Origin of the sequence: Bradyrhizobium sp. S3.3.6, assembly GCF_040546905.1 — a bacterium.
GTDB lineage: Bacteria > Pseudomonadota > Alphaproteobacteria > Rhizobiales > Xanthobacteraceae > Bradyrhizobium > Bradyrhizobium cytisi.
Genome location: NZ_JBEPOT010000005.1, coordinates 340,558 through 453,863, shown reverse-complemented (window position 1 = coordinate 453,863; position 113,306 = coordinate 340,558). Strand labels below are relative to the sequence as shown.

Annotated in this window: 105 protein-coding genes and 1 riboswitch (2 of these 106 only partly in view); of the genes, 56 read left to right on the top strand and 49 right to left on the bottom strand. The window is 64.5% G+C overall.

All coding sequences use genetic code 11. From position 1 onward, the window contains the following. Positions 1 to 1,824 carry the 3' portion of an efflux RND transporter permease subunit gene (locus ABID59_RS18545; RefSeq protein WP_354084293.1) on the top strand. 1,341 nt of this gene lie to the left of the window's left edge, so 1,824 of the gene's 3,165 nt are visible here — the last part of the coding sequence; the start codon falls outside the window, past its left edge; its stop codon occupies positions 1,822 to 1,824. Between the two features lie 146 nt (positions 1,825 to 1,970). Beyond that, positions 1,971 to 3,161, top strand: a complete 1,191-nt coding sequence (locus ABID59_RS18540; RefSeq protein ID WP_354084292.1) for an ABC transporter substrate-binding protein — start codon at positions 1,971 to 1,973, stop codon at positions 3,159 to 3,161. 160 nt (positions 3,162 to 3,321) lie between these two features. On the opposite strand, the gene ABID59_RS18535 is transcribed toward ABID59_RS18540, so the two are convergent. The 4 genes from ABID59_RS18535 to ABID59_RS18520 are packed head-to-tail and all read right to left on the bottom strand — an operon-like array spanning position 3,322 to position 7,923. Beyond that, on the bottom strand, positions 3,322 to 3,711 hold the full coding sequence (locus ABID59_RS18535; RefSeq protein ID WP_148751048.1) for an MAPEG family protein: 390 nt from the start codon (positions 3,709 to 3,711) through the stop codon (positions 3,322 to 3,324). Positions 3,712 to 3,738: 27 nt separating this feature from the next. Beyond that, entirely contained in the window at positions 3,739 to 4,821 is a 1,083-nt protein-coding gene (locus tag ABID59_RS18530; RefSeq protein ID WP_354084291.1) for a lipocalin-like domain-containing protein, read from the bottom strand. Continuing rightward, positions 4,811 to 7,273, bottom strand: a complete 2,463-nt coding sequence (locus ABID59_RS18525) for an FtsX-like permease family protein (protein ID WP_354084290.1) — start codon at positions 7,271 to 7,273, stop codon at positions 4,811 to 4,813. The genes ABID59_RS18530 and ABID59_RS18525 overlap by 11 nt, the downstream gene beginning before the upstream one ends. Continuing rightward, positions 7,270 to 7,923, bottom strand: coding sequence for an ABC transporter ATP-binding protein (locus ABID59_RS18520; RefSeq protein WP_354084289.1), 654 nt, complete (start codon positions 7,921 to 7,923; stop codon positions 7,270 to 7,272). Before ABID59_RS18520 ends, ABID59_RS18525 begins: the two co-directional genes overlap by 4 nt. A gap of 143 nt (positions 7,924 to 8,066) precedes the next feature. Here ABID59_RS18520 and ABID59_RS18515 point away from each other — a divergent pair, with 143 nt between their 5' ends. Beyond that, entirely contained in the window at positions 8,067 to 9,404 is a 1,338-nt protein-coding gene (locus ABID59_RS18515) for an MFS transporter (RefSeq protein ID WP_354084288.1), read from the top strand. 72 nt (positions 9,405 to 9,476) lie between these two features. Here ABID59_RS18515 and ABID59_RS18510 read toward each other — a convergent pair whose 3' ends face one another. The 10 genes from ABID59_RS18510 to soxX form a co-directional block, all read right to left on the bottom strand. Beyond that, positions 9,477 to 10,688: an MFS transporter gene (locus tag ABID59_RS18510; RefSeq protein ID WP_354084287.1), complete on the bottom strand. Its 1,212-nt coding sequence runs from the start codon at positions 10,686 to 10,688 to the stop codon at positions 9,477 to 9,479. Positions 10,689 to 10,834: 146 nt separating this feature from the next. Beyond that, positions 10,835 to 10,996 carry a hypothetical protein gene (locus ABID59_RS18505; protein ID WP_354084286.1) on the bottom strand — a complete coding sequence of 54 codons (162 nt, stop codon included), beginning with the start codon at positions 10,994 to 10,996 and terminating at the stop codon, positions 10,835 to 10,837. 87 nt (positions 10,997 to 11,083) lie between these two features. Further along, positions 11,084 to 12,124, bottom strand: coding sequence for an MBL fold metallo-hydrolase (locus ABID59_RS18500; RefSeq protein WP_148751041.1), 1,041 nt, complete (start codon positions 12,122 to 12,124; stop codon positions 11,084 to 11,086). 290 nt (positions 12,125 to 12,414) lie between these two features. Continuing rightward, a complete protein-coding gene (locus ABID59_RS18495; RefSeq protein ID WP_354084285.1) occupies positions 12,415 to 12,873 on the bottom strand; it encodes a DsrE family protein in 459 nt (152 codons plus the stop codon). Between the two features lie 3 nt (positions 12,874 to 12,876). After that, positions 12,877 to 14,622, bottom strand: a complete 1,746-nt coding sequence (gene soxB, locus ABID59_RS18490; protein WP_354084284.1) for a thiosulfohydrolase SoxB — start codon at positions 14,620 to 14,622, stop codon at positions 12,877 to 12,879. A gap of 45 nt (positions 14,623 to 14,667) precedes the next feature. Further along, positions 14,668 to 14,973 carry a hypothetical protein gene (locus ABID59_RS18485; protein ID WP_354084283.1) on the bottom strand — a complete coding sequence of 102 codons (306 nt, stop codon included), beginning with the start codon at positions 14,971 to 14,973 and terminating at the stop codon, positions 14,668 to 14,670. Beyond that, entirely contained in the window at positions 14,970 to 15,833 is an 864-nt protein-coding gene (soxA, locus tag ABID59_RS18480) for a sulfur oxidation c-type cytochrome SoxA (RefSeq protein WP_354084282.1), read from the bottom strand. Before soxA ends, ABID59_RS18485 begins: the two co-directional genes overlap by 4 nt. Continuing rightward, the gene (gene soxZ, locus ABID59_RS18475; protein ID WP_354084281.1) at positions 15,833 to 16,144 is read right to left on the bottom strand and encodes a thiosulfate oxidation carrier complex protein SoxZ; all 312 of its coding nucleotides are present in this window, start codon (positions 16,142 to 16,144) and stop codon (positions 15,833 to 15,835) included. Before soxZ ends, soxA begins: the two co-directional genes overlap by 1 nt. 10 nt (positions 16,145 to 16,154) lie before the next feature. Continuing rightward, complete coding sequence (soxY, locus tag ABID59_RS18470) at positions 16,155 to 16,640, bottom strand: thiosulfate oxidation carrier protein SoxY (RefSeq protein WP_354084280.1); 486 nt, start codon at positions 16,638 to 16,640, stop codon at positions 16,155 to 16,157. A gap of 22 nt (positions 16,641 to 16,662) precedes the next feature. After that, entirely contained in the window at positions 16,663 to 17,019 is a 357-nt protein-coding gene (gene soxX / locus ABID59_RS18465) for a sulfur oxidation c-type cytochrome SoxX (protein WP_354084279.1), read from the bottom strand. A gap of 225 nt (positions 17,020 to 17,244) precedes the next feature. Between soxX and ABID59_RS18460 the strand changes: the two genes are divergently transcribed. Further along, on the top strand, positions 17,245 to 17,919 hold the full coding sequence (locus ABID59_RS18460) for a DUF938 domain-containing protein (protein ID WP_354084278.1): 675 nt from the start codon (positions 17,245 to 17,247) through the stop codon (positions 17,917 to 17,919). 122 nt (positions 17,920 to 18,041) lie between these two features. Here the strand turns inward: ABID59_RS18460 and ABID59_RS18455 are convergent, their stop codons facing one another. Then, positions 18,042 to 20,108 (bottom strand): prolyl oligopeptidase family serine peptidase, encoded by a 2,067-nt coding sequence (locus tag ABID59_RS18455; protein WP_354084277.1) that lies wholly within the window; start codon positions 20,106 to 20,108, stop codon positions 18,042 to 18,044. Positions 20,109 to 20,326: 218 nt separating this feature from the next. Between ABID59_RS18455 and ABID59_RS18450 the strand changes: the two genes are divergently transcribed. Together ABID59_RS18450 and ABID59_RS18445 are read left to right on the top strand one after the other, a co-directional pair. Further along, positions 20,327 to 21,574 (top strand): MFS transporter, encoded by a 1,248-nt coding sequence (locus tag ABID59_RS18450; RefSeq protein ID WP_354084276.1) that lies wholly within the window; start codon positions 20,327 to 20,329, stop codon positions 21,572 to 21,574. A 176-nt stretch (positions 21,575 to 21,750) separates the two neighbouring features. Next, the gene (locus ABID59_RS18445) at positions 21,751 to 22,986 is read left to right on the top strand and encodes an MFS transporter (RefSeq protein ID WP_354084275.1); all 1,236 of its coding nucleotides are present in this window, start codon (positions 21,751 to 21,753) and stop codon (positions 22,984 to 22,986) included. Positions 22,987 to 23,114: 128 nt separating this feature from the next. On the opposite strand, the gene ABID59_RS18440 is transcribed toward ABID59_RS18445, so the two are convergent. After that, on the bottom strand, positions 23,115 to 23,609 hold the full coding sequence (locus ABID59_RS18440) for a VOC family protein (protein ID WP_148751029.1): 495 nt from the start codon (positions 23,607 to 23,609) through the stop codon (positions 23,115 to 23,117). A 110-nt stretch (positions 23,610 to 23,719) separates the two neighbouring features. Beyond that, entirely contained in the window at positions 23,720 to 24,265 is a 546-nt protein-coding gene (locus tag ABID59_RS18435) for a carboxymuconolactone decarboxylase family protein (RefSeq protein ID WP_354084274.1), read from the bottom strand. Positions 24,266 to 24,401: 136 nt separating this feature from the next. On the opposite strand from ABID59_RS18435, the gene ABID59_RS18430 reads away from it, so the two are divergent. Both ABID59_RS18430 and ABID59_RS18425 read left to right on the top strand, forming a co-directional pair. Further along, positions 24,402 to 25,601, top strand: a complete 1,200-nt coding sequence (locus ABID59_RS18430) for an acyl-CoA dehydrogenase family protein (protein ID WP_354084273.1) — start codon at positions 24,402 to 24,404, stop codon at positions 25,599 to 25,601. A 144-nt stretch (positions 25,602 to 25,745) separates the two neighbouring features. Further along, on the top strand, positions 25,746 to 26,885 hold the full coding sequence (locus ABID59_RS18425; RefSeq protein WP_354084272.1) for an acyl-CoA dehydrogenase family protein: 1,140 nt from the start codon (positions 25,746 to 25,748) through the stop codon (positions 26,883 to 26,885). Between the two features lie 299 nt (positions 26,886 to 27,184). On the opposite strand, the gene ABID59_RS18420 is transcribed toward ABID59_RS18425, so the two are convergent. The 10 genes from ABID59_RS18420 to ABID59_RS18375 all read right to left on the bottom strand — a co-directional run bounded on the left by ABID59_RS18420 (position 27,185) and on the right by ABID59_RS18375 (position 38,218). Continuing rightward, positions 27,185 to 28,222, bottom strand: coding sequence for an amino acid ABC transporter substrate-binding protein (locus tag ABID59_RS18420; RefSeq protein WP_354084317.1), 1,038 nt, complete (start codon positions 28,220 to 28,222; stop codon positions 27,185 to 27,187). 54 nt (positions 28,223 to 28,276) lie between these two features. After that, positions 28,277 to 28,870, bottom strand: coding sequence for a L,D-transpeptidase (locus tag ABID59_RS18415; protein WP_354084271.1), 594 nt, complete (start codon positions 28,868 to 28,870; stop codon positions 28,277 to 28,279). Between the two features lie 197 nt (positions 28,871 to 29,067). After that, complete coding sequence (locus ABID59_RS18410; protein ID WP_354084270.1) at positions 29,068 to 30,042, bottom strand: hypothetical protein; 975 nt, start codon at positions 30,040 to 30,042, stop codon at positions 29,068 to 29,070. A 79-nt stretch (positions 30,043 to 30,121) separates the two neighbouring features. Continuing rightward, a complete protein-coding gene (locus ABID59_RS18405) occupies positions 30,122 to 30,688 on the bottom strand; it encodes a thioredoxin family protein (protein WP_354084269.1) in 567 nt (188 codons plus the stop codon). A gap of 31 nt (positions 30,689 to 30,719) precedes the next feature. Then, entirely contained in the window at positions 30,720 to 31,418 is a 699-nt protein-coding gene (locus ABID59_RS18400) for a cytochrome c biogenesis CcdA family protein (RefSeq protein WP_354084268.1), read from the bottom strand. A 303-nt stretch (positions 31,419 to 31,721) separates the two neighbouring features. Beyond that, complete coding sequence (locus ABID59_RS18395) at positions 31,722 to 32,333, bottom strand: sigma-70 family RNA polymerase sigma factor (protein WP_148751021.1); 612 nt, start codon at positions 32,331 to 32,333, stop codon at positions 31,722 to 31,724. A gap of 313 nt (positions 32,334 to 32,646) precedes the next feature. Next, entirely contained in the window at positions 32,647 to 33,384 is a 738-nt protein-coding gene (locus ABID59_RS18390; protein ID WP_148751020.1) for a response regulator, read from the bottom strand. A gap of 39 nt (positions 33,385 to 33,423) precedes the next feature. After that, a complete protein-coding gene (locus ABID59_RS18385) occupies positions 33,424 to 35,169 on the bottom strand; it encodes an ATP-binding response regulator (RefSeq protein ID WP_148751019.1) in 1,746 nt (581 codons plus the stop codon). Then, the gene (locus tag ABID59_RS18380) at positions 35,139 to 37,160 is read right to left on the bottom strand and encodes a sensor histidine kinase (RefSeq protein WP_187434821.1); all 2,022 of its coding nucleotides are present in this window, start codon (positions 37,158 to 37,160) and stop codon (positions 35,139 to 35,141) included. Before ABID59_RS18380 ends, ABID59_RS18385 begins: the two co-directional genes overlap by 31 nt. 62 nt (positions 37,161 to 37,222) lie before the next feature. Then, complete coding sequence (locus tag ABID59_RS18375) at positions 37,223 to 38,218, bottom strand: TRAP transporter substrate-binding protein (protein WP_148751018.1); 996 nt, start codon at positions 38,216 to 38,218, stop codon at positions 37,223 to 37,225. 216 nt (positions 38,219 to 38,434) lie between these two features. Here ABID59_RS18375 and ugpB point away from each other — a divergent pair, with 216 nt between their 5' ends. The 10 genes from ugpB (at position 38,435) to ABID59_RS18325 (ending at position 49,548) form a co-directional block, all read left to right on the top strand. Next, complete coding sequence (gene ugpB, locus ABID59_RS18370) at positions 38,435 to 39,748, top strand: sn-glycerol-3-phosphate ABC transporter substrate-binding protein UgpB (protein WP_148751078.1); 1,314 nt, start codon at positions 38,435 to 38,437, stop codon at positions 39,746 to 39,748. A gap of 158 nt (positions 39,749 to 39,906) precedes the next feature. Beyond that, a complete protein-coding gene (locus ABID59_RS18365) occupies positions 39,907 to 40,848 on the top strand; it encodes an aminoglycoside phosphotransferase family protein (protein WP_502916806.1) in 942 nt (313 codons plus the stop codon). Positions 40,849 to 41,182: 334 nt separating this feature from the next. After that, positions 41,183 to 42,805, top strand: coding sequence for an ABC transporter substrate-binding protein (locus ABID59_RS18360; protein WP_354084266.1), 1,623 nt, complete (start codon positions 41,183 to 41,185; stop codon positions 42,803 to 42,805). A gap of 285 nt (positions 42,806 to 43,090) precedes the next feature. After that, positions 43,091 to 44,104: an ABC transporter permease gene (locus ABID59_RS18355; protein ID WP_148751016.1), complete on the top strand. Its 1,014-nt coding sequence runs from the start codon at positions 43,091 to 43,093 to the stop codon at positions 44,102 to 44,104. Positions 44,105 to 44,115: 11 nt separating this feature from the next. Continuing rightward, positions 44,116 to 45,012, top strand: a complete 897-nt coding sequence (locus ABID59_RS18350) for an ABC transporter permease (protein ID WP_148751015.1) — start codon at positions 44,116 to 44,118, stop codon at positions 45,010 to 45,012. A 94-nt stretch (positions 45,013 to 45,106) separates the two neighbouring features. After that, a complete protein-coding gene (locus ABID59_RS18345) occupies positions 45,107 to 46,825 on the top strand; it encodes a dipeptide ABC transporter ATP-binding protein (RefSeq protein ID WP_354084265.1) in 1,719 nt (572 codons plus the stop codon). Between the two features lie 26 nt (positions 46,826 to 46,851). Beyond that, on the top strand, positions 46,852 to 47,031 hold the full coding sequence (locus ABID59_RS18340; RefSeq protein WP_187434813.1) for a DUF4089 domain-containing protein: 180 nt from the start codon (positions 46,852 to 46,854) through the stop codon (positions 47,029 to 47,031). A 7-nt stretch (positions 47,032 to 47,038) separates the two neighbouring features. Further along, a complete protein-coding gene (locus ABID59_RS18335; RefSeq protein WP_354084264.1) occupies positions 47,039 to 48,436 on the top strand; it encodes an AtzE family amidohydrolase in 1,398 nt (465 codons plus the stop codon). Position 48,437: 1 nt separating this feature from the next. Further along, the gene (hpxZ, locus tag ABID59_RS18330; RefSeq protein ID WP_148751013.1) at positions 48,438 to 48,830 is read left to right on the top strand and encodes an oxalurate catabolism protein HpxZ; all 393 of its coding nucleotides are present in this window, start codon (positions 48,438 to 48,440) and stop codon (positions 48,828 to 48,830) included. Positions 48,831 to 48,834: 4 nt separating this feature from the next. Beyond that, a complete protein-coding gene (locus ABID59_RS18325) occupies positions 48,835 to 49,548 on the top strand; it encodes a GntR family transcriptional regulator (protein WP_354084263.1) in 714 nt (237 codons plus the stop codon). A 106-nt stretch (positions 49,549 to 49,654) separates the two neighbouring features. Here ABID59_RS18325 and atzF read toward each other — a convergent pair whose 3' ends face one another. Together atzF and ABID59_RS18315 are read right to left on the bottom strand one after the other, a co-directional pair. Then, positions 49,655 to 51,460 (bottom strand): allophanate hydrolase, encoded by a 1,806-nt coding sequence (gene atzF, locus ABID59_RS18320; RefSeq protein ID WP_502916810.1) that lies wholly within the window; start codon positions 51,458 to 51,460, stop codon positions 49,655 to 49,657. A 206-nt stretch (positions 51,461 to 51,666) separates the two neighbouring features. Then, complete coding sequence (locus tag ABID59_RS18315) at positions 51,667 to 52,173, bottom strand: MarR family winged helix-turn-helix transcriptional regulator (protein ID WP_354084261.1); 507 nt, start codon at positions 52,171 to 52,173, stop codon at positions 51,667 to 51,669. Positions 52,174 to 52,322: 149 nt separating this feature from the next. On the opposite strand from ABID59_RS18315, the gene ABID59_RS18310 reads away from it, so the two are divergent. Then, positions 52,323 to 54,173: a feruloyl-CoA synthase gene (locus ABID59_RS18310; protein WP_354084260.1), complete on the top strand. Its 1,851-nt coding sequence runs from the start codon at positions 52,323 to 52,325 to the stop codon at positions 54,171 to 54,173. Positions 54,174 to 54,406: 233 nt separating this feature from the next. On the opposite strand, the gene ABID59_RS18305 is transcribed toward ABID59_RS18310, so the two are convergent. After that, entirely contained in the window at positions 54,407 to 54,910 is a 504-nt protein-coding gene (locus tag ABID59_RS18305) for a MarR family winged helix-turn-helix transcriptional regulator (RefSeq protein ID WP_354031484.1), read from the bottom strand. A gap of 83 nt (positions 54,911 to 54,993) precedes the next feature. Between ABID59_RS18305 and ABID59_RS18300 the strand changes: the two genes are divergently transcribed. Both ABID59_RS18300 and ABID59_RS18295 read left to right on the top strand, forming a co-directional pair. Next, on the top strand, positions 54,994 to 56,202 hold the full coding sequence (locus tag ABID59_RS18300) for a cytochrome P450 (protein ID WP_354084259.1): 1,209 nt from the start codon (positions 54,994 to 54,996) through the stop codon (positions 56,200 to 56,202). 37 nt (positions 56,203 to 56,239) lie between these two features. Further along, a complete protein-coding gene (locus ABID59_RS18295; RefSeq protein WP_354084258.1) occupies positions 56,240 to 57,451 on the top strand; it encodes an ABC transporter substrate-binding protein in 1,212 nt (403 codons plus the stop codon). A gap of 129 nt (positions 57,452 to 57,580) precedes the next feature. On the opposite strand, the gene ABID59_RS18290 is transcribed toward ABID59_RS18295, so the two are convergent. After that, on the bottom strand, positions 57,581 to 58,843 hold the full coding sequence (locus tag ABID59_RS18290; RefSeq protein WP_354084257.1) for an NAD(P)/FAD-dependent oxidoreductase: 1,263 nt from the start codon (positions 58,841 to 58,843) through the stop codon (positions 57,581 to 57,583). A gap of 313 nt (positions 58,844 to 59,156) precedes the next feature. On the opposite strand from ABID59_RS18290, the gene ABID59_RS18285 reads away from it, so the two are divergent. Beyond that, a complete protein-coding gene (locus ABID59_RS18285; RefSeq protein ID WP_148751005.1) occupies positions 59,157 to 60,329 on the top strand; it encodes an ABC transporter substrate-binding protein in 1,173 nt (390 codons plus the stop codon). A gap of 147 nt (positions 60,330 to 60,476) precedes the next feature. Here ABID59_RS18285 and ABID59_RS18280 read toward each other — a convergent pair whose 3' ends face one another. From ABID59_RS18280 to ABID59_RS18240, 9 genes are all read right to left on the bottom strand, one after another. Then, the gene (locus ABID59_RS18280; protein WP_354084256.1) at positions 60,477 to 62,348 is read right to left on the bottom strand and encodes a bifunctional sugar phosphate isomerase/epimerase/4-hydroxyphenylpyruvate dioxygenase family protein; all 1,872 of its coding nucleotides are present in this window, start codon (positions 62,346 to 62,348) and stop codon (positions 60,477 to 60,479) included. After that, positions 62,345 to 63,082 (bottom strand): ABC transporter ATP-binding protein, encoded by a 738-nt coding sequence (locus ABID59_RS18275; RefSeq protein WP_354031488.1) that lies wholly within the window; start codon positions 63,080 to 63,082, stop codon positions 62,345 to 62,347. Before ABID59_RS18275 ends, ABID59_RS18280 begins: the two co-directional genes overlap by 4 nt. Before the next feature lie 12 nt (positions 63,083 to 63,094). After that, positions 63,095 to 63,838 carry an ABC transporter ATP-binding protein gene (locus tag ABID59_RS18270; protein WP_354031489.1) on the bottom strand — a complete coding sequence of 248 codons (744 nt, stop codon included), beginning with the start codon at positions 63,836 to 63,838 and terminating at the stop codon, positions 63,095 to 63,097. Beyond that, complete coding sequence (locus tag ABID59_RS18265) at positions 63,835 to 64,833, bottom strand: branched-chain amino acid ABC transporter permease (protein ID WP_354084255.1); 999 nt, start codon at positions 64,831 to 64,833, stop codon at positions 63,835 to 63,837. Before ABID59_RS18265 ends, ABID59_RS18270 begins: the two co-directional genes overlap by 4 nt. Continuing rightward, the gene (locus ABID59_RS18260) at positions 64,830 to 65,705 is read right to left on the bottom strand and encodes a branched-chain amino acid ABC transporter permease (protein WP_354084254.1); all 876 of its coding nucleotides are present in this window, start codon (positions 65,703 to 65,705) and stop codon (positions 64,830 to 64,832) included. Before ABID59_RS18260 ends, ABID59_RS18265 begins: the two co-directional genes overlap by 4 nt. A 166-nt stretch (positions 65,706 to 65,871) precedes the next feature. Continuing rightward, positions 65,872 to 67,002, bottom strand: coding sequence for an ABC transporter substrate-binding protein (locus ABID59_RS18255; RefSeq protein ID WP_354084253.1), 1,131 nt, complete (start codon positions 67,000 to 67,002; stop codon positions 65,872 to 65,874). Positions 67,003 to 67,064: 62 nt separating this feature from the next. Then, positions 67,065 to 67,943 carry a shikimate dehydrogenase gene (locus ABID59_RS18250; RefSeq protein ID WP_354084252.1) on the bottom strand — a complete coding sequence of 293 codons (879 nt, stop codon included), beginning with the start codon at positions 67,941 to 67,943 and terminating at the stop codon, positions 67,065 to 67,067. 133 nt (positions 67,944 to 68,076) lie between these two features. Continuing rightward, complete coding sequence (locus ABID59_RS18245; RefSeq protein ID WP_354031493.1) at positions 68,077 to 69,015, bottom strand: LysR family transcriptional regulator; 939 nt, start codon at positions 69,013 to 69,015, stop codon at positions 68,077 to 68,079. Between the two features lie 203 nt (positions 69,016 to 69,218). Next, entirely contained in the window at positions 69,219 to 69,395 is a 177-nt protein-coding gene (locus ABID59_RS18240; RefSeq protein ID WP_354084251.1) for a hypothetical protein, read from the bottom strand. Between the two features lie 167 nt (positions 69,396 to 69,562). On the opposite strand from ABID59_RS18240, the gene ABID59_RS18235 reads away from it, so the two are divergent. From ABID59_RS18235 to ABID59_RS18205, 7 genes are all read left to right on the top strand, one after another. Next, positions 69,563 to 70,291, top strand: coding sequence for a helix-turn-helix transcriptional regulator (locus ABID59_RS18235; RefSeq protein ID WP_354031494.1), 729 nt, complete (start codon positions 69,563 to 69,565; stop codon positions 70,289 to 70,291). 83 nt (positions 70,292 to 70,374) lie between these two features. After that, positions 70,375 to 71,034, top strand: coding sequence for an acyl-homoserine-lactone synthase (locus tag ABID59_RS18230; RefSeq protein ID WP_354084250.1), 660 nt, complete (start codon positions 70,375 to 70,377; stop codon positions 71,032 to 71,034). A gap of 1 nt (position 71,035) precedes the next feature. After that, entirely contained in the window at positions 71,036 to 71,254 is a 219-nt protein-coding gene (locus tag ABID59_RS18225; protein ID WP_354031496.1) for a hypothetical protein, read from the top strand. Positions 71,255 to 71,560: 306 nt separating this feature from the next. Further along, positions 71,561 to 72,478: a branched-chain amino acid ABC transporter permease gene (locus ABID59_RS18220; RefSeq protein ID WP_354084249.1), complete on the top strand. Its 918-nt coding sequence runs from the start codon at positions 71,561 to 71,563 to the stop codon at positions 72,476 to 72,478. After that, entirely contained in the window at positions 72,475 to 73,419 is a 945-nt protein-coding gene (locus ABID59_RS18215; RefSeq protein WP_148750991.1) for a branched-chain amino acid ABC transporter permease, read from the top strand. Before ABID59_RS18220 ends, ABID59_RS18215 begins: the two co-directional genes overlap by 4 nt. Further along, positions 73,412 to 74,179, top strand: coding sequence for an ABC transporter ATP-binding protein (locus ABID59_RS18210; protein ID WP_148750990.1), 768 nt, complete (start codon positions 73,412 to 73,414; stop codon positions 74,177 to 74,179). The genes ABID59_RS18215 and ABID59_RS18210 overlap by 8 nt, the downstream gene beginning before the upstream one ends. Beyond that, positions 74,172 to 74,900, top strand: coding sequence for an ABC transporter ATP-binding protein (locus ABID59_RS18205; protein ID WP_354084248.1), 729 nt, complete (start codon positions 74,172 to 74,174; stop codon positions 74,898 to 74,900). Before ABID59_RS18210 ends, ABID59_RS18205 begins: the two co-directional genes overlap by 8 nt. 128 nt (positions 74,901 to 75,028) lie before the next feature. Here ABID59_RS18205 and ABID59_RS18200 read toward each other — a convergent pair whose 3' ends face one another. Both ABID59_RS18200 and ABID59_RS18195 read right to left on the bottom strand, forming a co-directional pair. Beyond that, positions 75,029 to 76,465 carry a glutamine synthetase family protein gene (locus ABID59_RS18200; RefSeq protein ID WP_354084247.1) on the bottom strand — a complete coding sequence of 479 codons (1,437 nt, stop codon included), beginning with the start codon at positions 76,463 to 76,465 and terminating at the stop codon, positions 75,029 to 75,031. Positions 76,466 to 76,610: 145 nt separating this feature from the next. Next, positions 76,611 to 77,969 carry an aromatic ring-hydroxylating dioxygenase subunit alpha gene (locus tag ABID59_RS18195; RefSeq protein WP_354084246.1) on the bottom strand — a complete coding sequence of 453 codons (1,359 nt, stop codon included), beginning with the start codon at positions 77,967 to 77,969 and terminating at the stop codon, positions 76,611 to 76,613. A gap of 112 nt (positions 77,970 to 78,081) precedes the next feature. Between ABID59_RS18195 and ABID59_RS18190 the strand changes: the two genes are divergently transcribed. Together ABID59_RS18190 and ABID59_RS18185 are read left to right on the top strand one after the other, a co-directional pair. Beyond that, on the top strand, positions 78,082 to 78,867 hold the full coding sequence (locus ABID59_RS18190) for an IclR family transcriptional regulator domain-containing protein (RefSeq protein WP_354084245.1): 786 nt from the start codon (positions 78,082 to 78,084) through the stop codon (positions 78,865 to 78,867). A 49-nt stretch (positions 78,868 to 78,916) separates the two neighbouring features. Continuing rightward, the gene (locus tag ABID59_RS18185) at positions 78,917 to 79,249 is read left to right on the top strand and encodes a PRC-barrel domain-containing protein (protein WP_354084244.1); all 333 of its coding nucleotides are present in this window, start codon (positions 78,917 to 78,919) and stop codon (positions 79,247 to 79,249) included. 76 nt (positions 79,250 to 79,325) lie between these two features. Here the strand turns inward: ABID59_RS18185 and ABID59_RS18180 are convergent, their stop codons facing one another. Beyond that, complete coding sequence (locus ABID59_RS18180; RefSeq protein ID WP_354084243.1) at positions 79,326 to 79,721, bottom strand: group II truncated hemoglobin; 396 nt, start codon at positions 79,719 to 79,721, stop codon at positions 79,326 to 79,328. A gap of 15 nt (positions 79,722 to 79,736) precedes the next feature. After that, positions 79,737 to 80,645 (bottom strand): helix-turn-helix transcriptional regulator, encoded by a 909-nt coding sequence (locus tag ABID59_RS18175; protein ID WP_148750984.1) that lies wholly within the window; start codon positions 80,643 to 80,645, stop codon positions 79,737 to 79,739. A gap of 154 nt (positions 80,646 to 80,799) precedes the next feature. Between ABID59_RS18175 and ABID59_RS18170 the strand changes: the two genes are divergently transcribed. The 4 genes from ABID59_RS18170 (at position 80,800) to boxB (ending at position 86,692) form a co-directional block, all read left to right on the top strand. After that, positions 80,800 to 82,341 (top strand): benzoate-CoA ligase family protein, encoded by a 1,542-nt coding sequence (locus ABID59_RS18170; protein WP_354084242.1) that lies wholly within the window; start codon positions 80,800 to 80,802, stop codon positions 82,339 to 82,341. A gap of 116 nt (positions 82,342 to 82,457) precedes the next feature. Continuing rightward, entirely contained in the window at positions 82,458 to 83,267 is an 810-nt protein-coding gene (locus ABID59_RS18165) for an alpha/beta fold hydrolase (protein WP_354084241.1), read from the top strand. Between the two features lie 142 nt (positions 83,268 to 83,409). Then, positions 83,410 to 85,098, top strand: a complete 1,689-nt coding sequence (gene boxC / locus ABID59_RS18160; RefSeq protein ID WP_354084240.1) for a 2,3-epoxybenzoyl-CoA dihydrolase — start codon at positions 83,410 to 83,412, stop codon at positions 85,096 to 85,098. A 157-nt stretch (positions 85,099 to 85,255) separates the two neighbouring features. Next, entirely contained in the window at positions 85,256 to 86,692 is a 1,437-nt protein-coding gene (boxB, locus tag ABID59_RS18155) for a benzoyl-CoA 2,3-epoxidase subunit BoxB (RefSeq protein WP_354084316.1), read from the top strand. A gap of 185 nt (positions 86,693 to 86,877) precedes the next feature. On the opposite strand, the gene ABID59_RS18150 is transcribed toward boxB, so the two are convergent. Together ABID59_RS18150 and ABID59_RS18145 are read right to left on the bottom strand one after the other, a co-directional pair. Continuing rightward, complete coding sequence (locus ABID59_RS18150; RefSeq protein WP_354084239.1) at positions 86,878 to 87,678, bottom strand: SDR family oxidoreductase; 801 nt, start codon at positions 87,676 to 87,678, stop codon at positions 86,878 to 86,880. Between the two features lie 86 nt (positions 87,679 to 87,764). Continuing rightward, on the bottom strand, positions 87,765 to 88,823 hold the full coding sequence (locus ABID59_RS18145) for a polysaccharide deacetylase family protein (RefSeq protein WP_148751072.1): 1,059 nt from the start codon (positions 88,821 to 88,823) through the stop codon (positions 87,765 to 87,767). A gap of 164 nt (positions 88,824 to 88,987) precedes the next feature. On the opposite strand from ABID59_RS18145, the gene ABID59_RS18140 reads away from it, so the two are divergent. The 12 genes from ABID59_RS18140 (at position 88,988) to phoB (ending at position 100,695) form a co-directional block, all read left to right on the top strand. Further along, the gene (locus tag ABID59_RS18140; RefSeq protein WP_354084238.1) at positions 88,988 to 90,382 is read left to right on the top strand and encodes an OmpA family protein; all 1,395 of its coding nucleotides are present in this window, start codon (positions 88,988 to 88,990) and stop codon (positions 90,380 to 90,382) included. 2 nt (positions 90,383 to 90,384) lie between these two features. Next, complete coding sequence (locus ABID59_RS18135; RefSeq protein ID WP_354031508.1) at positions 90,385 to 90,681, top strand: hypothetical protein; 297 nt, start codon at positions 90,385 to 90,387, stop codon at positions 90,679 to 90,681. A 122-nt stretch (positions 90,682 to 90,803) separates the two neighbouring features. Further along, positions 90,804 to 91,394 (top strand): TetR/AcrR family transcriptional regulator, encoded by a 591-nt coding sequence (locus tag ABID59_RS18130; protein WP_187434807.1) that lies wholly within the window; start codon positions 90,804 to 90,806, stop codon positions 91,392 to 91,394. After that, positions 91,391 to 92,296, top strand: coding sequence for a haloalkane dehalogenase (locus tag ABID59_RS18125; RefSeq protein ID WP_354084237.1), 906 nt, complete (start codon positions 91,391 to 91,393; stop codon positions 92,294 to 92,296). The genes ABID59_RS18130 and ABID59_RS18125 overlap by 4 nt, the downstream gene beginning before the upstream one ends. A 557-nt stretch (positions 92,297 to 92,853) precedes the next feature. Beyond that, positions 92,854 to 93,909 carry a putative bifunctional lysylphosphatidylglycerol flippase/synthetase gene (locus ABID59_RS18120; protein ID WP_148750976.1) on the top strand — a complete coding sequence of 352 codons (1,056 nt, stop codon included), beginning with the start codon at positions 92,854 to 92,856 and terminating at the stop codon, positions 93,907 to 93,909. A gap of 35 nt (positions 93,910 to 93,944) precedes the next feature. Then, a complete protein-coding gene (locus ABID59_RS18115) occupies positions 93,945 to 95,243 on the top strand; it encodes an ATP-binding protein (RefSeq protein ID WP_148750975.1) in 1,299 nt (432 codons plus the stop codon). A 144-nt stretch (positions 95,244 to 95,387) separates the two neighbouring features. After that, a complete protein-coding gene (gene pstS / locus ABID59_RS18110) occupies positions 95,388 to 96,401 on the top strand; it encodes a phosphate ABC transporter substrate-binding protein PstS (RefSeq protein WP_354084236.1) in 1,014 nt (337 codons plus the stop codon). Between the two features lie 181 nt (positions 96,402 to 96,582). Continuing rightward, positions 96,583 to 97,572 carry a phosphate ABC transporter permease subunit PstC gene (gene pstC / locus ABID59_RS18105; protein WP_354031512.1) on the top strand — a complete coding sequence of 330 codons (990 nt, stop codon included), beginning with the start codon at positions 96,583 to 96,585 and terminating at the stop codon, positions 97,570 to 97,572. 1 nt (position 97,573) lies between these two features. Next, positions 97,574 to 98,419, top strand: a complete 846-nt coding sequence (pstA, locus tag ABID59_RS18100; protein ID WP_354084235.1) for a phosphate ABC transporter permease PstA — start codon at positions 97,574 to 97,576, stop codon at positions 98,417 to 98,419. After that, positions 98,416 to 99,237: a phosphate ABC transporter ATP-binding protein PstB gene (gene pstB, locus ABID59_RS18095; protein ID WP_148750971.1), complete on the top strand. Its 822-nt coding sequence runs from the start codon at positions 98,416 to 98,418 to the stop codon at positions 99,235 to 99,237. The genes pstA and pstB overlap by 4 nt, the downstream gene beginning before the upstream one ends. 11 nt (positions 99,238 to 99,248) lie before the next feature. Beyond that, positions 99,249 to 99,965: a phosphate signaling complex protein PhoU gene (phoU, locus tag ABID59_RS18090; protein WP_148750970.1), complete on the top strand. Its 717-nt coding sequence runs from the start codon at positions 99,249 to 99,251 to the stop codon at positions 99,963 to 99,965. A gap of 22 nt (positions 99,966 to 99,987) precedes the next feature. Beyond that, entirely contained in the window at positions 99,988 to 100,695 is a 708-nt protein-coding gene (phoB, locus tag ABID59_RS18085) for a phosphate regulon transcriptional regulator PhoB (RefSeq protein WP_027533133.1), read from the top strand. Positions 100,696 to 100,998: 303 nt separating this feature from the next. Here the strand turns inward: phoB and ABID59_RS18080 are convergent, their stop codons facing one another. After that, positions 100,999 to 101,508 carry a GcrA family cell cycle regulator gene (locus ABID59_RS18080; protein WP_148750969.1) on the bottom strand — a complete coding sequence of 170 codons (510 nt, stop codon included), beginning with the start codon at positions 101,506 to 101,508 and terminating at the stop codon, positions 100,999 to 101,001. Between the two features lie 453 nt (positions 101,509 to 101,961). On the opposite strand from ABID59_RS18080, the gene ABID59_RS18075 reads away from it, so the two are divergent. The 3 genes from ABID59_RS18075 to ABID59_RS18065 all read left to right on the top strand — a co-directional run bounded on the left by ABID59_RS18075 (position 101,962) and on the right by ABID59_RS18065 (position 105,361). Next, positions 101,962 to 103,164, top strand: coding sequence for an aspartate aminotransferase family protein (locus ABID59_RS18075; protein ID WP_354084234.1), 1,203 nt, complete (start codon positions 101,962 to 101,964; stop codon positions 103,162 to 103,164). Further along, positions 103,164 to 104,087 carry an ornithine carbamoyltransferase gene (gene argF / locus ABID59_RS18070; RefSeq protein ID WP_354084233.1) on the top strand — a complete coding sequence of 308 codons (924 nt, stop codon included), beginning with the start codon at positions 103,164 to 103,166 and terminating at the stop codon, positions 104,085 to 104,087. Before ABID59_RS18075 ends, argF begins: the two co-directional genes overlap by 1 nt. 254 nt (positions 104,088 to 104,341) lie before the next feature. Further along, a complete protein-coding gene (locus ABID59_RS18065; protein WP_148750966.1) occupies positions 104,342 to 105,361 on the top strand; it encodes an Hsp33 family molecular chaperone in 1,020 nt (339 codons plus the stop codon). A gap of 138 nt (positions 105,362 to 105,499) precedes the next feature. On the opposite strand, the gene apaG is transcribed toward ABID59_RS18065, so the two are convergent. Continuing rightward, positions 105,500 to 105,892, bottom strand: a complete 393-nt coding sequence (gene apaG / locus ABID59_RS18060; RefSeq protein WP_187435232.1) for a Co2+/Mg2+ efflux facilitator ApaG/CorD — start codon at positions 105,890 to 105,892, stop codon at positions 105,500 to 105,502. Positions 105,893 to 106,087: 195 nt separating this feature from the next. Here apaG and ABID59_RS18055 point away from each other — a divergent pair, with 195 nt between their 5' ends. Genes ABID59_RS18055 through ABID59_RS18045 form a run of 3 tightly spaced genes read left to right on the top strand, consistent with a single transcriptional unit; the run spans position 106,088 to position 109,137 of the window. Further along, the gene (locus tag ABID59_RS18055) at positions 106,088 to 107,353 is read left to right on the top strand and encodes an OpgC domain-containing protein (protein WP_148754507.1); all 1,266 of its coding nucleotides are present in this window, start codon (positions 106,088 to 106,090) and stop codon (positions 107,351 to 107,353) included. Next, entirely contained in the window at positions 107,353 to 108,123 is a 771-nt protein-coding gene (locus tag ABID59_RS18050; RefSeq protein ID WP_354084232.1) for an SGNH/GDSL hydrolase family protein, read from the top strand. The genes ABID59_RS18055 and ABID59_RS18050 overlap by 1 nt, the downstream gene beginning before the upstream one ends. Positions 108,124 to 108,135: 12 nt before the next feature. Further along, entirely contained in the window at positions 108,136 to 109,137 is a 1,002-nt protein-coding gene (locus ABID59_RS18045; RefSeq protein WP_148754503.1) for an SGNH/GDSL hydrolase family protein, read from the top strand. Positions 109,138 to 109,262: 125 nt separating this feature from the next. On the opposite strand, the gene ABID59_RS18040 is transcribed toward ABID59_RS18045, so the two are convergent. Continuing rightward, positions 109,263 to 110,459 (bottom strand): O-succinylhomoserine sulfhydrylase, encoded by a 1,197-nt coding sequence (locus ABID59_RS18040; protein WP_354031515.1) that lies wholly within the window; start codon positions 110,457 to 110,459, stop codon positions 109,263 to 109,265. A gap of 70 nt (positions 110,460 to 110,529) precedes the next feature. Then, a riboswitch (SAM riboswitch) is annotated at positions 110,530 to 110,609 on the bottom strand. A gap of 79 nt (positions 110,610 to 110,688) precedes the next feature. Here ABID59_RS18040 and ABID59_RS18035 point away from each other — a divergent pair. The 3 genes from ABID59_RS18035 to ABID59_RS18025 form a co-directional block, all read left to right on the top strand. Further along, positions 110,689 to 111,825: a 2'-deoxycytidine 5'-triphosphate deaminase gene (locus ABID59_RS18035; RefSeq protein ID WP_502916373.1), complete on the top strand. Its 1,137-nt coding sequence runs from the start codon at positions 110,689 to 110,691 to the stop codon at positions 111,823 to 111,825. A gap of 197 nt (positions 111,826 to 112,022) precedes the next feature. Next, positions 112,023 to 113,075 (top strand): hypothetical protein, encoded by a 1,053-nt coding sequence (locus tag ABID59_RS18030; protein ID WP_354031517.1) that lies wholly within the window; start codon positions 112,023 to 112,025, stop codon positions 113,073 to 113,075. Positions 113,076 to 113,241: 166 nt separating this feature from the next. Next, on the top strand, positions 113,242 to 113,306 hold the start of the coding sequence (locus ABID59_RS18025) for an MATE family efflux transporter (protein WP_354084231.1). 1,378 nt of this gene lie beyond the right edge of the window; only the first 65 of its 1,443 coding nucleotides appear in the window; the start codon lies at positions 113,242 to 113,244; its stop codon lies beyond the right edge, outside the window.

The window sequence follows — 113,306 nt, the reverse complement described above, 5'->3', positions numbered from 1 at the left end:
CTGGTGCTCTGCGCGGTGTTCGTGCCGACGGCGTTCCTGGGCGGCATATCCGGGCAGTTCTTCCAGCAATTCGCTGTGACCATCGCGGTTGCGACCGCGATCTCCTGCTTCTGCTCGCTGACGCTGTCGCCGGCGCTGGCCTCGCAGATTTTGACGCCCCATGAGGAGAAGCGGCCCCCCGCCGCCTGGAATCTGGTCGCGCGCGGCTGGAACGCCTTTACGGGAGCCTTCAACCGCGTGTTCGACCGGTTGGCACACGGCTACGCTGGCGTCGCCAATTTCGTGATCCGGCATTCGGTGGTGATGATCCTGATCTATGTCGTTCTGATCGGCAGCGCAGGATGGCTGATCGGGACCACGTCGCAGGGCTTCATCCCCGCGCAGGACCGCGGCTACGTCATCGTCTCCGTGCAATTGCCGGGCGCGGCGTCGCTGGCGCGGACCACCGAGATCGTGCGCGAGATCGAGCGGATCTCGCTGGATACGCCGGGCATCATCCGCGTTGCCGCCTTCGCCGGCTTCTCCGGCGCGACGCGCACGCAGGCCGGCAATGCGGCAGCGCTGTTTCCGGTGTTCGATGAGCCAGAGGTGCGCCTGAAGAAGGGGCTGACCGCGAACGCCATCACGGCAGAATTGCGCAAGCGTCTCGCCGCGATCCAGGGCGCGTTCATCATCGTCATTCCACCGCCGGCCGTGCCCGGCATCGGTACCGGCGGCGGCTTCACCATCCGCATCCAGGATCGCCAGGGTCGCGGGCCCGAGTTGCTGGCGTCAGCAACCGACGAACTCGTCGCCGCCGCGCGCAAATCGCCCTTGCTCCTAGGCCCCACGGTGTTCTCGCCGTTCTCGGCCAATACGCCGCAGCTGTTCGTCGACATCGACCGCACCAAGGCGCAGAAGCTCGGCGTGCCCATCGCCAACATCAACGACACGATCCAGACCTATTTCGGATCGACCTATGTCAACGACTTCAACCTGTTCGGCCGCACCTATCACGTCACCGCGCAGGCTGATTTCCCGTTCCGCAAAGAGCCTGCCGATCTCTCGCGCCTGCGCACGCGAAATGCCTCCGGCGACATGGTGATGCTCGGCAGCGTGGTCGACTTTAAAGACGTTTCGGGGCCCGACCGCGTCGCGCGCTACAATCTCTACGCGGCGTCCGAGCTGCAGGGCGAGCCGGCGCCGGGCACGAGCTCGACCACCGCGCTCAACGCCATCAAGAAGCTCGCCGACGACACCTTGCCAAGCGGCTTCAGCTTCGAATGGACGGATTTGTCCTATCAGCAGGTCACCGGCGGCAATGCCGGCCTCTACATCTTCCCGATCTGCGTGCTGTTCGTCTATCTCGTGCTCGCCGCGCAATATGGCAGCTGGACCTTGCCGTTTGCGGTGATCCTGATCGTGCCGATGTGCCTGCTCGCTGCCACCATCGGCGTGCGCATCATGGGCCAGGACGTCAACATCCTCACCCAGATCGGCTTCGTCGTGCTGGTGGGATTGGCGGCGAAAAATGCGATCCTGATCGTCGAGTTCGCACGCGATATCGAGCTCGAAGGCAAGCCGCGGCTGGAGGCGGTGATCGAAGCCTGCCGCCTGCGGCTGCGACCGATCCTGATGACGTCGTTCGCGTTCATCCTCGGCGTGCTGCCGCTGGTGATCTCGTCCGGTTCAGGCTCGGAGATGCGTCAGGCCGTCGGCGTCGCCGTCTTCTTCGGCATGATCGGCGTCACGCTGTTCGGGCTGCTGTTCACGCCGATCTTCTATGTGGTGGTGCGGAACCTGGCGGAAGGGCGGAACGACGGGAAGCCGAAGGCAGAGGCCTAAGGCTGCCTCTGCGGCCAAGCGCATCTACGACACCGTTTGTTTGGCGCGCATTTCCCATACTAACGGCCTACGCAAAATCGATGGGCAGCGGCAGTCTTCTTCACTACACTCCGCGCGATTTCAAAAACAATGCTGGGAGTTAACAGATGAAATCAGCACTTTTGGCTGCTGTCGCAACGTCGGCTCTGTTGCTGGCCGCGCCGGCCTCCGCGCAAGGCGTCAAGATCGGAATCCTTAACGACCAGTCTGGCGTCTACGCCGATTACGGCGGCAAGTACTCGGTCGAAGCGGCCAAGATGGCGATCGAGGATTTTGGTGGCGAGGTGCTCGGCCAGAAGATCGAGATGGTCACCGCCGATCACCAGAACAAGCCCGACCTCGCCACCTCCATCGCGCGGCGCTGGTACGACGTCGAGAACGTCGACATGATTACGGAGCTGACGACCTCCTCGGTCGCGCTCGCGATCCATGAGCTCTCGAAGGATAAGAAGAAGATCGACATCGTTGTGGGCGCCGCGACCTCGCGTCTCACCGGGGATGCCTGCCAGCCCTACGGCTTCCACTGGGCCTACGACACCCGCGCGCTCGCTGTCGGCACCGGCGGCGCGCTAACGAAAGCCGGCGGCGACACCTGGTTCTTCCTCACCGCGGACTACGCCTTCGGCTATGCGCTGGAGAAGGACACCAGCGAGATCGTCACTGCCAATGGCGGCAAGGTGGTCGGCTCGGTCCGCGTGCCGCTCAACTCCTCGGACTTCTCCTCCTTCCTGCTCCAGGCGCAGAGCTCGAAGGCGAAGATCGTTGGCCTTGCCAATGCCGGCCTCGACACCACCAATTCGATCAAGCAGGCGGCCGAGTTCGGCATCGTCTCCGGCGGCCAGAAGCTCGCCGGCCTCTTGATGACGATCAGCGAAGTCAACGGGCTCGGCTTGCAGGCGGCCCAGGGCCTCGTTCTCACCGAAGGCTTCTATTGGGATCATGACGACCAGACCCGCGCCTTCTCCGAACGCTTCTTCAAGCGCACCGGGAGGATGCCGAGCATGATCCACGCCGGCACCTATTCGGCGACGCTGAGCTATCTCAAGGCGGTGAAGGCCGCCGGCACCAAGGACACCGAAGCGGTCGCCAAGAAGCTGAAGGAGTTGCCGGTCGATGACGCCTTCGCCAAGGGCAAGGTGCTCGAGAACGGCCGCATGGTCCACGACATGTATCTGTTCGAGGTCAAGAAGCCGTCGGAATCGAAGAAGCCGTGGGACTACTACAAGGAGCTCGCCACCGTCCCCGGCGACAAGGCGTTCTTCACCGCCAAGGAGAGCGGCTGCCCGCTGACGAAGTGAGGGGGCTTGTGTCCCGGACGCGCTGCAACGCGTAGCGTTGCTGCGCAGAGCCGGGACCCATGCTTCTCCAGGTTTTGCAGCCGGATTGGGTCCCGGTTCAGCGGCGCAGCGTTACACGCTGCACCGCGCCCGGGACACGAGCGCGTGTGATGCCGCGCTTTCACGAGACCAACCTTAGCACCACCGCGCCTAGCGCCCCCGCCCACAGCGCGATGGCGGCGGTGCCCTGGATCGCAAAGCCCGGGCCGCGCTTGGCGGCGGCCTGCGAATAGCCGACGAAATAGACGATGCGGCCGATGATCCAGACCGCGCCGATGCCTGCCGCAATCGCGTCGCTGATATAGATCGCGAACAACCAGAGCGACGGCAGGAAAATCGGCATCCATTCCAGCGTGTTCATCTGGATACGGAAAGCGCGCTCGAAATCGGGATGGCCCGACATCGCCGGCACCTTGATGCCCGTCTTGGTGCGCGACCGCGAGACGTTCATGCAAGTGAAGAAGAAAAACAGGATCGCCAGCAGCGTGACGAGGGCGGTGAGGTGATACATCGCAAATCCTTTTGAACAAGTCGCGGTTCAATAGCCGGTCAGCTCGAGATAGCCAACACCGGCATGCGTGCCGGTAAAGCTGATCGGTCCCTCCCAATAGGAGAAGCCGGTCCCCATCCATGCTCGGGGATTGAGCGGCTTACAGGCAATCGAGAAGGATCGTGACGGGATCGCGATCTGCCACTCGACCGGCAGCTTGCGCCCCGCGACATCGACGGTCGCTTTCGGAGTCATCTGGATGTCGCCACCCGCAATCATCTGCGTGCGGCCGTCGGCACCGATCCAGTTGCCGAACGGATAATCCTTGCCGTCCTTCTGGCGCAGCCGGTACAGCATCAGCTTGTCGCCTGAGGAAAGATGCAGCGACAGCCAGTCCCAGCCGGTCTGGTCGGCGTCGAGCGGCTGGCTGCTCCATTCCCGGTCCATCCAGGCCTCGCCGGAGACGTCGACCGGCTTGTCGTCGACGCTGAGGGTGCCGCGCGCACGGTAGAACGGCTGGCTGTAATAGTAGGATGCCTGTCCGCGTTCGGACTTGCGGCTATAGCCGCCGTCGCCCTGCAAGACGACCGGGCGATCCGCTTCAAGCGTGAGCGCATAGTTGAAGTCGGTGCCGGATGCCTTCAGCGTCACCGGCGAGAGGCTGCGATCGTCGGTGCGCTCGGATCCCTTCATCTCCCAATCGTCGATCCAGGCCGCGAGCGGCTTTGCCTCGACGCCGGCCTGACCGATGCCGCCGCGCGAAAACAGCTCGTTGAAGCGGTGCGTGTCGGCGCGCGTCACCGCGGCGTGCGCCATCCAGATCTGCTGATTGGCCCAGCCTTCGCCTTGTGGCCCCGGCTTTGCGGCCTGGCGAAACAGCGTCCATTGCAGCCCGCAAGCAGCGCCATTGCTGTCGACCAGATTCGCCGTCAGATACCACCATTCGATGCGAAACGCCGGATGTGGCCCGTGATCGGCGGGGAAGGCGAACACCTTTCCAGGCGTGACCTTCGCAAAGCCGTCGGCGGCCTCGCCGAGCCCGGCATAGCCTTGCGCATGTGCGCGGCGTGCAAGCGCGAGCGCGGCGAGGCCGCCGGCAAAGGCGCGCCGCGAGAGTTTATCAGCGCTCATTGGCGAACACCTTGGCGAGGCTTGCCGGCTGCATCCGCGCCAGCCGCAACACCGGCAGCAGTGCGGCCAGCAGCGAGGCGATCAGTGCGACCGTGACCAGCTCGACCAGTTGCAGCGGAAACACATGGAACGGCAGCCGCCAGCCGAATGCCTTCACATTCACGATCGCGATCAGGCACCACGCCACCAGGAGCCCGAGCGGCACGGCCAGCAGCGACGTGAACAGCGCAACCGACAGCGTCTTGGTCAGCTCGATCGCGGCGAGGCGCGGCCGGGTGATGCCGATCGCCCAGAGCGGCGCGAGCTGCGGCAGACGGGAGTTCGCCAGCGTCAGCAGGCTGGTCAGCAGCGCGATGCCGGCGACGCCGAGCGTGAAGGCATTCAGCGCCGACGTCACCGCAAAGGTGCGCTTGAAGATGCGGATCGATTCGGCCTTCACCGTCGCCTGGTCGGCCACGGCGCGGTCGTCGAGCGCGAACTGTTTCTGCAGTGCTGCGATCAAGCCGGGAATCCTGTCCCGCGGCACAATAAGCCCGATCCGCGTCTGCGGCGTTTGCGGAAACTGCCGGATCAGCGCCGCGACATTCACCGCGAGCTGTCCCTTGGGATTGCCGTAATCGGCATAGATGCCGACGATGTCGAGCTCCCAGGTCCCGCCCGGCGCCGGCACCTCGATGACATCGCCGACGCGGACGTTCAAGCGGCGGCTCAGCTGCTCGCTGATGAAGGCGGCATTGCCCGGCACCAGTTGCGTCCAGGCGCGCGGCGCGTTCTCCAGCAGCGGCCAGCGCTCGCGATAGAGCGCGTGATCGGGCAGGCCGAGCAGCTCCACCGGCTGTCCCTGAACCTGCGTCTCCGCGCGCCCGCCCGGCAGGATCGCCTGAACCTCGCTGCGGTCCTTCAGCCAGTTGCGGATCGCCGTGCCTTGCGCATTGTCGGCGGCGCTGATGTAGACGTCGGCGGCGAGCCGTCCATCGAGCCAGCCGACAAAGGTGCGGCTGAACGTCTCCACCATGGTGGATACCCCGACGTTGACGGCGAGCGCAAGCAGCAGCGCCATCAGCGCCAGCGACAATCCGGACAGCTGCTGCCGGCTGTCCGCCCAGAACCACAGCGCCAACGGCCCGCGCGCAAAATGCTGGCCGGCGAGCAGGAGTACCTCGAGGAAGGCCGGCAGGATCAGCGCCGCGCCGAACATCAAGGCTGCCAGCACGCCAAAGCCCGCGATCAGCGATTGCCCGTAATGAAGCAGCAACAGCGCGACCGCGAGCACGGCGCAGGCCGCAACGCTTTGCAGGATCAGCCAGCGCCGCTGCCGCTGCTGCCAGGCGTACGGCTGCGCGGTCGCCAGCACCGGCATCCTGACAGCCTTGATCAGGCTGGTCGCGGCCGCCATAAGCGCGCCCGCGACGCTGATGCCGATCCCGGCGAGCCACCATTCAGGCTTTAACGTGAGCTGCCCCGAAATTTGCGCGCCATAGAGCCCGCGCAGTGACGCCGCCACGTCGGGCAGCAGCGCGGCCGCGATGAAGTAGCCGCAGACGAGCCCGATCAGGCCGGCGACCAGCGCCAGCGCCACCAGCTCGACCACCAGCACCGTATTAACCAGCCGCGCCGAGGCGCCGCAGGCCCGCAAGGTCCGCAGCATCGGCAGCCGCTGCTCGAAGGCGAGGCCCACGGCCGAGTTGACGATGAAGAGGCCGACGAAGAACGACAACAGGCCGAAGGCGGTGAGGTTGAGATGGAAGCTGTCGGTCAGCCGTTCCAGCTCGGTCTCCGCGGTTGGCTCGACCCGCTGCAATTGGTCGCCGACGACACTGGCGAGCTGCGCCGGCTTGCCCTTCGCCTCGCCGATCAGCAGGCGCGACAGCTGATCGGGTTTGTTCAGGAGCCGCTGCGCAACGCCGATGTCGACCACCAGCACGTCGGGCACGAGCTCCGGCTGCACGTGTAGTGGCGGCAGCTTTGCGCCGCTGCTGATCGAGGGCGTCGCGCCGTCTTGCTCGTGCAGATCGTTCAGCGTCTCCTGCGCGACCAGCGTCTGGCCGGGCGCGGCAACGAAACTGCTGAGATCCGCCGCCCCGAGGCGCGGCGCGTTGCCGACGTCAGCCGGCAGCGTCACCGGCTCGATGCCGAGCAGCCGCATCGCGCGTCCATTGATTTGAACCCGGCCTTCCAGCACCGGCGAAACCGGCCAGCCCGCGCGCCGGAGTTTTATGAACAGGTCTTGCGGGAAGGTCGCCGCGTTGGACGCGACCAGCATGGCCGTGCGCACGCCGCCAAACGTCGCGGCCGCGCGGTCATAGGCGCTGCGGGCCTGCTGGTTGATCGCCTGCACGCCGCTCCACAGCGCAGTCGCCGCGATCAGCCCGATCAGAAGCGTCGCAAACTGCATCCTGTGCCGACGCCAATGGCTGAGCAGCACCGCGAGCACCCACAGCGCGCGTCTCATGCGATCCGCCCCGCATGGAGGACGACGTGACGGTCGAGCGTGCCGGCCAGATGCAGGCTGTGCGTCACCATCAGGAAACTGCAGCCGGTGCGCGTGACGAGATCGCGCGTCAGCGCCAGCACGTCGTCGGCGGTGTCTTCATCCAGGTTGCCGGTCGGCTCATCCGCGAGCAGCAGCAGTGGTTTTGTCGCCAGGGCCCGGCCGATCGCAACCCGCTGCTGCTGGCCGCCCGACAATTGCTCGGGATAGCGCTTGAGCAGGCCGCCGAGGCCGAGCCGCTCGACCAGCTCCCTGGTCCAGGCGGCATCATGCCGGCCGGCGATGCGCGCCTGGAAGGCGAGATTGTCTGCGACCGAGAGACTCGGGATCAGATTGTACTGCTGAAAAACCAGGCCGACCTTGTCGCGCCGCAAGCCGGCGCGGCCGGCGTCCGACAACTTGGTGACCTCGGTGTCCTCCAGCCGGATCGAGCCGCCATCGGCGGCATCCAGCCCGGCGATCAGGTGCAGCAGCGTGCTCTTGCCGCTGCCGGATTCGCCGGTCAGCGCGACGCGCTCGCCGGCCTTCAGGTCGAGATCGACGCCACGCAGCACATGGACCGGCTCGGCGGCCGAGACGAAGGTTTTGGAGAGGTTTCGGATGCTCAGCAAGATCAATGCGCCGGACGGAATTAGCTCAATGCTGCGTAGCACACTTGCCGTGGAAATGCCGGGGTTGCGTTGCCGTTCAAGCCGTTGTTAGCTCCAGCAACGGCCAAATCATAAAAGTGCCAAAAGAACATACGGGGAGAACGATGAGCGCTCAGGGAACGCCCATAGCGGCAAGCAAGACCACGGGGACGGCTGCGGAAACGCCAAAGGGCGCCTGGACGGTCACATTCCTCCTGTTTCTGTTCATGCTGGTGAACTTCGCCGACAAGATCGTCGTCGGCCTCGCCGGCGTTCCGATCATGACCGATTTGAAGCTCGAGCCGGAGCAGTTCGGCTTTCTCGGCTCGTCGTTCTTCTTCCTGTTCTCGATCTCGGCCATCGTGGTCGGCTTCATCGTCAACAAGGTGGCGACGCGCTGGGTGCTGCTGACGCTCGCCGTGATCTGGGCGCTGGCGCAGTTTCCGATGGTCGGCACCGTTTCCTTCACCACGCTCTTGATCTGCCGCATCGTGCTCGGCGCCGGCGAAGGTCCGGCGGCTTCGGTGGCGATGCACGCCATCTACAAATGGTTCCCCGACGAGAAGCGCACGCTGCCGACCGCGATCCTGACGCAGGGCTCGGCCTTCGGTGTCATCCTCGCCGTGCCGATGCTGAACTGGATCATTGTCAACTATTCCTGGCACTATGCCTTCGGCGCGCTCGGCGTGGTCGGCCTGATCTGGGTTTGCGCCTGGCTCACCTTCGGCAAGGAAGGTCCGCTCGAGAACACACAGGTCCTCGCGGCCACAGAGACGAAAATTCCCTACGTCCAGCTGCTCACCTCGCGCACTTTCATCGGCTGCGTGGCCGCGACCTTCGGCGCCTATTGGGCGCTGTCGCTGGGCCTCACCTGGTTCACGTCCTTCATCGTCAAGGGGCTTGGCTTCTCGCAATCGGACGCCGGCTGGATATCGATCCTGCCCTGGGTGTTCGGCGCCACCGTCGTCATCCTGACCGGCTGGATCTCGCAGGTGATGATGGCGCGCGGCTACACGACTCGTGTCTCCCGCGGCGTGCTCGGCTCAGTGCCGCTGATCATCGGCGGCCTGATCCTGGCGGCGATGCCGTACGCCCCGGGTGTGGGGCTGAAGATCGCGATGCTTGTGGTCGGCCCTGGGCTCTGCGGCGCGATCTACGTCGTCTGCCCGCCGATGCTCGGCGAATTCACGCCGGCTTCGCAGCGCGGCGCGATCCTCGCGATCTACGGCGCGCTCTACACGCTCTCGGGCATCATCGCGCCGAACGTGATGGGCACCGTGATCCAGCGCGCCGGCAGCATGGTCGACGGCTACATGACCGGCTTCACCATCAACGCCGTGATCATGGTCGGCTCCGGCCTGCTCGGCTTGCTCTTGCTCTGGCCGAACACGGAGCGCGCGAGGCTGACGCGCGGTGCGACTCCGCAGTCCGCTGAACCGAAGGGCGTGGTGTCGCTGACGTAAGGGGGCAGTTAGAAGCCGGCCAGAACAAGACCGTCGCCGGGACGACGACGGAATTCGTGGCGATAGCGCCCCTCAATTCGACGCAGCTTTCGCCTTCCGCTCCGTGAACGGCGACAGCACCACCGTTGCGACCATGAAGATCACCGACGCACCGAACACCCAGTGCGGCGCGCTCTGGTCCATGATCCAGCCGAACAGCAGCGGGCTGACGATCCCGCCGAGATTGAAGCCGGTGGAGACGATGCCGAAGGCGCGACCGGCAGCGCCGGGAGGCGCGGCGTTGCGCACCAGCATGTCCCGCGACGGCGCGATCACGCCGGAGAGGAAACCCGCGGACGCCATCGTGGCGGTCAAGGCCCATCCGGGCAGCGTGACCATCGCGATCAGCAGCACGATGGCGGCATTTGCGGCAAAGCAGGCGGCGGCGACATAGCCGTGGCGCTCGGTGTGGTCGGCGAGGAAGCCGCCCGCGAGCACGCCCGCGGCGCTGGCGCCGAGGAACGCGGTCAGCGCGACATTGGCGATGGAATAAGTAGCGCCGTAGCCGCTCATCAGCGCCACCACGCCGAAATTGTTGATGCCGGCAACCGACAGGCTGAGCAGCATGAACAGCGCGGTCAGCGTGATCAGCGCTGGCGTGATGACGGCCTGCTTCGGCATGTTCGCGTTGCCCGGCCTGGTCTTGTGCGCGCCGGCATCGGGAATGTTCATGGCGACCAGCAGCAGCGCCACCAGCACGCCGATCGCACCCGAGGCGATGATGGCGCCTGTGCCGCCGGAGACGGTGACGAGCGCCGCGACGATCGCCGGCGCAACGGCGCCACCAAGATAGCCGGCAAAGGTGTGGATCGAGAAGGCGCGACCCATCCGCGCCTCGTCCATGTGCTCGGCCAGGATCGCGTAATCGGCGGGATGATAGACGCTGTTGGCGAGGCCAAGCAGCACGGCGCAGGCGATCAGCGAGGTGTAGCTCAGGTGCAGGCCGAGCAGGATCAGCGCGAGCCCGCCGAGCGTCAGTCCGCCCAGCAGGATCTTGCGTGCGCCAAAATGGTCGACGAGATAGCCGGTCGGTGCCTGCGTCAGCCCGGAGACGACGGCCGATACGGTCAGCGCGAACCCGAGCTCGACATAGCCGACGCCGAGCTGGCTCTTGAGGAACGGGAACAGCATCGGCAGGACCAGCAGATGGAAATGGCTGACCCAATGCGCGATCGAGATCCCGGTCAGCGTGCGCAGCGCGCTGTCCGCCTTGCCTTGTTGCGGTGCGGCGAGAACGTCGACCATCGTAGTCCCGTTTCAGTCCCTGGAGGCGCGCAAACTATCGGGGACAGCGGTTATTTGTCCATGAACGCCGGCGCATGGCAGGTAGCGCGGGTGGGGCGGCGGAAAGCGTGGTTAGGGCTCGCGCTCAATAACGGCTCCGTGCGACCTCACAACGGCTCATCATCGTTGCCATAACGATCACGCTTCGGCGTGGCGATGTCGCCGTCTTCGCAATCGTCGTCGGTGTCGCGTGGCGGCCGGGGCTTCTTGGCCTTCTCGTCTGCGGTCTTCGTCTTCGGCGGTTCGCTCGGCTTGCCGGTCTTGGCCATGACTGATCCCGGATGGTGATGCGTCCTCCATCCTACCCGCAAACACCTTGCGGTTCCTGACTTATCTCAAGCCCGCGGCGATGAATGTCAGGCGTGCACCACCGGCCCGCCCGCCTTCTTCCAGGCATCGATGCCGCCTGCGATGTGGGCGGTGTTGGACAATCCGGCCTCCTTGGCTGCGGCAACAGCCATCGCCGAGCGTTCGCCGAAGGCGCAGAAGAACACGACGCGGCGGCCCATGGCGGCCGCGACCTCGCGCAGCATGCCGCCGGGCTTGAGGCTTTCCTCGACGCTCGGATAGGGCGTGTGCAGCGCGCCTTCGATCATGCCGTGCTTCATCCGCTCATTGCTCTCGCGCAGATCCACCAGCAGAATATCGGGTCGGCGGAGCGAACGGATCGCCTCGGCGGCGCTGAGTGCACGGCCCTCTTTCTCCAGCTCTTCCTGATGCAGGCCGACCCGCATGTTGGCCGGCACCGCCACATCCATCATCTTCGGATTGGGCAGCTTCAGGTTCGCCATCAGCTCGATATATTCGTCGACCGAGCGCACCTGGAGCCGCGGATTGTAGCGCTTCTCCTCGCCGATGGTGGAGACGGTGTCGCCCTTGTAGTCGTGTGCCGGGAACACCATCGTCTCGTCCGGCAGCTTCAAGAGGCGGTTGAAGATCGATTCGTACTGTGCGCGCGACGAGCCGTTCTGGAAATCAGTGCGGCCGGTGCCGCGGATCAACAGCGTATCGCCGGTGAAGACGCGGTCGCCCATCAGGTAGGAGTAGGAATCGTCGGTGTGGCCGGGCGTGTACATCACGTCGAGCGACAGGCCCTCGATCGTCACCTTGTCGCCGTCGGCGACCCGCATCGCCACCACGTCGGCCTTGGTCTGGTCGCCCATCACGGTCATGCAATGCGTGCGGTCGCGCAGCTCGCCGAGGCCGGTGACGTGATCGGCATGCAGATGGGTGTCGACCGCCTTGACCAGCTTGAGGTCGAGCTCGCGCAGCAGCTGGCAATAGCGGTCGACCTTCTCCAGCACGGGATCAAGGATCAGCGCCTCGCCGCCGGGGCGGCTGGCAAGGACGTAGCTGTAGGTGCCCGAAATGCTGTCGAAGAGCTGGCGAAAGATCATGGCAGGACCCGGCGTGGACTGGTTTCGAGGATTCTACTACATCCGGGAGCATAAAGAGAAGTAAGTCACTGCCGAAGCAAGAAAATTTAGAAAATTTTTATTGCGGAGTCAGCGGCCGGCGTTCCGGGCTCACCTGCTCGAGACGCCCCGCTGTCATCGCCCGCGAAGGCGGGCGATCCAGTATTCCAGAGACAGCGAAGCGGATGCAGAGAGGCTGCGGCGTACTGGATTCCCCGCCTCCGCGGGGAATGACAGTGAGTATGTCGCTGCCCCGTGCCACGGCCGAAGCCTCAGGGCCTCACCAACGTGTACCCATTCTCCGCCAGAAGCAGGATCTGCCCGACGCCCACCTGCACCGGCGTCGCCGCCGGAATGAACTCCGGCCGCTTGCCCGTCTCCCGCTCGATCGTGTCGACCGTGTTGAGGCAGATGTCGAACCGCACGCCCTGCGCGATCAGGCTCTCGACCTGCTTGCGGCGCTCGCTGCCGGACAGCAGCAAGTCGATGCCGGGACCGAAGGCGACGATCTCCACGGCGATCTTGTCGGGGTCGTAAGCCTTCAGCAGATTGTTGGCGACACTCAGCACCAGGGCCTGCTTCTTCGCATCGCTATCTGAGAGCTGCAGCACGATCTTGTGCTCGGCGAACGGCTTGTCCTGGAGCGGCACCTGTTGCGCAGAAGCCAGCGTCGGCGCGACCAAGGAGAGCAACGCCAGCAGCATTGCGCGAAAAATTTGCGACCGCATCATCCTCTATCCTGCAATGCCTGGATTGCCGTCGACGCCCTTCAGCGTGACGCCGGTGCCGAGCCGCTCCTGAAACATCCGGCCCGAGCGCAGATATTTGCCGACGACGTCCCACACCGGTGCGCCCTGCTGGCCATTGACCGAGGCCCAGCCTGCGACCTTGTAGTGCCTGACGGCGCTGAGCGCCTTGCCATTGGCGAGCTTGAGCTCGGCGATGCGGCTGCCGATCGCGTTGGTGGGGCTGCATGTGTAGCTGAGCCCACCGGCGCGCACCATGTCGCCGCCCTGCTGATAATAGGGATCGGCGTTGAAGAGATTGTCGCAGATACCTTCCAGCACGTCCTTGATCTGGGCGCCGGTCATCTCCTGCACATAGGTTTCGGGATAGGTGATCGCGGTCTCCGCGAGCACATCCTCCATAGTCAGCGGCTGGCCCGAGAGCGCGGTGACGCCCCAGCGGAAGCCCGGCGACAGCGCGATCTCGGCATCGAGCTCGGCGCGCAGCGCGGTGCAGATCAGGTCGTCGACCGAGCCGGCGAAATTGTCGCGGCGATAGAGCAGCCGGTCCGGCGTTGCGATCTTCTCCAACCAGTCGGTCACGAACGGCGCACGCAGCCGGCCGATCAGCTCGGCCATCGCCGGATCGGGCTTGAGCAGCTCGGAATAGACCGGCAGCAGATGATACTTGACGTCGCCGACCTTGCCCTTGTCGAGCGCGAGATCGAGCACGCCCAAAAACTTCCCGTTGGAGCCGGCATTGGTAACGAGCGTCGTACCGCCAGCGTTCTTCACGGCGATCGGTTGCGGCACGGCATCATGGGTGTGGCCGCCGAGGATGACGTCGATGCCGGTGACGCGGCTTGCGAGCTTGAGGTCGACGTCCATGCCGTTGTGCGACAGCAGGATCACCGCATCGACCTTGTCGCTGCCGCGCAAGCTGTCGACATGCTTCTGGAGCTCTTCCTCGCGAATGCCAAACGTCCAGTCCGGCGTGAAGCGCTTGGGATGCGCGATCGGCACGTAAGGAAAGGCCTGGCCGATGATCGCGACGCGATGACCGCCGATCTCCCTGATGATCGATGGCTTGAACACGCGCCCCGTCGTCTTGTCGAAGGCGGGGGCGTCGTTGAACGCGGCTTCCTCGGTCAGGAAGACGTTCTGCGCCAGGAACTCGCCCTTGAAGTGCTCGAGATTGTCACGCAGCACCTGCTCGCCATAGGTGAACTCCCAATGCCCGGTCATCGCCTCGATGCCGAGCAGATTGGCGACCTCGACCATGTCGCGGCCCTGCATGATGTTGGCGAGCCCGGTGCCCTGCCAAAGATCACCGCCGTCGACCAGCATGGTGCGCTTCTCGCCGACATCGCCGCGCAGGCGGTCGATCAGCGTCTTCAGATGGGCGAAGCCGCCGAGCTTGCCGAAGCGGCCGGCTGACTTTTCGAATTCGACGCTAGTGAAGGCATAGGCGTCGGCGCTGTCGGGCCGGATGCCGAAGCGCTCCAGGAAAGCGTGACCGACCAGATGCGGCGGTCGTCCCGCCATCTCGCCGATGCCGATATTGACGCTGGGCTCGCGGAAATAGACCGGGTTGAGCTGCGCATGCGTGTCGGTGAGGTGCAGGATCCGCGCATTGCCGAACCGCTCGATGTCGTAAATGCTCGCGGTCTCGGCGCCGCGCGCCAGTCGCGGCAGGCCGAGCGAGGCGGCAATGCCGGCTGTGCCCTTCAGGAGATCGCGGCGGCGGATGGGCATCTAAATTTCTTCGCGCCTCTCAACGACAGTTCCACAGACGTTAGCCTAGCGGATTTCCATCGCCTTCCAGGCCTCTTTTTCAGACGTCGCCTGGAAGATGGATGCTTTCGCCAGCGCCTCGGCCTCCTTGGCTGCGGCGACGGCGCGGTCGAAATCGCCGCCATCTGCGGCCTTTTTTGCTGCCGCCAGCGTCGAGACGGTGGTGGTCCACTGGTTGCGCAATGCAGCCGCCTCCTTGGATGCGGTCTCCGCAGCAGCGTAGGCCGCCTTGTAGTCCGCTTCATTTGCCGCGCGCGCCATCGGCGCGAAGCTCAGGGCCAGCAACATGGCGATAGGAAGTGACCGCTTCATGGCCGCGCTCCTGGTCCCGAAATCGGCAGGCCGTTGGCGACGTAGGAGAGGAAGTATTCGACGTCGCGATATTCGTCCGCCTGCGGCTCCAGCGGAACCGCGCGGGTCTGGCTGTTGCAGGTGATGAAGCGGCGGCTGGTGGTGCCCATGCCGCTCCATTCGGAGCGGTAGATCGGCAAGGCGTTCAAGATGCCGAGCGCCGGCGCCAGGATCTCGGCGCGGATGCGCTCGCCCGGGCTCTGCACGTGGCAGCTCGCGCAGGAGAAGTTCATCTGGCCGCGGCGGGTGTAGAAATAGCGCTTGCCGTTCTCGAACGCTTCGAGCGCGCGGGGATCATCCGGGATCTTGATGTCCATCGGCTTGCCGCGCGAGGTGAAGGCCATGTACGCCGTGAGCGAGGCCATCTCGTCCTTGACGTAGGAGTAGGGCGCCTCGCCATTGGCCTCGCGGCAGCGGTTGAGCGCGAGCTCGAGCGTGACGACCTTGCCTTCCCTCGTGTCGAAATAAGGATAGTTCTGGCGAATGCCGATGCCGCCATTCGGGAAGCAATCAGCATAGGTCTTGCCGTTCTTGAACGGTGTCGCAAACATCTCCTTGCCGGCGTCCAGTGCGAACTCGTAGGGCGGAAACTCTTCCTTCTCCTGCCATTGCCGCTTCATGTCCTCGTTCATGGAATAAGGACCGTTGACGAAATCCTCGTGCTTCACATCAGGAAATTTCTGGAAGAAGAAATTCTGGAACGCCTTGGCATCCGCGACGGGATCGACCTTGTCGGCCGCAATCACGCGCGGAGAGGTGAGCGCGAACGCGACGAGCGCGGCGCTCAACGAGCCAAGCAGGAGGGAGGTGGCGGGCCTCATCACGCGATCTTCGCGGTGGTCTCGTCGGACCCACCCTTGCTGTCGGTCCAGGAGATCTTGAGGTCGTCGCCCTTCTTGGCGCCCTTGAAGCTGAACTTGACGTAGGGGTCCTTGGAGACCGCGGTGCCCCAATTGGCAACGAACACGTCCTTGCCGTTACACGCGAACTTCAGCTGCTGGATGTAGTGCGCGGGAATCAGCTCGCCCTTGGCGTCCTTCACCAGGCCGGTGTCCATGGGGTGCTGGATCAGCGTCTGCACCTCGGTGATGTCGCCGTTGGATGTTGCGCGGACGCGAATGCTGGATGTCATCTGGATTCTCCTAGCCGCCGCAGCCGCCGACGGTGACCTTCACTTCCTTGGTCGCGCTGTAGAGCTTGCCGTCGGCTTCCACGATCGCGGTCACGTTGCTGGTCTTGGCCATCTTCAGGCGGTTGGCGACAGCAGGCATCGTGCCCTCAGCAATCTTGTAGCTTGCTGCGAGCGCGTTCGGGTTCTCGGCGACAAAGAGCGAGATCGAGGTGACCTTGTCGAGCGTCGTCGTCACCGAGATCGGCACCACGCCGCCATTCTCGGCGATCTCGGGCGCATCGAGCCTGACCTTGTCGGAGGGCTCGGCGGTCTTGCCGTAGAGTGCCTTGATCGCGTCGGCCTCGTTCTTCAGCTTGAACGCCTCTTCCGGATATTTGTCGTTGGCCGCGGCGCGCACAGGCGCAAACGGCAGATTGCCGAGGCCGATCAGCGCGACCGAGGCAGCGCCCTGAAGGATCAGGCGCCGCGTCGGATGAGGGCCGGTATGTGCAGTCATCTCAGGTCTCCTGGGCCTGCCGTTACAGCGTCTGCAGGAAATCAACGATCGCGCTGATCTCCTGGTCGGTCAAAAGCCGGTTGCGGCCGAACGGCGGCATCATGGTCTGCGGATTGCGCTTGGTCTCGTCGAACAGGATCGCGACCAGCTCGTTGCGGTCGGGGTATTTTGTCTTGATGTCCTTCAGCTCGGGCCCGATGGTGCCTGGCAAATCGCCGCCCTTGATGACGTGACAGGTCAGGCAATTGCCCTTGCCGCGGTCGAAGGCGAGCTTTTGGCCCTCGGCGATGGCGGACTGCGCCCACGCCGGGCGCGCGGCGAGGCCCGTGAGGACGACCAGCGCGAGGAGCAGGGCGGGCTTGCGAGGAAAGGCGGTCAAGGCGTCGTTCCGAGGCTTATGATGTCTGCAAAAGATAATGTTCAAAAGCACAAAGGGCATGCCCTGACAATCAAGACTATGCAGGGCACAAAATGGCGTTAATATCTTCCGCATTGCAACTGAAGAGATAGATCGTTCATCAAGCCGGCTTCAACCGGCACGCGTTCGGGGCGTTTTGCCCCTGTTGCGTTTTGGTCTGCTTTTCTCGTTTTCCGGGGACATGAATTGGCTGAATATGTCGTTGAATTTGGCAGGGATGGTGGGCGGGTCGAATCCGACGGCCGTCTCGATGCGCCGGCGTTCCATCGCAATCATGAGCCGCTCTGGACAGCGCTCGGAAAGCATCTCATTGGGCGGTCGGGCGACGTGGTCGAGGTCGGCAGTGGAACCGGCCAGCATGTGGTCCATTTCGCCCGTCACACGCCCGATCTGGTCTGGTGGCCGAGCGACCTCAACCAGCGCCATGTGAAGAGCATCGAGGCCTGGCGCGTGCATTCGGGGTTGAAGAACGTCCGCTCGCCGTTGCGGATCGATCTGTCCGACCCCGACTGGTGCCCGGAGATGAAGAGCGGGCAGGGGCCGAACAATCTTGCGGCCGTGTTCTGCGCCAATGTCATCCACATTGCGCCCTGGACGGTGGCCGAGGGCCTGTTCGCCGGTGCCGGCCGGTACTTGCGGTCTGACGGCCAGCTGATCCTCTACGGCCCGTTCAAGCGCGACGGCAAGCACACCGCACTCAGCAATGCCGTGTTCGACACTTCCTTGCGCGACGGCAATCCCGCCTGGGGCGTGCGCGATCTCGGCGATGTCGAGACGCTGGCGCGCGGTGCGGGTCTTCGTCTCGTCGATACCATCGACATGCCCGCGAACAATCTGACGCTGGTATTTGCGCGGGGTTAATTCGGGACGTCGTCATGCCCGGGCTTGTCCCGGGCATCCACGTTCTTTGCTCCGCAAGCTAAGACGTGGATGGCCGGGACAAGCCCGGCCATGACGATGTGGAAGCGTCAGCGCGCCAAACGCTAGCATTCATCCCGCCAACCAATCTTCTCCTTCAAGAACTGGAATCCGAGCACCTGGAAGCCGGCGCGCTCCTTGTTGTCCTTGCCGTAGCCGTGGCCGCCGGCGGCCGGCTCGTAGAACCAGGCCTCGTAACCCATCGCCTGCAGCTTCGCCGCCATCTTGCGCGCGTGGCCGGGATGGACGCGGTCGTCGCGTCGTGTGGTGGCGATCAGGATCGGCGGATAGGGCTGACCTGGTTTTGCATTGTGATAGGCGGAGTAGGTCTTCAGCCACTCCCATTCCTCGGGCTTGTCGGGATCGCCATATTCCGCGATCCAGCTCGCGCCCGCGAGCAGCTTGGTGTAGCGGCGCATGTCGATCAGCGGGATGGTGCAGAACAGCGCGCCGAAACGCTCGGGGTATCGCACCAGCATGTTGGTGATGAGGATGCCGCCGTTCGATCCGCCTTGCGCGGCGATGCGCTTTGGCTGCGTCACGCCGCGGCGGACGAGATCGGCGGCAACGGCTGCGAAATCATCATGCGACAGCCTCTTGCCGGCGAAACGGCCGGCATCGTGCCAGCGCGTGCCGAACTCGCCGCCGCCGCGCAGATTCGCCTGCACAACGGTGCCGCCGCGCTCCAGCCACAGCTTGCCGAGCGACGAATCGTAGTGTGGCTTCACAGCGAGACCGAAGCCGCCATAGGCGCTCATATAGACCGGCGCATCGCCGGTCTCGCCCGCCGGGCCGGTCTGCACATAGGGAATGCGCTCGCCGTCGACCGAGATCGCCTCGTGCTGCGACACCATGAGGCCGTCGGCGTTGAACGTTCTCGGCGCCTGCTTCAAGACCGTCGGGCTTTCGACGCCGCGCTCGATCAGCAGCAGCGACGGCGGCGTCAGCGGGTCCTGCACATTGGCGAGCAGGTCGCCATTGCTCTCGGACGAATGGCGATCGAGCGGCCAGACATCGACGACGCCGATCTCGGGAAGACCGCCGAGCGTCTCGCGGCTCCAGCCCGCGGCGGATGGCGTGCGGATCTCGAATCGCGGCTTCAGCTCGTCGAGGATCGACAGCACCAGCTTGCCCGCGGCCCAGAAAAAACCCTGTAGCGCTCGCCGCGGTCCGGGCTCGAACAGAGAAGTGAAGTCGCGGCTGCCGGCGAGGAACGATGAGAGCGAGATGCCGAGCAGGGCGTCGGCGGCATAGGTTCGTCCTTCGACCGACCAGTCTGTGCGCAGCTTCATCGCGAACCAGTCGCCATGCGCCTGCATCCAGATGCCGGTCGGCAGGTCGAGCTTCGTCGTGGTGCCGGCTTCGTCGCGCAGCCAGATGCCGTAATTGAAAAAGTCGATCTGGTCGATGATCCAGGCGCGCGGCTTCGCGCCGGTATCGTCCACGCTGCCGAAGATCCCCATATGATCGGCCGCGGTCTGGAGGATGATCTGCGCTTGATCGACGCTCTCGCCACGCCGCCACAGGCGAACGGTCCTCGCATATCCGGAGCTCGTCACCATGTCATCGCCATAGGCGCTGGACAGCAGCAGCGTGTCCGGATCGAGCCAATCGACGCCGCCCTTGGCTTCCGGCAGCGTAAAGCCGTCAGCAACAAAGCTCTTCGTATCCGCATCGAATTCCCGCAAGGTGACGGCGTCGCTGCCGCCGCGCGACAGGCTCAAGATGACCCGCGAGTGTCCCGGCTGGGAGCTGATCGAGCTCAGCAGCCAGTCCTCGCCCTCGCTCGCGGCGAGCTTGTCGATGTCCAGCACGATCTCCCACGCCGGATTGGGTTTGCGAAACTCCGCCAGCGTGGTCCGCCGCCACAGCCCGCGCGGGTTGGCGGCATCCTTCCAGACATTGTGCAGATGCGCCCCGCGCCGGCCGACATAGGGAATGTTGTCCGGACGGTCATAGATCGCCGCAAGCGTGTCGCGGTCTCGTTCGAACGCCGCGCCGCCGAATCTATCCAGCGTCAGGCGGTTCTGCTTCTCGACGAAATCGAGCGCGCGGGCGCCTTCGATCTCCTCTAGCCAGAGCCAGGGATCGTCGTCGGGAGCGCTGGGCGTAGGCCTGTTATCGACGGACATGAACGAAACTCCCTGAGATCGCGCGGCGGATAGGATTTGATCGCGCGCAAGCCGTCAAGAGCGCGGTCCGGTATGGTCCATCCGATTGCGTCAGAGGCATGGCCTGCGCCCGTTTGCGCCGGTTGCCCGCCCTTCCGCACCCCGCCATAGTGCCGGGAATCACCAAGCCTTTTACTTACAAGCCTTTTACTTAAAGGACCCTGCGGGCGGAAATGCCGATGCTAGATGTGACTTCAGCCAATGAGATTGCCGATGACGTCCGCGTGCGCGGCAACGTCGTGCGCCTCGCCGCAGCCCAAGCGCTGACCGGCGCCAATTCGGCGGTGATCTTCGCCACCGGCTCGATCGTCGGCGCCACGCTCGCGCCTGACATGTCGCTCGCGACCGTGCCGCTGTCGATGTACGTGGTTGGGCTTGCGGCCGGCACGCTGCCGACCGGCGCGATCTCGCGCCGCTTCGGCCGCCGATGGGCTTTTGTCATCGGCACCGGCCTTGGCGCGCTCACCGGTGTCATCGGGTCGTTCGCGATCCTGCACGCCTCGTTCGCGCTGTTTTGTCTCGCGACCTTCCTCGGCGGCCTCTACGGCTCGGTGGCGCAATCCTATCGCTTCGCGGCCGCCGACGGTGCCAGCGCGGCCTACCGGCCCAAGGCCGTATCGTGGGTGATGGCGGGTGGCGTGTTCGCCGGTGTGCTCGGTCCGCAGCTGGTGCAATGGACCATGGACATCTGGTCGCCCTATCTGTTCGCCTTCAGCTTCCTGGTGCAGGCGGCGGTCGCGCTGGTCGCGATGGGCATCGTCGCCGGCGTCGATATGCCGAAGCCGGCTCCGGCCGATCTGCACGGCGGCCGGCCGCTGCTCACCATCGTGACCCAGCCGCGCTTCATCGCGGCCGCACTGTGCGGCGTCATCTCCTATCCCATGATGAATCTGGTGATGACCTCGGCGCCGCTCGCCATGAAGATGTGTGGCCTCAGTCTATCCGATTCCAATTTCGGCATTCAATGGCACATCGTCGCGATGTACGGCCCGAGCTTCTTCACCGGTGCGCTGATCGCCCGCTTCGGTGCACCCAGAATCGTCGCCGCCGGTTTGCTATTGGAAGCGGGCGCCGCCGGCATCGGTCTCTCCGGCGTCACCGCGATGCATTTCTGGGCGACGCTGATCGTGCTCGGCATCGGCTGGAATTTCTCCTTCATCGGTGCCTCCGCGCTGGTGCTGGAGACGCACCGCCCGCAGGAACGCAACAAGGTGCAGGCGTTCAATGATTTCCTGGTGTTCGGCATGATGGCGATCGGCTCGTTCGCGTCGGGGCAGCTGCTCGCCAATTATGGCTGGTCGGCCGTGAACATGGTCGTGTTTCCGCCGGCTGTGCTTGGCCTCGTCGCGCTTTCGCTGGCGTCCTGGGCGCGCCGCCGCAGGGCGCGGCTGGAGGTCGCGATGGGCGAGTTCCCGGACGCGATCTGAGTTGGCAGGAGGCTGTCAGCAACGTTGACGCTTCGATCACTGTCGAAGGGATTTTCGGGTACGAGTTATTAGTTAATGCGTCATGGCCGGGCTTGTCCCGGCCATCCACGTCTTGGACGCGCAGATCGAAGAACGTGGATGCCCGGGACGAGCCCGGGCATGACGGAGTAGGCAGCATGCTCGACAATCCTCAACACCCCGCGGCCGACGAATCCTCGCTCCGCTATGAAGGCTGGCGCATCGTCGCGGTCTGCTTCCTGCTTGCGACCTTCGGCTGGGGGCTCGGCTTCTACGGCCAGAGCGTTTATGTCGCTGAGCTGCAGCGCGCGCGGGGCTGGCCGGCCTCGCTGATCTCGTCGGGCACCACGTTCTTCTATCTGTTCGGTGCGTTGCTGGTCGTCTTCGTCGGTGAAGCCGTCCGGAAACATGGCCCCCGGATTTGCCTGATCGCCGGCACGGTGGCGATGGCGGCCGCTGCGGTCGCGATCGGCGCGGTGCGCGAGCCCTGGCAGCTCTATCTGGCGGATGCCGTGCTCGCCTTCGGCTGGGCCGGCACCAGTCTCGCCATGATCACCAACACGATCAGCCTGTGGTTCGATCAGAAGCGCGGCATGGCGATCAGCCTCGCCCTGAATGGCGCGAGCTTTGGCGGCATCGTCGGCGTGCCGCTGCTGGTGACGATGATCAGCCATATCGGCTTCGGAAACGCGATGTTCGCCACTTCCGGCGCCATGCTGGTGTTGCTGCTGCCGGTGATTTTGCTGGTCGTCGGCCGGCCGCCCGATCTCCATGGCTGGCAAGACGCTGCCAAGGCCAAGCCGCAATCATCGGCAGAGATCCGCTCGCGCGCGCTGCGCGATGTCGGCTTCCTCACGGTGACGATCGCCTTCGCGCTGGTGCTGTTCGCGCAGGTCGGCTTCATCGTGCACCTGATCTCGTTTCTCGATCCCGTGATTGGGCGCGAGCGTGCGGCCATGGCGGTCGCTGTGCTCACTGCGATGGCGGTGATCGGCCGTGTCCTGTTCTCGATGGTGATCGACCGCCTCAACCAGCGGCTGGCGTCGGCGCTGTCGTTCCTGAGCCAGGCCGCCGCGCTGTGCGTCGTGATCAATCTGCACAACGATTATATGCTGATCGCGGCCTGCGCGGTGTTCGGCTTCTCGGTCGGCAATCTCATCACCCTGCCGTCGCTAATCGTGCAGCAGGAGTTCGACTCCGCCTCGTTCGGCGTGCTGATCAGCCTCAACACCGCGATCAACCAGGTGACCTACGCGTTCGGCCCCGGCGTCGTCGGCGTCCTGCGCGATTTCTCCGGCGGCTATTCGCTGCCGTTCTATCTCTGCATCGCGCTGGAGCTGACAGCCGCGGCGCTGATCATGGTGCGGGGCAAGCCGCGAGCAAGGCTTTCATAGAGGCGCGACGGCGCCTCAACAAACTCCGTCATTGCGAGGAGCCCTCGCGACGAAGCAATCCAGACTGCTTCCGCGGAAAGGTTCTGGATTGCTTCGCTGCGCTCGCAATGACGGGGTGAGAGCGGAGATCACCCCTCCCGCTGCTTCAGCAAGCCCTCGACATCCAGCCGCTTCGTGAACATCGCGAGCTTGCCATCCGGCCCGAACGGCCATTGCTCCCGCGGCTTGTCCCAATACAGCTCCACGCCATTCTCGTCGGGATCGCGCAGATACAGCGCCTCGGACACGCCGTGGTCGCTGGCGCCGTCCAGCGCAATGCCGGCCGAGAGCACGCGGTGCAGCGCGTCCGCCAGCGCCGGCCGCGTCGGATAGAGGATCGCGGTGTGAAACAGCCCGGTCGTGCCCCGCGGCGGCGGTGAGCCGCCCTTGCTCTCCCAGGTGTTGAGCCCGATGTGGTGGTGATAACCGCCGGCCGAGATGAAAGCCGCACTGGTGCCCATGCGCTGCATCAGCTCGAAGCCGAGCACGCCGCAATAGAAGCCGAGCGCGCGATCGAGATCGGCGACCTTGAGATGGACGTGGCCGATCCTGGTGCCGGCGGCGACGGCTTGGTTCTCCGACATGGTCGTGCTCCGTTGATCAACTCCACATAAGCCGAGCTTCGGGACAGCGCTACGGCCTTATCCCGAAACCCAGTGTTTCCGGATGCGCAATTGCGCGTCCGGATACGAAGCTATGACAGCTCCAACACCGCGCCCTCGGGCAGCCCGAACTCAAACGTGTTCAGCGTCATCGACACCATCGTGTAATAGCCGCACAGCCCGATCACCTCGACCACGCCGCGTTCGCCGAGCAGCTGCACCGCCTTATCGTAGAGGCCCTTCTCGACGCCGTGGCCCTCATGCAGCGACTTCGCGAGATCGTAGATCATCCTGGCCTTGGGATCGTCGAACTCGGGCGTGCGTCGATCGCGGATCGCGTCGATGATTTCAGGATCCATACCGCCGGCAAGCGCGAGGCGCTTATGCGCATACCATTCGTAATGCGCGGTCCAGTGCCGTGCCGTCACCAGGATCGCGATCTCCGAGAGCTTCGCCGGAAAGATCGTGTCGTAGCGCAGGATCTCGCCGAGCCGCGTGGCGTGACGGGCCATGTCCGGGCTGTTGAGCCAGGCCATCATCGGCGCCGGCGGCTTGCCGCGCTTGCCGGCAATCGACTCGTCATAGGTCTGCCGCTGGCTCTCGTTCATTTCGCCAGGCGAAAGAAGTTTCAGGCGCATTCGCGTTTCCTCTTTGTTTTCAAGCACCGCCGTGGCGCGACTATAGCGGACGACGGGCCGCGGAAGTGGTTGAATTCCGCAGTGCGATGGCCCAGAGTCGCGCCCAACAAGCCGATAGTGATTGATGGAAACGACCATGAGCGAAACAGAGACGGCTGATCTCGAACAATTCCGCAACGAGACGCGCGCCTGGCTCGAAGCCAACTGCCCGCCGGAGATGCGCAAGCCCGCGACGTCGGACACCGACGTGTTTTGGGGCGGACGCAACGCAAAATTCTCGTCCGAGCCGCAACGCATCTGGTTCGAGCGCATGCGCGACAAGGGCTGGACCGTGCCTGACTGGCCGCAGGAGTATGGCGGCGGTGGCCTCAGTGCCGCCGAGCACAAGGTGCTGCGTACGGAGATGGGAAGAATCGGCGCCCGTCCGCCGCTGTCGAGTTTTGGCATCTGGATGCTCGGGCCGGCGCTGCTGAAGTACGGCAACGACGCGCAGAAGAAGGAGCATCTGCCCAAGATCGCGGCGGGCCTGATCCGCTGGTGCCAGGGCTATTCCGAGCCGAACGCGGGCTCCGATCTCGCCTCGCTCCAGACCCGCGCCGAGAGCGACGGCGACGATTTCGTCATCACGGGGTCGAAGATCTGGACCTCCTACGCCAACTACGCCGACTGGATCTTCTGCCTGGTGCGCACTGACTCGGCTGCGAAGAAGCACGACGGCATCAGCTTCATCCTGTTCGACATGACGTCGAAGGGCGTCACCACCAAGCCGATTCTCTTGATCTCCGGCTATTCGCCGTTCTGCGAGACCTTCTTCGACGGCGTCCGCGTGCCGAAGTCGCACGTGGTCGGCACCGTCAACCGCGGCTGGGACGTCGCAAAATATCTGCTCCAGCACGAGCGCGCGATGATCTCGGGCATGGGCGAGCGCGGCGTCGGCCGGCCGCTCGGGCAGATCGCGGCGGACTCCGTCGGGTCAGATGCGCAAGGCAAGCTCGACGATGCGATGCTGCGCGGCAAGATCGCCAGCTTCGACGTCGATGAAGCAGCCCTTGCGGCCTGTGCCGAACGTGCCGTCGATCTCGCCAAGGCCGGTCAGGCGCATCCGGCGTTCTCCTCGGCGATGAAATATTACGGCACCGAGCTCAACAAGCGCCGCTACGAGATCCTGATGTCGGCCGGCGGCGTCGACGCGCTGGAATGGGAGAGCGAGCGCTCGCGGCAAGGCGCCCGTCCGCGCGCCTGGCTCCGCACCAAGGCCAACTCGATCGAAGGCGGCACGACGGAGGTGATGCTCGGCATCGTCGCCAAGCGCATCCTGGATCTGCCGGGGGCGTGAGGCTTCTGTCATTCCGGGGCGCGCAACGCGCGAACCCGGAATCCATTCATCCACCAACTCCGTCGCCCAATGGATTCCGGGTCTGGCCCTCCGGGCCATCCCGGAATGACAGCGGCAAATAGATTTCGCATCGGAAACACGCACATGGCCCTCGTCCTCACCGAAGAACAATCAATGCTCCGCGATAGCGCGCGCGGGCTGATCAGCGACAAGGCGCCGGTGTCGCACCTGCGATCTCTGCGCGATTCCAAGGACCCCACCGGCTTCTCCAGGGAGCTGTGGCACTCCTTCGCCGAGATGGGTTTTGCCGGCTTGCTGGTGCCGGAAGAATTCGGCGGCAGCGGCCTCGGCTTCATGGAAGCCGGAATCGTCATGGAAGAGATCGGCCGCACCTTGATGCCGTCGCCCTTCCTCGCCACCAGCGTAGTCGCGGCCTCGGCGCTGAACCGCGGCGGCAATGCCGCGCAGAAGTTGGAGTTCCTGCCGAAGATTTCGAACGGCGCGCTGCTCGCGACGCTCGCGATCGACGAGGGCGCAAAGCATCGCCCGCTGCAGACCAACTTGCAGGCCGTGCGCGCCGGCAACGGCTTCAAGCTCTCTGGCGCCAAGGCGCTGGTCGTTGACGGCCACGTCGCCGATCTCTTCATCGTCGCCGCGCGCACCGCAGGCTCCGCCGGCGAGCGCGACGGCCTGACGCTGTTCCTGGTCAACCCCAAGGCCAGGGGCGTCGCGATCGAGCGCACCATCATGGTCGACGCGCATAATGCGGCGCGGATTGAGCTCGCCAATGTCGAGGTCAACGCCGACGGCGTGCTCGGCGAGGTCGATCAGGGCGCCGCCCTGCTCGATGGCGTGCTCGATATCGGCCGCGGCGCGGTCGCCACCGAAATGGTGGGCCTCAGCGAGGAGGTCTTCAACCGCACCGTCGAGTATCTCAAGAACCGAAAGCAGTTCGGCAGGCTGATCGGCGAATTCCAGGCGCTGCAGCACCGCGCCGCCGAGCTCTATGTCGACATCGAGATTACGCGCGCCGCCACGATGAAGGCGCTTCGGGCGCTGGACGCGGACGTCGCCAAGGCCGCCTCGGCCGTCGCCGTGGCAAAAGCCCGCGCCGGCACCACCGCCACCCGCGCGGTGCAGGAAGGCGTGCAGATGCATGGCGGCATGGGCATGACCGACCAGTTCGACATCGGCTTCTTCATGAAGCGGGCACGCGTGTGCGAGGAGCTGTTCGGCGATGCGAACTACCACACCGAGCAGCTCGCGCGGGCGCGGGGGTATTGAGGGGCTGCTGGGACGCGAGCCTCGTACCTCACTCTCCGGTGTCGTCGCCCGGCTTGACCGGGCGAGCCAGTACGCCGTGGCCGCTCGATTGAAACACAATCGTCTCGGAATACTGGATCGCCCGGTCAAGCCGGGCGATGACAGTTGAGCAAGGAGAAAGCGCCCGCCCCAAACTCGTCATTGCGAGGAGCCCGCGACAAAATTGCGAAGCAATTTTGCGCTGGTGCGACGAAGCAATCCAGAATCTTTCCGCGGTGATAGTCTGGATTGCTTCGCTTCGCTCGCAATGACGAAGTGCCTTACCGCATCGGCGGCGCGTACTGCACGCCACCCGCGTTCCACAGCTGGTTCATGCCGCGCGGGATCTTCAGCTGCGACTTCTCGCCGATGTTGCGCTCATACATCTCGCCGTAATTGCCGACGCGGCGGATGATGCGCACGGCCCAGTCCTTGGTGAGGCCGAGCTGCTCGCCGTAATTGCCCTCGGTGCCGACCAGCCGCATCACTTCCGGCTTCTTCGACTTCAAGGCCTCGTCGATGTTCTCCGAGGTGACGCCGAGCTCCTCCGCGTTGATCATCGCGTAGAGCGTCCACTTCACGATCATCATCCAGTCGTCGTCGCGCTGGCGCACGACGGGGGCGAGCGGCTCCTTGGAGATCATGTCGGGCAGGATCATGTGGTCGCCGGGCTTGGCCATGTTCAGCCGCAGCGCGTAGAGCTGCGAGACATCGGCGGTCAGCGTGTCGCACTTGCCGGTGTCGTAGGCTTTCACCACGTCTTCCAGCTTGTCGAACTTCACCAGCTCGTACTTCATGTTGTTGGCACGGAAATAGTCGGCGAGGTTGAGCAGCGTGGTGGTGCCTGATTGCACGCAGACCTTGCTGTCGGCGAGGTCCAGCGACGTCTCCTTGCCGCGCGAGCGCGGCACCATGAAACCCTCGCCGTCGTAGTAGGCGACCGCAGGGAAATAGAGATCGTAGTCGAGCTCACGCGACATGCTCCAGGTCGAGTTGCGCGAGAGGATGTCGACTTTCCGGCTCTGCAATTCCTTGAAGCGCTCGCTGGCATCGAGCGGCACGAACCTGGCCTTGCCCGGATCGTCGAAGACCGCGGCCGCCACTGCGCGGCAGAAATCGACGTCAAAACCAGTCCAGTTGCCCTTGTCGTCGGGGATCGAGAAGCCCGGCAGGCCCTTGTTGACGCCGCACAGCACCTCGCCGCGGCGCACGGTGCGCTTCAGCGTGCGGGTGTCGTAGAATTCGTAGGTGATGGCCAAGGCGGCGACCAGCACGGCAACCGCAAGCCCGATCAGCAGGCCGCCTCGAAATGTGCGCATCATGTTGCTCTCTCGAATTAATCGGGAAAAGGAATTCTGGACGAGGCGGGATATTTAGAGCTCAGGCTTCTGCCGGATGACCACCTTGGTGCCAACAGGGACGCGATCGTAGAGGTCGGCGACGTCATTGTTGACGAGACGGAAGCAGCCCGAGGATACCTTGGTGCCGATCGTATCGGGACGGTTGGTGCCGTGGATGCGGTAGACGGTGGTGCCCAGATACATGGCGCGGGCGCCGAGCGGATTGCCGGGGCCGCCGGCCATGAAGCGCGGCAGATAGGGCTGGCGCTGGATCATCTCCGACGGCGGCGTCCAGTCCGGCCACTCCTTCTTGTTGGTGATGTTCACCAGCCCCTGCCACTGAAAGCCGTCGCGGCCGACGCCGATGCCATAGCGGATCGCGCGCCCGCCGGGCTGCACCAGATAGAGGTGGCGCTCGATGGTCGAGATGATGATGGTGCCCGGCGCTTCCGTCGTGCGGTAGTACACGACCTGCTTCTGCCATTCCGGATCGAGCTCGTAGCTGTCGTCGGCGACCAGGCCGGGCTCGTCGCCGCGGTCGGGCTGCTGGGCGAAGGCGTGCGGCGCCGACAGGATCAGGCCGATCGCAACCACAAGCGCCCCGGTCAGGCGACGAAAATCCGTCATTTCAAGCTCTCCCCGCTGCCACAGCGCAAATCGTCACGAACCATCTGAACTCAGGGGCAGCTTCGTGGCAAGTTCAAGGCGCGCCCAGCTGGTATGTCACGAGAATGCTTTGGTTTTTTGACGAGGCCCGGCAATGCCATGAACGGGGGATGGCGCGAAAAGCAGTGGCCACGGTTTCGCCTGTCGGTTGAGGCCTCCTAGATCTGGCTGGCCGCTGGCCCAATCCCGAGCCGCCGGACGATTTCGGCGCCGACGGCGCGGGCCTCGTTGCGCGAGCCGATGCGGGGGCTGCGAAACCGTCGTCCGGACTGCAACCGGATCGCCACGATGCAGTGCTCGTCCTCGGACCGGCCGCGGCGCTCGATCGTGATCGCTTTCACGTCCTGCCCTTCGATATGGTCGGCGCGCATCTCGCCATTGCCCCAGAGGCGCTCGACGCGGATATCGCCCGCACGAATGATCCAGAAGGCGCCGGTCACGAGATTGGCAAATCTGTAGACCGCGAACGCTGCGATCACGCCGAGCGGCAGCGGCATGATGTCGATCAGATTGGGCGGCAAGCCGCGCCAGAGCCGGTAGGCGTAAGGTGCGCCACTCAGCGCGACGACGATCAGGGCCGCGATCCGGATGTCTCTCTGCGAAAACGGCTCGACGGGGTCGCCAAGACGCATCTCGGGATTGCTGGCATCAAGCGGATTGACGGGGGCTTCGACGTCGGGAACGTCGAATTGCGCGGCGATCCGGGCCACGGTGTCACGCACATGCGTGACATCGGAGAGGGGCGGGGACGTCAGGCGCTCGCCCGAGACCAGCGTGAAGGCCAGCTGGAAGCGGGCTTTTGCGGTTTTGCTGCCGGGAACCTGTAATCCGAGGATGTCGTCTTTCGTGACGATCCTGGTCTGGAGCTTCCCGAACGGTCGCTGCCGTCCGATCAGGATCGCATCCGGCGTGATGATCCAGACCACCGCCGGGGTAAGCATCACGGTGCCGACGAACGCTGCGCCCGCCAGCAGCGCGACCACGGAGATGATCACTTCGAGGATGTCGTGCGTGAACAGCCCTGGCGTGAAACACAGCGCAACGGCCGCCGCAGAGCCGGCCACGACCAGCCGCTGCGCGATCGAGGCGCCTTCGCGAAGGCGGATATCGTTGCTGGTGGTCGCGTCGTCCATTGCGGGCGGCTGATGTCGAGGTCGCGAAACTCCACGGACGGGTCCGTGAAGTCAAGCAGCAAAGCCGCGGCCGGCGGTATCAGCTATCGGCGTTCAGCAGCTTGGCCACGGTGCGGTCGATCTCGTCATAGCGGCCTTCGCCTTCGTGCTGGAACACGATCTTGCCGCTCTGGTCGATGATATATTGCGCCGGCCAGTATTGGTTGCGGTAGGCGTTCCAGGTCTTGGAATCATTGTCCTGCGCCACCGGATAATTGATGCCGTGGCGCTTCAGCGCGGCCTGGACGTTGGACGCCGAACGCTCGAACGGGAATTCGGGTGTGTGCACGCCGACCACGACCAGGCCCTTGTCTTTGTACTTGGCGTAGAGGTCGGTGACGTGCGGCAGGGTGTTGACGCAGTTGACGCAGCCATAGGTCCAGAAGTCGACCAGCACGACCTTGCCGCGCAGATCGGCGATGCTGAGCGGCTTCGAGTTGAACCAGTTGCTGATGCCGGCGAAGTCGGGCGCGGTCGCCGCCTGGCTGGCGGCCGCGACCTTGACCGGCGGTGCGGGCGTGGCCTCGCCGCAGATGCCGGGAATGACGGCGCCGGTGACGGCGAAGCCGATCAGCGCGGCCGAGACGGCGAGCAATTTGAAAGTCATGGAAGCGTCCTCCGGTGAAGATGAGAGATGATCACAGGCCGATCTGGCCGGTGGGGTAGAAGCCGGTGAGCCACGCCACGATCAGCGTGTCGTATTGGAAGTAGGCGGCGAGCGCGAAGGCGATCACGACCACGCCAAAGCCCTGCTGCAGCCGCGGCGAGATGCGCGCGAGGCTGCGCACGCGCGTGGTCGCGGCCTGTCCGCCGTAGGCGATCGCCAGCATCGGGATCGCGGCGCCAATCGCGTAGGCAATGAGCAGCGTGCCGGCCCAGGCCAGATTCCTCGAGGTCGCGACCAGCGTCAGGATCGAGCCGAGCACGGGGCCGGCGCAGGGCGTCCAGACCAGGCCCAGCGTTGTCCCGAGCACGAGGCCGCCGAGCGCGCCCTCGCGCTGCGCGCCGCCGCCAGCGCCAAGATCGAGCCAGCCATTGAGCCGGATCGACAGCCATTCGAACGGCGCCGGCCACAGCATCAGCAGGCCGAAGCCGAGCAGCAGGACCGAAGCCCCCTCGCGCAGCACATTCGGATCGAAATCGAATGCCTGCGTCAGCGCACCGAGCACCAGCGCGACCGCGGAGAAGGAGACGACGAAGCCGAGCGCGATCATTGCGGGGCGCAGATGCGAGGAGCGCCCGATCGAGGCGCCGAGCAGGATCGGCAACATCGGCAGCGTGCAGGGGGCCGCAATGGTGAGGATGCCGGCGAGGATGGCGAAGAGGAGCTCGAGCATGGGGCACTCGTGATGGAGGTCACGAGGGCAGTTCGGGATGGAGGCCGGGATCGTTACGCGGTGTCACGCGCTCGTGACGGAGCGATGTCCCGGCGCCCCCAAATAAAAACGACCCGGAGGGGGGCATCCCGTCCGGGTCGTTGGAGGTCTTGGGAGGTTTAACGAAACCGTATGCGATCCTTATAGGGACGAAGTTTTTCCGCCTGATGTTGTGGTTTGTTTCATTTGTTTCGTCGGCGGTAACGCTTCCGTGTCCCGGGACGGGGCCGGAAATCCGGTCCTATCCCATTGAAATCCTTGACATCAGGCGGCGAAACGGTCGACGCCGCAAGTCTTAAGCAGATCGGCGAGCTGCTTGCGGGCGTAGAACATCCGGGTCTTCACTGTGCTCTGCGGGATGCCGATGATCTGCCCGACCTCCTCCACCGACTTCTCATGGTAGTAGACGAGGGTGATGATCTCGCGATGCGCGGGTGACAGCTTTTGCACGCAGGCGCGCAGGATGGCGCTGGTGTCGCTGCGGTCGAGCGAGGTCTCGGGCGTGTCGCAATTGTCTGGGATCTGGCGCACATCTTCCTGATCGATGTCCTCGAAGCGGCGCTGGCGCAGTGCGGTCAGCGCCTTGAAGCGGGCGATCGAGAGCAGCCAGGTCGAGACCTGCGAGCGGCCCTGGAATTGTCCGGCGGTGCGCCACACGTCCAGGAACACCTGGCTGACCAGGTCTTCCGCCGTGGTCGCGTCGCGCACGATGCGCAGGATGAAGCGGTAAACCCGCACGTTATGGCGGCAATAAAGGATGTGCATGGACGTCCGGTTGCCGTCGGCAATGCTCTCGAGGAGCATGTCGTCCGAGGTCGCCTGAGCGGCAATGATGCTCTGGCTGGCTTGGGCGTTGATGGCGATGACGTTCGGCATTGACTTGGCTCCCCGGTGCGCCGCAACCGAGCGGCGTTTCCTTGGACCAAAGTGTTAATGAGCCAACGTTTCGGGACGTCTGCACGAAAAGCGGAAAATGGTTTCGTGCGCCGCCAAATTGTTTCGTCGGTTCAATCGCGACGAAACATTCAGGGCAAAAAAGCGTGGAATTTCAATGTGTGGAAAATACGGTACCGCGGAGTTGGACTGGGAGGAACGAGTTTCGAAGCTTCGCGTTTGCGGGCGCCACACCTACCGCTGTCGTCCCGGACAAGTGTAGATCCTGGACGACGCCGTGGATGGTGCGTGGTGTCTACGCCTTCTCGCCCGCGGGCGAGAACAGATAGCCGCCGCCGCGGATGGTGCGGATCACGGCGGGTTTTGTCGGGTCGGGCTCGATCTTGCGGCGGATGCGCATGATGCGGAGATCGACGGCGCGGTCGAAAGCTTCGGCGTCGCGCGCATTGGCCAATTCCAGCAGTCGCTCGCGCGACAGCACGCGCTTCGGGTTGGCCGCGAACACCTTGAGCAGCCCGAACTCGGACGCGGTCAGCGGATGCTCGTTGCCTTCGTCGTCGCGCAGGGCCTGGGCTTCGAGGTCGAGCCATTTGGTGCCGAAGCGCACCAATTGATCCTTGTCCGATTTCGCGGGCGCCGCGCCGGCGCTAGCGGCTTTCGCCGGCGTGCTCCGCCGCAGCACCGAGCGGATGCGTGCCATCAGCTCGCGCAGCTCGCAGGGTTTTGCGACGTAATCGTCGGCGCCGAGCTCGAGGCCGACGACGCGGTCGATCGGGCTCGCGGTTGCGGTCAACATGATGACCGGCACGTTGATGCGGCTCTTGAGGTCGCGGATGATCGAGAGGCCGTCTTCCTCGGGCATGTTGAGGTCGAGCACGACGAGGTCGGGCATGCTGCCGTCGATCGCGGTGCGCAAGCTCTTGCCGCCGTCGCACAGCGTCACGGTGAAGCCGTGCATCTTGAGGTAATCGCCGACCATCTCCCGGGCCGGGGCCTCGTCGTCGACGATCATGATGTGCTGGCTTTGTGTCATGTCACTCAGATCTCGGTATTCAGAATCTCGGTACTCAAATCACGGTGTCTCGGTCGCAGGCAGGGTGATGGTGAAGGTCGAGCCCTTGCCCGGGCCGTCGCTGTTGGCGGTGACCTCGCCGCCATGCATGTCGATAATACGCTTGACGATGGACAACCCAAGCCCCGTCGAGCTCTCACCTGCGGTCGGTTTTGCCGATAGCCGCTGGAACCGGCCGAACAGGCGGCCGAGATCCTCCGGCGACAGGCCGGCGCCCTCGTCGCTGACGCGGATGATGGTGTCGTTGGCCTCATGGGTGACTGCGACGGCGATCTTGCCGGCGATCGGCGAATATTTGATGGCGTTGCTGATGAGATTGTCGATCGCCTCGCGGATGCGGTCGGTGTCGCACATGGTGACGATGTTGACCGGCGCGGTGACGTGGATGGCCTGCTGCTTGTTGACGGCGAGCGGCTGGTTGGCCTCGGCGACCTCCTTCACCAGTGCCGCGACGTCGACCGGCTCGCGGCGGATGGTGATGTCGAAGGCATCCGCCATCGCATCCGAGATCAGGTGATCGACCATTGAGGTCAGCCGCTTGGTCGCATCGCGGATGTGGTCGACCTGGGCGCCCACGCCGCTCGCGGACGCGCCGGTCGAGATCAGCTCCTTCAGCATCTCGGTGCGGCCGAGGATGACGCCGAGCGGGTTCTTCAGATCGTGCGCGACGGTGCCCAGAATCTCGTTCTTGAAGCCGTTGGCGCGTTGCAGCCGCAGCCATTGCGCCGAGAGCCGGCGGTTGGCCTGCATCAGCGCGCGGGTGCGCTGGGCGACGCGGTCTTCCAGCTGCGTATTGGCGTCCTGGAGCTGCTGATAGAGGATGACGTTGTCGAACGCGATCGAGAGCCGACTGGAGAAGATCTCGACCAGCGAGCGGTCGGTCTCGGACAGGTCACGCTCGGCCTGCAGCAGCACCACGACCTCGCGGCCAGATCCGGTGCGTAGATAAATCACGCTGCGGTGGTCGGCGAATTCGTTCTTGCGGCGCTGGAACGCAGCCTCGACCATCTCACGCAAATCAGGGTCGAGCGCCTTCGACGTCGTGGTGCCGATGAAGCGGCTGTAGCAGCCGCTGCCGGCGAGCACCGAGAGCTCGGGATCGACGCCGCCATTGTCGCGCAAGACCAGTATACCGGCGCAGTCGACATTGAGCAACGAGGCGAGCTGGGTCAGCACGCCCTCGGCGAGCCGCTGCATCGACTTGAAGTCGTACAGCGTCGAGGCGGCATCGATGATGATCTCGAGCCCGCGCCTGGTCTGCACCATGCGCTCGAGCTGCTGGTAGGAGCGCAGCGCCGCGGTCAGCGAGGTGAACAGCTTGTCGGCGGTGAGCTCGGTCTTGGCCTTGTAGTCGTTGATGTCGTACTGCACGATCACGCGCCGCTCCGGCGCCTGGCCGGGCTGTCCGGTGCGCAGGATGATGCGCACGGTCTCGTTCTTGAGCTCGCTGCGGATATATTCGACCAGCTCGAGGCCGGCGACGTCGGTCTCCATGATGACGTCGAGCAGCACCGCGGCGATGTCGTTGTGCTCCGCCATCAGCTTGCGGCCTTCCGCCGCGGAATGGGCGGAGAGGATCTCGAGGCCCTGGCCGTTCAAGCTGTAGTCCGAGAGAGCAAAACGCGTGCCGTCATGCACGGCCGGATCGTCGTCGATGACGGCGATCTTCCATTTCCGGGCGTCCATATCCTCCGACGCGGTGCCGGTGTCGTCGATCAGGTGGAGGACATCGTCCTGTTCGGCCATTGCGAAGTCCCGTCACTTTCTGTGCCTTGCGCGCCGCCCTTGGCGATCCGCGGCATGATAATCCGAAAAGTAGTGCCTTGTCCCAGCTTGGATTCCAGCATCATCCGCCCGCCCAGCTGCTGGGTGACGAGGTTATAGACGATATGAAGCCCGAGTCCCGTGCCACCTTCATTGCGCCGGGTGGTAAAGAATGGGTCAAAGGCTTGGCGCTGCACGTCGGGGGTCATGCCGGCCCCGTCATCGGCGAAGATGATCTCGATATCGTCGGTGGCGCGCGGCCGCGCCGAGATGGTGATGGTGCCAGCGCGCCCGTCCGCGAAGGCGTGGTTGGCGGCGTTGAGGAACAGGTTGGTCAGGATCTGGCCATAGGAGCCGGGATAACCGTCGAGCAGCAGCCCCTCGGGCACGTCGACCAGCAGCGTGATCGGCGAGCGCTTCAGCACGGGCCTAAGGCTCGCGATGATCTGGTCGGTGGCTTCGCTGAGTGAGAACTGACGCCGCTCGGCATGGGAGCGGTCGACCGCGACCTGCTTGAACGACTGGATCAGCTCGCCGGCGCGGGTGAGGTTGGCGACCAGCTGCTGCGAGGCGTCGCGCGAGGACTGCACGAATTCTTCCAGCTGCGAGCGGCGCAGGCCGCCGTCGCCCCTGAGCTGGGCCTCGAAGATCTCGCTGCGCCTCGCAAAACTCGAGGCCACCGTCAGGCTGATGCCGATGGGGTTGTTGACCTCATGCGCGACGCCGGCGACGAGGCTGCCGAGCGCTGCGAGCCGCTCGGCGTCGATCAGGTTCTGCTGCGCGGCGTTGAGCTCGAGCAGCGCGCTCTCCGCCTTTTCCTTCGATGCCCGCAGCTCGTCCTCGGTCTCGCGCTTGGCGATCGCATTCTCGCGGAACACCTCCACCGCGCGCGCCATCGCGCCGACCTCGTCTCGCGCGCGCGTGCCTTGCACCTCGCGGCCGAGATCGCCGAGTGTGATCGCGCGCATCGACGCCATGATCTGCTGCAGCGGCAACCGGATCGACAGCGCGATCAAGACGCCGGCGCTAAGGATGATGCCGAGGAAGATCACCGCGATCGACAGCACCCGCCGCGAGATGTTCGCCAGCGTGCGGTCAAACGTCTCCTGCGCCTTCTGCTCGCGCCGGCGCATCTTTGTCGAAAGGTCGTCGATGGCGCCGATCGCCTCGGCCTGGCTGGCGTCGATCGTGTTGCGCAGCAGCTCGGTGCGGCTCGTGAGCTGCTCGGACAGCTTTGCAAAACCCTCGCGCAGCGCCGTGGTACGGGCGCCGAGCTTCTGCAGCGCCATGCGCTGCAGATCGTTGTCGGCGAGATCGATCATGACCGGAATGGTCTTCTCGATCGTCTCGGTGTTGCGGCGCGCATCGTCGGCGGCACCCGGCGACAGCGACAGATAGTACGAATTGGCCGCGACCAGCATCGCCGTGAAGGCCTCGCGCGACTTGCCGAGCGAGGGCCAGATCAGTGCGTCGCGATGGCCGGTGGCGCCCTCGATGATGGAGTAGAGGCCCGCCATGTCCTTGGCCGGGCCCTGCACCTGCTCCTCGTAGGTCCTGGCGATGGTCGCCTGCACGCTGCGCAGCTCGCCAAAGCCGTTGAGGAAGCGGTCGGTGGTGCGCTCCAGCTCCTCGACCGAGCCCGACAGCATCGGATCCTTGGCGGCGCGGTCGGTCAGCGTGCCGAGCACGGCCTCGCGCAGCAGCAGGATCTCGGCGAACAGGTCCGGGCTCGGCTGGTTGATGTAGCGGTGGATCAGGTTCTGCAGGCGCCCGGTCTCGCTTTCGAGCAGCGCCAGGACCCGGTCGGATTCGCGCACCTGGCGGACGTCGTCCCAGGCCGAGCCCAGCACCTGCGCGCCGTTCCAGATCATCGCCACCAGCACGATCACGACGGCGGAGTTCAGCGCCGCGATCGATAGGATGCGCCAGCGGATCGGCACCGCCCGCAGCGCGCCGACGAGCCGCGCACGCATCCGCCCGATCGGACCGGACGGCCGCTCTGCGAGCTCGCTATGTCCGGGCGCGGCCAGTCGTGTCACTCCACCTTGCGAATGCGTTCGATCAGCGCGGCCGCGGCGGGATTCTGCGCGGCCTTGGCGTAGATCGGCGCCATCGCGTCCTCGAACGGCTTGCGGTCGATGTCCTTGATCACGATGATGCCGGCGGCCTCCGCCTTGCGCTGCGACTGCTCCTCGAGGTCGCGCCACTTCTCGCGCATGAACTGGCTGGAGCGTTGCGCGGCCTCCCTGAAGATGGTCTGGTCGTCGGCCGACAGGCTGCGCCAGGCCTTGAGCGAGATCACCAGCACCTCCGGGCTCATCGTGTGCCCGGTCAGGGTATAGTAGCCGGCATATTTGTAATGGTCTGTCGTCACGAAGGATGGCCAGTTGTTTTCGGCGCCGTCGATCAGATGGGTTGCGAGCCCCGTGAGCACCTGCCCATAGGGCAATTCGACCGGCTCGGCGCCGAGCGAGCGGATCATCTCGCTCATCAACTCCGACTGCTGCACCCGGATCCGCAATCCCTTGAGATCGGCGATGCTCTTCAGCGGGCGGACGGCATTGTAGATCGAGCGTGCCCCGGAATCGTAGAAGGCTAGCCCGACGAAGCCGTAGGGCTCGAAGCTGCCCAAGATCTCATTGCCGATCGGCCCGTCCAGCACCTTCTGCATGTGCTCGATGGACCGGAACAGGAACGGCATGGCGAGCACGTTCATCGCCGGGACGAAATTGCCGATCAGGGCCACGTTGGTCCGGTTGAGGTCGATCGCGCCGGCGCGGGTCTGCTCGATCGTCTCCTTCTCCTCGCCGAGCTGGCGGGAGTGAAACACCTTGATCTCGTGCCGCCCGCCGGTGCGCTCGGCGATCAGCGCGCCCATGTAGCGCAGCGCCTGGACGGTCGGGTAATCCTCGGTCTGGGTGTCGGCGGCGCGGAATTCGCGCGCAGCAGCGTCCGTCGCGCAGATGGCGAGCAGAAGCGCGACGAAGATCACCCCGGCCCGCGAGAGTTCGGCACGGTTCAGCACTGGCACACTCAACCCCTCGGAGATGGAGTCTATGGCAGGACCAAAAGGTTCAATGCAATCTAGCAGATGGTCGAGGGAAGGCCATCCCGCGCCGCTCCCCCCGGCGCGATTGTGCGGCGCGACCGGCCTTTATTCCTGGTTGAAACCGCAGGTACCGCGCCTTAAGCAGGGTACGCTCGCCTTTTGCCGCTTGATCCGGGAAGCGCCATCGTGACTTCAGCAATGCGCCTTTTGCAGGTCGCCGCCGCCACCTTGGCCCTCGCCTTGAGCTGCGAGGCGCGCGCCGCCACCGACATCGCGTGGTGGCACGCCATGTCGGGCGAGCTCGGCAAGCAGCTCGAAAAGCTCGCCTCCGATTTCAACGCCTCGCAGTCCGACTACCGCGTTGTGCCTGCTTACAAGGGCAATTACACCGAGACGGTGACGGCCGCGATCTTCGCCTTCCGCTCGCGCAGCCAGCCCGCGATCGTCCAGGTCAACGAAGTTGCAACGGCAACCATGACCGCGGCCAAGGGCGCGATCTATCCGGTGTACAGCATGATGCGCGACATGGGCGAGCCGTTCTCGCTCAACGACTATCTTCCGGCGGTCTCCGGTTATTACACCGACGCCGCCGGCAATCTGCTGTCGTTCCCGTTCAACTCGTCGACACCGATCCTCTACTACAACAAGACCATGTTCCGCGACGCCGGCCTCGATCCCGAGACGCCGCCGAAGACATGGCCCGAGCTCGGCGCCGCTGCAAAGCGGCTGCGCGATCGCGGCGCCGTCTGCGGCTTCACCACGTCCTGGCCGTCCTGGATCCATGTCGAGAATTTTTCGGCGTTCCACAATCTGCCGCTGGCCACGCGCGCGAACGGTTTTGCCGGTCTCGATGCGGAATTGACCATCAACAATCCGGTCGTGGTCAAGCACGTCGCCCAGCTCGCCGAGTGGCAGAAGACAAAGTTGTTCGACTATAGCGGCCGCGGCCAGTCGGCCGAGCCGCGCTTCCAGAACGGCGAATGCGGCATCTTCATCGGCTCCTCGGCGACGCGCGCCGACATCAAGGCGAATTCGAAGTTCGAGATCGGCTACGGCATGATGCCGTACTGGCCCGACGTGAAAGGCGCGCCGCAGAATTCCATCATCGGCGGCGCCACGCTGTGGGTGCTGCGCGACCGGCCGCGCGACGAATACAAGGGCGTGGCGCGGTTCTTCGCCTATCTGTCGCAGCCCGGCGTGCAGGCCGCCTGGCATCAGAACACCGGCTACCTGCCGATCACCCGTGCCGCCTTCGAGCTGACGCGCGCGCAAGGATTCTACGAGCGCAATCCGGGCTCGGCGATCTCGTTCGAGGAGATCACGCTGCATCCGCCGACCGAGAATTCGAAAGGCATAAGGCTCGGCTCCTTCAACCTGATCCGCGGCACGATCGAGGAGGAGCTTGAGCACGCCTTCGCCGGCCAGAAGAGCGCGCAGGCCGCGCTGGACGCCGCCGTCGAGCGCGGCAACAAGCTGCTGCGCCAGTTCGAGCGCGCCAGCCCGGATAGGTAGCGGCGGGATGGAAGCTTGCCGATTGGAGCGCGAGACCCTCCACGTCGTCATGGCCGGGCTTGTCCCGGCCATCCACGCCTGCCCCCCAGCACGAAAAGCGTGGATGCCCGGGACAAGCCCGGGCACGACGAACTCGAGTGCACAAAGGCGCGATGTCGATGACACTACCCCACTTCGCTGATGCGGTGAGCTTCCGCGCCTTTCGCTCCGCTTCCTCGCAATGGCTGCCGATCGTGCTCGATATCGCGCGCGGCCACGGCATCGACACCAGCTCGCCGCATGTATTTTCGACCGGCACCAATCTCGTGGTCGGGCTTGGCGAGAAGCTGATCCTGAAAATCTTCCCGCCGGTGCTGCGCGCGCAATTCGTCTCCGAACGCGGCTCGCTGATGCAGCTGAAGGGTCGGCTTCATCTGCCGATTCCGGAGATCGTCGCGGAGGGTGAGCGTGACGGCTGGCCCTATCTCATCATCACGCACCTCACCGGCACGCTCGGGTCGGATGTCTGGCCACAACTGCCGGAAGCGCAGAAGGAGCGCGTGCTGCGCCAGATCGGCGAGACCATTGCCGCCGTGCAGCGCGCGCCGCTCGGCCCGCTGGCGCAAATCGAGCCGCGCTGGGATGCGTTCATGCGCACGCAGATGCAGGGCTGCCGTAACAGGCACACGCATCTCGGCCTCGCGCCAAAATTCCTAGCTGGCCTCGATGATCTCCTGCACGACGCCGCAACGCTGATTCCGGTCGACGCACCGCCGGTGATCCTGATCGGCGAATACATTCCGGAAAATTTTCTGCTCGCCTGCCACGACGGCGACTGGTCGCTCGCCGGCCTGTTCGACTTCGGCGACGTGAAGGCTGGATGGCGCGATTACGATCTGCTCGGACCGAGTGCGTTCATGTCGGCGGGCCGGCCGGGGAGGGTGCGCAGCCTGCTCGAAGGGTTTGGCTACGAGAAGCTGGACTACGCGCTGAAGCGGCGCCTGATGGCGCTGATGCTGCTGCACCACGCCAGCGACCTCAACAGCCACATCTGCATCGCGGGCTGGCAGGACAAGGTGGACGATCTGATCGCGCTGCAGGAGTTGATCTGGGCGGGGTGAGCGCCTCCCGCTCCGTCATTCCGGGGCGCCGCACAGCGGCGAGCCCGGAATCCATCTTCCCTCGCGTTCCGTGGCCCGATGGATTCCGGGCTCGATGCTTCGCATCGCCCCGGAATGACGGGCAACGCTCATTAAGCGGGCTCTGGCTTCGATGCGCCTAGAAAATAGGCAATTATGCGTCTCTGTATGCAATGATCCTGAGAACCCTTTGAGGCCGAAATCTGAAATGCCTTATTCTTTCAGGCTGTTGGGCCGGCGTGCGTCGCTTCCAAGCCTTGGCACGAACCTTGCGAATCCAGTTCCAACCAGAAACTTTTTGAGTTGGAGCATTTTCATGAAGCGCCGCGATTTTCTCAAGTCCGTCTCCGGATTGGCCGCCGGCGCGACGCTTCCGGTCATTCCGTCCGTGGTCTCCTCGGCCTATGCCGACGCGCGCTCGGAGACGCTGCTGATCGTCTCCGAAGGCGGCCCGAACAACCTCGACATCCACGGCGTCGGCACCAATGTGCCCGGCTATGAAGTGTCCTGGAATTGCTACGACCGGCTGATCAGCCACGAGATGAAGACCGGCCCCGGCGGCGTGCCCTATTACGACCGCGACAAGTTCAAGGGTGAGCTCGCCGAGGAGTTCAAGATCGACGACATGTCGGTCACCTTCAAGCTGCGCAAGAACGCCAAATTCCACGACGGCACGCCCGTCACCGCCAGGGACGTGAAATGGTCGCTCGATCGTGCGGTCAGCGTCGGCGGCTTCCCGACCTTCCAGATGAGCGCGGGCTCGCTGACCAAGCCGGAGCAGTTCGTCGTCATCGACGACCACACCGTGCGCGTCGACTTCCTGAAGAAGGACAGGCTGACGGTCCCCGATCTCGCGGTGATCGTGCCCTGCATCGTCAACTCCGAGCTCGTGAAGAAGAATGCCAACGAGAAGGATCCCTGGGGCCTCGAATTTACCAAGCAGCAGACCGCGGGCTCCGGCGCCTACAAAGTGACGAAGTGGACCGCGGGCACCGAAGTGATCATGGAGCGCAATGAGGATTGGGTCTGCGGTCCGCTGCCGAAGATCAAGCGCGTGATCTGGCGCATGGTGCCGCAGGCCGGCAACCGCCGCGCGCTGCTGGAGCGCGGCGACGCCGACATCTCCTATGAGCTCCCGAACAAGGATTTCCAGGAGATGAAGGCCAGCGGCAAGCTCAACGTGGTGTCGCTGCCGTTCTCCAACGGCATCCAGTATATCGGCATGAACGTCACCAAGCCGCCGTTCGATAATCCAAAAGTCCGTCAGGCGGTGGCCTACGCGCTGCCCTACCAGAAGATCATGGATGCCGTGATGTTCGGCCTCGCGAACCCCATGTTCGGCGCCGCGAAGGACAAGCCGACCGAAGTCGCCTGGCCGCAGCCGCACAAATACAACACCGACATTGAGAAGGCGAAGGCGCTGATGGCGGAAGCCGGCCTCGCCAGCGGCTTCGAGACCACGATCTCCTTCGATCTCAACTTCGCCGGCGTCAACGAGCCGCTCTGCGTGCTGGTGCAGGAAAGCCTCGCCCAGATCGGCATCAAGACCACCATCAACAAGGTGCCCGGCGCCAACTGGCGCACCGAGTTGAACAAGAAGGAGATGCCGCTCTTCACCAACGTGTTCTCGGGCTGGCTCGATTACCCCGAGTACTTCTTCTACTGGTGCTATCACGGCAACAATTCCGTCTTCAACACCATGAGCTACAAGTCGGCGGAGATGGACAAGCTGATCGACGGCGCGCGCACCGCAGCCGCGACCGGCGACATGGCGACGTATGACACCGACGTGAAAGGCTTCGTCGATCTCGCCTACACCGACATCCCGCGCATCCCGCTGTACCAGCCCTTCGTCAACGTCGCGATGCAGAAGAACATCTCGGGCTACCAATATTGGTTCCACCGCCGCCTCGACTACCGCGCGCTGGCGAAGGGGTGAGCGGATGCCGAGCGCGCGTGAAAAGGTCGCGACGCTGGCTGGCCTGCCGAGTGAGGCGGACACCTTCCTCTCATTCCCTCTCCCCTTGTGGGAGAGGGGCAGGGTGAGGGGTAGCCACGAACTCCGAGCTCGCTTGGGGTCACCCCTCACCCATAGCCGAAGCTTCGCTTCGGCGTTGATTGTAAGGACGGCCGACGAAGGCGGCCTACGCCTCTCCCACAAGGGGAGAGGGGGCGCAGCGGTATGCGCGGCTCGATTTCAGTTCAACGTCAGGAGTCCCACGCCATGCTGACCATGATCGGCAAGCGCCTGATGTTCGCGATTCCCTCGCTGATCGGCGTCGTCATCGTCACCTTCCTGCTGACGCGCGCGCTGCCCGGTGATCCCGCCGCGTACTTCGCTGGCCCGGCCGCAACGAAAGAAGCCGTCGAGCAGATCCGCAAGAAGCTCGGCCTCGACAAGCCGCTGATCGAACAGTTCTTCCGCTACACCAACGATCTCGCACACGGCGATTTCGGCAACTCGCTCACGACAGGCCAGCCGGTCGCGGCCGAAATTCGCAACCGGCTTCCGGCTTCGGCCGAGCTGACACTGCTCGGCCTGATCGTCTCCATCGTCATCGCCATTCCGCTCGGCGTCCTCGCGGCAACGCGACCAGGGTCGTGGATCGACCACTTATGTCGCATCACGACAACAGCGGGCGTCTCGCTCCCCGTGTTCTTCACCGGCCTGGTGCTGGTCTATTTCTTCTATTTCCGGCTCGGCTGGTCGCCCGCACCGCTCGGCCGTCTCGATGTGTTCTACAGCGCGCCGCCGACGGTCACCGGCTTCTATCTGATCGACACGCTGATTGCGCGCGACTTCGAAGCGTTCCGCTCGGCGTTGAGCCAGCTCATCCTGCCCGCGACGACGCTCGCGATCTTCTCGCTGGCGCCGATCGCGCGCATGACGCGCGCCTCGATGCTCGCGGTACTGTCGTCGGAATTCGTCCGCACCGCGCGCGCCAGCGGCCTGTCGCCGACGACAGTCATCGTCACCTATGCGTTTCGCAATGCGATGCTGCCTGTCATCACCACGCTCAGCATGGTGTTCTCGTTCCTGCTCGGCGCCAACGTGCTGGTCGAAAAAGTGTTCGCCTGGCCCGGCATCGGCTCCTACGCGGTGGAAGCGCTGATCTCGTCGGACTTCGCGCCGGTGCAGGGCTTCGTGCTGACCATGGCGGTGATGTACGTGCTCTTGAATCTGGTGATCGACATTCTCTATGGCGTGATCGATCCACGCGTGCGGCTTGAAGGGTAGGGGGACACGCTATGAGCACCGTCGCGCCAGCCGTTGAACCCGGTCCCGCCCGCACCTCGGGACTGGTCGCGATCCTCGAACAGACCCGCTATGTCCTCGGCGAGAACAAGGTCACGGGCTTTTCCTTCGCCCTGCTGATCGTGATCCTCCTTGCGGCGATCTTCGGTCCCTACACGGTGCCGTACGATCCGCTCGCCTCCGACACCGCGGCGGCGTTGAAAGCACCATCGGCGGCGCACTGGTTCGGCACCGATCAGCTTGGGCGCGACATTTTCAGCCGCGTCGTGGTGGCGACGCGGCTCGATACCTTCATCGCGGTCGCCTCCGTCGTGCTGGTGTTCCTGATGGGCGGGCTCGCCGGCATCGCAGCCGGTTACTTTGGGGGCTGGACCGATCGCATCGTCGGCCGTATCGCCGACACCATCATGGCCTTCCCGCTGTTCGTGCTGGCGATGGGCATTGTCGCCGCGCTCGGCAACACCGTGCAGAACATCATTCTGGCCACCGCCATCGTCAACTTCCCGCTCTACGCCCGCGTCGCGCGCGCCGAAGCGAACGTGCGCCGCAATGCCGGCTTCGTGCAGGCGGCGCGTCTCTCCGGCAACGGCGAATTCCGCATCCTGCTGGTGCATATCCTGCCGAACATCATGCCGATCATGATCGTGCAGATGTCGCTGACCATGGGCTACGCCATCCTCAATGCCGCCGGCCTGTCCTTCATCGGCCTCGGCGTCCGCCCGCCGACCGCCGAATGGGGCATCATGGTCGCTGAAGGCGCGGGCTTCATGGTCTCGGGCGAATGGTGGATCGCGCTCTTCCCCGGCCTCGCGCTGATGATCGCCGTGTTCTGCTTCAACCTCCTCGGCGACGGCCTGCGCGACATCGTCGATCCCCAGCGGAGAACGTGATGGCCCCATTTCCGCGAGAATTCTCTAATGATTTCAACGCCGCTCTACTGTGCATGGGGTTGTTTTCGAGCTTTTTGAGTGACGGGAGGCATCCATGACCGCCCAGCCGCTGCTCGAGGTCCAGGACCTCACCGTCGAATTCACCACCCGGCGCGGCATTGTCAAAGCCGTGCAGCACGTCAACATCTCCGTCGCCAGGGGCGAGACGCTCGCCATCGTCGGCGAGTCCGGCTCCGGCAAGTCGGTGACGTCCTACGCGGTGATGCGCATCCTCGATCGCGCCGGGAGGATCGCCGAGGGCTCGGTGATGTTCTCCGGCATCGACGTCAAGGCCGCGACCGAAGGCCAGATGCGCGACCTGCGCGGCCGCGAAGTCTCGATGATCTTCCAGAACCCGCGCGCCGCACTGAACCCGATCCGGAAAGTGGGCGACCAGATCGAGGACGTGCTGCGCACCCATGTGCAGCAGGCCCAGGTTGCCGATCACGGCGAGAAGGCGATCGAGGCGCTGGAGCAGGTCAAGATCGCCCGCCCGCGCGAGCGCTATCACGCCTATCCGTTCGAGCTCTCCGGCGGCATGTGCCAGCGCGTCGTCATCGCGCTCGCGCTCGCCTGCAACCCGCAGCTCCTGATCGCTGACGAGCCGACCACCGGCCTCGACGTCACCACCCAGAAAGCGGTGATGGACCTGATTGTCGAGCTGACCAAGCGCAAGGCGATGTCGACCATCCTCATCACCCACGATCTCGGCCTCGCCGCCGCCTATTGCGACCGCGTCGTGGTGATGGAAAAGGGCCGGGTGGTCGAGACCGCCAAGGCCGCCGACATCTTTACCAACCCGCAGAACCCCTACACCAAGAAGCTGATGCGCGCGACGCCGCGGCTCGGTGTGAGCTTGCGGGATCTGCTGCCGGAGGAGGAGGGAGCCGCGAGCGCGGAGCCTGCCCCGGCCGTCGCCGCAAGTGCACAGGGCCAGCAGCCCCTTCTCCTGATCGAAAAGCTGGTCAAGGAATATCCCCGCCAGGGCGCCACCGCCACGCTCGGAAAACTGTTCGGCCGCAAGCCGCCGGTCGAGCCGGACGTGTTCCGCGCGGTCGACGGCATCAGCTTCTCGATCGGCCATGGCGAGAGCGTCGGTCTGGTCGGCGAATCCGGCTGCGGCAAATCGACCACGTCGATGATGGTGATGCGGCTGCTGGACCAGACCTCCGGCCTGATCCAGTTCGACGGCGAGGACATCGGCGGCATTCAGCCTGCCGCCTTCGCCCGGCTGCCGCAGCGCAGCCGGATCCAGATGGTGTTCCAGGACCCGACCGACAGCCTCAACCCGCGTTTTACCGCGGCGCGCGCCATCGTCGACCCGATCATGCAGCTCGGCGATATCAGGGGGCGCGATGCGCTCCGCGCCCGCTGCGAGGAGCTGGCCACGATGGTCGGCCTGCCGCACAATCTGCTCGATCGCTTCCCACACCAGCTCTCCGGCGGGCAGAAGGCCCGCGTCGGCATCGCCCGCGCCATCGCGCTGCATCCAAAGCTCGTCATCCTGGACGAGCCGACCGCGGCGCTCGATGTCTCCGTGCAGGCAGTTGTCCTGAACCTGCTTCAGGATCTGAAGGCGCGGCTAGGTATGAGCTATCTGTTCGTCTCGCATGATTTGAATGTGGTGCGCTTGTTGTGCGATCGTGTCATTGTGATGCGGACGGGGCGGATCGTCGAGGAAGGCTCTTCCGAGCAGGTCCTGAGCGATCCGCAGGACGATTACACCAAGGAGCTGCTGACGGCGATCCCGCATCCGCCGTTGCAGATCCACTGAGAGTGCATTGATTGTTTGGGAGTGTGATGGCCGAGCCGCTGGACGACTATATCGACGCCGTATCGAAAGCGCTGGCGCTGCCGGTCGAGGAGGCCTGGCGGCCCGCGGTACGCGCCAATCTCGAAGTCTCGCTGCGGCTTGGTCGCCTCGTCGACGAATTCGCGCTGCCGGACGACACCGAGCCGGCGCCGATCTTCACGGCCTGATGCTGCCATGACCACCAAGCCAGAGATGACGGCCTCCGAGATCGCGAATGCGGTTGCGCGCGGCAAGATGTCTGCACTCGATGCCACCGAAGCGGCGCTCGCGCGTATCAAGCAGCGCGACACCCTGCTCAATTCCTTCACCGACGTCACCGCCGATCGCGCCCGTGCGAAAGCGCGTGCGATCGATGCCGACATCGCGGCTGGCAAGACCGTCGGCCCGCTCGCCGGCGTACCCTTCGCGGTGAAGAACCTTTTCGACGTCGCGGGACTGCCCACGCGGGCCGGCTCGAAGATCAACCGCGACCTCGCACCGTCCAGGCGTGACGCGACCTTGATCGAGCGACTGGAAGCGGCCGGCGCCGTGCTGGTCGGTGCGCTCAACATGGGCGAGTACGCCTACGACTTCACCGGCGAGAACGTCCATGACGGTCCCTCGCGCAATCCGCATGACATCACGCGGATGGCCGGCGGCTCATCAGGCGGCTCCGGCAGCGCCGTCGGCGGCGCGCTCGTGCCGATTGCCCTAGGCTCGGACACCAACGGCTCGATTCGCGTGCCGTCCTCCTTCTGCGGCATCTTTGGCCTGAAGCCGACCTATGGCCGGCTGTCGCGGGCGCGCTCGTTCCCGTTCGTCGCGAGCCTCGATCATCTCGGCCCGTTCGCGCGCTCGGTGACGGATCTCGCGCTCGCCTATGACGCGATGCAGGGCCCGGATGCCGACGACGCAGCCTGCACGACAACACGTGGTCTGGAGCCGACGACGCCGCTGCTCGCAAATCCGGTCTCGGACCTGCGCATCGCGATCGCCGGCGGGCACTTCCAGAAGAACCTATTTCCAGAAGCCGTCGAGGCCGTCAGCCGTATCGCCAAGGCACTTGGCGCAACGCGAGTGGTCGACGTGCCCGAAGCCTCGCGCGCCCGCGCGGCGGCCTATGTCATCACCACCACTGAAGGCGCATCGCTGCATCTCGATCGCCTGCGCAAGCGTCCGAACGATTTCGATCCCGCCGTGCGCGACCGGCTGATCGCCGGCGCCATGGTGCCGGCGCCGCTGGTAGACCGCGCGCAAAAATTCCGCCGTTGGTATCGCGCGCAACTCGCTGAAATCTTCAAATCCGTCGACGTGCTGATCGCCCCGGCAACGCCCTGCACCGCGCCAAAACTCGGCCAGGTGAATTTCAATCTCGATGGCGTCGAATTGCCGGTGCGCGCCAATATCGGCATCCACACCCAGCCGATCTCGTTCATCGGCTTGCCCGTGGTTGCGGTGCCGGTGCCGCTCGAGCCGCTGCCGATCGGCGTGCAGATCATCGCCGCGCCCTGGCGCGAGGACATCGCGTTGCGCGTTGCGCACGCATTGGAGAAGATGGGCGTGGCCGCCGCGCCGTCACCTAGAGGATTTTGAGATGGAGATCGATCTCCCCGACGTGATCGCGGAAGTCAAAGCCGCGTTCGAGCGCTATGAGCGGGCCCTCGTCGCCAACGACGTCGCCGTGCTCGGCGAGCTGTTTCGCAACGATCCCCGCACGCTGCGCTACGGCATCGGCGAGAACCTCTACGGCTATGGGGCGATCTCGGGTTTTCGGGCCGGCCGCTCGCCGGTCGGCTTGAGCCGCCGCACCGCCAAGACCGTGATCACCAGCTATGGCCGCGATGCGGCTGTCGCCTCCACTCTGTTCTATCGCGACACGGCTCCCGGCAAGGTCGGCCGGCAGATGCAGACCTGGATTCGCTTCCCGGAGGGCTGGCGCGTCGTCGCTGCCCATGTCAGCATCATCGACGAGTCGAAAGAGACCTGACCGTATGACGCTTGACGATTTTCCGCCCGGGACACTGCCGGTGGTGCCGCGTGTCGACCGTGCCTCGCCATCGATGCAGAAGGTCACGCGCGCCGAGGAACTGCGTCTCCAGCTTGCCGACGAGATCGTGCGTGGAACTCTCGCGCCCGGCGCGCCGCTTGACGAGACCGACATCGCGCGACGCTTCAGCGTCTCGCGCACGCCGGTACGCGAAGCGCTGCGGCAACTGGTCGCGAGCGGCCTGGTCGAGGCACGACCGCATCGCGGCGCGGTCGTTGCGCAGCCGTCGATCGAGCGGCTGACGGGCATGTTCGAGGCGATGGCGGAGCTGGAGGCGCTGTGCGCAGGCCTTGCTGCCGAGCGCATGTCGGCCGCCGAGCGTCACGGTCTCGAAGCGATCCACGAGGAGCTCCGCGTCCTTAGCTACGCCGGCAATCCCGATCGCTTCCACGAGGTCAACGAGCGTTTTCATAACGCGATCTATGCGGGTTCGCAGAACGGTTACATCGCCGAGATCACGCTGGCGACGCGGGTCCGCGTGCAGCCGTTCCGCCGCGCCCAGTTCCGCAACCTCGGCCGTCTCGCAAAGTCGCAAGCCGAGCACGACCGCGTCGTCGTCGCCATCATGCGCGGCGACAAGCATGGCGCCGCCGCCGCGATGCGCGCGCATATCGAGCTGGTGCGCGGGGAGTATGAGATCTACGCGGTGTCGGTGTGATAGAGTAGATCGAGTAGGGTGGGCAAAGGCGCAACGCGCCGTGCCCACCATCGATCCCAACTAACGGTGATGGTGGGCACGCTTCGCTTTGCCCACCCTACGGGACCTATGTTGTCGCGGCTTCCTTCATATACGCGCGCCAGCCGCCATACGCGGTGATATCCCGCGCCGCGCCCAGCGCCTCCGGCTCGACGAGAAACCCCTTCACGCTGCGGCCATCCGCAAGCCGGATCGTACCGATCGCCATCGGCGCAGGGATCGCGTTGACGAACTTGCCGAAGGCCGATGACGACAGCGACCAGATCTCCAGCTCGATCGACGCGCCCGTGCCGGCTTCGACGCGCAGCAGGCCCGGCTTCGGCGGCGTGGTCTTCAGCGCATAGAGTTTGTAGTCCGGCGCGGTCCTGGTCGCCTCGATCAACTTTGCGTTCAGCGTCTTCAATTCGCCATTGAGCGCCATGCCGGAAAGATGCGCGCCGACCACGGCGATCGGGATCTCGTCGCCGCTGCTTCTGGCAAGCGCCGCAAGCGGCGCTTGCGCCACGCCCTTCGCACCAAGCGTCAACTTCGTATCGGCATGGAACACGCGCCCGATGCTCGCAAGCATCGCATCGCGGCCGGCGGGCGCCAGCAGCGTGATGCCGAAAGGAGTGCCGTCCGCACGCATCGCCGCCGGCACGGCAAGGCCGCAGAGGTCGAGCAGATTGACAAAATTTGTATAGGTGCCGAGCCGGCTGTTGAGCTCGACCGGATTGGCGAGCACCTGTGCGGTCGTATAGGCCGTCGGCGCCGTCGGCAGCACCAGCGCGTCGATATTGGCAAATGTGCGCTCGGCGATCTTGCGCAGGCCCTGCAAGCGGTAGAGTGCCGAGAAGGTTTCGGCTGCTGTGAGCCGCGCACCGGCCGCGGTGATCTCGCGGGTCACCGGATGGATGGAGTCCGGCGCGGACGCCAGCAGATTCTTGATCACGAGATAGCGCTCGGCAACCCAGGGCCCTTCATAGAGCAGTCGCGCCGTCTCGTAGAACGGCTCGAGATCGAACTCGACCAGCTCAGCGCCGAGTGTGGTCCAGCGCTTCAGGGCTTCGCCGTAAGCGGCTTCGGCTTTCTTGTCGCCGAAGAAGATCAGCTGCCCGTTGCGCGGCACGCCCAGGCGCAGATTTGCCGGAAGCGGCGTGATCGCGCCCAGCGGCCGGTCGCGTGAGAACGGATCGGCCTGATCGGGACCGGTCATCACCGACAGCGCGAGTGCGGCATCATCCACCGTCAGCGCAAACACTGAGATACAGTCGAGCGTGCGACACGCCGGCACGAGACCTGCGGTCGAGATCATGCCGAGGCTCGGCTTCAGCCCGACGATGTTGTTGAGCAGGGCCGGCACGCGGCCGCTGCCGGCCGTGTCCGTGCCGAGTGACAGTGGCACGAGGCCTGCGCCGACCGCCACAGCGGAGCCCGAGCTCGATCCGCCCGGAATGAGGTCCGCACGGACCGAATTCCTGGGAATGCCATAGGGCGAACGCACGCCCACGAGGCCGGTTGCGAACTGGTCGAGATTGGTCTTGCCGATGATGATCGCGCCTGCCGCGCGCAGCCGCTCGACCGCCGTCGAGTCATGCGTCGGCGCATAGGAGAAGGCCGGGCAGGCCGCCGTGGTCGGAAAGCCCAGCGCGTCGATATTGTCCTTCACGGCAACAGGCACGCCATAGAGCGGCAGGCTGGCGGTATCCTTCGCGGCAAGCTTCCCGGCCTCCGCCATCGCGTCCTTCTCGTCGCGCAGGCTGATGAAGATCGCGGGATCGTTGTGGTCGCGAATGCGCTGATAGGTCCGCGCGACCGTCTGCGCCGGCGTCATTGTGCTCGCGCGATGCGCGGCCACAATCGCGGCGATCGTTTCAGGCTGCTCAGCCCCCATTTCAGCCTTCATGGCGATAAAACTCCGGCAACTTGTCTTCACCCGGAATGAAGCAAGCGATGTGCCATTGTGTACATTATCCGGGCAGTGCGGCTGTTCCGGATATTATCGAAAGATCAGCAGCTTGTGGGATGGCTCGATGATCGATTGGGCGGCCGGGCCAGGGCCCGGTTGCGGGCATCTGCCCAAATCATGAGCAGTCCTGATCAGGTGAAGCCGGCCAGGATCTGAAGCAGCCGCTCCCGGTTGGCCTTGCCGATCTTCTCCTCGACATGCCGCTCGTGCTCGATGGCGAGCCGCTTGAATTTGGCCAACGCCGTCTCACCTGGGCCGGTGAGATGCAGCGCGTGCGAGCGCCGATCCTGTTTCGACTTGATCCGTTTCACCAGCTTGCGCTGTTCGAGGCTGTCGAGCAGGTGCACCAGCCGGGCGCGCTCGATGCCGAGGCGCTTTGCCACTGCCATCTGCGAGAGCCCGGGGTTGGCGCCGATCACGGTCAGCACCGAATATTGCGTCGGCCTGATGTCGACGTCGCCGAGCGTCTTGATGAAATCCTGAAAGATCCAGATCTGGAAGCGCCGCACCGCATAGCCGGCGTGGCCGACCAGCGCGTCCAGCCCGATCTCGTCCGCGTCGTTCCACCGCGCCGCGCCATTGCCGGCGCGTTTGCGTGGGGAGGGGCGGGTGTCGGCTCGGGCTGCCCTGGCTGTCACATCGTGTCTCCTGCCGCGCGACCTTAGCGCCTTGGCGGTCCCAACGGAAGATTGTTGTTGACGACAACAATTGTCCCGCCCAACATTATGGCCAAAGCGGCCCGCAACGAGGCTGCGGCCGATTCCGGATATGGGCGAGGGAGGAAACCATGACGTCAGCCACTCGCGGTGACGCTTCGAGCCTGTTCGCAACGCCAAAGACCGTCGCCGAGCATCGCGCCGACGGCAGCATTGTGCTGCGCTCGGGCGAGCCCTTGCGCGATTGCGCGCGCTGCATCGGCGACTGGCTGGAGCATTTTGCGCGGCAGACCCCGGACAAGATCTTCCTCGCCGAGCGCGGCAGTACCGAATCGCCCTGGACCACCGTCACCTATGCGCAGGCGCTGCAGCAGGTGCGAGGCGCGGCGTCATGGATCCTCGCGAGGGGCCTCAGCGCGGAATGCCCACTCGTCATCCTCTCCGACAACAGCATCGACCATGCGTTGCTGGCGCTTGCCGCTCAGCATGTCGGTGTGCCCTCGGCCGCGATCTCGCCGGCCTATTCGCTGATGTCGAAGGATTTTGACAAGCTCAAGAGCATGATCGCGCTGCTGGAGCCGGGCGCGATCTATGTCTCCGCAACAAAGCCGTTTGCGGCGGCGCTCGCCGCGATCAAGCCGCTGCATAAGGCGCAGATCATCAGCGGCAATGCCGATGATGCCGGCGCGCTTGCCTTCCGCGCCATTGCGGCAACAGCTGAGACGCCTGACGTTGCAAAAGCCTTTGCCACGGTGACCCCGGACACGATCGCAAAATTCCTGTTCACGTCGGGCTCGACCGGCACGCCCAAGGCAGTCATCAACACCCAGCGCATGCTGACCTCGAGCCAGCAGGCCAAGGCGCAGACCTGGACCTTTCTGGAGCAGGGCCACGGCGATCTCGTCATCCTCGATTGGCTCCCCTGGAGTCACACCTTCGGTGCCAACCACAATTTCAATCTCGTGCTGCGCAACGGCGGCTCGCTCTATATCGACGGCGGCAAGCCTGCACCCGGTCTGTTCGCGACGTCACTGGCCAATCTGAAAAGCGTGATGCCGACGGTCTATTTCAACGTGCCGCGCGGTTTCGACATGCTGATTGCGGCGCTGCGCGGCGATGAGGAACTGCGCCGCCGCTTCTTCGGCGAGGTGAAGTTCGCCTTCTATGCCGGCGCCGCGCTGCCGCAGAATCTCTGGGACGCGCTCGAACAGCTCTCGATCGAGACTGTCGGCCGGCCGCTGCCGATGGTCTCGGCCTGGGGCTCGACCGAGACGTCGCCGCTGGCGACCGACTGCCATTTCCTCGCCGAACGCTCTGGCAACATCGGCGTGCCGATTCCGGGCACCGAGTTGAAGCTCGTCACTTGCGGCGACAAGCTCGAGGTGCGCGTGCGCGGCCCCAACGTGACGCCGGGCTACTGGAAAGCGCCCGAGCTGACCAGGCAGGCTTTTGACGAAGAGGGCTTTTATCTGATCGGCGACGCGGTAAAACTTGCCGATGCGGGGCGTCCCGAGCGCGGCCTGTTCTTCGACGGCCGTGTCGCGGAAGATTTCAAGCTGAATTCCGGCACCTGGGTCAACGTCGGCACGCTGCGCGTCGCCGGCATTACAGCGCTTGCGCCGCTGGCGCAGGACATCGTCGTCACGGGTCACGGCGGCGATGAGGTGCGGTTTCTGGTGTTCCCGAACGTCGCAGCCTGCCGCGCTCATGCCGGTCTGCCCGGGACGGCAGATGTGAATGACGTACTGGCGCACGACAAGGTCAGGACCACGTTGGCGCAAGGTCTCGCAAGACTGAAGCAGCAGTGCGCCAACTCCTCCGGTCACGCCACGCGCGCGCTGTTGCTCGCCGAACCGCCATCGGTGGACGGCGGCGAGATTACCGACAAGGGCTACATCAACCAGCGCGCGGTGTTGACACGCCGTGCGGATGCCGTGGGGCGGTTGAATGCTGATGCGTCGGCGGAGTGGGTTGGTCTGTAGGCGGTTCACGGACCCAAAGCTCGCCCGGATATGCCAGCCATTCTGCCGCATTATCCGTCGATTATTTTGTTGCCTAAGCAACTAATTCATGCGAATCGTTCCGGACAAGGATGACGGCGGGGGAACCGCTGCGCCTGATCTGGGAGGAAACGATGCTCGGCAGGAACGGCGCCGCGGGCAAATGCCTGCGCATGTCCGAAGGCGGCAATACGACGCGCCTCACGCCCGCCGCGTCAGCTGGTGCTGCCGCCCGTCACCGCGCCGAGGTTTTCGTGCAGCCGGCGCAGCAGGTCGATCAGTACCTCGCGCTCGTCCTTGCTCAGACAGGACAGCAGACGCCGTTCGCGCTCGAACGCCGCGACGATCACCTTGTCATGGGTGGCGCGGCCCTTCGCCGTCAGCGAGATCGAATGGGTGCGGCCGTCGTTCGGATCGGTGCGGATCGACACATGGCCGCGCTTCTCCAGGCCGGCGAGCGTGCGGCTCACCGGGCCCTTGTCGAAGCCGATGACGTGGCAGATGCGCGAGGCGGGAATGCCGGGCTCGATCGCCAGCAGCGACATGATCCGCCACTCCGTGACGTTGACGCCGAACTGCCGCTGATAGAACGCGGTCGCGCTGTTCGAGAGCTTGTTGGCGATGAAGGTGATGAACGCCGGGACGTAACGATCGAGGTCGAGCGTCGGCCCGAATTCAGCGGGCGCAGGCTTTTGGCGGGATCTGGTCGAAGGCGGCATATCGGGAATCTGTCTCGCGGCGTGCCCAGAGACCTAAGGGCAAGCGCCGCCCTTTCACAAGATCAAAATGAGGGAGGATTTTTATGAGCGCACCCGGCTCCGCCGCATCAGGCGTTCCGCATCTCGACGTCGATCCCTTCGACATGAATTTCTTTGCCGACCCTTATCCGACACATGAGCTGCTACGGGAGACGGGCCCGGTGGTCTATCTCGACAAGTGGAAGCTCTATGGCGTGGCGCGCTATGCCGAGGTTCATGCGGTTCTGAACGATCCCACGACGTTCTGCTCCAGCCGCGGCGTCGGCCTGTCCGATTTCAAGAAGGAGGCGCCGTGGCGGCCGCCGAGCCTGATCCTCGAGGCCGATCCTCCCGAGCACACCCGCACCCGCGCCGTGCTGTCGAAGGTGCTGTCGCCGACCGTGATGAAGGGGCTGCGCGACCGTTTTGCCGCGGCGGCGGAAGAGCGCGTGGATGCGCTGCTGGAGCAGCGCAGTTTTGATGCGATCACGGATCTAGCAGAAGCCTACCCGCTCTCAATCTTTCCGGATGCGCTCGGGCTGAAGCCCGAGGGGCGCGATCATCTCATTCCCTATGCGAGCCTGGTGTTCAACGCCTTTGGTCCGCCGAACGAGTTGCGCAAGGAGGCGATCGCGCGTTCGGCGCCGCACCAGGCCTATGTCACCGAGCAGTGCCAGCGCGACAACCTGACGCCGGGCGGCATCGGCGCCTGCATTCATGCCCATGTCGACGAGGGCGCCATAACAGCCACGGAGGCGCCGCTGCTGGTGCGCTCGCTGCTGTCGGCTGGCCTCGATACCACGGTCAACGGTATCGGTGCCGCCGTCTATTGCCTGGCTCGCTTCCCCGATCAGTGGCAGCGCCTGCGTAGCGATCTCACGCTCGCGCGCAACGCTTTCGAAGAGGCCGTGCGCTTCGAGAGCCCGGTGCAGACCTTCTTCCGCACCACGACGCGCGATGTCGAGCTGTCAGGCGCCACCATCGGCGAAGGCGAGAAAGTGCTGATGTTCCTCGCGGCCGCCAACCGCGATCCGCGGCGCTGGGACAAGCCTGACAGTTACGACATCACCCACCGAACCTCCGGCCATGTCGGCTACGGCTCGGGCATTCACATGTGCGTCGGCCAGCTCGTGGCGCGGCTCGAAGGTGAGACGATGCTCTCAGCCTTGGCCCGCCGCGTTGCCAGCATCGACATCACCGGCGAGCCGAAGCGCCGCTTCAACAACACGCTGCGCGGGCTCGACAGCCTGCCGGTGACGATCACGCCGGCTTGACGCTGCCGGCGGCGAAACCAATCAAGGGGAGGGACCAATGAAGAACTTGAAGTGGACGCTCGCGCTCGCTGCGAGCCTGATCGGCGGCGCCGCGAGCGCCGAGATATCCGACAATGTCGTTCGCGTCGGCGTGCTCAACGACATCTCCGGCATTTTTCAGGACACCAACGGCATGGGCTCGGTCGAGGCCGCGCGCATGGCGGCCGAGGATTTCAACGGCGGGGCTAAGGGCATCAAGGTCGAGATCGTCTATGCCGATCACCAGAACAAGGCCGATGTCGGCAACGCCATCGCGCGCAAATGGCTCGACGTCGAAGGCGTCGATGCGATCGTCGACGTGCCGAACTCCGCGGTCGGCCTCTCCATCAACTCGCTCTTGCGCGACAGCCGCATGACGTATCTGGCGTCGTCGACCGCGAGCGCCGATCTCACCGGCAAGGCGTGCTCGCGGAATACCATCCAATGGGTCAACGACACCTGGGCGACCGGCAACACCACGGCAGCGGCAATGATGTCGCGCGGCGGCAAGGACTGGTATTTCTTGACGGTCGACTACGCACTCGGCAAGGGCATCGAGGCGGAGGCGCAGAAATACATCGAGGGCCACGGCGGCAAGGTGCTCGGCTCTTCAAGACATCCGCTCGGCACCTCCGACTTCGCCTCGTTCCTGTTGCAGGCGCAGGGCTCGAAAGCGCAGGTGATCGGCCTTGCCAATGCCGGCGGCGACACCATCAACGCCGTGAAACAGGCCGCCGAGTTTGGCATCCAGCAGAGCGGCCAGAAGCTCGTCGCCTTCCTGCTCTTCATCAACGACGTTCACGGCATGGGCATCAAGGTGGCGCAGGGCCTGCAGCTCTTGGAAGCCTTTTACTGGGACATGAACGATGACACCCGCGCGTTTGCAAAACGCTTCGCCGCGCGTCCCGGCATGAACGGCAAGATGCCGAGCGGCAACCAGGCCGGCGTTTATGCCTCCACGCTCGTCTATCTCAACGCGGTCGCTGCGACCGGCAGCGACAATGCCAAGGACGTCGTGCCCGAGATGAAGAAATTTAAGGGCAAGGACAGACTGTTCGGCGACACCGCGATCCGCCAGGACGGCCGCGTCGTGCATCCGATGTATCTGTTCGAGGTGAAGAAGCCGGAAGAGTCGAAATATCCCTACGACTATTACAAGCTGGTCTCGACGATTCCCGCGGAGCAGGCGTTTCGCCCGATGGCGGAGGGCGGGTGCGAGCTGGCGAAGTAGATCTCGTGCCCCGGACGCAGTGCAGCGCGTAGCGCCGCGCTGCAGAGCCGGGGCCCATGACTGCTGGGTCCCGGCTCTGCGTCGCGTCATTTCATGCCGCGCCGCGTCCGGGACGCGAGAGAAGCACCCCTACACCACCTTGCTGCTCCCCTGCGTGATCAATCGCGCCGCGCGCTGGTCGCGGGCGTAGATCCAGAGCCAGCTCAGCGCCACGCTGAGGCGGTGGCGCAGGCCGATCAGGAAGTAGATGTGGGCGATGCCCCAGATCCACCACGCGATGGTGCCGCGCAGTTTGATCTTGCCGAAATCGATCACCGCGAGACGCTTGCCGATCTGGGCGAGGCTGCCGGCGTGCTTGTAGCGGAACGCTCCCTTGTTCTCGCCGCGCAGCCGGGCCTTGATGGTCTCGGCGACATGCTTGCCCTGCTGCTTCGCGGCCGGCGCGATGCCGGGCACCGGCTTGCCTTCCCAGGCGTTGATATTGATGGTGTCGCCGATCGCGAAGATCTCGGGATGGCCGGGAATCGTCAGGTCGTCTTCGACCTGCACGCGCCCTGCGCGATCGGCAGGTGCGCCCAGCCATTCCGCGGCGGGCGAGGCCCGCACGCCGGCGGCCCAGATCCGGGTCTTTGCCTCGAGCAGCTTGGCGCCGAACACGACGCCCTCACGATTGATCTCGGTGACGGCTTGTCCCAGCACGACCTCGACGCCGATCTTTTCGAGCGACGCTTGCGCATAGGCCGAGAGCTCGTCGGGAAAGCCCGCGAGCACGCGCGCACCTGCCTCGATCAGCACGACGCGCGCTTTCGTCGTGTCGATGTTACGGAAATCGCCGGGCAGCGTATGGTGCGCCATCTCGGCGATGGTGCCGGCAAGCTCGACGCCGGTGGGACCCGCGCCGACGATCACGAAGGTCAGCCGCGCCGCGCGCTTGGCCGGATCGGTCTCGCGCTCGGCACGCTCGAACGCCACCAGGATGTGACGGCGCAGCGTGGTCGCGTCTTCCAGCGTCTTCAGCCCTGGCGCCCATGTCTCCCACTCGTCATGGCCGAAATAGGCATGCCGCGCGCCGGTCGCGAGCACCAGCGTGTCGTAAGGCACCTCGCTGCCGTCGTCGATCAGCACGCAGCGCCTGGCAGCATCAACGCCGCTGACGGTCGCAAACAGCGTCGTCACTTCGCGCCGGTCGCGCATGAGATGGCGGACCGGCCAGGCAATCTCGCTGGTCGCAAGCGAGGCGGTCGCGACCTGGTACAGCAACGGCTGAAACAGATGATGGTTGCGGCGGTCGATCAGCGTGATCTCGACTGGCGCGCCCGCCAGCCGGTAGGTCGTCTCCAGCCCGCCGAAGCCGGCGCCGACGATGACGACGCGATGCGGTGTCGTGGTCATGATGTACCCTCGAATCTCGCTGCTCTATTTCCTCATTTAAGTGCCGATTGGGCGCCGCGGTCCAATAGCTGTCATCAATCACGGAAATAGGCTCGGCATATCGACCGGCCCCCGCGAAAAAGCGCCGCAGCCTTGGACCGGTCTTGGCCGAAGTAGGTAGAATTATATTTCTTGCCATCGCCGTTTGGGGCGAAATATGGTGCAAGGGAGGGCGCCGAGCCATTGGCGGCCCGACAGATTTTGCGTTCAATAGAGACAGACCCGGGCGGCGATCACCCCGTTTCCGGGATCAATAATAAGGAGGGGAGTGGTTATGAAGATGGCATTCTGGCTGGCGGGCGCGGCGGCGCTGGTGCTGGCAAATCAGGCATTCGCCGGCGACACCATCAAGATCGGTTTCGTCTCGACTTTCAGCGGACCGGGCGCCGTGATCGGCAACGACATGCGCAACTCCTTCGAGCTCGCGCTCGACCACATGGGCCGCAAGATGGACGGCAAGCCAGTCGAGGTGATCTACGAGGATGACGGGCAGAAGCCTGACGTCGGCAAGCAGAAGACCGAGAAGCTGGTGCAATCCGACAAGGTCGATTTCCTCGCCGGCTACATCTGGTCGAACGTGCTCTTGGCCTCGCTCAAGACCGCGGTGGACTCGCAGACCTTCCTGATCTCGGCCAATGCGGGCCCGTCGCAGCTCGCCGGCGATTTGTGCTCGCCCTACGTGTTCTCGACCTCGTGGCAGAACGACCAGACGCCCGCCGCCATGGGCCTCTACATGAACCAGAAGGGCGTCAAGAGCGTGTTTCTGATCGGCCCGAACTACGCGGCCGGCAAGGACATGCTCGCGGGCGTGAAGAGCACGTTCAAGGGTGAGGTCAAGGGCGAGGAATACACGGTCTGGCCGAGCCAGCTCGACTTCTCCGCTGAGCTCTCCAAGGCGCGCGCCTCGGGCGCCGAGTCGATCTTCGTGTTCTATCCCGGTCCGGCCGGCGTGCAGTTCCTCAATCAATATGCGCAGGCGGGCCTCAAGAGCACGATGCCGCTCTACACCGCTTTTACCGTCGACGAGCTGTCGCTGCCGCTCCAGAAGGAGAACGCGCTCGGCGTTCCCGGCGCGCAGGAGTGGGTCAACGACTTGCCCAACGAGCAGAACAAGCGCTTCGTCACCGACTATCGCAAGAAGTACACCGGCCTGCGCCCGACCTATTACGGTGCGCAAGCCTATGACGCGGCCCAGCTGATCAATAGCGCGGTCGTCGCGGTGAAGGGCGACACCAGCAAGAAGGACGCGATGAAGGCCGAGATGGAGAAGGCCAACTTCAAATCGCTGCGCGGCGCCTTCAAATACGGCAACAACCACATCCCGGTGCAGAGCTTCTATCTGCAGGACGTAGTCAAGGACGCCGAAGGCCAGCTCTCGCTGAAGACGGTGGCGACGATCGTTGAGAACGACCAGGATCGCTTCCACGACAAGTGCACGATGAAATAGCCACAGGTGACGTTGTCCCTTCTCCCCTTGTGGGAGAAGGTGGCGCGAAGCGCCGGATGAGGGGTATCTCTCCGCAAATTCAGCATCGCGGTTGAGGAAAGACCCGTCTCGCCGCTATGCGGCGAGCCAGTGGGGAGAGGGTAAGACCTATACCCGCGGCATGCTCGCGGGCCGGACCTCTCGGGATTGCGCTGCTAGCCTGATCCCGGCATTTGCCGCACCAAACCCCTGATAATTCTTTCGCTCGACGATCTCGAAGAAGAACCGCTCATCAAAAATGTGCGTGTAGACCTGGAAGAATTCGCCGTCGCCCTCGCGGTCGTAGAGGATGTGGTTGGCGCGGAGCTTTGCCATGACATCGGGCGCGAGATCGTATTTGGCTTCGATGTCGTCGTAATAATTATCCGGAATATCCAGGAAGTCCGCACCGCGGGCGCGCATCGCGGCGACGGTGGCAAAGATGTCCTCGCACGCGAACGCGACATGCTGCACGCCTGAGCCGAAAAACTCCGAGATGAAACGCGCCGGCAGCGTGCGGTTGGCGGACGAGCCGTTGAGCACGAAGCGCAGGCTCTGGTCCGCGTTGATGACGGCCTGGCTCTGCACCAGGCCGCGGGGGTCGGCGATCTCCATCTGCGGTAGGCGCTTGAGGTCGAGGATGCCGGTGTAGAACAGCAGCCAGGACAGCATCTCGTCATAAGGCATCGACTGCGCGATGTGGTCGATGGCGAGCAGGGCATCCGCGCTCGTATCGCTCGCAATCGGCGCAAAATCCGTGTCCCAGTTCTTGCCGACCTGGTCGAGGAAATAAAGAAGGCTGCCGCCGACGCCGTGGATCGCGGGGATCTCCAGCTCGCCCGGCCCGACCGGCTGGTAGAAGGTGCGCGCCTTCAGCGTCTCGGCCCGCTGCATGGCAAGCCCCGCATTATCGACGTCGAGCGCGATGGCGCAAACGCCGGGACCGTGCGTGACGTAATGCGAATGCGCAAAGCCGTCGGTCTCGCAATTGATCACGAGCTCGACCTTGCCCTGCGACCAGCGCTCCACCGCCTTGCTGCGATGCTTGCCGCTTCTGCGGAAGCCGAGCTGTGAAAACAGATGCGCGAGCTCGCCGGCCTTGGTCTCGTTGACGGCGAACTCGATGAAGCCCGTGCCGCTGCTCTTGGCCTTCGGCGCCAGGGGCTCGCCGACGAGCTTTGGCCAATCCGGGGCGAGCTGGTCCTGCAACAGGATCAGCGAGCGCAGGCCGTCCACCGCGGTCTGCGCCGCCGAGCCGGCGCGGAACTGGTCGTTGAAGATCTCCAGCGACCACGGCCCGGAATAGCCGGTCGCCGCGATCGCCTGCATGAACTCGCCGACCGGCAGATCGCCCTGACCGGGGAAGGAGCGGAAGTGCCTGCTCCACGACAGGATGTCGAGCTCGAGCTTTGGCGCGTCGGCCAGCTGCACCAGAAAGATCTTGTCGCCGGGAATCGAGGCCATCGCCCGCACCGGGAAGCCCGGCGCCAGCGCGTGAAAGCTGTCGAGAATGACGCCGATCGCGGGATGATCGGCGCGCCGCACGATCTCCCAGGCGTCGCGGTAGTCGTTGACGTGGCGGCCCCAGGCCAGCGCCTCGTAGCCGACGCGCAAAGACCGCTTGGCGGCGCGGTCACCGAGCTCGCGAAAATCATCGGCTGCGCGGTCGATACCGCCGAGCGAGTGAGGGGAGACATTGGAGCAGATCAGCAGCAAATCGGTGCCGAGCTCCTGCATCAGATCGAATTTGCGCTCGGCGCGGGCAAAATTGCGCGAGCGCTGCGGCTCCGGCATGCCCTCGAAATCGCGGAAAGGCTGGAATGCGCAGATCTCGAGATTGAGGTCCCTGCAGAGATTTGCGATGTCGCGCGGGCCGGAGCCGAACGACAGCAGGTCGTTCTCGAAGATCTCGACCGCCTCGAAGCCGGCGGATGCGATGGCGCGAAGTTTTTCGTCCAGGGCCCCGCTGAGTGAGACTGTTGCAATGGAGCGTTTGTTCATGCCGCACTCTCCTCCATGGCGCCACCCAGGAACAATTGCCCGATGCGCGGATCGTTTAAAATGCGTTCAGCCTTGTCGACCATGCGGGTCTGGCCGAGTTCCAGCACGATGCCGATATCCGAGATCTCCAGCGCCGAGCGCGCGTTCTGCTCGATCATCAGGACGGTGACGCCGCGCTCACGCAGGCTCTTCAGAATATCGAAGGTCTGCTGCACCATCAGCGGCGACAGGCCGATCGAGGGCTCGTCGACCAGCACGAGCGTTGGTTCGAGCAACAGCGAGCGGGCGATCTCGAGCTGCTTCTGCTCGCCGCCGGAGAGCGTCGAGGCCTGCTGTGCCGACTTGCGGCGGAGCGCGGGGAACAGGTCGAGCGTGGCCTCGATGCGCGTCGGCAGGTCGATGTCCTTGCCTGCCGCGACGCCGCCGAGCTCGATGTTGTGGCGGACCGACAGTTCCGGAAAGATGTTGCGGCCTTGCGGCACATAGCAGATGCCGGCGTTGAGCAGCGCGCGCTGGCTCAAATTGGTGACGTCGCGGCCGGCAAAATTGATCTTGCCTTCGCGCAGCTTGAGCAGGCCAAAGATCGCCTTGAACACGGTGGATTTACCGGCGCCGTTCGGGCCGATGATCGTGGTGATGGTCGCCGGCGGCACCGAAAACGTCGTGCCGTTCAGGATCGTCATCTTGCCGTAGCCGCCGACGAGGTTGTGAACCGAGAGGATCGGATCGCTCATGGCTCGCTTTCCCTAATGTCCGAGATAGGCTTCGATCACGGCGGGGTTCTTGCGCACCTCGTCCGGCCGCCCCATCGCCAGCACCTTGCCTTCCGCCATCACTATCACGCGCGAGCACAGCGACATCACGAACTCCATGTTGTGCTCGATCACGACGAAGGTCGCATTCTTCTCGCGGTTGATCGCGACGAGGCGTTCCTTCAGATCCGACAGCATCGTCGGATTGACGCCGCCGGCGGGCTCGTCGAGCAACACCAGGCGCGGCCCGCCCATGAAGGCCATGGCAGCGTCGAGCAGCTTCTGCTGGCCGTAGGAGAGGCCGCCGGCAGGTTCCTCGGCGAGATGATCGAGCTTGAAGAAGCCGATCATCTGGTCGGCGGTGTCGGTCAGCCCGGCATCGGAGCGGCCGACGAGGCGCGAGGCCATGTTGCCCTGATGCTCTTGGCCTGCGAGGATCAGGTTCTCGCGCACCGAGAGTTTTGGAAACACCTGCAGGAGCTGGAAGGTGCGGCTGACGCCGAGCTTGTTGAGCTCGGAGGGGCGCAAGCCCGTGACGACCTTGCCGTCGAGCTTGACCTCGCCGCCTGATGGCGTGAGCTGGCCGAGGATGCAGTTGAACAGGGTGGATTTGCCGCAGCCGTTCGGGCCGATCAGGCCGAGGATCTCGCCCTCGCGAACATCGAACGAGACGCCGTCGACCGCAGTGATGCCGCCAAAGCTCTTCTTGATGTCGGTGACTTCGAGGACCGCACTCATTGCGCCGTCTCCAGGCGGGACTTGGCGACGGCGCGCAGCTCGGAGGCTGCCTTGGTGCGCCGTGCGGCCATAGTGCGGTCGAGGATTCCCAGGATGCCCGTCGGCGACCAGATCAGAAGTCCCATCACCGCGATCGCGTAGAGCATCAGATAATACCCTTCCGTGAAGCGCAGCCATTCCGGCAGCAGCACCGCGATCATCGCGCCGAGGAACGGGCCGAAATAGAAGCCGGCGCCACCGACGATCACCATCATCAGGAGATCGAGCGACAGCGACAGGTTGAACGGCACAGGGTCGATATATTGCGTCAGCGGCGCATAGAGCGCGCCGGCGACGCCGCCGAGCGCCGAGCCGATCGCAAAGGCCATCAGCGTGTAGCGGCGGGTATCGATGCCGAGCGATTGCGCACGCAGCGGATTTTCACGCAGTGCCATGAAGGCGCGGCCCCAGGGCGAACGAATCAGCCACCAGACCGCGACGGACACGATGGCGAGCGAGCCGAGGCAGATATAGTAGAATGGCAGCGGCTTGTTGGTCGCGATGCCGAAGACATGCGGCCGCGGAATGTTGGAGATGCCGTAGATGCCGCCAGTGAGCCAGCTCTCGTTGCGGAACACCAGGAAGGCGAGGGTGGAGAAGGCAAGCGTGACGAAGGCGAGGTAGTGGTGCTGCACGCGCAGCGCGGGATAGCCGAGCACCCAGCCGACCGCGAAGCTTAAGGCGATCGCGACGACAATCGCGGCCGGCAGCGGCCAGCCATGCGTCGTCATGATCGCGGCCGCATAGGCGCCGATACCCACGAAAGCGCCCTGCGCCAGCGAAACCTGCCCGGCATAACCAAGCGTGAGATTCAGCCCCATCGCGGCGATGGTCATCACCGCCCACTGGCTCAGCATGAACAGGCCGTAGCGGTTGAAGTTCATGGGAATGACGATCAGGCCGGCAATGACAATGAGGCCGAGCGCGATCTTCAGGGGTTTGGCGAAGCCGCTCATACCGTGCGCTCCTCGGGGCGGCCGAGCAGTCCTTGCGGCCGGAACAGGATGACCACGATCAGGAAGATCAGCGGCACGGCCGCGCGGTATTGCGTCGAGACATAGGACGCCGCGAGATTGTCGAGCACGCCGATCAACAGGCCGCCGGCGATCGCACCGCGCACCTGGTTGAAGCCGCCGACGATCGCGGCGATGAAGGCAGCCTGGCCCAGCACTTCACCGCTCGAAAACTTTGCCAGATAGATCGGCGTGATCAGCAGCGAAGCCAGCGCGACCAGGAAGGCGTTGATCAGGAAGGTTAGCAGGATCATACGCTCGACCGGCACGCCGATGATGCGCGCAACGGTTGGGTTTTGGGCTGCCGCCTGCATCTGGTGGCCAAGCGAGGTACGGTTGAGCAGCGTGGTCAGGCCGAACACGGCAAGGATGGCGACGACGAGGACGCCGATGCTCTGCAGCGACACGGCGTGGCCGAGGATGGAGATGTCTCCGGTCGGCACGATCGACGGAAAGGGCGAAGCCTCCGCGCTGAAGAACTGCTTGACGGCCTCCTTGATGCCGATCGCCAGCGCCATGGTCGCGATCGCGAGCGGCAGCACGCCATGGCGCATCATCGGATCGACCAGCAGTATCTTGAAGGCCAGCCCAAGCAGGATCATCGACAGGACGATACCAAGGATGATCGCGAGCCAGAACGGCGCGCCGACATGCATCGCCGCCAGCATCAAGAACGCGGGCAGCATCACGAACTCGCCTTGTGCGAAATTGATGGTCTGCGAGGTCTGCCACAGCAGCGTGAAGCCAACCGCGACCAGCGCGTAGATCGCGCCGGTGGCAAGTCCCGCGACCAGAAGATCGAACAGATTGGACATTATTGCCTCGCGTGTCCCTCGTCCTGCTATGTCGTCTCCGTCTCCCCCGTCTCTCTTTCTTCTCCCTCTCCCCGCGAAGGGCGGGGAGAGGGAGACGAAAGATCTCTCCCCGCGAAGAGTGGGGCGAGGGAGAAGAACTCCCCGGGAAGGAGAGAAAAGAAGCACCTCACTTCATCTTCGGCAGCACCTGCTTCACGACCTGCTTGCCTTCGACCACCTCGACCAGAAAACTCTGCCGGTCGATGTCGCCGTTTGCATCGAAGGTGACGTCCATCAAAATGCCCGGCTCGTCCGCGGCCTTGATGGTCAGGCCGTGCAGCGTGTCGGCGAAGGCCTTGGAATCGACCTTGCCCATCTTCTCCGTGGTGGCCTTCACCATGTAGACGGCGAGATAGCCCTTCAGGCCGTTATGATCGGGAACGTAATTGTACTTCTTCGAGAACCGGTCACGGAATCCCTTGATCAGGTCGACCGGGGCATCCGTGGTGAGGCCGACATGGCCGCGCGCGCCGTTGGCGGCATCGCCGGCGAGCTCGATCACCTTCTGGCCGATCAGCGTGGTCTCACCCATCAGCGGCGCGGTGACGCCCTGGCGCTTCAGCTCCTTGAGAATACGCGCGCTCTCTTCCTCGTTGAGATAGACGAACACGGCGTCCGGGTTGGCGGCCTTGATCTTGCCGACGTCGGCGGCGAAATCGGCCTGGCCCGCCTCGGTGGAGAGATCGGCGACGACCTTGCAGCCGAGCCGCTCCAGCTCCTTGACCACGACGTCGCGCCCGCCGCGGCCAAAGTCATTGTTGACCCAGACCACCGCGACCGACTTCGCCTTCATGTCGTCGTGGATGTACTTTGCGACCTTCGGCATCGAGGACTGCTGGCCGAACGAGGTGCGGAACAGGAACTTGTTGCCGGCCTGGGTCAGCTCGGCGGCTTCGCCTCCCATGATCTGGGCGATGCCGGCTTCGGCTGCGAGCGGGGCGGTCACCTTTACCGAACCGGAATAGCCGGGTCCGAGCAGCACATAGGGCTCGGCGTCGAGCGCCTTCTGCACCTGCGCGCGCGCCACGCCGGGGTTGGACTGCGAGTCGGCATGGGTGACCTCGAGCTTGCGGCCGAGCACGCCGCCCTTGGCGTTGATCTCCTCGATCGCGAGGTCGATTCCGTTTTTCCAATTGGTGCCGACGGTGGCACCGCCACCTGACAGTTCGGCGACGTCGGCGAGCTTGATTGCCTGCGCGTGGGCACCGGCTGCAGCGGCGAAGGCAAGCAGGGCGCCCGCCAGTAGGGTCGATTTCATGGTCTCTCCTCCCATTTATTGATTTTGATGTTGCCCGCGGCCTTGTGTCCGGCCGCTTCGCCTCAAGCTGCCCGATAGGCGGCGCTGCGCGCGGCCATCACGGCGTCAAATGCCTCTCCCATGACCTCGGTCGATGGCGCAAGGCCCGTGAACAGTTCGAAGGCGTCGGCAGCCTGGTAGATCGCAAGCTCTCGCCCGGTCATGATCCGCGCGCCCTTCTCTTGCGCTGCGGCAAGGAGCGGTGTGATCAGCGGCGAATAGACGGCGTCGGCGACCCACAGGTTTTCACGCAGCAGCGTCGGCGCGACTGGCGTTTCCCGGTTCGGGAGCATGCCGACCGGCGTGCCGTTGACGAGGCCGGTGGCGCCGTCGAGCGCGTCCTCGACGCTCGTGGCCACCCTGGCGCCACCCTGTTTGGCGAGCAGCGCGGCGAGTCTTTCGGCCCGCGCCGGTTCACTGTCGAAGATGCGGATGTCAGCCACCTTCAGGCTCGCCAGCGCAAAGGCGATCGCCTTGCCGACGCCGCCGGTGCCGATCACGGCAACCGCATTTCCGGTGGGCGCCAGCAGCGGCGTGACGGCGTGCGCAAAGCCCGTGGTGTCGGTGTTGTGGCCAATCAGGCGACCGTCCTTGACGACGACGGTGTTGACCGCGCCCATGGCGGCCGCAGCCGGCGCCAGCTCGTCGAGCAGCGGGACCACCGCTTCCTTGTAGGGAAAGGTCACGTTGACGCCGGCAAAGCCGAGCCGCCGCACGCCCTCCAGCATCATGCCGAGCGCGGTCGCGTCAGCGCCGGCGACCTCGATGAGCTGGTAATGGCCGCGCAGGCCGAGGGCCTCGGCAGCGCGCTCATGCATGGCGGGAGAGGCGGAATGCGCGATCGGCGCGCCGATCAGGCCGGTCAGGAGCTTCTTGGAAGCGGCAGGTCCGCGCTTTGACATGATTCCACTATCGCCTGGTGAGATGCGTTCATTTCCGGCCATTAGCCGCGAAATTCGCGCAATTCCAAGTGGGACGATAGTCTTTCCTCCGCCTAACACAATTACCCATTTATCCGGTAAACCTAACATAATGTTATTTCTTCCGTCCACGCCCTGAAGTGGCCTTGCCGTTGCCTCGGGACGGCTCGACCGCGCGCATCTCGGCGCGCAGCGACTCGATGAAATACTCGACATGGAGCGACAGCGGTGCGCCGCGCTTGACTGCGATATAGGTGTCGAACCGCGTCGGCTCGGTGATCTTGAGCAGCTCGATGCCGGGATAGCCGCCATGGGCCACCGTGAACTGGTCGATGATGGCAATGCCGAGCCCGGCCTTCACCAGCGCGCAGACCGTGGTGCCGAAGCGCGCACGGATGGTGATGTTGTAGTCGAGGCGGTGGCGCGCAAAGATCTCGGCCATGATCCGGCCGTAGGGATCGTTCGGATCGATGCCGATCAGCGGATAGCGGGTGATCTCCGCGGCGGAGACCTGCTTGCGGCCGGCAAGCTCGTGGCCGGGCGGCACGATGCAATAGAGCTCGCCCGAGGCGAGCGGCATGAAGTCGAGGCCGGAATGCTCCAGCCGGTAGCTCATCGCCACGCATTCGCCGCGGCCGAGCATGAGATAGTCGATCGCTTCCTCGAGCTTGAGGATGTTGATGTCGATGCCGAGATCAGGATAGCGGCGGCGGACGCGCTCGATCGCGCGCGGCACCATCACCTGCGAGATGCTCGGCACCGAGCCGATCCGCAGTTCCGACAATCCGCCGCGGCCGATCTTGGAGATGATCTCGGAGAGATCGTCGACCTTCTTGTAGACGCCGTTGATCTGCTCGAAAATGTTCTCGGCTTCCGGCGTCGGGAAGTAGCGGCCGTTCTGGCGCTGGAAGAAGCGGATGCCGAGCGAGCGCTCAGTGTATTTGACCAGGCGGCTGATCCCCGGCGCCGACACGTTCAACAGCTTCGCCGCGCCGCCAATGGTGCCCGTCACCATCACGGCACGGATCACTTCAACCTGGCGCAGAGTCATCATGGTCTTGGCATCCGAAAGACGATCGTGGCGGCGATCATCTCACGACAGCGGTGATGTCATCCAGCGGCAAGTGTGACTTTAGTGGAGGCGGAGGAGCACGGGGAACGTCGCAGTCAGGGTGTTTCGACCAAAAGCAGCGCGCTAAAATTGAAAGCATCGTCGCGCGATCGGTTGCATCGGCGCCGTCTGCTGCGACCTGCATGCTAGCCCGCAGGGTTTTCCGGTGAGGCGCTGTCAACGAGCTCGTCGCGCTCGCTTTGCAGCACGTCGCGCGCGAACTCGATGATCTTCTGCTTGTTTGCCGTATCGCGCACGGCGAAAAACACGCGATTCAATTCCAGGCCGAGCACGCTGTTGAGGGCGATGTTCTCGTCTTCCATCGTGGCTTTCCCGCTCTAGACGCCTTAGGTGTAACTTGACGTCACTTCCTCCACAAGTAGATTGAATCTGCGGAGCCAATGGCACACCGGGAAACTACGGAAGCGGCGAATTGAGGCGGCCCCTAAAGACGTGCTATACGGAGCGGCGAGGGTCAGGGAACGCACCGATGTCCGCCGTCGACTATGGCCGGGAAGCGCTGGACTTCATCGAAGGGCTGCAAGCCTATCGTAGGGTTCCGGACGCAATGAATGCGCTCGAAGGGGCCTTCGGACGCTTTGGCTTCGAAACCATTATCGTGACGGGGTTGCCGAATCCCGACCAGCGGTTCGCGCAGATGGTGCTCGCCAAGCGCTGGCCGGCGGCATGGTTCAGCCTGTACACCGAGAACAATTATGACCGCGTTGACCCGGTGGTGCGGATGTGCCGGCAATCGGTCAACCCGTTTGAATGGTCGGAAGCGCCTTACAATGCCGAGCTCGATCCGGGTGCGGCGGAGGTCATGAACCGCGCCACCGATTTTCGCATGTCGCGCGGCTTCATCGTCCCGATTCACGGGCTGACCGGATATGAGGCGGCCGTCTCGCTTGGCGGCATCCATCTCGATCTCAATGCCCGCAGCAAGCCGGCCCTGCACCTGATGGCGATGTATGGCTTTGATCATATTCGCCGTCTGCTCGATCCGACGCCGCATCAGTTGACGCGCCTCACCCCGCGCGAGCGCGAGGTGATCGTCTGGGCCTCGCAAGGCAAGTCGGCCTGGGAGATCGGCGAGATCCTGCACATTACGCAGCGCACCGCCGAGGAGCATCTTGCAACCGCCGCGCGCAAACTGGGAGCGGTCAACCGTACGCATGCGGTTGCGTTGGCAATCCGCCACAAGATCATCAGTCCCTAAGCGACATACTGGGAAATTTCCCAATACCGAGCCGGCCTCTTTTCGCAGAGGCTGCCCCCCATTGAGGAAAGATGGGGGCTTTCATGATTCATGCAATTACCGCGCTAAATCGCCACCTTTACGAAGACGTTATCGAGCAGCATTTCCGGCTACGTCACGACATCTTTGTCGAAGAGCGGCACTGGGAAACGTTGCGCAAACCGGATTGCCGCGAGATCGACTCCTACGACAACGAGGACACCGTCTATCTGCTTGCGCTCGAGGGGCGCCGCGTCATTGGCGGCCACCGGCTCTACCCGACGACCAAGCCCTCGATGATGAGCGAGGTCTTCCCGCATCTGGCGGCGATTCGCGGCTGCCCTGCGGATCCGCTGGTCTGGGAATGGTCGCGCTATTTCGTCGTACGCGACCGCCGCGACGGAGCTCTCAATCTGCAACTCATGGCAGCGGTGCAGGAGTTTTGCCTCAGCCAGGGCATCGCGCAGGTCAGCGCGATCATGGAGACGTGGTGGTTGCCGCGCTTCCATGAGGCCGGCTTCGTCGTCACCCCGCTTGGTCTGCCGGAGCTCGTGGAGAAAGCCTGGACCATGGCGGCCACCGTCGACGTTCGTCAGGAGACGGTCGATTCCCTGCATGATCGTGTCGGCATGGCTTCGGTCGTGCGTCAGGACGGCCCGCGTCTGGATGCCGTCGCCCACGCCAACCTCTGCGGCCGCACCGCCGCGCAACGAAAGAGCGCCTGAGATGTCGAACATGATGCGAGACAGCCAGATCATGGCGCAAACCAAGGACGAGAATCTCGGCTACATGTCCGACATGGCGCTCGAGCTGGCGCAGATGGCCGAAGACACCGGGTTGGCGACGCTGGCCTATCTGTTCCGGATGGCGGCGCTGGAGGCCTCGACGGCCAACAGCGAGCTCAACGAGCCGGATGATCTCCCCCACCAGATCACGTCGCACTAGACGTATCTCCATTCCGACAAGCGGCACACCCTCTCTCCGGCAACGGCGGGAGGGTGATCGTTTGGGTGCGGCAGGCTGACCCACCCTGCTCGGCAGCCTTCTTGCAGGGCCGGTTTTGCACGGCCTGATTTTGATCGCATGCACCGGCATGCAACAAAGTGCATGTCTGGCGCGGAATCGCTCTTGCCTCGGAACGATACTGCCATTACCCATTTTTCGGCCTTGTAGAGGCGGGGGGAGCTCTTTCACTGATGGCGACTGTGTTCGAACATCGGCGCGCGTCCGTATGCGCCTGAAAGAGTTTTGATGCTGCTCGTCGTCGAACAATTCTTGAACGGATTGCAGTTCGGCCTGCTGCTGTTTCTGCTCGCCGCCGGCCTGACGCTGGTGTTCGGGATCATGGATCTCGTCAACCTCGCGCACGGCTCGCTCTACATGATGGGCGCCTATTTTGCCGCGACCTTCGCGGCGTGGACCGGCAGCTTCCTGCTCGGCGCGTTGCTGGCGCTAGGCGCGACTCTTGTGCTCGGCATCGTGCTCGAGATGAGTGCGCTGCGGCATCTCTATGGGCGCGATCATCTCGACCACGTGCTCGCGACCTTCGGCCTGATCCTGTTCTTCAATGAAGCCGTGCGGGTGATCTGGGGCCCGGCGGGCCTCGCGCTGCCGCTGCCGGCCTGGCTCACGGTGCCGGTGCCGATCCTGCCCGGCATCCACTATCCGGCGTACCGCCTCGCCATCATCGTCGTCGCACTGCTGGTGGCGCTGCTGCTCTACCTCGGCGTGATGCGCACCCGCATCGGCATGCTGATCCGTGCCGGCGCCTCCAACCGCGAGATGATCGGCGCGCTCGGCATCAACATCAAGCTGCTCTACACGCTGGTGTTCGGGCTCGGTGCCGCGCTCGCGGGGTTGGCCGGCATGATGCAGGCGCCGATCCTCACCGTGCAGATCGGCATGGGTGAGAACATCCTCATCCTCGCCTTCGTCATCATCGTGATCGGCGGCATCGGCTCGATCCGCGGCGCGTTCCTCGCTGCGATCTTCGTCGGCATGATCGACACGCTCGGCCGCGCCTTCCTGCCCAATCTGCTGCGGCAGGTGCTGAGTGGCGCCGCTGCCTCCACCGCCGCGCCCGCGCTGTCGTCCATGCTGATTTACCTGCTGATGGCGATCGTGCTGGTGGTGCGGCCGGAGGGGCTGTTCCCGGCCAACCGTCGATGAAGGCTTTTACTGTGAGCAAGGCCGTCACGGCCCTGATGCTGGCGGGCCTCTTGCTGCTGCCGCTCTATTCGTACCTGTCCGGCAACATCTTCATCATGACGCTGTTCACCCGCATCGTCATCCTGGCGCTGGCGGCGGCAAGCCTCAACCTCATCATGGGGTTTGGCGGCATGATGAGTTTTGGCCACGCTGTCTATCTCGGCATAGGCGGCTACGCCGTCGGCATGCTGGCGCAGGAAGGCACAGGCTCCGGCTTCATCCAGTTTCCCGTCGCGCTCGCGGCGTCTGCGATCTACGCTCTGGTGATCGGCGCGCTGTCTCTGCGTACCCGCGGCGTCTATTTCATCATGATCACGCTCGCCTTCGCGCAGATGGCCTATTACGTCGCCTCGGGCCTCGCACGTTATGGCGGCGACGACGGCTTGACCGTTTACAAGCGCAGCGACTTCTCCGGGCTGATCAACCTGTCGAACCGGACGCAGTTCTATTATCTCTGCCTGGCCTGCCTGTTCGCGGTGATCTTCCTGATCTGGCGCATCGTCAATTCGCGCTTCGGCCTCGTGGTGCAGGGCCTGCGTTCCAACGAGCAGCGCATGCAGGCGATCGGCTTTCCCGCCAAGCGCTACCAGCTGGTCTGCTTCGTCATCTCCGGCACCATGTGCGGGCTCGCCGGCGCGCTGCTCGCCAACAACACCGATTTCGTCAGCCCGGCCATGATGTACTGGACCCGCTCCGGCGATCTCATGGTGATGGTGATCCTGGGCGGCATGGGCACGCTGTTCGGCCCTGTCATGGGCGCTGTGGTCTATCTGCTGCTGGAAGAGTTTCTGTCGCAGATCACCGAATATTGGGCGCTGATCATGGGTCCGCTGCTGCTGCTGATCGTGCTGTTCGGCCGTGGCGGCATCATGGGCCTGCTGGGGAGGCTCAATCGTGGCTGAACCGCTGCTCCGCGTCGAAAAGCTGGTGCGCCGTTTCGGCGGCATCACAGCGACGGATAACGTCTCGCTCGACGTTGCCGCGGGCGAGCTGCACGCCATCATCGGCCCGAACGGCGCCGGCAAGACCACGCTGATCAGCCAGCTCACCGGGCATCTCGAGCCGCATTCCGGCAGCGTCTCGTTGGGCGGCCGCGATATCACCTATCTGCCGGCCTATCGCCGCTGCGCGCTGGGCCTCGCACGTTCGTTCCAGATCACTTCCCTGCTGCTCGACTTCACCGCCGCCGACAATGTCGCGCTGGCGGCGCAGGCGCATGCAGGTCACTCATTCCGTTTCTTCGCCAATGCCCGCAAGGAGAGGGGCCTGCGCGATGCCGCGCATGCCGCGCTCGACCGCGTCGGCCTGTTGCACCGAGCCGACGTCGTAGTGAGCAGGCTCAGCCATGGCGAGCGGCGCCAGATCGAGCTTGCGGTCGCGCTGGCCAGCAAGCCAAAACTGCTGCTGCTCGACGAGCCGATGGCGGGCCTCGGCGTCACCGAATCCCAGCGTATGGTGACGCTGCTCCAGGAGCTGCGCAAAGAGGTCTCGATCGTGCTGGTCGAGCACGACATGCCCGCGGTGTTCGCGCTGGCCGACCGCATCTCGGTGCTGGTCTATGGCCGCGTCATTGCCTCCGGCGACCCGGCCGCGATCCGCGCCAACGAGGACGTCAAGCGCGCCTATCTCGGCGATCAGCATGTGGTGACGCACCATGGCTGAAAAAGGGATGGCTGACGCGCTGCTCGACGTCGACAGCATCGAGACCTGCTACGGCCTCAGCCAGGTGCTGTTCGGCCTGTCCCTGTCGATCAAGCCGGGCGAGATGGTCTCGCTGATGGGCCGCAACGGCATGGGCAAGACCACAACGATCCGCTCCATCATGGGCCTGACGCCGGCGCGCGCCGGAAGCATCCGTTTTGCGGGCACGGAAGTCCGGCAGCTACCGTCGTACCGGATCGCCAAGCTCGGCATCGGGCTGGTGCCTGAGGGCCGCCAGATTTTTCCGAACCTCACCGTGCGCGAAAACCTGGTTGCTGCCGCCGCCGACCGCTTCAACAGCGCCAATCCCTGGACGCTCGCTGCGATCTACCTGCTGTTCCCGCGCCTTGCCGAGCGCGCCGCCAACATGGGCAACCAGCTCTCCGGCGGCGAGCAGCAGATGCTCGCCATCGGCCGCGCGCTGATGACCAACCCAAAGCTCCTGATCCTGGATGAAGCGACCGAGGGGCTGGCGCCGCTGATCCGCGGAGAAATCTGGAGCTGCCTGTCGCTCCTGAAGAGCCGCGGCCAGTCGATCCTGGTCGTCGACAAGAACGTCGACCACCTCGCCCGCATCTGCGACCGCCACTTCATCATCGAGCGCGGCAACACCGTGTGGAGCGGCACATCGGACGAGCTGATGGCCGAGCCGGATCTACAGCATAAGTATCTGGGGATTTGAGTTCCCCTCTCTCCCCGTCATTGCGAGCGTAGCGAAGCAATCCAGACTGCCTCCGCGGAAAGATCCTGGAATGCTTCGCTACGCTCGCAATGACGAAGGAGAGGGCTGCGCCCTCACCATCGCCGAAATCAAAACATCTCGAAATATTCGCGTTGCTCCCAGTCGGTCACCTCCGCGAGGAAGCGGTCGATCTCGGCATTTTTGATGTGGGTGTAGTAGTCGATGAACTCCGCGCCGAATTTTTCGCGGAAGAACGGATCGTCCTTCAGCGCAGAGACGGCATCGCGCAGGCTCTTCGGCAAGAACGGCGCTTTGGTCTCGTAGGGCGTGTCGGCGGAGGGACCGGGATCGAGCTTGCGGTCGACGCCGTCGAGACCTGAGAGGATCTGGGCCGCCATATAGAGATAGGGATTGGCGGCGGGCTCGCCGACGCGGTTTTCCAGGCGCGTGGCAGCATCGCCCGCGCCACCGAGCACGCGGATCATCACGCCGCGATTGTCACGGCCCCAGATCGCGCGGTCCGGCGCCAGCGAATAGGAGCGGTAGCGCTTGTAGCCGTTGATGGTGGGCGTGGTGAACACGGTGGCCGCACGGGCGTGATCGAGCAGCCCGGCGAGATAGGCACGGCCGAAAGCGCTGAGGGGCTCGCTACCGTCCTTGGCCATGAAAACGTTCTCGCCGCCCGCGCGCGAGACGATCGACTGGTGCAGGTGCCAGCCGCTCGCGAACAAATTCGGCAGTTTCGGCCGGCACATGAAGGTGGCGTGATAGCCGTGCCGGCGCGCGATCTGCTTCACGGCGCTGCGAAACAGCACCATGTTGTCGGCAGGCTCCAGGCCCTTCTTCGGCGCAAAGGTGAATTCGCACTGGCTCGGCCCGAACTCGACCTCGACGGAGCGCAAAGGCAGCCCGAGCGCGACGATGTCGCGCCGCAGGATCTCCAGCACCGGCTCCATCTGATCGAAACGCTGCTCGGTGAGATATTGATAGCCGTGAGAGAGCAGGCTCACCGACGGCGGCGTGCCGGGTTGTCCCGCGTCCTCCGGGCGCATATGCGGGTCGTCGAGCCTGAAGATGTGGAATTCGACCTCGAGGCCGGCGACGAAATCGTGGCCGCGGCGGCCGAGCTCGTCGAGCACCTTGCGATAAAGCCCGCGCGTCGCGAACGGCACCGGACGGCCGTCGTTGAAATAGAGATCGCACAACACCCAGCCCGTCGCCGGCGCCCATGGCAGCACGCGAAAGGTGGTGGGATCGGCGACCATCAGCACGTCGGCCGCGCCCTCCATCTCCTTCATGCCGAAGCCGCCGCCTGACGTGAACACCGGAAACACCGTGCGGTGCGAGGTGTCCTTGGCGAGCATGGTGGTGGTGATGGAGCAGCCGCTCTCCAGTGAGGCGATCGCCTCGGCGGCGATGATGGTCTTGCCACGCAAGATGCCGTGCTGGTCGGGGAAGGCGAGGCGGATGACCTCGAGGTTCTTGTCCTCGACGATGCGGCGCATGCGCGTCGCGGCGTCCGTCTGCTCATCCGACCACAGCGCATGACGCGCGACGAAAGTCACTTTGCTACTCCTCTAGTCGTGAGACGCAAAGCATGCGCCACATTCTCCGTCATTGCGAGCGAAGCGAAGCAATCCAGAAATGTGTCCGCGGAGGCAGACTGGATTGCTTCGCTGCGCTCGCAATGACGAGGATAGATCGTCACCGTCACTCCGCCGCCGTCAGCCGATGCACGTTCTCCGCGATCTCCTTCGGCACCGGCGCGGTCCACGGCGCGCCGCGCCGGCGCTTGACGTCGACTTCCATCCAGTAGGTCTCCCAACCGCGCGTCGGGCCGATGCCGTCCATGGTCGCCGGGCCCTGAATGGAGCGCGCATTGGCCTCGTCCAGGAACAGCATCGGCTTCTCGCCGCCGCCGACCTTCTCGATCTCCTGCCGCAGCAGGCGGCGATACTGCACGATCGCCTTGTCGCTCGAGCCGAGGTGCTCCTTGGTGCGGTCCTGGATCGCGCCCATCGATTCCACCGCCCACTGGTCGTGGACGTTGATGTCGTTGCCCATGCCGGTATAGGTCGCGGTCTGCTGCTCATGCGGATCGAAGCCGTAGTCGTTGCTGCGGTTCTTGCGCGACTTGTAGTCGGGCAGCTCGTAGAGCTCGAGCCGCTGGTCGCGCATCTTCATCTTGTCGACCGGGTTCGAGTAGCTGGTGAAGATCGCGTACCAGTAGCAGTTCTCGTCGTCGATCGGCACGTGCCACTGCGTGATCGTCATCTCCGTGCTCATGGGGATGACGAAGCCATGCGGGAACAGCTGGTTGGTGACGCGCACATGCGTCCGCTCCTCGTCGATCTCGCGCAGCGCGATCAGCCGGAGCCCATACTCGGTGTGCTCGACATTGATGATCGGGCGGTCGTATTCGCGCAGGATCTTTGTCATCGGCAGATCCGAGCCGGCCGAAGCGCCGCGGAACTGCTTGCCATAGGCGGCCGACGTGTCCTCGTCCTCGAAGAAGCGATGCAGATAGGAGGCGTGCGCAGGATCGATGCCGACCTCGAGTGCCTGCAGCCAGTTGCAGGCCATGTGGCCCTTGAACGCAAACGTGTGCGTGCCAGGTGCGACAAAGCAGTCGATCTCGGGAAATGCCGGCGGCTCACCCTCGCCGAGGTAGGCCCAGAGGATGCCGCTCTTCTCCACCACGGGATAGGAGCGCTGCCGGATGTTCTGGCAGAGTTTTGAATCCTTCGGCTCGGCCGGCGTTTCGATGCATTGGCCGGTGGCGTCGAACAGCCAGCCGTGGAAGGCGCAGCGCAGGCCGCCATGCTCGAGCCGCCCGAAGGCAAGATCGGCACCGCGATGGGCGCAATGACGATCGATCAGGCCATAGCGTCCCGTCTCGTCGCGAAACAGCACCAGGTTCTCGCCGAGCAGCCTGACGGGCCGGATCGGCCGCTCGCCCTCGAGCTCGTCGACCAGCGCTGCCGGCTGCCAGTAGCTCCGCATCAGCTTGCCGCAGGGGTCTTTCGGCCCGGTGCGGGTGATCAGGTCGTTCTGCTCCTGGCTCATCATGGCGAGTGCATCCTTAGTGGAATGGCGTCTGTTCGCCTATTGAACGAATGGGCGAATTATGACATGCCTTGGATCGGCAGCAAGCACTATTTTGCAGGACATTCCCCACCCCATGCCCAAGCTGAAACGAAGCGAGACCGACGAGCGCGCGACGGATTTCGTCGAAGCGCTCGATCGCGGCCTGCGCCTGTTGCAATGCTTCGGCACCAACTCGGGCCCGATGACCCTGAGCGATCTCGCCCGCGCCGCCGAGCTGCCGCGCGCCACCGCGCGGCGCATGCTATTCACGCTCCAGCGCGGCGGCTTTGTCAGTGGCGACGGAAAACTGTTCTCGCTGACGCCGCATGTGCTGACGCTGGCGGCGTCCTATCTGCGCTCCAACCAGCTCGTCACGGTGCTGCAGCCCGTGCTCGATCGCGTCGCCACCGCGGCCAACGAAATCTCCTCGCTCGCGGTGCTCGATGGTGACGACGTCGTGTTCATCGCGCGCAGCAGCCCGGCGCGGATGTTCTCCGGCGGATTGGAGATCGGGTATCGGCTGCCGGCCTTCTGCACCTCGGTCGGCCGCGCCATGCTCGGCCAGCTCGACGACGCGGATTGTCTCGCGCGCCTGAAGGCAGCGAAGCGCGAGGCGCTGACGCCGCAGACGTTGACCGATCCCAAGACGCTGCTCGGGCGGATCGCCGCCGATCGCGCACAGGGCTATTCACTGGTCGACCGCGAAGCCGAGCCGCATTTCCGCTCGATCTCGGTTCCGGTCCGCCGCTATGACGGCGCGATCATCGCCGCCATCAACATGGGCGCCCATGTCGATCGCGTGCCGGCGCAGGAGCTGCTCGGCCGCTTCTTGCCGCTGCTGCGAGAGGGCGTCGATGCAGTGCGCTCGCAATTGCTGTGACCTCAACCACGGAGCTATAATCTGCTCCACACAAACCAGGGAGCATGCCATGCAACACACCATGGTTCCCAGTGATCGGGTGGAGCACGTCGCCGTCTACGGGCGCGACGGCACTAAGCTCGGCACGATCGAGCGATTGATGCTCGACAAGGTGAGCGGAACAGTCGCCTATGCCGTGATCAAGACCGGCGGGCTGCTCAGTACCCACCACCACTATCCTCTGCAGTGGAGCGCGCTGAAATACGATCGAACACGTCAGGCGTTCCAGGTCGAGCTTACCATGGACGAGTTCAGCAGTGGTCCATGTGAGTTCGACGGCGACGGGTTCGATTGGGGCGACCGCTCGCGGCCCTATCCGCATCCGAATTACTGGTCGGTCTAGCCGCGTCTGATGACTTGCAGTCCGGGTCGGCGAAGCGATACCCGAGGACGCTGCACGTCGGCCTTGATCGACGCGCTCACGGCCGGTTGCGCATCCAGTCGGCGAGGCCGGACAATGCACGATCGAGGTCCTGCCGCGCGGCAGCGTCAGTGACCGTCTCCTCCATCGCGCCGCGCATGCACAGCAGCCACGCATCGCGCTCGGTGTCGCCGATGGCAAAGCCGATGTGCCGTTGCCGCAGCCGTGGATGGCCTTTCTCGGGAGAATAGAGCTTCGGGCCACCGGTCCATTCGGTGAGATAGCGCTTCAGCACGTCCCTGATCAGGCCGAGATCGTCCGCATGCATCGCGCGGATGATTTTTGCCTCCGGTAGCGCATCCATGCGGTCGTAGAAGCGGTCGACCAACAGGTCGATCGTGGCACGGCCGCCGATCCGCTCGAACATGGAGGTGGTGACGTCGCTGTCGGTCATTCCTGAAGTCCCGGCCTAAAGCGCCACGCTGCGCAGCCCGAAGCTGCGGGCTTCGTTCTGCAGCACCGGCCGCACCGCATCGATCAGCCTTGCAGCCGCCGCATCGACACTCAGCCCCGCCGTATCCACCACCGCCGTCGCGCGCGCATAGAGCGGCTCGCGGCTGAGCAGGATATTGCGCAGTTCCGCCATCGCAGAGCGATCATCCGCCATTGGGCGCAGATCGCCCTGGCGGCGGACGCGGGCCATGTGCTCTTCCGGCTCGGCCTTCAGCCAGATCGTGTAAAACGACGACAGGATCTGGTCGAAGGTCAGCGGCTCGGACACGATGCCGCCGCCGGTCGCCAGCACCATCAGCTCGTTGCGCGCGAGCAGCTGTTGCAGCGCAGCCTGCTCCATGCGGCGAAAGCCTTCCTGGCCGTAGAGCGCGATGATCTCGGCGACCGAGAGGCCGTTCTGCTGCTCGACCTCCTTGTTGAGCTCGACAAAGCTCCAGCCGATCTTTTTCGCCAGCATCCGCCCGAGCGTGGACTTGCCGGCGCCGCGCAGGCCGATCAGCGCGATGCCGCAGAACGGCGCGCGCCGCGGCGCGGAGGCGGTGCCGCCGGCGAGCAGATCTTTGGCCTGCGCGATCTGCGCCGGCGTCGCCTTGCGCAAGAGATCGCGAAACATCTGCCAGTCCGGCGTCGGATCGGCTGAGGGCAGCAGGTCTTCCAGATGCGCGCCCATCGCGTCGGAGACGCGGCGCAGCAGCACGATCGAGACATTGCCCTTGCCGCTTTCGAGCTGTGCGATGTAGCGCTCCGAAATTCCTGATACCTTGGCGAGCACCTTGCGCGACATGCCGCGCAACGCGCGCATGGTGCGCACGCGCTGGCCGAGCTGTTCGAGAAAGCGGGATTCGGCGTCGGGACTGTCGGTCATGAGCCTTCTTTAGCGGATGCTTTCTTTGAAGGAGGTCTTGTTTAAAGAAGGTCTTGCCGCGCGCTTTAATGAAACATAATGCCTGCTGGCATTGACAGCAAGCCGTCACAGTGTCTTTCTATGAATTATAATTCTAAATTCGGGGGAGACGACCGTGAGCGAGGGATCCTACAACGCGGTGACCTGGCTGCTCGACCGTAACGTCGAGGAAGGCCGGGGCAACAAGATCGTCTTCGACGACACCGTCTCGCGGCTGACCTATGGCGAGCTCCAGCGCGAGACCCGCCGCGCTGCCAACATGCTGCGCCGGCTCGGCGTCCGCCGCGAAGAGCGCGTGGCGATGATCATGCTGGATACAGTCGACTTCCCGATCGTGTTCTTGGGCGCGATCCGTGCCGGCATCGTGCCGGTGCCGCTCAACACGCTGCTCACCGCGGACCAATACGCCTATATCCTCGCCGACTGCCGCGCCCGCGTGCTGTTCGTGTCCGAGGCGCTCTATCCCGTCATCAAGGACGTCGTCGGCCGCATGCCGGATCTCGAGCATGTCGTGGTCTCCGGCGCCAAGCAGAATGGCCACAAGCAACTCGCCGAAGAGATCGCTGATGAGAGCGATCAGTTCCCCACGGTTGCCACGCATCCGGACGAGCCGGCATTCTGGCTCTATTCGTCCGGCTCGACCGGCATGCCCAAGGGCGTGCGGCATCTGCATTCGAACTTGCAGGCCACCGCCGACACTTACGCGAGCAAGGTGCTCGGCATTCGTGAGAACGACGTCGGCCTCTCCGCCGCAAAACTTTTCTTCGCCTATGGCCTCGGAAATGCGCTGACCTTCCCGATGTCGGTCGGCGCCACCACGATCCTGAACAGCGAGCGGCCGACACCCGCGCGGATGTTCGATCTGATGAACAGATACAATCCGTCGATCTTCTACGGCGTGCCGACATTGTTCGCGGCGATGCTCAACGACGAAGCGATGAAAAGCGAGCGCGGCGGCAAGAGCTTGCGCATCTGCACCTCGGCCGGCGAGGCGCTGCCGGAATCCGTCGGAAACGGTTGGAAGTCGCGCTTTGGTGTCGACATTCTCGACGGCGTCGGCTCGACCGAGCTCTTGCACATCTTCCTTTCGAACGCGCCCGGCGATATCAAATACGGCTCGTCCGGCAAACCGGTACCGGGCTATGCGGTGCGGCTCGTCAACGAGGCCGGGCAGGACGTCGCCGACGGCGAGGTCGGTGAACTACTGGTCGATGCGCCCTCGGCCGGCGAGGGCTACTGGAACCAGCGCCACAAGAGCCGTCGCACCTTTGAAGGCCCCTGGACCCGCACCGGCGACAAATACGTCAGGGATGCCGAAGGCCGTTACACCTTCTGCGGCCGCGCCGACGACATGTTCAAGGTCTCCGGCATCTGGGTCTCGCCGTTCGAGGTCGAGAGCGCGCTGATCACGCATCCGGCGGTGCTGGAAGCCGCCGTCGTGCCCGAGGCCGATCCGGAGGGCCTGCTGAAGCCAAAGGCCTTCGTCGTGCTGCGTCCGGGCGTGAAGACGACGGACTTGCAGGAGATGCTGAAGGATCACGTCAAGCAGAAGATCGGCCCGTGGAAATATCCACGCTGGATCGACGTGGTGGACTCGCTGCCGAAGACGGCGACTGGAAAGATCCAGCGGTTCAAGCTGCGCGACGGCGCGAATTAGCAACAAGCCGTCATGGCCGGGCTTGTCCCGGCCATCCACGCGCGACCGCGATTGAGGAAAGACGTGGATGCCCGGGTCAAGCCCGGGCATGACGACGGAGAAGGACGGACGAAGAAATGACTCTCGCCCCCACCGGCTTCCTCAGCATCGGCGCGGCCCGTCTCGAATACAAATGGCTCGCGCCGCAAAGCGCCGATGCGCCGACCATCGTCATGCTGCACGAAGGCCTCGGCTCCGTCGGCCTGTGGAATGACTTTCCGGAAAAGCTCCAGCAAACGACCGGCGCCGGCATCTTCACCTATTCACGGGCGGGCTATGGCCAGTCGAGTAAGGTCGCGCTGCCGCGGCCGCTCGACTACATGCAACGCGAGGCGCTCGACGTGCTGCCGAAGGTGCTCGATGCCATTCCCTTCAAGCGTGGCCTCTTGCTCGGCCATTCCGACGGCGGCTCGATCGCGGCGATCTATGCCGGCGCGCATCAGGATCATCGCCTGCAAGGCATCGCGCTGATCGCGCCGCATTTCATCGTCGAGGACATCTCGGTGGAGTCGATCGCCGCGATCAAGACGACGTACGAAACCACCGATCTCAAGGCAAAGCTCGCGCGCTGGCACAACGACGTCGACAACGCCTTCTACGGCTGGAACGGCGCCTGGCTCGATCCGAAATTCCGCGATTGGGACATCTCGGAATATCTGGCCTACATCCGCGTTCCGGTGCTGGTCCTTCAAGGGGTGGACGACCAATACGGAACACTGCGTCAGGCAGAGATCGCGCAGGAGGAATGCTATTGCCCGGTCGATCTGACGATCGTTCCAGGCGCGGGGCATTCCCCTCAGCGTGAAGCGCCCGTGCCAACGCTTGACGCAATCGAGCAATTTGCGAAGGCCGCCTTGCGGGACGACCGAGGTCTCCAAGCCGCGTGACGCGTATAGGGCGGCCTACCTGCGCCCCGGACACTCTGATGAAGCAAAGTGCATGTGTGGTCCAGATTCAGGCTAGACGCCTCTCAAAATATGCATTATTGTGCATCTAACGGTATAGCGAAAACAAGCTCAAGGGTGGCCCATGGCCGGGGAAGATCGGCGCCTCGCAGGCGGCGCGACATTCATCGATTTCCAGACCGAACCGTCCCGCTACAAGCACTGGAAGCTGGCGGTCGATGGTGACGTCGCGACGCTGACCATGGACGTCGACGAGAATGGCGGCCTGTTCGAGGGCTACCTGCTCAAGCTCAACTCCTACGATCTCGGCGTCGACATCGAGCTTGCCGACGTGGTCCAGCGGCTGCGCTTCGAGCATCCCGAGGTGAAGGTCGTGGTGATGCGCTCGGCCAAGAACCGCGTGTTCTGCGCCGGCGCCAACATCCGCATGCTCGCGGGCTCGACCCATGCCCACAAGGTGAACTTCTGCAAGTTCACCAACGAGACCCGCAACGGCATGGAAGACTCGTCCGAGAATTCCGGCCAGCGCTTCATCACTGTCGTGAACGGCTCCGCTGCCGGCGGCGGCTATGAGCTCGCGCTCGCGACCGACCACATCATTCTCGCCGACGACGGCGCTTCCGCCGTGGCGTTACCCGAAGTGCCGCTGCTCGCGGTGTTGCCCGGCACCGGCGGTCTCACCCGCGTCGTCGACAAGCGCAAAGTGCGCCGCGATCACGCCGACTTCTTCTGCACCATCGAGGAAGGCGTGAAGGGCAAGCGCGCCGTGCAATGGCGCCTCGTCGACGAGATCGCGCCGAACTCCAAGCTGGAGGCCAGGATCGTCGAGCGCGCCAGGGAATTTGCGGCCGCGTCGAAGCGCGCCGGCAGCGGCAAGGGCATCGCGCTCTCCCCGCTCAAGCGCGCGATCGACGAGACCAGCATCCGCTATGGTTTTGTGACCGTCGATATCGACCGCGCCGCACGCATTGCCACCATCTCGATCAAGGCGCCGGAGGCGGCAGCCCCCGCCGACATCGACGGCATGATGGCGCAGGGCGCATCGTTTTGGCCGCTGCAAGTGGCGCGCGAGCTCGACGACGCCATCCTGCACTTGCGCATCAACGAGCTCGAGATCGCCATGCTGGTGTTCAAGAGCCATGGCGACCGCGCCCACGTGCTCGCCAGCGATGCCTTCCTCGAAGCCAACAAGGCGCACTGGCTGGTCAACGAGATCCGCCACTACTGGAAGCGCGTGCTCAAGCGCATCGACGTCACCTCGCGCACGCTGGTGGCGCTGGTCGAGCCCGGCTCCTGCTTTGCCGGCACCTTGGCCGAGCTCGTCTTCGCCGCCGACCGCTCCTACATGCTGGTCGGCACGCGCCAGGGTGACAACCAGCCGCCGCCCTCGATCGAGCTTTCCGCCATGAATTTCGGCCCGTATCCGATGAGCCACGGCCTGACGCGGCTTCAGTCGCGCTTCCAGGCCGATCCGGCGGACGTGGAGCGTGCCGAAGCCACGCTCGGCACAGCGCTCGACGCCGAGCAGGCCGAGGAGCTCGGCCTCGTCACCTTCGCGCTCGACGATATCGACTGGGACGACGAAGTCCGCGTCTTCCTGGAGGAGCGCGCGAGCTTCTCGCCGGATAGTCTCACCGGCATGGAAGCGAGCCTGCGCTTTGTCGGCCCCGAGACGATGGAATCGAAAATCTTTTCACGGCTGACCGCGTGGCAGAACTGGATCTTCCAGCGCCCCAATGCCGTCGGCGAGGAAGGCGCGCTGCGCCGCTACGGCAGCGGCCAGAAGCCGAAATTCGATATGACACGGGTGTAACGACTGCCGTGTCCCGGGCGCGGCGCAGCGCGAAGCGATGCGACGCAGAACCGGGACCCAGGCGAACCAGACATAGGTCCCGGCTCAGCAGTGCAGCACTTCGCGCCGCACTGCGTCCGGGACACGAGACCGACCAAGGAGCACGGCCATGAACATCATGAACGTCGACTACTCGACCAAGATTCCGAACAACGTGAATCTCGCCGAAGACCGCCAGGTGCTGAAGGCGCTTGAAGGCTGGCATCCCGGCTATATGGACTGGTGGAGCGACATGGGGCCGGAAGGTTTCCAGGAATCGCTGGTTTACTTGCGCACCGCTTACTCCGTCGATCCGCGCGGCTGGGCCAAGTTCGACTATGTCCGCATGCCCGACTATCGCTGGGGCATCCTGCTTGCGCCGCAGGAAGAGAACCGCGCCGTTCCCTTCGGCGAGCACTTGGGCGAGCCTGCCTGGCAGGAAGTCCCGGGCGAATATCGCGCCATGCTGCGCCGGCTGATCGTGATCCAGGGCGACACCGAGCCGGCCTCGGTCGAGCAGCAGCGCCATCTCGGCAAGACTGCGCCCTCGCTCTACGACATGCGCAATCTGTTTCAGGTGAACGTCGAGGAAGGTCGCCACCTCTGGGCGATGGTCTACCTGCTGCAGAAGTACTTTGGCCGCGACGGCCGCGAGGAAGCCGATGATTTGCTGCGCCGCCGCTCCGGCGATGCCGACGCGCCGCGCATGCTGGGCGCCTTCAACGAGGCGACGCCGGACTGGCTGTCGTTCTTCATGTTTACCTACTTCACAGACCGCGATGGCAAGATGCAGCTGCACTCGCTGGCGCAGTCCGGCTTCGATCCGCTGTCGCGCACCTGCCGCTTCATGCTGACCGAGGAAGCGCACCACATGTTCGTCGGCGAGACCGGCATCACCCGCGTCGTGCAGCGCACCTGCGATGCGATGCGCGAGGCCGGCATCACCGATCCCACGGATATCGCCAAAGTCCGCGCGCTCGGCGTGATCGATCTTCCGACCATCCAGAAGAAGCTGAACCTGCACTACACGCTGTCGCTCGATCTGTTCGGCTCGGAAGTCTCGACCAACGCGGCCAATGCCTTCAACACCGGCATCAAGGGCCGCTATCACGAGACCCAGATCGACGACGATCACCAGCTCAAGAACGCCACCTATCCGGTGCTCAAGTTCATCGACGGCGAGATCAAGCTGGTCGACGAGCCGGCGCTGACCGCGCTCAACATGCGCCTGCGCGACGACTACAGCCAGGATTGCGTCAAGGGCATGTTGCGCTGGAACAAGGTGATCTCGACCGCCGGCTACGATTTCAAGCTGACGCTGCCCAACGTTGCCTTCCACCGCCATATCGGCGAGTTCAAGGACGTGCACGCGACGCCCGACGGCATCTTGATCGACGACGCCACCTGGGCGAAGCGCAAGGACGACTGGCTGCCTTCGACCGCCGACGGCGACTTTATCACCTCGCTGATGCAGCCCGTCACGGAAACCGGCAAGTTCGCGTCGTGGATTTCGCCGCCGAAGGTCGGCATCGACAACAAGCCGGGTGATTTTGAGTATGTGAGGATCGAGTCGTAGGCGTTAGGGGCGAACGCTCGCGTCATGCAAATGGTGTCATCACCCGCCTTGTGCGCACTTGCGCACTGGAGCGGGTGATCCAGTATTCCAGAGGCGGCTGTGCTCCAGCCGAGAAGCTGCGGCGTACTGGATGCCCCGCCTTCGCGGGGCATGACAGCAGAGGGTGTCGCGCTATCCCTCGCCAACTACCCCGCGATCTCCAGCCCCGCATTCGCGTACACCACACCGCCATCGACCGCGATGGTGTTGCCGACGACGTAGTCGCCCGCACGCGAAGCGAGGTAGATCGCAACGCCTGCCATGTCCTCGTCGGTGCCGATGCGCCGCGCGGGAATACGTTTTGCGACGTCGTCTGAATGATCGCGCGCGGCGCGGTTCATGTCGGACTTGAAGGCGCCCGGTGCGATCGCGGTGACATTGATGTTGTCCTTGATCAGTTTCGTCGCCATGCGCCGCGTCAGATGGATTACGGCAGCCTTGCTCGCGGCGTAGGAATAGGTCTCGCCCGGATTGACGAAGATGCCGTCGACGGAGGCGATGTTGATGACCTTGGCGGGCCGCTCGTGCGACGCCGCCGCGCGCAGCGGCTTTGCCAAAGCCTTGGTCAGGAAGAACAGCGATTTGACGTTGAGGTCCATCACCTTGTCCCAGCCGCTTTCGGGGAATTCGTCGAACTCGGCACCCCATGCCGCACCGGCGTTGTTGACGAGGATGTCGAGCTTCGGCTCGAGCTTGATGATTTCGCCGGCCAGCTTGTCGCAGCCTTCGACGGTCGAGATGTCGATCGGCAGCGCGATGCACTCGCCGTCATATTGCGCCGAGAGCTCTTTCGCGGTGGCTTCGCAAGGGCCCGCCTTGCGCGCGGTGATGTAGACCTTCGCCGCACCTGCTCCGAGGAATCCGGCCGCGATCATCTTGCCGATGCCGCGCGAGCCGCCGGTCACGAGTGCGATGCGGCCTTTGAGCGAAAACAGATCGTTGGACATGGTGCCTCCCTTGGGTTGGCGCCGTTTTGAGCGCCGAGGGGAGGGGTGTCAACTCGGTGTTGTCCCGGCGAAGGCCGGGACAACAGTCAAGCCGCGGCAAACCGGCGAAAGCCGTTCCACATCGCGGTCGCGGCGCCCGAGGTCAGCACCGGCAGAATGCGCGCGTCCTGGTAGTTGCCGTTGAGCGAGACGCGCGGCAGCGCGGTCATGTGGCCGGCGTTCCCTGCGAACAGCATGCCGGGCCGTGTCGTCACCGCGGTCTTGAAGCCGGCGGATGCGGCGAGCGCGAATTCGCGCATCCCGGCTGCCTCGCGGTCGCCATAGGGATAGGCGAGATGCAGCACCGGACGCTCCAGCGCGTTCTCGATCCGCACCCGGCTGACTGCCATCTCCTGCGCGGCGATCTCCTCGCTCTGCTTGGCGAGATTGCAATGGCTGACGGTGTGGGCGCCGATCGTGACCAGTGGATCGGCCGCGAGCCGCTTCACCTCGTCCCAGGACAGGCAGAGGCTGCGGCACAGCGCTTCCATGTCGATACCGTGGGCGGCGCACAGCGCCTCGATCTCGCGCTTCAGATCGTGCTCGCCCGGAAGAGCGCGGAGCCAGTCATGCAGGCGGTCGAACGCCGCCTGCTTCGCGGCAGGCGTGCTCGCATCGAGCCGCAACGCGGAATGGCCGATCCGCACGTCGACCTGCTCGGCCTTGGCGATGACGGCCTCGAGCGCGGTCCACCACAGGCGTCCGGTGCCCTCAGCGAAGTCGCTGGCAACATAGATGGTCGCGGGCGCGTCAAATTCGCGCAGCACCGGAAGAGCGTGCTCCCAGTTGTCGCGATAGCCGTCGTCGAGGGTGAAGGCGGCGATGCGGCGGTCGAAGCGGCCTTGCACCAGCCGTTCGTGCAGCTCGTCCATGCTGACGATGTCGATCTCGCGCGCGCGCAAATGGCGCAGCGTCGCACGCAGGAAGTCGGGGGTGACCTCGAGATGCCGGTTTGGCTGGAATACGCGCTCACGAGCCGGCCGCACATGGTGCAGCATGAAAATGGCGCCGACGCCCGACAGCAGCGGGCGCAGCAGATGGTGCGCCCCGCTGAAATAGAGTGCTCCCAGCCCGGCGCGAATGACGTTGTTACGGAGTTGCTTCATGTCCGGCTGGCCGCCCCTGGGCATTCCGCCCTCAACTTAGGGTGTTACCCTTGAAGAAAAAGTTATTCCAATTCTCCACGTGTGGCCCGCGAAAGGGCCCTATTCCGGTTTGACAGCCCGCCAAGGGTTTGTTTTGTCTCCGGTTCCAGAGTTTGGGTCGTCGAATGCAGATGCTTTTCAGGTGGGCCAGCAAATGGTGGCCGGGGCTGATTCCCCTGGCCGTCATGTGGGGATTTGCGGGCTGGAATAACACCTTGCCGGTCGAGGCCGACCTGTCGGCCCGCAGCTCGGCCGCGCTCAAGGACACCGTCCTGGACAAGACCCGGATCGCGGTGGACGGCCGTGACGTCAGCCTGGCCGCGGACGCCTTCTCCGACGAGGGGCGCCGCGATGCCGTGACCACGGTCGAGATGGTTCCCGGCGTACGGCTGGTCGATGACCAGACCCGCCTTGTTGCCGAAGCAAAGCCCTTCGTCTGGAGTGCCGAGCGGGACGTGGTGCGGGTGACGCTGTCGGGCTCCGCGCCGCTGCCTTCGATGAAGGCGCGCCTGACGGAAGCCGCCCGCAAGGAGGTCAATGGGACCGAGGTCGCCGATCAGATGGGCCTGGCCCGCGGCGCGCCGGCGCGGTTCGAAGCGGCCGCGATGCTGCTGCTCGACCAGATCGGCAAGCTGAAGGACGGCAAGATCACGATCTCCGACACCAAGGTCAATCTGTCGGGCATGGCGCGCGACCTCGGCGGCCGCGAAGCGATTGCGGCTGCGCTCAAGAACCTGCCCGAAGGTTTTTCGATCGCCGCCAACGAGATCAAGGCACCGCCTTATATCTTCCAGGCCTACAAGGATCCGGTCGCCGCCACCGTGACGATGACCGGCTACGTGCCCGACAACAATGTGCACGCCGCGATCGAGACCAGCGCGTCGCGAAAATTCTTTACCGAGAAAGTCGTCGACAATCTAAAGGCCAGCGTCGGTGCTCCCGGCTCCTTCAACACCGCGGTGGTCGCAGCGCTCGGCGCGCTGTCGCGGCTGTCGACCGGCACGCTCGTGGTGTCGGATCGCGAGGTGAAGCTGTCGGGCGATGCGCTGTACGAAGGTGCGGCCAACGACATCCGCGCCGGCCTCGGCAAGGACTTTCCAAAAATCTGGCAATACAAGCCTGAAATCACGGTGAAGCCCGCGGCGGGGCCGGTCGACGGCACCGTCTGCCAGCAATTGTTCTCGGAGCTGCTGGCCAAGGGCAAGATCCGCTTCGCAACCAAGCGCGCCGACATCGATCCCGACTCCGCCGGCATTCTCGATCATCTGATCGAGACGGCGCTGCGTTGTCCCACCACAAATATCGAGGTCGTGGGTCACACCGATTCCGACGGCGAGGACGCCTTCAACCAGGCGCTGTCGGAGAAACGCGCCCAGGCGGTGATCGATTTTCTGGTCAGGGCCGGCCTGCCAGCGGACCGCTTCACCGCGGTCGGCTACGGCAGCACGCAGCCCGTCGCCGGCAACGACACCGACGACGGCAAGGCGCAAAACCGCCGCATCGAATTTCTGGTGAGGTGACGATGCCCTATCTTGTCTCGTTCCATATGGGTTGGCTGATCGGCTCGGTGATGCTGGGCTTCTGCATGGGCTGGATCTCGGTGGTCCAGCGCGGCAACGGCACCTCGAAGGTGACTGCGCGCTGGCTCGCCGCGCTGGTCGCGGGACTGGTTGCGGCCTCGTTCGCACATGTGGTCCCGGGCCGCTTCGGCTACTGGCTCGACCTCGGCCTGGTCCTGTTCGCCTGCTATCTGGTCGGCTGCACCATCGGTGCGTGGCTGCGCTATTGGGTGGTTTCGCGGAGCCAGCCTGTGGCCTGAACCGCGATCCGCTGCCGGGCGATCGATTGTCTCAAACTCCGATAACTGACTGATCGGTAAGCTGATTGCCGAGGAGCACGTTTGCGCTTGACATTAATACGTACGTACGTATTATAGCGGCCATGCCAAAGCCCTCACTCAAAGATGCCATCCTCGACGCCGGCCTGAAGGTCATGTTCCGGACCGGCTATCACGGCACCAGCGTGCGCGACGTCACCGCCGCGGCGGGCGCGCCGCAGGGGTCCTTCACCAACCATTTCCGCTCCAAGGAGGCATTCGCCTCCGAAGTGCTCGACCGCTATTTCGACGTCACCAGGGGGCTGGTCGCCGAGGCCCTCGACGACATCGCGCTGACGCCGCGGGCGCGGCTCAGGCGCTATCTCGACATCATCACCGGCCGACTCGAGGCCGACGGCTACGGTCGCGGCTGCCTGATCGGCGATCTCAGCCTGGAGGCGAGCGGTAGCAGTGAGCTGTTGCGCGCGCGTCTCGCGGCGATCTTCGCCGAATGGCGCGCACCGTTCGCCGCCTGCATCAGGGATGCCCAGACCAGCGGCGAGATCGCATCCGAGTTCGAGCCTGACGAGCTTGCCGAGTTCCTGCTCGCGTCCTGGCAGGGCGCGATCCTGCGCATGAAGGTCGACCGCAATCCCAAAGCGCTCGATCGTTTCAAGACCATCGCATTCCAAACCGTGTTCAAGGAGACGACATGACCAAGCGAAACGAAATCGAGATTCGTAAAGCGTCCGTCCTGGGAAGCAGCATGGCTTATCGCGAGACAGGCGCGGAAGGTGCGCCGGTCGCGCTGTTCCTGCACGGCAATCCGACCTCGTCGCACATCTGGCGCAACATTTTGCCGCTGGTGTTGCCGGTCGCGCATTGCATCGCGCCTGATCTCATCGGCTTCGGCCAATCCGACAAGCCCGACATCGCCTACCGCTTCTTCGACCACGTGCGCTATCTCGATGCCTTCATCGAGCAGCGCGGCATCACGTCGGCCTATCTCGTCGCGCAGGACTGGGGTACCGCGCTCGCATTTCATCTCGCCGCACGCCGGCCAGATCTCGTGCGCGGTCTGGCCTTCATGGAGTTCATCCGCCCGATGCCGACCTGGCAGGACTTTCACCAAGCCGACGCTGCGCGTGAGACCTTCCGGAAATTCAGGACGCCGGGCGAGGGCGAGGCCATGATCCTGGAGGCAAATGCCTTCGTCGAGCGCGTGCTGCCCGGCGGCATCGTCCGCAAGCTCAGCGATGACGAGATGGCGCCCTATCGCGCGCCGTTCCCGACGCCGGAGAGCCGCCGTCCCATTCTCACCTTTCCGCGCGAATTGCCGGTCGCAGGCGAGCCCGCCGATGTTTATGAGGCGCTCCAATCAGCGCATGCTGCGTTGGCCGCATCGACCTATCCAAAGCTGCTGTTCTCAGGCGAGCCCGGTGCGCTCGTGGCGCCGGAGTTCGCCGAGACGTTTGCGGCGTCGTTGAAGCATTGCGCTCATGTCCGCCTCGGCGCCGGATTGCACTTCCTTCAGGAGGACCATCCTGAGGCGATCGGCCGCTCCGTCGCCGGCTGGATTGCCGGCATCGAAGCGGTGCGTCCGCAACTCGCAGCCTGAGCGGGTGGCTCCCTCTAAACAGCATGCTCGCCGCCGGCCTCGCGCCGGCGGACGGCCGCGCCAGCGCCGGCCTCTGTGATATCGCGGTGCAACCGATTATCAGGACCAGGCCTCGGCCGCGCGATTCGTCGCGCGGCTGTTTGCGCTGCAGCCAGCCGGCGCGGGCCGCCCCTCTTTCAACAGGCCAGTGCCGTCCATAGATTGATTTCGCCTTAAGGCGTGACGGAACATTGTCCGGTCGAAATCATCAAAACTTCACGGCCCCTGCGCAGGATTGCCATGGAGATTCGCTTCAGCCCTGCCATCGAACTTGCCGCCGAAAGCGCCAAACCGTGCACCTTGAGCCCGCAAACCTGCCTAAAATATTGAAGGCACGTGATTTTGTTCACTTTGGCGAATTCCACTCCGCCTCGAAACGCGCTAGTGGAGGGGCGGGGGGCATGCGCGAGGCCGGAGCCGGCGGCAAGGGTTTGTTGAGTGCTTGTTCGTTGAGTGCCTGTGCGTCGTCCGCCTGTTCGCCGGCCACCCTGGCCGCTGAAGCGTTATTCGAGGTCTAGATGCTGGAAGCCATACGCAGGGCGATGACGTTTCTGCGCCAGAAGCAAATCCTGCATAAGCTTGGAGTTGTGATCAGCGTCGCGGTCATCGGCATCGCTTGCTATGTGCTCTATCACATGCTGCGCGGCATCGACACCAACGAGGTGATCGAGGCGATCAAGAGCACCGAGCCGCGCCAGATTGCGATGGCCGCGCTGTTCGTCGCCGCGGGCTATTTCACGCTGACGTTCTACGATCTGTTTGCGGTGCGCGCGATCGGCCATTCACACGTGCCCTATCGCATCAACGCGCTCGCGGCCTTCACCAGCTATTCGATCGGGCACAATGTCGGCGCCAGCGTCTTCACCGGCGGCGCGGTACGCTACCGCATCTATTCGGCCTATGGCCTCAACGCGATCGACGTCGCAAAAATCTGCTTCCTCGCCGGCCTCACCTTCTGGCTCGGCAATGCCGCCGTGCTCGGTCTCGGTATCTCCTATCATCCGGAGGCGGCCGCCGCGATCGACCAGCTGCCGCCCTGGCTGAACCGGACGTTTGCGATGATGATCCTCGCAGCGCTGGTCGGATATGTGGTCTGGGTCTGGACCCAGCCACGGGTCGTCGGACGCGGCCCCTGGACCGTGGTGCTGCCGGGCGGCCCGCTGACGCTGCTGCAGATCGCCATCGGCATCATCGATCTCGGCTTCTGCGCGCTCGCGATGTACGTGCTGGTCCCCGACGAGCCCAATCTCGGCTTCGTCGTGGTCGCCGTCATCTTCGTCTCGGCGACGCTGCTCGGCTTCGCCAGCCATTCGCCCGGCGGGCTCGGGGTGTTCGACGCCGCCATGCTGGTCGGCCTCTGGCAGATGGACCGCGAGGAGCTGCTCGGCGGCATGCTGCTGTTCCGGGTCCTCTATTATCTGTCGCCCTTCGTCATCTCTGTAATCTTGCTGACGTTTCGCGAGGTTATCATCGGCGCCCGATCCAAGCGGCTGCAACAGGCGGCGCTCAAGCTCGATCCAGGCCCACCGCCTGAAGCCGCTTATGTGAGAAAGCGCAGCGACAGCGGCGCCTGACCGGCGCAAAACGCAACAAGGAGAAGCCCGCCCCGATGGCGATCGACGCTCCCTCGTCTCCCACGGTGCAGCCCTGGTCCGACCGGCTGCGGCACTCGACCATCATCCTGATTGCGGCCGCACTGGCGCTGTCGGTGGTGGTCTCGCTCGGCGAATTGTCGGTGCTACGGGCGGCGACGGTGTTCTTCTGCATCGCTGCTGCTGCGCTGATCCCCTGGCGGCTGCATGATACCGCTGCCTCGCGCGACGACACCCGCCGGGTCAATCCGGTCGAAAGCGCGGCGGTGGCCGCGGTCGTCGCCGGCATGCCGGATCCGGCCGTCCTGCTCGACCGCGCCGGCCGCGTCATCCATCTCAATACCGCCGCCGCCCAGCTCGCGCCGGCGCTACGCAAGAACGAGCTTGCCCAGTTCGCGCTGCGCTCGCCCGAGATCATCACGGCGCTGCGCGAGTCCATTGCGACCACCGAGCCGCGGCGCGCGACCTATCTCGACCATGTCCCGGTCGATCGCTGGATGGAGCTGACCATCACCCCGGTGCCGGTGCCGACCAATTTCGGCGGCGCCGACAAATGCATGCTGATGACCTTCCACGACCAGACGCCACTGCGCCGGGTCGAGGAGATGCGCGCCGACTTCGTCGCCAATGCCAGCCACGAATTGCGCACGCCGCTGGCCGCGCTCTCCGGCTTCATCGACACGCTGCAGGGCCAGGCCAAGGATGATCCCAAGGCGCGCGAGCGCTTCCTCGGCATCATGCACAATCAGGCCACCCGCATGGCGCGCCTGATCGACGATCTCTTGTCGCTGTCGCGGGTGGAGCTGTCGGCCCATGTGCGGCCGGATACGCTGGTCGACCTGCTGCCGATCATCTTCCAGGTCGCCGACGGGCTCGAGCCGCTGGCTCGGGAACGCCAGGTCGAGGTCGAGACGCATCTGCCGGAAGCCCCGGTCATGATCGCGGGCGACCGCGAGGAGCTGCTGCGCCTGTTCGAGAATCTGATCGAGAATGCGCTCAAATACGGCGCCTCCGGCGGACGCGTCATCGTGTCGCTGACGGCGACCCCGGCCACTGATGGAGCTCAGGAAATCCGGGTCATGGTGCGCGACTTTGGCCCCGGCATCGCGCCCGAGCACCTGCCGCGCTTGACCGAGCGGTTCTACCGGGTGGACGTCGGCGACAGCCGCTCCCAGGGCGGGACGGGGCTCGGATTATCGCTGGTGAAACATATTCTTAACCGCCATCGCGGCCGGCTTTTGATCGAAAGCGTGCCCAAGCAGGGCGCCACTTTCACCGCCTGTTTCCCCCAGGCCAAGCCTCCGGCCGCGAGCTGAAATTCAAGCTATTTCAGTGGCTTAAGAGTGTCATCCGACTGTCACTAAACCTTCGTAAAAGCACAGCCGACCGCTCCTAAAGGGGCGGCGCGGGGAGCGCGATCGGGCGCTGATGGCGCTTCGCTCCCCTGTATGGAGACCAGCATGAATTTCATCAAAACGATCGTCGCTGCCGGCTTGGTCGCCGCAACGACGACGGCGGCCTTTGCCGCCGATATCACCGGCGCAGGCGCGACCTTCCCGTTCCCGATCTATTCGAAGTGGGCTGATGCCTACAAGAAGGAGACCGGCAACGGCCTGAACTACCAGTCGATCGGTTCAGGCGGCGGCATCAAGCAGATCCAGGCCAAGACCGTGACCTTCGGCGCCAGCGACGCGCCGCTCAAGGCCGAGCAGCTCGAGAAGGACGGCCTCGCCCAGTGGCCGATGGTGATGGGCGCCATCGTTCCCGTCGTCAACCTCGAAGGCGTCAAGGCCGGCGAGCTGGTGTTCGACGGCGAGACCCTCGCCAACATCTATCTCGGCAAGATCACCAAGTGGGACGACGCCGCGATCAAGAAGCTCAATCCGAATGTGAAGCTGCCGTCGGACGCGATCACCGTGGTCCGCCGCTCGGACGGTTCGGGTACCACCTTCAACTTCACCAACTACCTCTCCAAGGCCAGCGCCGACTGGAAGAGCAAGGTGGGTGAAGGCACCGCCGTCGAGTGGCCGGTTGGCGTCGGCGCCAAGGGCAACGAAGGCGTGTCGGGGAACATCAGCCAGACCAAGAACTCGATCGGCTATGTCGAGTACGCCTATGCCAAGCAGAACAAGCTGACCTACACCGGCCTCATCAACAAGGCTGGCAAGCCGGTGCAGCCGACGGTCGAAGGTTTCCAGGCGGCCGCTTCCAATGCCGACTGGGCCAAGGCTCCCGGCTACTACGTCATCCTGACCGACCAGCCCGGCGACAAGTCCTGGCCGATCACCGCTGCGACCTTCATCCTCATGCACAAGGACGCCACCGACAAGGCGGCCTCGCAGGAAGCCATCAAGTTCTTCCGCTGGGCGTTCAAGAACGGCGGCAAGGCGGCTGAAGAGCTCGACTACATCCCGATGCCCGACAGCGTCGTCCAGCTGATCGAGAAAACCTGGGCTGCCGAGATCAAGAGCTGAGCGCTCTCCTCTCGTGTCCCGGACGCGCAACAGCGTGAAACGCTGCTGCGCTGAGCCGGGACCCGCAAGAACGAGGCCCCGGATCAGCGTCGCAACGCTTCGCAGCTAGCGCCGCATCCGGGGCACGAGACCAGTGACCCAAAAACAAGTACCGTCAGTACAGGGGATCGGCGTGGCAGAAATGGCCGTTCAGAGCGATGTAATCGACGATGCCGGACCATATGATCGCGCCAAGGCCTTGAGCGCGTTCAAGCTCGGTGACGTCACCTTCTACTGGATCACGCGGCTCAGCGCGATCTCGGTGCTCCTCATTCTCGGCGGCATCATCCTGTCGCTGATCGTCGGCGCCTTCCCGGCGATGAAGGAATACGGCTTCGCGTTCCTGTGGACGCAGCGTTGGGCGCCGTCGGCCGATCCGCCCGTGCTCGGCGCGCTCGGACCGATGTATGGTACGCTCGTCACCTCCTTTATCGCGATGCTGATCGCCATTCCGGTGGGTCTCGGCATTGCGATCTTCCTCACCGAGCTTTGCCCGCAATGGCTGCGCCGCCCGATCGGCATGGCCATCGAACTGCTCGCCGGCATCCCCTCGATCATCTACGGCATGTGGGGCTTCTTCGTGTTGGGTCCGTTCCTGGCCAACACGTTTCAGCCCTTCATGATCAAGATCTTTGACGGCGTCCCGGTGCTGGGCGCGATCTTCGCAGGTCCGCCGTCCTATCTCAGCCTGTTCAATGCCGCGCTGATCCTCGCCATCATGGTGCTGCCCTTCATCACCTCGATCTCGGTCGACGTGTTCAAGACGGTGCCGCCCGTGTTGAAGGAGGCTGCTTACGGCGTCGGCTGCACCACCTGGGAAGTCGTGCGCAGCGTGGTGATCCCCTACACCCGCGTCGGCATCATCGGCGGCGTCATGCTGGCGCTGGGCCGTGCGCTCGGCGAGACCATGGCGGTGACCTTCATCATCGGCAACTCGTTCCGCATCTCGTCCTCGATATTCGCGCCGGGCACCACGATCTCGGCGGCGATCGCATCCGAATTCGCCGAGAGCGACGGCCTGCACCAGTCCGGCCTGATCCTGCTCGGCCTGCTGCTGTTCGTGCTGACGTTCTTCGTGCTGGCCGGCGCCCGGCTGATGCTGATGCGGCTGGAAAAGAAGGCGGGGAACTAACATGAACCCGATTTACTCACGCCGCCGCCGCAAGGATATCCTGATCCGCGGGCTCTGCTTTGGTGCCGCCGCCTTCGGCGTCACCTGGCTCGCACTGATCCTGATTACGCTGTTCTATAACGGCCTGGCGGGGTTGAACCTCGATCTGTTCGTTGCGGACACGCCGCCTCCGGGCTCGTCCGAAGGCGGCCTGCGCAACGCCATCGTCGGCTCGCTGATCATGACCGTGATCGGCGTCGGCATCGGCGCGCCGCTCGGTCTGTTTGCCGGCACCTATCTCGCCGAGTACGGCCGCAACGACAAGCTGACCTCGGTGATCCGCTTCATCAACGACATCCTGCTGTCGGCGCCCTCGATCATCATCGGCCTGTTCATCTACGGCGCCGTAGTGGTGCCGATGCGTGGCTTCTCGGCGATCGCAGGCTCGCTCGCGCTCGCCGTCATCGTGATCCCGGTGGTGCTGCGCACGACCGAGGACATGCTGCTCCTGGTGCCGAACGCGCTGCGCGAGGCGGCCTCCGCGCTCGGCCTGCCGCGCTCGCTGGTGATCAAGCGGATCGCTTATCGTGCGGCACGATCCGGTCTCATCACCGGCGTGCTGCTCGCGACCGCCCGCGTCGCCGGCGAAACCGCGCCGCTGCTCTTCACCGCGCTGTCGAACCAGTTCTTCAGCCTCGGCCTGAACAAGACCATGGCGAACCTGCCGGTCACCATCAACAACTTCGTCCAGAGCCCCTACGCCTATTGGAAGCAGCTCGCCTGGAGCGGCGCCCTGCTCATCACCCTGACCGTTCTTGCCCTGAATATTGGCGCGCGCATTCTCAGCGCCGAGAGGACCGCAAAATGACCGATCTTTCCGTATCGATGAGCGCGGCCGGCGGTCTGCCCCAGGCGCCGATGCTGCCCGAAGCGCCGGCCAAGGTGACGGTGCGCAACCTCAACTTCTATTACGGCGAGCACCACGCGCTGAAGAACATCAACCTGGCGCTCGGCACCAACCGGGTCACCGCCTTCATCGGCCCGTCGGGCTGCGGCAAGTCGACCCTGCTGCGCATCTTCAACCGGATGTACGACCTCTATCCGGGCCAGCGCGTCACCGGTCAGCTGATGCTCGACCAGACCAACATCCTCGACCCCAAGCTCGACCTCAATCTGCTGCGCGCCCGCGTCGGCATGGTGTTCCAGAAGCCGACGCCGTTCCCGATGACGATCTACGAGAACATCGCCTTCGGCATCCGTCTCTATGAGAAGATCTCGAAATCCGAGATGGACGACCGCGTCGAGAAGGCGCTGCGCGGCGGCGCGCTGTGGAACGAGGTCAAGGACAAGCTCAACGCCTCCGGCCTGTCGCTCTCCGGCGGCCAGCAGCAGCGCCTCTGCATCGCCCGCACCGTTGCGGTGCGGCCCGAGGTGATCCTGTTCGACGAGCCCTGCTCGGCGCTCGACCCGATCTCGACCGCCAAGGTCGAGGAGCTGATCCAGGAGCTGTCCGAGAACTACACGATCGCGATCGTGACCCACAACATGCAGCAGGCCGCCCGCGTCTCCGACAAGACCGCCTTCATGTATCTCGGCGAGCTGATAGAGTTCGACGACACCAGCAAGATATTCACATCGCCGACCGACCGGCGCACGCAGGATTACATCACCGGCCGGTTCGGCTGAGGAGACGGCACATGGGTTCTGAACATACCGCAAAGGCCTTCGACACCGACCTCCAGGAGCTCACGCGCCTGGTCGCCGAGATGGGCGGCATCGCCGAGCGCATGATCGTCGATTCCGTCGATGCGCTGATCCGCCGCGACGTCGCGCTCGGCCAGCGCGTCGTCGCCATCGACGCCGAGCTCGACACGCTGCAGAAGAAGATCGAGGAGCGCGCCGTGCTCACGATCGCGCGCCGCCAGCCGATGGCGGTGGATCTGCGCGAGATCGTCGGCGCCATGCGCGTCGCGACCGATCTCGAGCGCATCGGCGACCTCGCCAAGAACATGGGCAAGCGCGTCGCGGCGCTGGAGACGGATTTCCATCCGCTCAAGCTGTTCCGCGGCCTCGAGCACATGACCGACCTCGTGCAGCAGCAGGTCAAGTCGGTGCTGGACGCCTATGCCGCGCACGATCTGCCGGCGGCGATGGCGGTGTGGAAGGGCGACGAGGAAGTCGACGCCATCTGCACCTCGCTGTTCCGTGAGCTCCTCACCTACATGATGGAGGATCCGCGCAACATCTCGTTCTGCATCCATCTGATGTTCTGCGCCAAGAACATCGAGCGGATCGGCGACCATGCCACCAACATTGCCGAGACCGTGTTCTACATGATCGAAGGCCAGGCGATCACCGACAAGCGGCCGAAGGGCGACATGACGACCTTCGCCACCACGGTCCCGAACACCTGATTACGCAAGGAGCGACGACCCGATGGGCGCACGCATTATGGTGGTTGAGGACGAGGAAGCTCTGACCGAGCTTCTCCGCTACAACCTCGAAGGCGACGGCTATGACGTCGAGACGGTAATGCGCGGCGACGACGCCGACACCCGCCTCAAGGAGCACATCCCCGATCTGATCGTGCTTGACTGGATGCTGCCGGGGCTATCAGGCATCGAGCTGTGCCGGCGGTTGCGTGCGCGATCCGACACCAAGCAGCTGCCGATCATCATGCTCACCGCGCGTGGCGAGGAGAGCGAGCGGGTGCGGGGCCTGGCGACCGGCGCCGACGACTACATCGTCAAGCCGTTCTCGGTGCCCGAGCTCCTGGCGCGCGTGAAGGGCCTGCTGCGGCGCGCAAGTCCGGAGCGGCTCGCAACCGTGCTGGCCTTCGGCGACATCGAGCTCGACCGCGAAAAGCGCCGCGTGGCGCGCTCGGGCCGGCCGATCGATCTCGGCCCGACCGAATATCGCCTGCTGGAGTTCTTCCTGGAGCATCCCGGCCGCGTGTTCTCGCGCGAGCAGTTGCTCGACAGCGTCTGGGGCCGCGACATCTACATCGATGAGCGCACTGTCGATGTGCATATCGGCCGCCTGCGCAAGCTGCTCAATCTCGGCCGCGAGCAGGACCCGATCCGCACCGTCCGCGGCGCGGGCTACGCGCTGGACGATCGGTTCGCGAAGGCCGAGCAGGCGTAGGGTTGGCTGACGTGAGCTCGGCTGGGGCAGCAATCTCAGCTGTCGTCCCGGACAAGCGCAGCTCCTGGCAACGCGCAGCGTTGTCTGGAGCGGAGTGCAGATCCGGGACCCATAACCACAGGGCGTCGTTGTTGCACGAAAAAGGTAACTCCGAGTACCCGTAACCACATCTCGCGGTGGTTATGGGTCCCGGATCTGCGCGCGCTTGAGGCGCGCTTGTCCGGGACGACGGCGGAGGGAGTTAGCGCCGTCGCAAGTTGAGCCGCCGCCGCTTGGACGGCGAAGTCTTGGAAGCCGACTAACTCAGCGCGCCGGCTTCGCCGGGGCCCGCCTGCGATCCGCTGCCGGCTGATACGCGACCCGCGAGTGCTGGGCGCAATAGGGCAGGCCGGAGAGCGCTTTGCCGCCGCAGAAGAAGAAATCCGGGCTCGAGGGATCGCCGACCGGCCAGTGGCAGGTCGCCTCGTTCAATTCGAGCAGCGACAGCCGCTGGCTCATCGGTACCACGTTGTCGTAGGTGACCGGTTCAGCCTCGACCTCGACCTCGAAAGCCTGCGCCAGCGCGGTATTGCCGCGTGCGATGGGCCTGCTCACCCGCATCATGTGCGGCGCTGGACGCGCCTTGCGCGGCCGCGGAGCTGCCGAAGACGGGCTCTTGGCGCGGCCCGACAAGCCGAGCCGGTGAACCTTGCCGATCACGGCGTTACGGGTGACATTCCCAAGCTCAGCGGCGATCTGGCTGGCCGAAAGTCCGGCCTCCCAGAGCTTTTTCAGCTGTTCGACGCGATCGTCGGACCAGGTCAAAACCGTCATTGCACCCTTTCCTTCGCCGCGCGCCTGCCATCCTGGGGGCCGCACAACGAATGCCTAAGCCTCGAAAAATCCGTGCCGCCAGAATCCCTTAAGGCTCGCCGGGCGCAATGATACGCCCGAACGTTTACGCCGGTACATGAGGACTTTTGGGATCAGAACCGCTGCACGAGATGTCGTATCTGACAAGCCAGACGCTACAATATGGCGTGACTCACGCGCAAGAGTCCGCCGACTCGCTTCCACATGTTCCGTGGCCAAAACCCGCAAATTCGGTACCGCAAGACTACGGAATCTGGGTTTCGCGGGGCTTTCCGGGCGGCATTGACACCAATGGTGCCAAGCATAAGATAGTGATGCGTGCCGCCCTTAAAAGGCGGCACGTTTCGTTTTCCGGACCAATGATGCGCTGCGCAACGCAGTTTCAGGCCGTCCGAAACATCCAAAGAGACCATCATGGCTAACAGCGCAGCGCCGCACTTGCTCCCCGTTTTCGCCAGAACCGACATCGGTTTTGAGCGCGGTGAAGGCGTCTGGTTGATCGCAACCAATGGCGATCGCTATCTCGATTTCACCTCGGGCGTGGCGGTGAATGCGCTCGGCCATGCCCATCCCGCGCTGGTCAAGGCGCTGCAGGAGCAGGCCACAAAACTCTGGCACATGTCGAACCTGTTCCAGAGCCCGGACGGCGAGAAGCTCGCCGCGCGTCTCTGCAACGAGAGTTTTGCGGACTTCGTGTTCTTCTGCAATTCCGGCGCCGAAGCGCTGGAGGGTGTGATCAAGCTGGTCCGCCATCATCACTTCTCCAAAGGACATCCGGAGCGCTACCGCATCATCACCTTCGAAGGCGCCTTCCACGGCCGCACGCTGGCGACGCTGGCTGCGACCGGCTCTGCAAAATATCTCGAAGGTTTCGGTCCGCCGATGGACGGTTTCGACCAGATCCCGCACGGCGACATCGAGGCCGTGAAGAAGACGATCGGTCCGCAGACCGCCGGCATCCTGATCGAGCCGATCCAGGGCGAGGGCGGCGTTCGTTCGGCGACGCCTTCTTTCCTGAGGGCGTTGCGCCAGCTCTGCGACGAGAAGGGCCTGCTGCTCGCCTTCGACGAGGTGCAGACTGGCATGGGCCGCACCGGCGATCTCTTCGCCCACCGCCGCACCGGCGTCACGCCTGACGTGATGTCGCTGGCCAAGGCGCTCGGCGGCGGCTTCCCGATCGGCGCGGTGCTGGCGACCGCGGATGCGGCCACCGGCATGGGGCCCGGCTCGCACGGCTCGACCTTCGGCGGCAATCCGCTGGCGATCTCGGCCGCGAACGCCGTGCTCGACGTCATGCTCAAGCCCGGCTTCTTCGACCACGTGCAGAAGATGTCGCTGCTGCTCAAGCAGAAGCTCGCCTCCGTGATCGATCGTCACCCCGATGTCGTCAGCGAGGTCCGCGGCGAGGGGCTCCTGATCGGCATCAAGGCCGTGGTGCCCTCCGGCGATCTGGTCGCAGCGCTGCGCAACGAAAAACTGCTCACCGTCGGCGCTGGCGACAATGTCGTGCGCTTCCTGCCGCCCTTGATCGTCACCGAAGCCGAGATCGAGGACAGCGTCGGCCGGCTTGAACGCGCCTGCGCTGCGCTCTCAGGCAACAAGCGGGCGGCAAGCTGATGAGCAAGACGCCAAAACACTTCCTCGATATCAACGAGCTGCCGCTGTCGGAGCTCAAGAGCATGCTCGCGGCCTCCTCCGCCATGAAGGCGAAGCAGAAGGCGCATCAGCCGGTCAAGCCGCTCGAAGGCAAGACGCTGGCGATGATCTTCGAGCGCCCGTCGACCCGCACGCGCGTGTCGTTCGACGTTGCCATGCGCCAGCTCGGCGGCGAGCCCATCATGCTCACCGGCGCCGAGATGCAGCTTGGCCGCGGCGAGACCATTGCCGACACCGCGCGAGTGCTGTCGCGCTATGTCGACGCCATCATGATCCGCATCCTCAATCACGAGGCGCTGCTGGAGCTCGCGGCGAACGCGACCGTGCCTGTCATCAACGGCCTGACGCGGCGCTCGCATCCGTGCCAGGTGATGGCCGATCTCCTGACTTACGAAGAGCATCGCGGCCCGATCGAAGGTCGCACCGTGGCCTGGACCGGCGACGACAACAACGTGCTGGCGTCGTGGGCCCATGCCGCCGAGCGCTTCAAGTTCAACCTCAATGTCGCAACCCCGCCGGAGCTCGCCCCGAAGAAGGTGATGCGCGACTTCATCAAGGCCACCGGTGCGCCGATCGTGCTCGGCACCGATCCCGAGGCCGCCGTGAAGGATGCCGATTGTGTCGTCACCGACACCTGGGTGTCGATGGGCGACAAGGAAGGCGAGCACCGCCACAACGTGCTCAAGCCCTACCAGGTCAATTCCAAGCTGATGTCGCTGGCCAAGCCCGACGCGCTGTTCATGCACTGCCTGCCCGCCCATCGCGGCGAGGAGGTCACCGACGAGGTGATCGACGGCCCGCAATCGGTCGTGTTCGACGAGGCCGAAAACCGCCTGCATGCGCAGAAGGGCATTCTGGCCTGGTGTTTTGACGCGGTGAAGTAACACTGTGGCGGGGCGAGGTGGCTGTGCGAGCGGCCCCATCCTCCGCTGTCGTCCCGGACAAGCGTAAGCGCAGATCCGGGACCCTTAACCACAGGAACCCCTTTTGGCGATGACTCGGAGTTGTCGTCGACAGCAATAGCGTAATCCTGTGGTTATGGTCCCGGGTTCGCGCTGCGCGCGCCCCCGGACGACACCGAATTCGAGGTCCCCTCGCGCCCCTTCCATTTCCCACCTCCGACCCCAGATAAAGCGCCATGGTTTCCCAATCCCCTGACATGAAAACCGGGCCCGAGGGCCCGGTTCGCGCGCCGTCCGCGGTTCCGATCGATGACGCCGTGCTGCCCTACGAGGTCGACGTGCTCGATGTGCGCGGGCGGCTGGTGCGGCTTGGCCCCGCGCTCGACGAGATCCTGACCAAGCACGATTATCCGGCACCGGTCGGCAAGCTGCTGGGCGAGGCCATCGTGCTGACGACGCTGCTCGGCTCGGCGCTGAAATTCGAGGGCCGCTTCATCCTCCAGGCCCAGACCGATGGGCCGGTGTCATTTCTGGTGGTGGACTATCAGGCACCGGATCGCCTGCGCGCCTATGCGCGCTTTGACGCCGAGCGCCTCGGTGACGCCAAGAATACTGGCTCGCACTCCGGCGCGCTGCTCGGCCGCGGCCATCTCGCCATGACCATCGACCAGGGTCCCGACATGAGCCGCTACCAGGGTCTGGTCGCGCTCGACGGCGGCAGCCTGGAAGACGCCGCTCACGAATATTTCCTGCGCTCCGAGCAGATCCCGACACGCGTGCGCCTCGCGGTCGGCGAGGAGTGGCGCTCGAGCGACGGCGGCAAGCATCGCTGGCGCGCCGGCGGCATGCTGATGCAGTTTTTGCCGAAGGCGCCGGAGCGCGCGCGGCAGGCCGATCTCCATCCCGGCGACGCGCCCGAGGGCGCCGAGGTGCACGCCGTCGCCGAGGACGATGCCTGGGTCGAGGCGCGCTCGCTGATCGAAACCGTCGAGGACGTCGAGCTGATCGATCCCGATCTCTCCGGCGAGCGGCTGCTCTATCGCCTCTTCCACGAACGCGGCGTGCGCGTGTTCAATCCGCTTGTCTTGAAAGCGCAATGCTCCTGCTCACGCGACGCGGTCGCCTCCATGTTGAAGAGCTTCTCGCCGGATGACCGCTCGGCGATGGTCAAGGACGACAAGGTCGTCGTGACCTGCGAGTTCTGCTCATCGGTGTACGAGTTCACGCCGGATGAGGCGGGCGTCGAAGACGCGTAAGCGCCTATCTTTCGTTATCGCGAGCTATCGTAGGGTGGGCAAAGCGAAGCGTGCCCACCATCTTGCGTGTCGTGACCGGAATGGTGGGCACGGCGCTTCGCGCCTTTGCCCACCCTACAGCACCGTCACACCCGCCTCCTAATTCAACACCCGCTTGTTGTCCGGGCTGTCGAGCGAGAACGTCGGCACGTCGATCTCAAAACGTTCGCCGCTTTCGCTGACCATCTGGTAGCGGCCGGTCATGAAGCCGGAGGCGGTCGTGAGGGGCACGCCGGAGGTGTATTCGAAGCGCTCGCCGGGGGCGAGCGTCGGCTGCTCGCCGACCACGCCTTCGCCCTTGGTCTCCTGCTGCCGGCCGGTGGCGTCGGTGACGATCCAATGCCGCGTCTTGAGCTGCACGGTCTCGTCGCCGGAATTGGTGATGACGATGGTGTAGGACCAGAAATAGCGCGAGCGGTCGGCCGACGACTGCTCCGGAACAAAGTTCGGCTCGACGGTCACTTCGATCTGGCGGGTCACGGCGCGGTACATCATTGCCATCATAGCGAAATCCTCGCCGGGAACCAAACGCCGCAGGCGGCTTTCGCGACATCGTCCCGCCAGAATTGACAGGGAAGTACACCCCCAAAGAATACACCCGTATGTGATCCGGCCGCTTTGCGGGGCGGCGACTGGACCGGTACACTCCTCAAACGTTGCGATTTGCGGAAGGGTTTTTGGGCCCCGATGACCATTGCCGATCAAGTGACGGGATCGACGATCGCGGGAACCGCGGGTGCCAAGCCCGTGGAGGCCAAACCCGTGGCAGCGAAGCCGCGTGCACCCGCGATCACGCTGCCCGCCATCGGTGAGCGCGAGCTCAGGCTCGACCTGTTCCGGGGCCTCGCGCTGTGGCTGATCTTCATCGACCATCTGCCGCCGAATTTGCTGACCTGGTTCACGATCCGCAATTACGGCTTCAGCGACGCCACCGAGATATTCATCTTCATCTCCGGCTACACGGCCGCCTTCGTCTATGGCCGCGCCATGCTGGAGAGCAGCTTCGTCATCGCCACCGCGCGCATCCTGCGCCGGGTCTGGCAGATCTATGTCGCCCACGTCTTCCTGTTCACGATCTTCCTCGCCGAGATCTCCTATGTAGCAACCAGCTTCGAGAACCCGCTCTACACCGAAGAGATGGGGATCATGGATTTCCTCAAGCAGCCCGACGTCACCATCGTGCAGGCGCTGCTGTTGCGCTTCCGTCCCGTCAACATGGACGTGCTGCCGCTGTATATCGTCCTGATGCTGGCGCTGCCGCTGATCCTGTGGTCGATGAAGTGGCGGCCTGACGTGACGCTCGCGCTCTCGGCCCTGCTCTATGCGGCGACCTGGGAATTCGACCTCTACTTCTCCGCCTATCCGAACGGCTTCTGGGCGTTCAATCCGCTCGCCTGGCAATTGCTGTTCGTGTTCGGGGCATGGTGTGCACTCGGAGGTGCGCGACGCATGTCACGCATTCTGGCGTCGCCCGTGACGATGTGGATCTCGATCGCCTATATCGTGGCGGCGTTCTACGTGACGCTGACCTGGTACGTGCCGCAGCTCGGCCATCTCATGCCGAAGCGGATCGAGCAGTGGATGTATCCAATCGACAAGACTGACCTCGACGTGCTGCGCTTCACGCATTTCCTGGCGCTGGCCGCGCTCACCGTGCGGTTCCTGCCGCGGGACTGGCCGGGCCTGAAATCGCCCTGGTTGCGGCCGCTGATCCTGTGCGGCCAGCATTCGCTGGAGATATTCTGCCTCGGCGTGTTCCTGGCCTTCGCCGGCCATTTCATCCTGGCCGAGGTCTCCGGTGGACCGGGCATGCATGCGCTCATTAGTCTCTCCGGAATCCTGATCATGTGGGGCGTTGCCTGGGTGATTTCGTGGTACAAGCGCGTGGCTGACAAGAGCGGTGCGAAAACCAAAAACGCCGTCGGCAATGCCGATCTGGCGGGAGGGGGCTGATGAAGGCGAAGGTTCTCCTGAGCCTGGTCCTGATATGCGGGTGCCTCGCCGCGCCTCCGGCGCGCGCGGGCGATGCCGTGCCTGCCGCGCCCGCAGCCTGCGAATTGCCGCCTTATCTGCTTGCCACCGACAGCCAGCTCCACAAGGTCGCCGAGACCGTCAAGGCCGGCAAGCCGCTCGAGATCCTGGTGATCGGCAGCCGCTCCACCACCATTCCATCCTCGGAGGACAGCTCCTATCCGGCGCGGATGCAGGCCATTTTGAAGGACAAGCTGCCGCCTGCGGAGACCGTGCACGTATCCGTAGAAATACAGAGCAAGAAGACAGCGGAGGAGGCCGCCGGAACCTTCGTTAAGCTGATGAAAGCAAAAACACCTACTTTGGTCATCTGGCAGACCGGGACCGTGGATGCTATCCGCTCCATCGATCCCGACGATTTCCGCGGCGCCGTGACCGAAGGGGTCGCTGCGTTGCAAAATGCAGGGGCTGACGTCGTCTTGATGAATTTGCAGTACAGCCCGCGTACCGAAACCATGATCTCGGCGCCGCCGTATCTCGATAATATGCGGGTGGTGGCGCAGGAGCATGATGTCCCGCTGTTCGACCGTTTCGCGATGATGCGGCAGTGGAATGATCAGGGTCAGTTCGACCTGTTCAGCCCCTCCCGGGGCCCCGAGCTGGCGAAACAGGTCCATGACTGCATCGGCCGGGCGTTGGCACAGTTCGTGATCGACGCTGCCCATCTGGGGCCGGCCCAGCAGCAAAATTGAGGTCTAGCGTTAATGAGTTCTCTCCGCCCTTTTGGCCTGTCGACATGGCTGGCCGCGCCCGCAGCGGCGGCGCTGCTGATGCTGACGCCTGTGGTGCAGGCACCTGCTCACGCTCAGGCTGCCCAGGCGACGCCCGCGCCGCAGCAGACCGCTAATCCCGCACCGGCATCACCATCCCAGACCACGGTCGCCGCGACCAGTCAGCAGGCTACCGAGCAGCGCGGGCTCACCTCGCGCGCCATCGACAAGGTGAAGCAGGTCGCGAAATCCGCTGGCGATATTTTCAGCCGCGTGCCGTGTCTTGCGCCGAAGGGCGGCTCGAAGGCGATGGGCTCGCTGCCGCATGTCGCGGCCAAACTCGTTGCCGGCAAGCCTGTCGTGATCGTCGCGTTCGGCTCGTCGTCGACGGCGGGCTACGGCGCGAGCTCGCCGGACTTCAACTATCCGAACCGTCTCACCGCGCAGCTGCGCCGGCAATATCCCACCGCCAACATCACCGTCGTCAATGCCGGTGTCGGCGGCGAGGATGCGCCCGAGATGATGAAGCGCCTCCAGAAGGAGGTGATCGACGTGCATCCGGATCTCGTGATCTGGCAGGTCGGCACCAACGCCGTGCTGCGCAACCTCGATCCCGGCGACACCGCCAAGATAGTCGAGGACGGCATCACCCGCATCCAGGCCGCCGGCGATGCCGACGTCGTGCTGGTCGACCCGCAATATTCACCGCGCGTCACCGAGCGTCCCGAAAGCGCAAGCAAGATGGTGAAGCTGCTCGGCAAGATCGCCGAGCTTCGTCACGTCGGCATCTTCCCGCGCTTCGAGGTGATGCGCGACTGGCACGAGAAGCAGGCGCTCCCGGTCGAGAGCTTTGTCATTGCCGACGGCCTGCACATGAACGATTGGGGCTATGCCTGCTTCGCCCAGCTGCTCGGCGACGACATCATCCGCTCCGTCGGCCAGATCAAGCTGGGCGTGAACGTGCCCGCGGACGTGCGGACGTACCGGCCGATGTAGGTGTCGTAGGGTGGGCAAAGGCGCGCTCTTCTCGCGTCGTGCCCACCATCTATCGGCATCGAGGTCGTGAATGGTGGGCACGCTTTCGCTTTGCCCACCCTACGAGACCGAGCCCTTGGCGCGCCTCACGCCTTCTCCAGCGCCGCGGTCAGATCCTCGATCAGATCATCCGCATGCTCGAGCCCGGCCGAGAAGCGGATAAACCCTTCGCTGATGCCGAGCGCGGCGCGATCTTCCAGCTTCAGCCGCTGATGCGTCGTGGTGGCCGGATGCGTGACGAGGCTCTTGGCGTCGCCGAGATTGTTGGAAATCTTCGCAAGCTTGAGCTCGTTGAGCACGCGGAACGCTCCCTGCTTGCCGCCCTTGACCTCGAAGCCGACCAGCGTCGAGCCGCCGCGCATCTGCTTCCTCACCAGCGCCGCCTGCGGATGATCGGCGCGGCCGGGATAGACCAGCCGCGAAATTTTCGGATGGCTCGCCAGCACGTCGGCGATGCGCGCCGCGGTCTCCGTCTGCGCGCGCACGCGCACGCCGAGCGTCTCCAGGCCCTTGAGCAGGACCCAGGCGTTGAACGGCGAGATCGACGGTCCGGTCTGGCGCATGAAGTTGTGGATGTGCTCGGCGATGAAGGCTTCCGAGGACAGGATGATGCCGCCGAGGCAACGGCCCTGGCCGTCGATGTGCTTGGTCGCGGAGTAGACCACGACGTCGGCGCCGAGCGCGAGCGGGCTCTGCCAGATCGGCGTTGCGAACACGTTGTCGACGACGAGCCGCGCGCCGCCGCTATGCGCGATCTCGGCAATCGCGGGAATGTCGAGCACGTCGAGCGTCGGATTGGTCGGGCTCTCCAGGAAGAACGTCTTGGTGTTCGGCTTGAGCGCACGCTGCCACTGGTCGAGATCGGCTCCGTCGACCAGCGTGGTCTCGATGCCGTAGCGCGGCAAGAGATCCTGAATGACGTACAAGCACGACCCGAACAGCGCGCGCGATGCCACCACGTGATCGCCGGCCTTCAGCGGCGCCAGGATCGCGGTCGTCACCGCGGCCATGCCTGTTGCCGCCGAGCGCGCAGCCTCGGCGCCTTCGAGCTCGATCATGCGGCGCTCGAACATCGCGATCGTCGGGTTCGAATAGCGCGAATAGATGAAGCCGGGGTCCTCGCCCTTGAACCGCGCCTCGCACTCCTCGGCGCTGTTGTAGACGTAGCCCTGGGTCAGGAACAGCGACTCCGACGTCTCGCCATATTGCGAGCGCAGGGTGCCGGAATGAACCAGGCGGGTTTCGGGACGGTATTGCGTGGTGGACGCCGGGGACTTCGACATAGGATCTCCTCTGCGTGACCATCGAAAATGGTCACAAAAAAACCGGCCTGGATATCTCCACGGGCCGGGATCACAGAGGTCCCCGGCCTGTTTAGCGACTTATTTAACGTGGCTGCAAGCCGGCCGGCTCAAATCACCACGGGATAAGTCATGCTCATATTCCGCAATGCCCTTTCCGTCAAGACAGCCATCGGCTAGCCGTAAAAAACTGTATCTTCGGCATGTCCGGATGCATCCGACCCCTGACGAGGACCCCCGATTGACGTTCACGGTTGCCGCCGACGCCAATGGTATCCTGCCCGACCGCATGATCGCGGCGATGGCGGAGGCGGGCCTCATCCTGCCTGCCTACGACTTCGTCGAAAGCCAGATCCAGCCGGCGAGCCTCGACCTGCGCCTCGGCGACGTCGCCTATCGCGTGCGCGCGAGCTTCCTGCCCGGCCCCGGCGCCACCGTTGCCGAGCGCATCGACCAGTTGAAGCTGCACGAGTTCAGCCTCGCCGACGGCGCGGTGCTGGAGACCAACTGCGTCTACATTGTGCCGCTGCTCGAAAGCCTTGCGTTGCCGCCGGAGATCGTCGCTGCCGCAAACCCCAAGAGCTCGACCGGCCGGCTCGACGTCTTCACCCGCGTGATCGCCGACGGCACCCGCCGCTTCGACATGATCGGCGCCGGCTATCACGGTCCGCTCTATGCCGAGATCAGCCCGAAGACGTTTCCGGTGCTGGTCAGCGAGGGCTCGCGGCTGTCACAGGTGCGCTTCCGCACCGGTGACGCCATCCTCGACGCCGACGAGCTCGATGCGTTACATGCGTCCGAGCGCCTCGTCGATGTCGACGATGCGGATCTTGCCGGCGGCGTCGCCGTCTCGGTCGATCTCTCGGGCGCGAAGGGCACGGGCTTCGTCGGCTACCGCGCCAAGCGCCACACTGGTGTGGTCGATGTCGATCGTCGCTCCGGCTATGCGGTGGAAGATTTCTGGGAGCCGATCTCGGCGCGTCCCGATGGCAGCCTGATCCTTGATCCCGGCGAGTTCTATATCCTCGCGTCGAAGGAGGCGGTGCAGGTACCGCCCGATTACGCCGCGGAGATGGTGCCGTTCGATCCGCTGGTCGGCGAATTCCGCGTGCATTATGCCGGATTCTTCGATCCCGGATTCGGCTATGCCGGCGCCGGCGGCCAAGGCGCGCGCGCCGTGCTGGAAGTGCGCTCGCGCGAAGTGCCGTTCATCCTCGAGCACGGCCAGATCGTCGGCCGCCTCGTCTACGAGAAGATGCTGTCACGCCCCGACGCCATGTACGGCCAGCGCATCGGCTCCAACTACCAGGCGCAGGGCCTGAAGCTGAGCAAGCACTTTCGGGTGTAGCTGCATCCGCGTCCTCCGCCGTCATTCCCCGCGAAGGCGGGGAATCCAGTACGCTGCGGCCCATCGATTCAATCACAGCCGTCCCTGGAATACTGGATCGCCCGGTCTCCGCCGGGCGATGACAGCGAGTGCGTGTCCGGTTGCGCCGCCCCATCCGCGATGACACACTCCCGCAAAACAACAAGCCGGGAGCGAACATGACTGCCGCACCAGATTCCGCGCAAGAAGCTCAATGGAAACGCTGGCGCGCGGTCGCCGACCTCTACCACGCTTATTTCACCGGCCTGATCCTTACCGTCGTCACCCGACGCGGCACGGCGGACGCGGCCGAATTCGTCTTCCGCGTGTTCCGCCGCCAGCAGCAGGAGCGCTTTCTGCCCGGCTTGCAAAAGCTAGGGCTCAGCCATTTGCCGCCGGCGGTGGCGGCTGCGCAATATCACTATCTCTCCAACTGGATCGGCGGCGTCCACGTCGAATACATGTATGAGAGCGACACCAAAGCCTGGATCCGCTATCCGCCGCCGCGCTGGATCTGGAAGGGCGCTGCGATCTGCGGCGTGCCGGGCGAAGTCTCGCGCGCGATGCTGCGCGGCTGGCACGCCAACAACGGTGCGGCGCTTGGCGATCTCCGCCTGGGCTTCGTCTGCACCAAGCAGAGCGTTGATGGGCAGGATGGGCTCGAAGGCTACTATCATCAATACGACCATCCGCTCGAGCTCGACCAGCGCCTGGTGTTCGCTCGGCATCTCGAAGCACCGCTGTTCGACGCGAAGACCGCCCCGGCTTTGCCTGTCGCGAGCTGGCCGAGGCCGCGGCTTGAAAAGGCCTATCGCAACTACGCGATGGAATATGTCCGCACCGCCGCGCCCGTGATGGTGCAGCTATTCGGGCCGGAAGATGCCGGCTATCTCCTGCACCTCACCGGCAAGCTGATCGGCATGCAGTATTTCGACGAGGTCGCAGCCGCGCTGTCGGCGACACGCGGTGGCGCGAGCGAGTTCGCATCGTTTCTCAAGGGGCTGTTCGCGGCGCAGGACGACGCAGCGGAGATCACGACGTCCGAAGGCAGCATCGAGATCAGCCAGCAAAGCTGGACGCTGATGGATGACGTCACCGATTATCATCGTGCCTGCGCGAAGGTGCTGGAAGGGCTGTTCGAAGGGCTCGCTGCGGGATGCGGCCGGCACATCCGGGTGCATTTGCGTCCGACAGCAGGCGGCCGGCCGCCGCTGGTCTGGACGGTCGGGTAATTCCACCACTTGAAATGCGCTGCCGCAGGGCACGCCTGCACCTGACGCAGGAGGAATCGGGGCCTGTCGTGCTAACACGTGCCTATCGCGCCTTCCGCGCGAGGAAATAGATTAGCACACCTATGCATTGCTGCGCCGCAAACGGCGCTTTTGCCCGGGAGAGGGAATGACGGACATCGCCGAAATCCCGGTCGATGAGCAGGAACATCCGCTGTCGCCGCCTCCGCGCCC

Bases quoted from the DNA above. Each gene is read 5' to 3' on its own strand.
- ABID59_RS18495 (WP_354084285.1), bottom strand. From the start codon at position 12,873: ATGATGCGGTCGCAAATTTTTCGCGCAATGCTGCTGGCGTTGCTCTCC.
- boxB (WP_354084316.1), top strand. From the start codon at position 85,256: ATGAACGTCGACTACTCGACCAAGATTCCGAACAACGTGAATCTCGCC.
- ABID59_RS18360 (WP_354084266.1), top strand. From the start codon at position 41,183: ATGAAGCGCCGCGATTTTCTCAAGTCCGTCTCCGGATTGGCCGCCGGC.
- ABID59_RS18415 (WP_354084271.1), bottom strand. From the start codon at position 28,870: ATGACGGATTTTCGTCGCCTGACCGGGGCGCTTGTGGTTGCGATCGGC.
- ABID59_RS18255 (WP_354084253.1), bottom strand. From the start codon at position 67,002: ATGAAATCGACCCTACTGGCGGGCGCCCTGCTTGCCTTCGCCGCTGCA.
- ABID59_RS18185 (WP_354084244.1), top strand. From the start codon at position 78,917: ATGCAACACACCATGGTTCCCAGTGATCGGGTGGAGCACGTCGCCGTC.
- ABID59_RS18190 (WP_354084245.1), top strand. From the start codon at position 78,082: ATGCCCAAGCTGAAACGAAGCGAGACCGACGAGCGCGCGACGGATTTC.
- ABID59_RS18355 (WP_148751016.1), top strand. From the start codon at position 43,091: ATGCTGACCATGATCGGCAAGCGCCTGATGTTCGCGATTCCCTCGCTG.
- ABID59_RS18040 (WP_354031515.1), bottom strand. From the start codon at position 110,459: ATGTCGAAGTCCCCGGCGTCCACCACGCAATACCGTCCCGAAACCCGC.
- ABID59_RS18225 (WP_354031496.1), top strand. From the start codon at position 71,036: ATGTCGAACATGATGCGAGACAGCCAGATCATGGCGCAAACCAAGGAC.
- ABID59_RS18175 (WP_148750984.1), bottom strand. From the start codon at position 80,645: ATGACCGACAGTCCCGACGCCGAATCCCGCTTTCTCGAACAGCTCGGC.
- ABID59_RS18325 (WP_354084263.1), top strand. From the start codon at position 48,835: ATGACGCTTGACGATTTTCCGCCCGGGACACTGCCGGTGGTGCCGCGT.
- ABID59_RS18420 (WP_354084317.1), bottom strand. From the start codon at position 28,222: ATGCGCACATTTCGAGGCGGCCTGCTGATCGGGCTTGCGGTTGCCGTG.
- ABID59_RS18515 (WP_354084288.1), top strand. From the start codon at position 8,067: ATGAGCGCTCAGGGAACGCCCATAGCGGCAAGCAAGACCACGGGGACG.
- ABID59_RS18270 (WP_354031489.1), bottom strand. From the start codon at position 63,838: ATGAGTGCGGTCCTCGAAGTCACCGACATCAAGAAGAGCTTTGGCGGC.
- ABID59_RS18290 (WP_354084257.1), bottom strand. From the start codon at position 58,843: ATGACCACGACACCGCATCGCGTCGTCATCGTCGGCGCCGGCTTCGGC.
- ABID59_RS18195 (WP_354084246.1), bottom strand. From the start codon at position 77,969: ATGATGAGCCAGGAGCAGAACGACCTGATCACCCGCACCGGGCCGAAA.
- ABID59_RS18260 (WP_354084254.1), bottom strand. From the start codon at position 65,705: ATGTCCAATCTGTTCGATCTTCTGGTCGCGGGACTTGCCACCGGCGCG.
- pstB (WP_148750971.1), top strand. From the start codon at position 98,416: ATGACCGATCTTTCCGTATCGATGAGCGCGGCCGGCGGTCTGCCCCAG.
- ABID59_RS18215 (WP_148750991.1), top strand. From the start codon at position 72,475: ATGAAGGCTTTTACTGTGAGCAAGGCCGTCACGGCCCTGATGCTGGCG.
- boxC (WP_354084240.1), top strand. From the start codon at position 83,410: ATGGCCGGGGAAGATCGGCGCCTCGCAGGCGGCGCGACATTCATCGAT.
- ABID59_RS18035 (WP_502916373.1), top strand. From the start codon at position 110,689: ATGCATCCGACCCCTGACGAGGACCCCCGATTGACGTTCACGGTTGCC.
- ugpB (WP_148751078.1), top strand. From the start codon at position 38,435: ATGCGCCTTTTGCAGGTCGCCGCCGCCACCTTGGCCCTCGCCTTGAGC.
- ABID59_RS18340 (WP_187434813.1), top strand. From the start codon at position 46,852: ATGGCCGAGCCGCTGGACGACTATATCGACGCCGTATCGAAAGCGCTG.
- ABID59_RS18275 (WP_354031488.1), bottom strand. From the start codon at position 63,082: ATGAGCGATCCGATCCTCTCGGTTCACAACCTCGTCGGCGGCTACGGC.
- ABID59_RS18445 (WP_354084275.1), top strand. From the start codon at position 21,751: ATGCTCGACAATCCTCAACACCCCGCGGCCGACGAATCCTCGCTCCGC.
- phoB (WP_027533133.1), top strand. From the start codon at position 99,988: ATGGGCGCACGCATTATGGTGGTTGAGGACGAGGAAGCTCTGACCGAG.
- ABID59_RS18395 (WP_148751021.1), bottom strand. From the start codon at position 32,333: ATGCCGAACGTCATCGCCATCAACGCCCAAGCCAGCCAGAGCATCATT.
- ABID59_RS18440 (WP_148751029.1), bottom strand. From the start codon at position 23,609: ATGTCGGAGAACCAAGCCGTCGCCGCCGGCACCAGGATCGGCCACGTC.
- argF (WP_354084233.1), top strand. From the start codon at position 103,164: ATGAGCAAGACGCCAAAACACTTCCTCGATATCAACGAGCTGCCGCTG.
- ABID59_RS18310 (WP_354084260.1), top strand. From the start codon at position 52,323: ATGACGTCAGCCACTCGCGGTGACGCTTCGAGCCTGTTCGCAACGCCA.
- ABID59_RS18400 (WP_354084268.1), bottom strand. From the start codon at position 31,418: ATGCTCGAGCTCCTCTTCGCCATCCTCGCCGGCATCCTCACCATTGCG.
- ABID59_RS18125 (WP_354084237.1), top strand. From the start codon at position 91,391: ATGACCAAGCGAAACGAAATCGAGATTCGTAAAGCGTCCGTCCTGGGA.
- pstS (WP_354084236.1), top strand. From the start codon at position 95,388: ATGAATTTCATCAAAACGATCGTCGCTGCCGGCTTGGTCGCCGCAACG.
- soxB (WP_354084284.1), bottom strand. From the start codon at position 14,622: ATGCCCATCCGCCGCCGCGATCTCCTGAAGGGCACAGCCGGCATTGCC.
- ABID59_RS18405 (WP_354084269.1), bottom strand. From the start codon at position 30,688: ATGACTTTCAAATTGCTCGCCGTCTCGGCCGCGCTGATCGGCTTCGCC.
- ABID59_RS18300 (WP_354084259.1), top strand. From the start codon at position 54,994: ATGAGCGCACCCGGCTCCGCCGCATCAGGCGTTCCGCATCTCGACGTC.
- ABID59_RS18140 (WP_354084238.1), top strand. From the start codon at position 88,988: ATGCAGATGCTTTTCAGGTGGGCCAGCAAATGGTGGCCGGGGCTGATT.
- ABID59_RS18145 (WP_148751072.1), bottom strand. From the start codon at position 88,823: ATGAAGCAACTCCGTAACAACGTCATTCGCGCCGGGCTGGGAGCACTC.
- ABID59_RS18510 (WP_354084287.1), bottom strand. From the start codon at position 10,688: ATGGTCGACGTTCTCGCCGCACCGCAACAAGGCAAGGCGGACAGCGCG.
- ABID59_RS18250 (WP_354084252.1), bottom strand. From the start codon at position 67,943: ATGTCAAAGCGCGGACCTGCCGCTTCCAAGAAGCTCCTGACCGGCCTG.
- ABID59_RS18350 (WP_148751015.1), top strand. From the start codon at position 44,116: ATGAGCACCGTCGCGCCAGCCGTTGAACCCGGTCCCGCCCGCACCTCG.
- ABID59_RS18535 (WP_148751048.1), bottom strand. From the start codon at position 3,711: ATGTATCACCTCACCGCCCTCGTCACGCTGCTGGCGATCCTGTTTTTC.
- ABID59_RS18295 (WP_354084258.1), top strand. From the start codon at position 56,240: ATGAAGAACTTGAAGTGGACGCTCGCGCTCGCTGCGAGCCTGATCGGC.
- ABID59_RS18055 (WP_148754507.1), top strand. From the start codon at position 106,088: ATGACCATTGCCGATCAAGTGACGGGATCGACGATCGCGGGAACCGCG.
- ABID59_RS18455 (WP_354084277.1), bottom strand. From the start codon at position 20,108: ATGTCCGTCGATAACAGGCCTACGCCCAGCGCTCCCGACGACGATCCC.
- ABID59_RS18050 (WP_354084232.1), top strand. From the start codon at position 107,353: ATGAAGGCGAAGGTTCTCCTGAGCCTGGTCCTGATATGCGGGTGCCTC.
- ABID59_RS18425 (WP_354084272.1), top strand. From the start codon at position 25,746: ATGGCCCTCGTCCTCACCGAAGAACAATCAATGCTCCGCGATAGCGCG.
- ABID59_RS18235 (WP_354031494.1), top strand. From the start codon at position 69,563: ATGTCCGCCGTCGACTATGGCCGGGAAGCGCTGGACTTCATCGAAGGG.
- ABID59_RS18430 (WP_354084273.1), top strand. From the start codon at position 24,402: ATGAGCGAAACAGAGACGGCTGATCTCGAACAATTCCGCAACGAGACG.
- ABID59_RS18130 (WP_187434807.1), top strand. From the start codon at position 90,804: ATGCCAAAGCCCTCACTCAAAGATGCCATCCTCGACGCCGGCCTGAAG.
- ABID59_RS18280 (WP_354084256.1), bottom strand. From the start codon at position 62,348: ATGAACAAACGCTCCATTGCAACAGTCTCACTCAGCGGGGCCCTGGAC.
- ABID59_RS18030 (WP_354031517.1), top strand. From the start codon at position 112,023: ATGACTGCCGCACCAGATTCCGCGCAAGAAGCTCAATGGAAACGCTGG.
- ABID59_RS18230 (WP_354084250.1), top strand. From the start codon at position 70,375: ATGATTCATGCAATTACCGCGCTAAATCGCCACCTTTACGAAGACGTT.
- pstC (WP_354031512.1), top strand. From the start codon at position 96,583: ATGGCCGTTCAGAGCGATGTAATCGACGATGCCGGACCATATGATCGC.
- ABID59_RS18115 (WP_148750975.1), top strand. From the start codon at position 93,945: ATGGCGATCGACGCTCCCTCGTCTCCCACGGTGCAGCCCTGGTCCGAC.
- soxA (WP_354084282.1), bottom strand. From the start codon at position 15,833: ATGAGGCCCGCCACCTCCCTCCTGCTTGGCTCGTTGAGCGCCGCGCTC.
- ABID59_RS18505 (WP_354084286.1), bottom strand. From the start codon at position 10,996: ATGGCCAAGACCGGCAAGCCGAGCGAACCGCCGAAGACGAAGACCGCA.
- atzF (WP_502916810.1), bottom strand. From the start codon at position 51,460: ATGGGGGCTGAGCAGCCTGAAACGATCGCCGCGATTGTGGCCGCGCAT.
- hpxZ (WP_148751013.1), top strand. From the start codon at position 48,438: ATGGAGATCGATCTCCCCGACGTGATCGCGGAAGTCAAAGCCGCGTTC.
- phoU (WP_148750970.1), top strand. From the start codon at position 99,249: ATGGGTTCTGAACATACCGCAAAGGCCTTCGACACCGACCTCCAGGAG.
- ABID59_RS18205 (WP_354084248.1), top strand. From the start codon at position 74,172: ATGGCTGAAAAAGGGATGGCTGACGCGCTGCTCGACGTCGACAGCATC.
- ABID59_RS18080 (WP_148750969.1), bottom strand. From the start codon at position 101,508: ATGACGGTTTTGACCTGGTCCGACGATCGCGTCGAACAGCTGAAAAAG.
- ABID59_RS18500 (WP_148751041.1), bottom strand. From the start codon at position 12,124: ATGATCTTTCGCCAGCTCTTCGACAGCATTTCGGGCACCTACAGCTAC.
- ABID59_RS18530 (WP_354084291.1), bottom strand. From the start codon at position 4,821: ATGAGCGCTGATAAACTCTCGCGGCGCGCCTTTGCCGGCGGCCTCGCC.
- ABID59_RS18485 (WP_354084283.1), bottom strand. From the start codon at position 14,973: ATGAAGCGGTCACTTCCTATCGCCATGTTGCTGGCCCTGAGCTTCGCG.
- ABID59_RS18390 (WP_148751020.1), bottom strand. From the start codon at position 33,384: ATGACACAAAGCCAGCACATCATGATCGTCGACGACGAGGCCCCGGCC.
- ABID59_RS18165 (WP_354084241.1), top strand. From the start codon at position 82,458: ATGACTCTCGCCCCCACCGGCTTCCTCAGCATCGGCGCGGCCCGTCTC.
- ABID59_RS18435 (WP_354084274.1), bottom strand. From the start codon at position 24,265: ATGCGCCTGAAACTTCTTTCGCCTGGCGAAATGAACGAGAGCCAGCGG.
- ABID59_RS18410 (WP_354084270.1), bottom strand. From the start codon at position 30,042: ATGGACGACGCGACCACCAGCAACGATATCCGCCTTCGCGAAGGCGCC.
- soxY (WP_354084280.1), bottom strand. From the start codon at position 16,640: ATGACTGCACATACCGGCCCTCATCCGACGCGGCGCCTGATCCTTCAG.
- ABID59_RS18385 (WP_148751019.1), bottom strand. From the start codon at position 35,169: ATGGCCGAACAGGACGATGTCCTCCACCTGATCGACGACACCGGCACC.
- ABID59_RS18220 (WP_354084249.1), top strand. From the start codon at position 71,561: ATGCTGCTCGTCGTCGAACAATTCTTGAACGGATTGCAGTTCGGCCTG.
- soxZ (WP_354084281.1), bottom strand. From the start codon at position 16,144: ATGACATCCAGCATTCGCGTCCGCGCAACATCCAACGGCGACATCACC.
- ABID59_RS18120 (WP_148750976.1), top strand. From the start codon at position 92,854: ATGCTGGAAGCCATACGCAGGGCGATGACGTTTCTGCGCCAGAAGCAA.
- ABID59_RS18365 (WP_502916806.1), top strand. From the start codon at position 39,907: ATGACACTACCCCACTTCGCTGATGCGGTGAGCTTCCGCGCCTTTCGC.
- pstA (WP_354084235.1), top strand. From the start codon at position 97,574: ATGAACCCGATTTACTCACGCCGCCGCCGCAAGGATATCCTGATCCGC.
- ABID59_RS18045 (WP_148754503.1), top strand. From the start codon at position 108,136: ATGAGTTCTCTCCGCCCTTTTGGCCTGTCGACATGGCTGGCCGCGCCC.
- ABID59_RS18135 (WP_354031508.1), top strand. From the start codon at position 90,385: ATGCCCTATCTTGTCTCGTTCCATATGGGTTGGCTGATCGGCTCGGTG.
- ABID59_RS18245 (WP_354031493.1), bottom strand. From the start codon at position 69,015: ATGATGACTCTGCGCCAGGTTGAAGTGATCCGTGCCGTGATGGTGACG.
- ABID59_RS18150 (WP_354084239.1), bottom strand. From the start codon at position 87,678: ATGTCCAACGATCTGTTTTCGCTCAAAGGCCGCATCGCACTCGTGACC.
- ABID59_RS18075 (WP_354084234.1), top strand. From the start codon at position 101,962: ATGGCTAACAGCGCAGCGCCGCACTTGCTCCCCGTTTTCGCCAGAACC.
- ABID59_RS18065 (WP_148750966.1), top strand. From the start codon at position 104,342: ATGGTTTCCCAATCCCCTGACATGAAAACCGGGCCCGAGGGCCCGGTT.
- ABID59_RS18380 (WP_187434821.1), bottom strand. From the start codon at position 37,160: ATGCGTGCGCGGCTCGTCGGCGCGCTGCGGGCGGTGCCGATCCGCTGG.
- ABID59_RS18335 (WP_354084264.1), top strand. From the start codon at position 47,039: ATGACCACCAAGCCAGAGATGACGGCCTCCGAGATCGCGAATGCGGTT.
- ABID59_RS18240 (WP_354084251.1), bottom strand. From the start codon at position 69,395: ATGGAAGACGAGAACATCGCCCTCAACAGCGTGCTCGGCCTGGAATTG.
- ABID59_RS18345 (WP_354084265.1), top strand. From the start codon at position 45,107: ATGACCGCCCAGCCGCTGCTCGAGGTCCAGGACCTCACCGTCGAATTC.
- ABID59_RS18540 (WP_354084292.1), top strand. From the start codon at position 1,971: ATGAAATCAGCACTTTTGGCTGCTGTCGCAACGTCGGCTCTGTTGCTG.
- ABID59_RS18265 (WP_354084255.1), bottom strand. From the start codon at position 64,833: ATGAGCGGCTTCGCCAAACCCCTGAAGATCGCGCTCGGCCTCATTGTC.
- ABID59_RS18180 (WP_354084243.1), bottom strand. From the start codon at position 79,721: ATGACCGACAGCGACGTCACCACCTCCATGTTCGAGCGGATCGGCGGC.
- apaG (WP_187435232.1), bottom strand. From the start codon at position 105,892: ATGTACCGCGCCGTGACCCGCCAGATCGAAGTGACCGTCGAGCCGAAC.
- ABID59_RS18450 (WP_354084276.1), top strand. From the start codon at position 20,327: ATGCTAGATGTGACTTCAGCCAATGAGATTGCCGATGACGTCCGCGTG.
- ABID59_RS18285 (WP_148751005.1), top strand. From the start codon at position 59,157: ATGAAGATGGCATTCTGGCTGGCGGGCGCGGCGGCGCTGGTGCTGGCA.
- ABID59_RS18305 (WP_354031484.1), bottom strand. From the start codon at position 54,910: ATGCCGCCTTCGACCAGATCCCGCCAAAAGCCTGCGCCCGCTGAATTC.
- ABID59_RS18525 (WP_354084290.1), bottom strand. From the start codon at position 7,273: ATGAGACGCGCGCTGTGGGTGCTCGCGGTGCTGCTCAGCCATTGGCGT.